We start from the raw sequence: 110,509 nt of genomic DNA on the forward strand, positions 1-110,509 counted from the left end.
GTCGCGTACACGGGCTCGGTGAGCAAGTCCCTTGCACCCGGACTGCGGCTGGGATGGCTGCTGGCACCGGCTTCGATGACGGACGAGATCGTCGACCGCAAGCGGACCATGGACATGGGCAACCCGGCCGTCGACCAGGCGGTACTGGCCGACTTCATCGTCCGGGGAGGCTACGACCGGCAGCTGCGCCGCTGCCAGCGCGCGTACCGGGAGCGCCGTGACGTCCTGACGAAGGTGCTCGCCGAGCACTTCCCCGGCACCGAGGTCAGCGGCATCGCGGCGGGACTGCACGTCATCGCCCGGCTGCCCGAACGGTACGGGCCCGAGGCGGAGTTCATACACCGCGCGACAGAGGCGGGGATCGCCCTTCGGCTCCTGAGCGACTGCGGCGACGCCCGGTCCACCGACGGATACGTGGGCCTGGTGATCGGGTACGCGCATCTGCCGCCGGCGGACATCTCACGGGGTGTCCGGCTGCTCGCCGCGTGCTGGGAAGGTGGCCGCTGAACGAAAGTCGGTCAGGGCGGGGGCCGAGTATTCACCTCGCGTTGGTGTGCCCGCCTCCGTGGGACGCGAGGGTGGCCCGGTCGCTCAGCAGTCCGTACGCCCGACCCGCCGGAGGCCCCTCGATGCCGCACCGTCCGCGAATCCCGTCCCCCGACCGCCGTACCGTGCTGCGCGGTTCGCTGGTGGCCACTGCCGCTCTCACACTCCCCGTGGTGGGCGCGGCGGCGCCGGCCTTCGCACGGTCCGGCCGTCCGGACGCGGCCTGGGGTGTGCAGGTGGGCGATGTCACGTCGTCCTCCGCTCTGGTGTGGGTTCGCTCCGACCGGCCGGCCCGGATGGTGGTGGAGACGTCGGCGACCGAGTCGTTCCGGCGTGCCCGCACCTGGCACGGCCCGCTGCTGGGTCCGGGTACGGACTTCACCGGAACGACGCCGCTGTACGGGCTGCCGCCCGGCGAGCAGGTGCACTACCGGGTGACGCTCGCCGCCCCGGACGACCCCCGCCGCACCGGCGAACCGGTGTACGGCACCTTCCGGACCGCCCCCGCCCGCCGGCGGGACGGTGTGCGCTTCCTGTGGTCCGGCGACATCGCGGGCCAGGGCTGGGGCATCAACCCGGACATCGGGGGCTACCGGGTCTACGACGAGATGCGCCGCCTCGACCCCGACTTCTTCCTCTGCAGCGGGGACAACATCTACGCGGACGGCGTCATCGAGCCGAGTGTGGCGCTGCCCGACGGGCGTGTCTGGCACAACGTCACCACCGAGGAGAAGGCGAAGGTCGCCGAGACGCTCGCCGAGTACCGGGGGAACTTCCGCTACAACCTGCTGGACGAGAACCTCCGCAGGTTCAACGCACAGGTGCCCTCGGTGATTCAGTGGGACGACCACGAGGTGCGCAACAACTGGTATCCCGGGCAGATCCTCGATGACGTCCGGTACACCGAGAAGAACGTGGACGTGCTGGCGGCGCGCTCGATGCGGGCTTTCGGCGAGTACTTCCCGGTGTCGACCCTGCACGGCTCCCCGGGCGGGGACAGGGTCCACCGAGTGGTGCGGCACGGTCCGCTGCTCGACCTGTTCGTCCTGGACATGCGGACCTTCCGCAACGCCAACTCCCCCGGTCGGCAGCCCGACGAAACCACCGGAATCCTCGGTGCCGAGCAACTTGCCTGGCTCAAGCGCGAGCTGTCGAAGTCCCGGGCGGTGTGGAAGGTGATCGCCGCGGACATGCCGCTCGGGCTGGTCGTCGCCGACGGCACCTCGAACTTCGAGGCCGTGGCGCAGGGCGATCCCGGGGCTCCGCTCGGCCGCGAGCTTCAGATCGCCGAACTGCTGCGGTTCATCAAGCACCGACGGATCACCGGCACGGTATGGCTGACAGCGGACGTGCACTACACCTCCGCCCAGCATTACGCCCCCGAGCGGGCGGCGTTCAAGGATTTCGCGCCCTTCTGGGAATTCGTCACGGGCCCGCTGGCGGCCGGCCAGTTCCCGTCCAACGCACTCGACGGCACGTTCGGCCCCGCTCAGGTGTTCGTTCAGGCTCCCGACCGGGCGAACGTGTCGCCGATGGAGACGCCAGCTCTCTTCGGCGAGGTGGACATCGACGGCGACAGCGGGGAGTTGACCGTGCGCCTGCGCGAGCAGGGCGGATCCGTCCTGTTCAGCAAGGTGCTCCAGCCGGGACGCGTGGATCAGTGAGCCGGGTCGGGCCCCACTCAGAAGCGACGTGCCTACCGGCCAAAAACCGACCATAGGAGACTAGAACCACACTTAACCCATCGGTCACAAGGCGTTCGTGATCAGGCAACACCACTCGGTCACAGTGAAGCCATGACTGATGTGACCTCCACGAAGAGTGCCCGCCGCCCCCACCACTGGCGGCGGGACCTCATCGAACTCGCCGCCCTGTTCACCGCGGTCGCCGTCGCCGACGCGATCGCCAACCTGATCGGACACCAGCCGGACGGCCCGTATCTGCTCATCGCCTCGGCCGTGGCACTCACCGCCACGGCCGCGTTCCACACCTGGTGGGCGCGCCGGCACAGTCACGCGCCACCGCCGGGTGCCGAAAGCGAGCCGGCCGTACACGGCGACGCCCCGTCGCTGGACTCCGCACCGGGCCGGACGGTGCTCTGGCGGATGCGGACCACCGTCCGGGACGCTCCCGGCAGCCTGGCCGCGCTCTGCATCGTGCTGGCGCGTCACCGGATCGACATCCTGACCCTTCAGACGCACCCATTGGCGGACGGCACGGTCGACGAGTTCCTGCTGCGCGCCCCCGCCACGCTGCCGGCCGCGCAGCTGACGCGGGCGATCTCCGAGGCCGGTGGCAGCTCCACCTGGATCGAGCGCGCCGACGCCCACGATCTGGTGGACGCCCCGACCCGGGTGCTCGGCCTCGCCACCCGTACCGCCCTGGACGCCGCCGAACTCCCCCTCGCCCTGCGTCAACTGCTCGGCCGGTGCACCATCCACTCGCTGCCCGCCGTGTCGATCTCCGGGCGTGCCACCGGTGAGACCGCACCCGTCGAAGGGGTGCTGGAGGAGACGGTGATGCGGCTGCGCGATCCGTCGGGCGGGGTCATCACCGTCGAACGCCCCTATCTCCCCTTCACTCCCACGGAGTTCGCCAGGGCGCGCGCCCTGGTCGAACTCGATGCGCGGCTCGGCCCCCGCATTCCGCGCAGCGAGCACGTGCTCACCCTTCCCGAGGGCAACGCGATCACCGTGCGCCGGGCGGACCGCGGCGACCTCGAAGCGGCCAGGGCCATGCACGACCGCTGCTCGGAGCAGACCCTGCGGCTGCGCTACCACGGACCTGTCCGCGATGCCGACCGCTATCTCGAGCACCTGCTGAGCCCGCGCTTCGGGCGCACCCTCGCCGTGCAGACAGCCTCCGGCCGGACGGTGGCCCTCGGCCATCTCCTCTGGGACGGCGACGAGACCGAGGTCGCCCTGCTCGTCGAGGACGACTGGCAGCGACGCGGCATCGGCTCCGAGCTGCTGGGCCGCCTGGTGGCGCTCGCCGTCGAGGCGGGCTGCGAGAGCGTCTACGCCGTCACCCAGGCATCGAACACCGGGATGGTCGCCGCCATGCGCGCACTCTCGCTGCCGCTCGACTACCAGATCGAGGAGGGCACGCTCGTGATCACCGCCCGGCTGGGCGCGACTCCGGTACGCTCCCTGCCGCCGTACGAGCAGGCAGAGCGCTGACCACCTGGCGTACGGGTTCCTCGCCGCTCAGCGCCTGGCACAGATCGGCCCAGAGGTCTTCGACGTCCTCCAGCCCGACCGACATGCGCAGCAGCCGGTCGCCGACCCCCGAGGACTGCCGGTCTCCCTCGTCCACGATGCGGTGGCTGATGGAGGCCGGGTGCTGGATCAGGGTGTCCACACTGCCGAGACTGACCGCGGGCGTGATCAGCCGTACCGCGGCGATCACCCGGTGCGGGTCCCCGTACACCTCGAAGGAGACCATCGCGCCGCCCAGTTCCGGGTAGTGGACACGGGCGATCCGCGGGTCGGCGGAGAGCCGGCGGGCGAGTTCCGCGGCGTTCGCCGACGCGGCCCGGACGCGCACCGGCAGCGTGGCGAGCCCACGCAGCAGCAGATATCCCGCCATCGGGTGGAGGACCCCGCCGGTAGCGAAGCGCACCTGCCGCAGCCGGGCGGCGAACTCCTCGTCGCAGGCGACGATGCCGCCCATCACATCGCCGTGGCCGCCCAGGTACTTCGTCGCGCTGTGCAGCACGATCCGGGCCCCGTGCTCGACGGGCCGCTGGAGAATCGGAGTGGCGAAGGTGTTGTCGACCAGCAGCGGCACCGAGCCGCAGGAGTGGGCGACCGCGCGGATGTCCACCTCGGCGAGCGTCGGATTGGCGGGTGTCTCGACGATCACCAGGCCCGTGTCGGGGCGGATCGCCTCGGCGATGCCCGCCGGGTCCGTCCACGTCACCTCCGTGCCGAGGAGCCCGGCACCCAGGAGATGGTCGCTGCATCCGTAGAGCGGGCGGACGGCCACCACATGGCGCAGGCCCATGCTCGCGCGGGCCAGCAGGACGGCGGTGAGCGCGGCCATCCCGCTGGCGAACGCCACGGCACTCGCGGTCCCTTCGAGCCGGGCCAGGGCCGTCTCGAAACGCGCGGTGGTCGGGTTGTCGAGCCGTGCGTAGACGGGTGGCCCGTCGAGCCGGGCGCCGGTGGCGGCGAAGGAGTCGATCCGCTCCGCCTCGCCCCTGGAGTCGTACGAGGGGTAGGTGGTGGACAGGTCGATCGGCGGGGCGTGCAGGCCGAGAGCCGCGAGGTCGTCGCGTCCGGCGTGCACGGCTTCGGTGGCCGGCGCCCGGTACGGGGGTGTCGTCGGGGGCGCCATCGAGGATTCGGTGTCCATGCCCCTACTCTGAACACTGACCGGAACAGATGGACACATGCCCGTGCTACGTTCGGCGAATGACCGATTCCGTCGCTCTCGACACGGTGGATCTGCACATTCTGCGGCTGCTGCAGAACGATGCCCGGACCACCTACCGCGAACTGGCGGCCGAGGTCGGGGTCGCCCCTTCGACCTGTCTGGACCGGGTCACCAGGCTGCGCCGCACAGGGGTCATCCTCGGCCATCAGCTGCGGCTTGACCCGGCCAGGCTGGGCCGCGGTCTGGAGGCGCTCCTGTCCGTGCAGGTCCGGCCGCACCGCCGGGAACTCATCGGCCCGTTCGTGGAACGGATCAGGACGCTGCCGGAGTCCCGTGCGCTCTTCCATCTGACCGGCCCCGACGACTACCTGGTCCATGTGGCGGTGACCGACACCGCCGATCTGCAGCGTCTGGTCCTGGACGAGTTCACCTCGCGGCGCGAAGTGGCCCGCGTGGAGACGCGGTTGATATTCCAGCAGTGGGAATGCGGTCCTCTGCTGCCGCCCTCCCCCCGGACGTCCGAAGCCGGACCGGGTCAGGCCCATGGTGTCGATTGATAGTGACGCGGAGGCCCTCCGCGTACGAGGATGTCCACATGTCAGACTCTCCGAGCAGCGCGCTGCCCCGCCAGGTCGCCGACACCTATGTCGACGCATTTATCGAACTCGACCCGATCTCCGGCACCTATCTGGGTGTCGCGGAGAGCTCGCGCCGCCTTCCCGACTTCTCCCCCGCCGGCCAGGAAGCACTGGCCGGTCTCGCCCGCACCACCCTCGCGCGGCTCGACCGCGCGGAGCAGCTGCCCGGCGCGGCCGACGACGCCGAGCGCCGTTGCGGCCGTCTGCTGCGTGAGCGCCTGACGGCGGAACTCGCCGTCCACGAGGCCGACGAGGCGCTGCGGGCCGTCTCCAACCTGCACTCCCCGGTCCACTCGATCCGTGAGGTGTTCACGGTGACGCCCACGGAGACGGACGAGGACTGGACGGCCGTCGTCGAGCGCCTCAAGGCCGTCCCGGGCGCCCTGTCCGGCTACCGCGAGTCCCTCGCACTCGGTCTGGAGCGGAAGCTGTACGGGGGCCCGCGCGCCACCACCACCTTCATCGACCAGCTCGACGAGTGGGTCGGGAACGGTACGACGGGGTTCTTCCAGGACTTCGCCGCCGCCGGCCCGGACGCGCTGCGCACCGAACTGGACGCCGCCGCCGCGCAGGCCACCCGGTCGCTGGAGGAGCTGCGGCAGTGGATGCGGGACGTGTACGCCCCCGCGATCGAGGGCGCGCCGGACACGGTGGGCCGCGAGCGCTACGCCCGCTGGTCGCGCTACTTCAACGGCACCGACCTGGATCTCGACGAGGCGTACGCGTACGGCTGGTCGGAATACCACCGGCTGCTCGCCGAGATGCGGACCGAGGCCGAGAAGGTGCTGCCGGGCGCAGGTCCCTGGGAGGCGCTGGCCCATCTCGATGTGCACGGCAAGCACATCGAGGGCGTCGACGAGGTCCAGGCGTGGCTGCAGGGCCTGATGGACGAGGCGATCGAGGCCCTGGACGGTACGCACTTCGAACTGGCCGAGCGGGTCCGCAAGGTGGAGTCCCGCATCGCCCCGCCCGGCGGCGCCGCGGCGCCGTACTACACGGGTCCGTCCGAGGACTTCTCGCGGCCCGGGCGCACCTGGCTGCCGACGATGGGCGAGACCCGGTTCCCGGTGTACGACCTGGTCTCCACCTGGTACCACGAGGGCGTGCCCGGCCATCACCTCCAGCTGGCCCAGTGGGCCCATGTGGCCGAGAGCCTCTCGCGCTACCAGGCATCCATCGGCATCGTCAGCGCCAACGCCGAAGGCTGGGCGCTGTACGCGGAGCGGCTGATGGACGAGCTGGGATTCCTGCCCGACGCCGAGCGCCGGCTGGGCTACCTGGACGCCCAGATGATGCGGGCCTGCCGGGTGATCGTGGACATCGGCATGCACGCGGAGCTGGAGATCCCGGCCGATTCGCCGTTCCACCCCGGTGAGCGGTGGACGCCGGACCTGGCCCAGGAGTTCTTCGGCAGCCACAGCGGCCGGCCCGCCGACTTCGTGGAGAGCGAGCTGACCCGCTATCTCTCGATGCCGGGCCAGGCCATCGGTTACAAGCTGGGCGAGCGCGCCTGGCTGCTCGGCCGGGAGAACGCCCGCGCCGCGCACGGGGACGCCTTCGACCTCAAGTCCTGGCACATGGCCGCCCTCTCCCAGGGCCCGCTGGGTCTGGACGACCTGGTCGACGAGCTGTCGAAGCTCTGACCGTGACGCCGGCCGGTCCCGGGCCCGGTGCCCGGGACCGGCCGGCCGGTGTCAGCACCCGCAGTCCGCGGATTCGTCGGGTGCGGTGAGCGGGTCGGCGGTACGCCGTTCACGCCCCTGCCAGGTCTCGAACTCGAAGCCCTCACGCGCCCAGTACTCGAAGCCGCCGAGCATCTCCTTGACCTGGTAACCGAGTTCGGCGAGGGCGAGCGCGGCACAGGTGGCGCCGTTGCAACCGGGCCCCCAGCAGTAGGTGACCACGGGCACGGCAGGGTCGAGCAGTTGCCGTGCCTGGTCAGCGATGAGCGCCGTCGGCAGATGTACGGCCCCGGGTACGTGCCCCTGGTCCCAGGACGCGGTGGAGCGGGAGTCGAGGAGTACGAAACCGGTGTCGCCGTCGGACGCCAGCGCCGCGGCGACGTCCGAGACATCGGCGTGGCAGGCGAGCGAGGCGCCGAAGTAGGCGGCGGCCGCGGCCGGTGCGGCGGGCGGAACGCGCAGTACGGGGTTGGTGGCGGTGCTGGCGGCGGTCTGCGTAGTCATGGTGAAAATCTACGAGCGGCGGTCGTTCGCCGGAAGACGAGTTCCCCGGCGCACCCCTTGATCCGCCGGGCAATCCCCTGTTTCCTCTTCCCATGACCGATTATTCCCCGGACGACACCGACTGGCGCATTCTCGACGTCCTGCAGCGCGAGGGACGGGCGACGTTCGCCGAGCTCGCGCGGGCCGTCTCGATGTCGTCGAGCGCCGTGACGGAGCGCGTGCGCCGGCTGGAGGAGGCCGGGATCATCGTCGGATACGCGGCGGTGGTCGACCCGGAGCGCCTCGGTCTGCCGGTTCTCGCCTTCGTACGGCTGCGGTATCCGAACGGCAACTACAAGCCGTTCCACGACCTCCTCGACACGACGCCGGAGATCGTGGAGGCCCATCACGTCACCGGTGACGACTGCTTCGTGCTGAAGGTGACGGCCCGTTCCATGAGGCATCTGGAAGCGGTCTCCGGGAAGATCGGCGCCCTCGGATCCGTCACCACCAGCGTCGTCTACTCCTCGCCGTTGCCGAGGCGGGCGGTCAGTCGCTGATTTCGTCCGCGGCGCGGTGGCGCACGGCCGATCCGTGCCGTTCCTTCACGACCTCCAGCTGGGCGGGGATGCGCCGGCGCAGATCGGCGACATGACTGACGATGCCGACGCTGCGGTCCCGTTCGCGCAGCGAGTCCAGCACGTCGAGCACCTCGTCGAGGGTCTGCTCGTCCAGGCTGCCGAAACCCTCGTCGATGAACAGGGTGTCCAGCCGTACGCCGCCCGACTCGTCGGTGACCACGTCGGCGAGACCGAGTGCCAGGGCGAGCGAGGCGAAGAACGTCTCGCCGCCGGAGAGCGTGGCCGTGTCGCGTTCGCGTCCCGTCCAGGCGTCGATGACGTGCAGGCCGAGTCCGGCCCGGCGGCCGCCCGTGCGGGCGTCGGAGTGGACCAGCTGGTAGCGGCCGGAGGACATCCGCCGGAGCCGGGCGGTGGCGGCCGCCGCCACCTGTTCGAGACGGGCCGCGAGGACGTACGACTCGAGCCTCATCTTGCGTTCGTTGTCGGCCGACGTGCCGGCGGTGAGACCGGCGAGCCGGGCGACCCGTTCGTACTCCTCGCGCACCGGCCCCAGGCCCCGCACGTCGTCGGCCGCACGGCGGGAGAGGCGGCCGAGTTCGGCGCAGCGCTCGCGTGCCGCCGCGAGGGCCGTCGAAGCGTCCCTCAGCAGGCGCTCCGCCGTGTCGTACACCCGCTGCGCGGCGTCCGGCGCGGCCGGGGCGCGGTCGGCGGCGGCACGGGCTCCGGTCTCGGCGAGCCGGTCGGCCACAGCGGACGCCTCGGCCTGCCAGGCGTCGATGCGGTGCTGGAGCGCACGCTGTCCGGAGTCGGCGAGCAGGGTGTCCGCCGCGGCCTGCGGTGTGTCGAAGCCGGCCCGGAAAGCAGCGTCCGCGAGCCGGTCATCGGCCTCCTTGAGCCGCGCTGCCGCGTTCTCCTCCTCGCGCACCGTCGTGGCCGCCTCGACGAGCAGGGTGACCCGGTTCTGCAGGAGGGCGGCGTGTTCGGTGACGCTGCCCGACTCGCCGCGTGCGTGTGACAGGACCTCTGCCAGGGACTCCTGTTCACCGTCGAGCCCCTCACGACGGGAAGTGCGGGCGGCGGCCCGTCGCTCGGCCTGCCGCCGGTCCTCGGTCCGCTGCGTCTGCTCCCGTTCGGCCGCCGCCAGGGCCTCGCGTGCGGCGTGCATCCCGGCGGCGGTCCGGTGCGCCTGCGCGTGCTCCCGGGTCAGCGTGTCCACGAGCGCGGTGAGCGCGGCGACCGACGGATCGGCCGTCCCGCCCGTGTCCGGGTCCGCCGCGCTGTCGGCGCCGGCCGCCTCCACGGCCTCGGCCCGGGCTGCCGCATAGTGTTCGCGTACGGCTCCGAGCGCGTGCTCCGCCTCGGTGCGGGCCTGCTCGGCACGCCGGTGGGCGGCCTCCGCGGCATCCTCCGTCGCCTGGTCGACGTGTCCGTCCCCGGCGCGGGCCGGCCGCGGGTGGTCGGCGGAGCCGCAGACCGTGCAGGCCTCGCCCTCGACGAGTTCCCGCGCGAGCTCGGCCGCGATGTCGCGCAGCCGCCGCTCGCGCAGGTCGAGCCAGTGCTCACGGGTGCCGAGGGCGTGCTCACGGGCCTTGCCGAGCCGGTCCTCGGCGCCGTCCGCCTCGGCCGCCAGCGCGTCCCGTCGGCGGGCCGCGTCCAGGCGTCGCCGGGCCGGGTCCAGCCGGCCGGCCAGCAGCTCGGAGCGGGTCGCGGCCTCCTGCGCCGCCTCGATACGGGCGAGCAGCCCGCTGCGGGTGGCCTCCCAGCCGGCCAGCCAGCCCTCGGCGTCGCGGATCAGTTCGTCGTCCGCCCGGGCCTGCCGCTCCAGCGCGGTGCGTTCGCTGTCGATCTCGGCACTGCGCCGCTCGGCGCGGCGCGCGGCGTCCAGTCCGCCGAGCTCCTCGCGCAGCCGGCGTTCCAGGGCCGACAGTTGCTCGGCACCGGCGTCGGCCAGGGTGTCCGGCAGCCGGGTCCGGGAGCGGTCGCGGGCAGCGCTCACTCGTCGGTACGTCAGCTCGGCCTCGTCGCGCAGTTCCAGTGCCGGGGCGACGCGGTCCGCCTTGCGGGCGCGCCTCAGCTGTTCCTGGGCGTCGTCGTGTGCGGCCCGGCCCGCTTCGGATGCGGCGGCGCGGCGGGCGGTCTCGGCGTACCGCTGCTGGAGTGCGGCCAGTTCCCGTTCGGCGTCCAGCGCGATCCGGGCGGCGCCCTGGCGGCTCTCGGCCGCCGCCACCACCGCACCGGCGATGTCGAGCCGCTCCCGGGCGCTGCCGCGGGCCGTCGCCGCCCATCCCAGTACGGCGTCCGCGAGCCCGGGTTCGCCGGGCTGGACCTGGGGCATCGGGGCTTCCTGCCCGGCCGGGCCGGCGGCCTGGGCGATCCGCTGGGCGAGGGCGAGGATCTGTTCGTCCCCGGCCCTGACCTGGTTCTCGGCGACCCGGCGAAGATCGGCGAGGCGCTCCTCGACGGCGGCGAAACGACGGGTGTCGAAGAGCCTGCCGAGCAGTTTGCCGCGCGCCTCCGCGTCGGCCCGCAGGAAGCGGGCGAAGTCGCCCTGCGGCAGGAGCACCACCTGGCAGAACTGCTCCCGGCTCATCCCGATGAGCTGGGTGATCTCCTCACCGATCTCCTGGTGCGAGCGGCTCAGCGCCTGCCAGCCCTGCTCGGGGTCGTATCCGCGCAGCCAGCTCTGCGCCTTCTCCGTGGTGTGGCCGCCGCCCCGCTTCTTGGGGCGGGGCTGGGCGGGGCGCCGGGTGATCTCCAGGCGGCGCCCGCCGACGGTGAGTTCGAGCCGGACCTCGGTGGGCAGGTCCGCGGGTGCGTGGTCGCTGCGCAGCGAGGTTCCGGGGCTCTGCCGGGCACCGGGAACGGCCCCGTACAGGGCGTAGCAGACGGCGTCGAGGACCGAGGTCTTGCCGGCGCCGGTCGGTCCGTGCAGCAGGAAGAGCCCGGCCGCCGAGAGTGCGTCGAAGTCGATCTCCTGGGTGGCGCCGAACGGGCCGAAGGCGGTGATGTCGAGCCGGTGGAGCCTCATCGGTTCACCTCGCGCACGCCGTCGTCGACCCGTACGTGGTCGAAGGCGCCGCGCAGCACGGTGCGCTCATGTTCGTCGGTGCCGTACCCGCCGCGGACGTGGGCCACGAAGTCCTCCGCGATGCTCTGGTCGTCGCGTCCCCGCAGCCGCTGGGCGTAGGAGGTGTGCGGGTCGTCGGGTGCCCGGTCCGGTTCGAGTACGAGGCTGAGCGTGTGCGGGAAGCGCTCGACGAGCCGGGCCATGGGTTCGGCCGGCCGAACAGGGTCGGTGAGGGTGGCCTCGACCCAGGAGTGTTCGTGCCGGTCGAGGGCGGGGTCGTCCAGGAGGGCGTCCAGCCTGCCGCGGAGCCGGGCGAGGGGGCGGGGCACCGGGCAGTCGATCCGTTCTGCGGCGATCGCGCCCGTGGCGTCGAGGTCGATCAGCCACATCGTCTTGCGGTGGTGGACCTCCGAGAAGGAGTACGCGAGGGGGGAGCCGGAGTACCGGACGCGTTCAGCGACGGTCTGGCAGCCGTGGAGGTGGCCCAGCGCCACGTAGTCGACACCGTCGAAGACCCCGGCGGGGACGGCCGCCACTCCGCCGACGGTGATGTCGCGCTCGCTGTCGCTCGGCTCGCCGCCCGCGACGAAGGCGTGGGCGAGGACCACGGACCGGGTGCCGTCCGGCCGCTGGGCGAGATCGGCGCGAACGCGGTCCATGGCGGCCGTCAGCACGGCTTCGTGTCCGGCGCGCTCCGCCTTGAACACGTCCTTGACCAGGGCGGGTTCGAGATACGGGAGGCCGTAGAACGCCACGTCGCCGTGCGCGTCCGGAATGACGACGGGGGTGGCGCAATGGGCCGGGTCGGTCCGCAGGTGGATACCGGCCCGGCCGATGAGCCCCGCGCCGACCCCCAGCCGGCGGGCCGAGTCGTGGTTCCCGGAGATCATCACGGTGGGCACACCGGCGGCGGCGAGCCGGTGCAGTGCGTCATCGAAGAGCGCCACGGCGAAGAGCGGCGGGACCGCCCTGTCGTACACGTCACCCGCGACGAGCACGACGTCGACCTCGTGCTCGCGCACGGTGGCGACCAGGTGGTCGAGGTAGGCGGCCTGCGCCTCGTGCAAGGAGACCCGGTGGAACGAACGGCCCAGGTGCCAGTCCGATGTGTGCAAAATCCTCAAGAGCCGGCTCCGACCTGCATGTTTCGCTTCCTCGTCCCCCGGGTCCTGACCGGCCGCGCACCGGGCCGGCTCCGGGCCCCGGTGCAGGCGCCTGCCACGCCTGCGCGCCCCTGCCCCTGCTCCCTCACGCACCACAGTCTCCCACCACCGGATGCGCCGCCGGGGCCCGAGCCGGGAAGAGAGCCCCGTCTCCCGGCGCCGGGCCGGTCCGCTCAGGCGTCCCCGTACGCCTCCGCACCCAGTTCCAGTTCCGCCTCGCCCGCCGTCGCGTCGGCCAGCCAGCGGCGGAACTCCTCGACCTCGGCATCCGGCAGCCCGATCTCGATGGTCACCGCCTCCGCGTACCGGACCTCGCGCACGCTGCGTCCGGTGGCCCGCAGTTCGTTCTCCAGCCGTCCGGCGCGCTGATGGCCGACGGTGACCGTCGCGATCCGGAACCGCTGCCGGGTGAGGGTGCCGAGGGCGTCGAGGGCCTCGCCGACCACTCCCCCGTACGCCCGGATCAGCCCGCCGGCACCAAGTTTCACCCCGCCGTAGTAGCGGGTGACGACCGCGACGACGTACCGCATCTCGCGGCGGGTGAGCATCTGCAGCATGGGGACGCCGGCGGTGCCTCCCGGCTCGCCGTCGTCACTGGCCTTCTGCACGGAGGCGTCGGCGCCGATCACGTACGCGAAGCAGTTGTGCGAGGCGGTCGGGTGTTCCCTGCGGATGCGTGCGACGAAGTCCTGTGCCTCCTGCTCGGTGGCGGCGGGGGCGAGCGCGCAGATGAAGCGTGATCGATTGATCTCGGTCTCGTGCACGCCCGCGCGGGCGACTGTCCGGTACTGCTCCTGCATCGGGCCAGCCTATGCGCAGCCGCGGGAACGGTCCGGATCCGGCAGGGGACGGCGCCCGTCCCTCCCACGGCGGAGCGGGTGCACGGTGAGGACGGCTACGCCTCACGGTCGGCGATCCCGGTGTGGGTCGGGCCACTGCCGATGAGGGTGAGCACTTCGCCCTCCCGGCCTGTGATGCCGCCAGGGCGGCGTGGTGACTTCGCGGCCGGGTTCGCCACTCGGGGCCCCTGCCGTTCGGAAGATCGGGCCCAACCTGTCGTCATCTGTCGGCATCTGTCGTCAAACCCTGTCGCGGGCCACCGCGACCGCATCTGCCTCGGGCAGATCCTGCACACCCGGGGACGACAGAGAGAGCACGGCGACGCCGATGCCCTGGTCGTCCATGTGGGCCAGCCGCGGGCTCGCCGACCTCGTGCAGGTTCTTGGCGCTGGGGTTCTCGCCGAACCCGCGAGCGGGGATCCGCGGCGATCCGGCCCGCTGGTACGCGTCATGGACGGCGGCACCACGACGGTCTCTTCCACCTCGGTGATCCGCAAACGGTCGGACTTGACAGTTCTCCTCACATGGAGTGTTTCCAATGGAACCCTTTCAACAGTACCGTCGATACTTTTGATGGCAACGCGAGGGCGATACCAGCGATAGCACCCGGGCTCCGGCGGCGCTATCGTTGCTTCCATGCCTGTTGAACCGCCTCACCCAACCCCCACCCGGCGCGCTGCGGTGCCCGCCACCGCCGCACGAGAACAGACGCGCCGCCGGATCATCGAGGCCGCGTCCGACCTGCTGGAGCAAGGGGGCCGCGACTCGGTCACCACCCGGGCGGTCGCTGACGCCGCCGGACTGCAACCGCCCGCCCTTTACCGGCTGTTCGGCGACAAGGAGGGCCTGCTGGATGCAGTGGCCGAGCACGGTTTCACCCGGTTCCTGGCAGCCAAGCAGCAGATCAAATCCTCGCCTGACGACCCGGTCAAGGAACTGCGCGTCGGCTGGGACACCGTGGTCGAGTTCGGACTGGCCAACCCCGCGCTGTACACGCTGATGTACGGCGAGCCCGCCCGGTCCACGACCGTCTTCCGGATCGGCCTCGAACACCTCATGGACAAAATCCGTCGCATCGCCGCCGCGGGACTCCTGCGCACGGAAGAGGGACTCGCGGCCCAGATCGTCCATGCCACCGCCAGCGGCGCCATCCTGACCTGGCAGTCCGTCCCCGAGCCCGAGCGAGACACCGCGCTCCTTGTCGCCCTGCGCGAATCGATGATCACCACCATCACCACCCAGGAACCGGCTGTTGAGGAACCGGGGCCGGGCGGCGCCGCCCGGGCCTTGCGCGCAGCACTGCCTGGCCAGAACGCCCTCAGCCAGGCCGAACAACAACTTCTGACGGAATGGCTCCAGCGACTGTCCGCATAGCCGCTCCCCACGACCGGCCTCACGTCCATGATCGTCGGCTTGGCGGTGACCGCTCCACCAAGGCCGATTCCGAAACCGCGGTCCAGGCGAAGGGGCCCGATCTCCGGCCGCTCACCTGCGGGTCGCGACCAAGGGGCGCAGGGCACCGGCGGCCGGAGTGGAGGCGGTGAAGCTGACTCCTTACCCAGCGTCATGACTCGTGGGCATCCGTCCCGAACACGCGACACCGGAACGTGCGGGTTTACCCGTCCCGAGGCCGTTTACTGGTCAGGAGCATCCCCACTGATCAGGAGTCAGCCATGTATGGGTCACCGGAAACCGTGCGCAGGATACTCACCGGGCTGGGTGACACCTGGGCGATCGTCGGTCTGTCGTCCAACGAGAGCCGAGCCGCCTACCGGGTGGCGGATGTCCTGCGGCGCTACGGGAAGCGGATCGTGCCGGTGCATCCGAAGGCCGAAACCGTCCACGGCGAGCAGGGCTACCCCAACCTCGAATCGATTCCCTTCGCCGTCGATGTCGTCGACGTCTTCGTGAACAGCGACCTCGCCGGCCCCATCGCTGACCAGGCCGTCACCATCGGCGCCTCCGCCGTCTGGTTCCAGCTCGGCGTGGTCGACGAGAAGGCGTACGAACGCACCCGGGCGGCCGGGCTCGACATGGTCATGGACCGTTGCCCCGCCATCGAGATCCCCGCGCTGAACAACTGAGAGCACCGGGCGGTCGTATGTGCGGGGTATCTCACTCCGCTCGGGGCTGGGAGGATGGCCCGCTGTGAGTACTGCCCACGCCCCGAGCGTGTCCGCTGCCCCCCACAGCCGGGCCCGGCTGTCCGGACAGCTCGCCGCGCTCGGTGTCGAGCGCGGCGGCGTGCTGATGGTGCACGCGTCACTGAGCGCGGTGGGAGCGGTGGACGGCGGCGCGGACACGGTCGCCGCAGCGCTGCGGGGGGCGCTGGGCCCGGAGGGAACTCTCGTGGTGCCGTCCTTCACCCCGGAGAACTCCGACACCTCCCCGCAGTACCGCGCCGCGGTCCACGGCCTCGGCGAGCGTGAGCGGGAGACCGTACGCGCGGCGATGCCCGCCTTCGACCCGGCGATGACGCCCGCCCCGTCGATGGGCCGGCTCGCCGAAGCGGTGCGTCGCTCCCCCGGCTCCGTTCGCAGCGCGCATCCGCAGACCTCCTTCGCCGCCCTGGGCCCTTTGGCCGGCCACGTGGTGGCGGACCATCGCCCGGACTGCCATCTCGGCGAGGACTCCCCGCTGGCCCGCCTTCACGAACTGCGGGCGCAGATCCTGCTGCTCGGCACCGGATTCGGCTCATGCACCGCGTTCCATCTGGCGGAGTACCGCGTGCCGTCGCCGCCCCGTCGTACCTATCGCTGCGTGGTGCGAGGCAGCGGCGGACGCCGGTGGTGGGAGTACGAGGACGTGGCCCTGGACGACGGCGACTTCGCGGCGCTGGGTGCAGACTTCGAACGCTCGGAACACGCCGCGGCTGTCCGCACCGCCCCGGTCGGCTCCGCGACGGGCCGCCTGTTCCGCTTCCCGGCAGCGGTCGCCTTCGCCACACGGTGGCTACCGGCGCACAGAGGAGCGCAAGGGGAGCAAGGGGCGCACTCCTAACGGCGCTTCGCGCCCGCGCGGCAACCTCCTGGTCGGTGCATCTATATCCAACTCCCCCTGCGACACTCATACTTACCGCGTATCGGCCCCGAGGGGAAGGCACCGGATGGAGCAGCTGATCCACACCGAGGACGGCCGGGATCTGGCCGTGGAAAGCTTCGGAAACCCGCACGGCAGACCGGTGTTCCTGCTCCACGGCACCCCGGGCAGCCGGCTCGGGCCGGCGCCGCGGGGGGCGGTGCTCTACCGGCTGGGCATCCACCTCATCGCGTACGACCGTCCCGGCTACGGCTCGTCCGACCGGCTGCCCGGTCGTTCCGTGGCCCATGTCGCGGCCGACGTCGTGACCATCGCCGACGCCCTCGGCATCGGCAAGTTCGCGGTGGTGGGGCGGTCGGGCGGGGCGCCGCACGCGCTCGCGTGCGCCGCCCTGCTGCGGGGCCGCGCCGCCCGCACGGCGGCCCTGGTCGGGCTGGCGCCCCGCGATGCGCAGGGGCTCGACTGGTTCGAGGGGATGACCGAGTCGAATGTCCGTGAGTACATCAACGCCGCGGCGGGGCGCGGCAGGCTGACCGCCGCGCTGGAACGCCGATCGGCGTCGATCCGGGCGGATCCGATGGGTTCGGTCGTGGACATGCACCGCGGGCTGTCGGCGTCGGACCGCGGGATCGTGTCCGACACCGGCATCCGCGCCATGCTGGTGCGCAACTTCGCCGAGGGGCTGCGCAGTTCCGCCGACGGGTGGGTCGACGACGTCATGTCCTTCAGCAGCGACTGGGGGTTCCGGCCCGAGGACATCGCCTCGCCCGTGCTCCTGTGGCACGGCGAGGACGATGTGTTCGCACCGGCGCAGCACACCCGCTGGCTCGGCGAGCGCATCCCCGGGGCGGAGACAGTGGTGGAGCGCGGCGCCGCGCACTTCGGCGCGTTGCGCGTCCTCACCCGTGTACTCGGCTGGGTCACGAGATGACCGGCCGGCCGCGCCCTTCGCCGGCGAGGTGGCCGGCCGGTACCGGCCGGCCACCTCGCCGCTTGAGCGGGTTCAGACCGGCTGCGGCTCCAGATCGCGGTTGATGCGCCGCCAGGCGCGGGCCGCCACCGCGATCGGATGGTCCATGCCCAGGTGCTCGACGGCCAGCGCCACGACTTCCGCCCGCAGCCGCTCGGCCTCCCTCTCACGGTCCATGGAGCGCAGGGTGACGGCCAGGTTGGAGCGGCAGGCCAGCACATCGGGGTGCGCCGGACCGTACCGGTCCAGCAGGCCGTCGAGAGCGGCCCGCTCCCAGCGCTCCGCCAGTTGCGGCCGGTTCAGGTCACCGTAGGCATTGGCCAGGTTGATGGCTGCGCAGAGGGTGAAGGGGTGCCGTCCTCCCAGGCTGGTCTCCAGTGCGGTCCTGACCTCCTCCCCGGCCTCCGCCGCGGACCGGGCCGCGCCCATGCCCCGCAGATAGATGGCGACGTTGTTGCGGCAGGCCAGTGTGAACGGATGGTCCTCGCCCAGAGTGGCCCGGTATCCGTCGAGCGCCTGCTGGGCCAGGTCCAGAGCCGCCTGCTTGTCGCCGACCGCGGAGAAGTCCGCTGCGAGGTTCAGCCCGCAGGCGAGCGCGTCGGGCACCTTCGTGCCGTACCTCTCGCGGTAGCGGTTGTACGTCTCCTCCGTCAGGAGCTTCGCCTCGTGCGGGTGGCCCGCCTTGCGCAGGGAGACGGCCAGGCTCTTGGCGGTGCGCAGCGCTTCGGGCACGTCCGCGTTGAGGACCCGCTCGAAGGCCGCCTTGACCTCACGGAGGATCTGGACCGAGGACTCGTACTCCCCGGTCTCCCGCAGGTCGCGTCCCAGGTGCCCCTTGGTCGTCAGGGTGTACGGGTGGTCCTCGCCGAGCAGAGTGCTGCGGCGCTCCACGGTGAGGTCGTCGAGCCTGCGCGCCGCTTCGCTGTCGCCCGTGAGCCGGTAGTCGATGGCGAGGTTGTGGGCGGCGACGAGGGTGCGCGGGTGGTTGTCCCCGAAGGTCTCACGCATCACATGGTGGATCTTCTGGTCCCGTTCCAGTGCCTCGTCGAACCGGCCGAGGGCCCTGAGGTCCGCCGCCAGGCTGCCGGTGGTGATGAGCAGGCTGGGATGGTCCTTGCGCAGCAGACGGGTCTGCCGGGCGAGGGTGTCCTCGTCCATCCGGCGAGCCTCCTGGTACCTGCCCTGGGCGCGCAGGGCGTTGGCCAGCTCGAAGCGCAGGTTCAGTGTCTGCAGGTCGTCCTCGCCCAGTTCCTGGGTCCAGGTCTTGTTGAGCTGGGTGCCCAGCGCCCTGGCGCTCTCCAGTTCACCGCGCTTGAGGAGGTAGCGGATGCGGTCGACCATCAGCTGCCGGGCCTCGGCCTCGTCGCAGTCGGCGACACCCGACGGCCCCAGGTGCGGCCAGATGAGTTCGAAGGCCGGCCAGCTCCTGGGGTCGTTCACCGGGTTGTCCTGGTCCGCGCCCTGCGGCGGCCGGGCCTCGGCGAGGATGCGGTGCACCTCGTGGACGGCCGTGTCCCGCTCCTCGGGCGACAGCCCGGCACGGACCGCTGCCTGGACGAGCCGGTGGACCTGGATGCTGCTGTCGGCCGGGTCCACCTTGGCCAGGGCGAAGCGGTTGAGCGCCTGGATGACCCGCCCCAGCATGTATCGCTCGCGGAGATCGGAGTCGTACGGGAGGAGCGAGCGGAACATCGAGTCGCTGCCGATGAGCGTCATCGATATCGGTTCGGCGGAGAAGAACGAGCACAGTTCCAGCAGCCGGACCGCCGCCTTGGACTCCTTGCGCAGCCGGGCGATGGAGATGTTCCAGGTGGCGCCGATCTGGAGGGCGTAGTCCTCGGGTGTGCCGAGGGAGAGGACCTTGGTGCTCTGCTCCCTGAGCTGTTCGACGTAGGCGTCGACGGGCGTCGCGGTCTCGGCCAGCCAGGCCGCGGCGACCTCCACCGCCAGCGGCAGGTCGCCGACGGCCTCGGCCACCCGGTCCGCGTCCCTGGCCGGCAGTTTGCGCACCCTGCGGCACAGGTGCTCCACGCTCTCCGACCGGGTGAAGACCTCGACCTCCACCGGCTCCACGCGGCTGGAGGCCGGCTTGTTGCGGCAGGTGGCGAGAACGTGACCGTAGAGACCTCCGGTGAGCGGTCCGGTCTCGTCGGGAAAGAGTTCCAGTGCCTTGTCGAGGTCCTCGACGTTGTCGAAGATGATTAGCCAGCGCGCGTACGGCACTCCGCTGCGCAGCGCCTGGAGCGCCGCCTTGGCCGCCTCGGCGACCACGTCGCCGGCGCGCAGGTCCATCTGTGCGGCGAGTTCCGCCAGGGACGACACCACCCGGTCGGGCTGCTCGGCCTCGACCCACCACACCAGGTCGTAGTCGGCCCGGAACCGGTGCGCGTACTCCCGAGCCACCTGCGTCTTGCCGACGCCGCCGAGCCCGTAGAGGACCTGCGGCAGGTGCTGCGCGGTGCGGCTGCTGCCGCGTAACTGGTCGCGCAGCCGCACCAGTACGGATGCGCGGCCGGTGAACTCCGCGTGCCGGGGCCGTACGTTCCACACCCCGGGGACCGTGCCGGGGAAGCGCGGGCCCCCGGGTGCGGCCGGTGTCGTGTCGGCGGCCTCGGCCCGGTCGAGCGCCGCCAGTACGGCGACGGTGGCCTCGCGTTCGTCCAGCCGCGCGACATCGACGATGCCCCTGCTGTTGAGCGGCATGGTCAGCCGGACGTCACTGATCCGGACCGGGACGAGCTGCCGCCGGCTCCCCGAGGGGTCGAGCCCCAGGGCGGACTCCCACAGGCTGCGGGCACGGCGCGAGTTCTGGTAGGCCTGGGAGATGACGGGGACGACGCGGAAGGCACCGGCCGCCGCCCACTCCGCATCGTTCCAGGCGGTGTGGGAGCTGCGCACGTCCACGGGCATGACGTGGAACCCGGCGCGGGTGAGGACGGCCTCCAGCCAGTCCGCCCACATCTGGTCCTCCGCCACATGAGTGAGGACGATGTTGGACGGCGGTACGGGCCTGCGCCGGGTGTAGGCCGCCACGTAGGCGAGGCGTTCCGATTCGTCCATCGCGGGCAGCGCGGTGACCCGGCCCTCGGTGAGCACCGCGGTCAGCCGCTCGCAGGAGGTGAGCATGGAGCTCGATATGTTCGGGGCGTCCCCGAACGTGGCGAGGATCTCCTCGTAGGCGTAGAAGGGCCGGTAGGGGATCTCCACCGTGCCCCAGTAGTTGGCCAGTTCGTCGTTGGCCAGGCCGCTGGGGAAGCCGGGAAAGCTCTCCCTGGCCAGCGCGCGCCCCGCGTCGGCCTTCTCCTTCTCCCCGTCGTCGATGCGCATCGGCACGGGCAGGATGCGTATGTGTTTGTCGTGGAACCGCTCCTCGATGTCGCGGGCCACGGCGGACGCGCCCTCGATGCTCTGGTCGCTCAGGGTGAAACAGACCACCAGCACCTGGGGCATCTGGACGGTGCAGATGTCGGCGATGTCGCTCAGTCCGGTCCGGCTGTCGATCAAGGTGAAGTCATAGTGTCTCTGCATGTCGGCCCGCATGGCGTCAAAGAACTGGCCGCCCCCGTAGCGTTCGTAGAAATCGTCCCAGTCCATCCGGCCGACGGTCGATGAATAGTCCCGGTTACGGCGTCCGGCAGACAGGAAATCAAGACTACCGCCGTGTTGGAAGGCCCAGTTCAGGGAGGTGGCGTGCGGCCTCACCCGCGCGTATTCACGGTGCCATTCCGGATCACGCGCCGCGGGCCTGCGCGCCTCTTCCTGGTATTCGGTGATCAGATTGATGAGCCCGGGTGTGGCGGCCAGGTCGGAGAGATCGAGAAAGGGATGGAAGAAGCGGTGCAGGCCGGGGGCTTCGAGATCCCAGTCGACGACGAGTACGCGATAGCCGTTCGCGGCGAGGATCCACGCCGTGTTGGCCAGCGCCATGGTGCGGCCGGTTCCGCCTTTGTAGGAGTAGAAGGTGACGACGGTGCCGTCACGGTTCTCGGTCATCTGCTGGGTCCTCCCCCTCGGGGGCGTCACCGTCACCGGGATCGCCCGCGTCGTGGCCCGTACCGATAACGGGTAGTGCGGAATTGCTGGTTCCGTAGCCCACGCCGTCGATCAGCAGTCGCGGCATCGCGCCGCTCGGGCCCTCGGGCGGGAATGTCTCGGCGTGAGCGGCGTAGTGGCGCTCCGCGGCCTTCACCGCTCCCGGTAGTTCCTGGCTGAAAGCCTCCAGGGTGGGGACGCCCCCGCTGTGCGACCGATGGCCGAATTCCCCCTCGGGACCGGATTCGAGCACCCCCTCGAGCACGGCGCGCAGGTCGGCCTCCCGGTGGCCGGAGTCGGGGTCGTCCCTGTTCCACGGGACCATGACACTGATCCAGGGCCGGCCGTTCTCGCTCAGCCGTCTCAGCAACTCCTGGCGACGTGGGGTGTCCAGGGCCCACCGGTCCAGCAGCAGCAGCCCCGGAGCCTGCGGCCGTTCGGTACCGAGCAGTCGCTCCGACTCCGCCTCGAACTCCCCCACTCTCACCTGGTAGTCGAGATTGCGTACGAGGTCGACGGCGTGGTCGGCCAGCGGCCTGGAGGATTTCGGGTGGTACGGATTCCAGTCGCGCTGGGCCGGTCCGTAGCAGTCCGGCGCACGGCCCGCGGGCAGGTCGGAGCGGGAACAGGCCAGGACGGAGATCTCCATCTGCCGGGCCCTGCCGGGCGGTCCGAAGGCGCTCGGCACCGCCGCGTAGTCCTGCTGCGGGTCCCCTTCCGGCATCCGGCTCTGTTCCGCCACCTTCACTATCCGTTTGGCGAGCAGATACACGGCCCTTTCGTACTGGTCGCGCAGATAACGCAGTTTGATCAGCCCGTAGAAGCCCTCGTCGGCGTACTCCTCGCCGAAGGCGGCGTGATTGAACTGCAGCCGCTCCGCGGGCTGCGGAAGCTGCCTGGGCGGTACCGGAACCCAGAGCGCGGGCACGATGCCGGACATCTGGCCGCCGTTGCTGCGGGCCGCCTGATAGTGAACCGCGCGACTGGAGAACGCGTACCACTCCCGGCCGCACTGCTCGCTCAGGAAATAGCGCGGCGAGTAGAGCGGAACGAAGACCTTGCAGTACGCCAGGGCTTCGGACAGACGCTCCTGCCACCCCTCCCCGGGCTGCATCTGCTGATCCAGGAACCCGGCCGGCACCCCCGCGGGCAAGGACGTCAGCTGCAGAACGTGGGCGCACAGGTCCCGGTAGAATCTCTCGACCCAGAGATTCGGATCTTTGTCCTTCGGATCGTTCCTGGGTGTATGCGCATAGCTGAGGAAGAAGTACGGTCTGGGCTCATCTCCCTGTGCTCCGGCAGCTTCAAGATCCAACGTCTCCCCCGGTCCACGTGTGGGACCTCAGTCTAGGAAGTATCGAATCTTCGGCGGAACGGCAGGAACGCGCCTATTTATTGATCCCGTCCCTCCACTTTCCGCACGGGACCATCAATTGCTGCCATAACCGTCAATTCCGAAAGAGATCAAGGACGGAGCTGCGCAGCATGCACCGGATGGCGAGCCGCCCAGTCGGCGCGGTGCCGTTCGGCCGAGTCCCGCGCCCGGGCCAGAGCACCGGCGGAGACCTCTTCCGCCTCCCAGGCCTCGGCCGTATCGCCCATTCCGGCCACGAACCGCTCACCCAGAGGGGTCAGCAGCCCCGATCCGGCCAGCACCCGCACGGCCTCGGTCGTCTGCTCCCGCCACCGGGCGAACTGCGCCTCGGCCGTGCGCGCCGCCCCTCCCTGCGCGGTGTGCCTGCGCACGCGCCAGAAGTCCGTGACGGCGATGTGCGCGTACGTGCCCTGGAGCAGGCCGTCCAGCGGTCGTGGGTCGGGGCGCCAGGGGGCGTAGAACAGCCGCCCGCCATCGAGCGGTTGGTGCAGGTCGAAACTGTCCAGGACCGCGCCGAGCTTCACGTGCTGGAACTCGTGCACGATCAACAGGGCCAGCAGATCGGGTGTTTCGGGCCGCGCCGCCCCGATCGCCCCGAAGGCGTCACGGGAGGCCGCACTGACATCGCTGCCCCCCGGCGCGTGCAGCGGTGTGACGACCCGGAGGCCGGTCGCCACTCCCGGAGCGTACGCGGGGAGTTCGCCCTGGATCAGCGTCCACGCCTCGGCCAGGTCCTGCGCCCACAGCTTGGCCTCGCCCGCGGAGAGCCGCCCGGTGACGGGCCACTGATGACGGTCGCGCAGGGGGTCGGTGTCCTCCAGCGCCACCGACCATCCCGGACGCTCGACCACGCGCACCGGCTGCCAGTGCGGAGTGAGCCCGTCCACCCCCTCCTCCCAGTCGATCCGCACACGGCGGCCCGCCGCCCGTACCGAGAACCCCTCGGCGTCCGCGGACACTTCGGCGAGTGCGGCATCCGGCGGCAGGGTCACCGCGCCCAGGCCGGGGAGGCGGAGCAGCCCTTCCCGCACGGGGACGGCGACGGTGTCGCCGCGCCGGGCCCGCAGCGCGGCGGCGGCCGCGATCTCGGCCAGACCGGGACCGGCGGACCACCGCGTCCCGCCTTCTAGCACGCGCAGCGCCCAGGGCCGCGTGTACGGGTGCGCCAGCACGGCGTCCAGGGCCTCGGGCGCTCCCGCGTCGAGGTCGACCAGCAACTCCCAGGCCTGCATGGCGGTGCGGTCGCCCCGCGGAGCGCGTTCACCGACCGCGGCCAGCAACTCGTGGTTGATCTCCGACTGGGCCGCCACGAGCCGGTCCACGGTCGCGGCACTGCCGAAGCCCGAGGCCAGCTCGTCGAGTCCGGCCGCCGCGAGCGGCTCCGGTCCGCTCGCCACGGGCGCCGCCGCTTCACGGTCACGAATATTCATGATCATTTCCATCAGATCGGGGCAGAAGACCGACGGGTTACGGAAGCCGCTTCCGGTCCGGTAGCGGTGCGCGTAGAGGCCCCCTCCGCAGGAGTTGACCACCGGACAGGCCCGGCACTCGTCACTGAGCTGCTCCAGCCCCTGTTGCCGGGCGAGCATGCCGGGGTGGGCGAGCACCTCGTCGAGGGTGTGGTCGACGAGGTTCATGCCGGTGGCGGGAGCCGAGTCGTAGGCCGTCTTGAGGCTGTCGGCCTGTTCGAACGTGCCGTCCGTCTCGATGACCACGAGATCCGCGGGCGCCAGGCCCAGGGACTCGGTGAGGCTGCTCTCACCGCGCAGCGTCCGCAGCACGGAGTCGAAGATCCGTACCGGCACCGGCCGCCCCGCGGCGTCCCACCGCCGGTAGATCACGTCGAGCCAGTCCGCGTAGGGCGTCACGGAACCGTGCGGCCGGAGCGGGGGCACGTCCCAGGTCGCGTGCGGGAGCAGGAAGTCGATGCGCGGCGGACCGAGGGCCACGAGGGCGTCGTACACGGCGACCGGATCGTTCTCGACATCGATGGTGCAGAGCAGTCCGGCGAAGAGCCTCCGGTAGCCCGGACGGTTGAGCAGCGAGACTGCGCGCAGGACCTGGGGGTGGCTGCTGCGCCCGTCCGCATAACGGCGATGACGGTCGTTGGAGACCCTGTCGCCGTCGAGCGACACCCCGACCTTGATACCCAGTTCGGCGAAGAGGTCGCAGAACTCCTCGCTCAGCAGGACCCCATTGGTGTGGATACGCAGATCGAGTGCGCTGATCCCGTCGAGCGCACGGGTGAGCTCCTCGGCCGCGCACCGAATCCTTTCCGGGCCCGCGAGCAGCGGCTCCCCGCCGTGCAGCACCACATGGACCACGGGTAGGCCGTGTGCCAGGGCGTGTTCGGCAATGCGATCCGCCGCCCTGGCCAGGGTCTGTCTCGTCACTGCCCTGGGCCGGCCACGCCAGCTCGTGTCCGCGTGCTCGTACACGTAGCAGTGATCACAGGCAAGATCACAGCGGCTGTGCATCTTCAGCACGAATTGGCTCAAAGAAGGGGGTGGCCGGTCCATGACGGGTATCTGTTCGGCTACTCAGACGGACGACTGGAAGGCTGCGATCACCAACGGACTCGCCCCGGCGTCGGTCGACAGGAGCCGACTGATCGATGCGGGCAAGGCCCCACCGCCCTGGACAGCGGCTCGCTGAGCGAGCGGCACCCGGGGCACGGCCTGGCTACGGGGAGCGAACCCCGGCCTGCCGGCCGCCGAGACGAGGGTAGTTTTCATTTAAGGCCCTTCATGTTGAGGACATCCGTCATCGCCACCGACTCGAGGTGGACATAAGCGGACATTTCTGACTTTCCTTATAAATAGGACAGAACTTCAGAGATAGCCACTTGGACACACGCGGGGGCGCTGCGCACGACAAACGCGCGCGCCTGCCCCGCGGTTTCGGTCATATTCGCGCACACCCCCCAAATGGGCTAAAGGGCGACCCGACCGGCCCAGCCGGGACCGGGTCGGGACACACCGGGCCCAGCCTCCCGCAGAGCGGAAGCTGATACACGGTGATTCACGAAGCCCGAGTCAGAATCCGGCCAGTCCAAGGCCTTCGACGACCACTGCGCCCGGCAGTGCCGCCAATGCCTTGCCCGGCATGATCAACTTTCCCCGCCGGGTGCCGCTGCCGATCAGGACCCACTCCTCGTCCACCACGGCGGAGTCGATCAACACCGGCCAGTCTGCCGGGAGTCCGACGGGCGTGATGCCGCCGTACTCCATCCCCGTCTCACCGACCGCGGTGTCCATCGGGGCGAACCTGACCTTGCGGGCACCGAGTTGCTTGCGGACGGCGCCGTTCACGTCCATACGGCAGCGGGAGAGGACGAGGCAGGCGGCCAGGGTGACCTCGCCGCCGCGCTTGCCCGCCACCACGACGCAGTTGGCCGACCGGCCCAGCAGGTCGGCTCCGTGGCGCTCGACGAAGGCGGCCGTGTCGGCGATCTCCGGGTCCGTGTCGACGTGGATGATCTGCTCGGCGGGCACGCCGCCCCAGCCCTCCCGCACCGCTCGGGCCACGGGGGCCGTGAGGAGTTCGAGACGGTCGGCAGCAGGGCAGGCATCCTCGAAGGAGCCGATGGGGGCGCGCATGCGCGCCACGCTAACAGCCCCTGCCCTCCCGCCGGTTGGGCGTCTCACCTGACGGGCGGGATCGAAACGGCCATGGTGGCGTCGACGGGCTCCGCCCCCTCGTTGCGGTAGTCGTGCGGGTGGTGCGCCTCGAAGACTGCGGACGTACCGGCGGGCACGGCGTGCGAGACGCCGTCGACGACCAGGGTGAGTGTGCCCGCCGTGACGTGGAGGAGTTCCACGGCGCCTTCGGGGTGCGGGTCGGACGCGCTGCTGTCGCCGGGCATCAGGTGCCAGGACCAGAGCTCCAGCGGTCCCCGGGCCTCGGCCCCGACGAGCAAGGTGGTGTAGCTGCCCGCGTCGGTGGACCACATGCGGACGGCCTGGCTCGCGGGAACCAGACGGACCGGTGCGCCCTGTTCGTAGTCGAGCAGCGTGGTGATACTGACCCCGAGGGCGTCGGCCAGCTTGACCGTGGTGCCGACGCTGGGGTTGGTGCGGGCCTGCTCGATCTGGATGATCATTCCGCGGCTGACCCCGGCCCGGGTGGCGAGTACGTCCAGGGTGAAGCCTCGCTCACCGCGCCAGTGCTTGAGATTCCGGGCGAGGGCCTGGGTCAGCTGATCGAGATCGGTCACGTACCGTCCAAATATTCTGGATCCGAGTCGAAGACATCGCGCTTCGGTGCGGCGCGGTGCACCCGGCTGTTCATCGCACTGTACTGCGGGACCCACTACCGGCCGCACTCAGCTCTCGTCGAGCTCCGCCACGGCCAGAAGCTGTTCCGGGGTCACGCCCGCGGGGATCGGGACCGGGGCGGGTGTCCGCAGGGGCGGCTGCCACCCCTTCTCCGGGTTCCAGCTCCGTACGACACGGGCCGGGGCTCCGGCCACCACCGCGTGGTCGGGCACCTCGCCGCGTACCACCGCGCCCGCGGCCACCACCACGTTGCGGCCGAGCCTGGCACCCGGCAGGATCACCGCTCCGGTGCCGATCCAGCAGCCGGGGCCGATGGACACCGGCTCCATCCGCGGCCACTGCTTGCCGACCGGCTGCCGCGGGTCGTCGTAGCTGTGGTTGGTCGAGGTGATGTAGACGTACGGCCCGCAGTACGTGTCCGAGCCGATCGTCACCGTGGTGTCGGCGACGACGTGGCTGCCGCGGCCCAGCACCACTCCGTCGCCGAGCGTCAGGACGGTGTCGGATCCGAGATCCAGATCGGGCATGAGCCCCGCCGTCAGGGTGACCTGTTCGCCGATGATGCAGTGGGTGCCCAGTTCGATCCACGGCTCACCGAACACCGTGCCCTGCGGGAAGGCCAGCCTGGTGCCCTCACCGATACGGCGAAACCTCAGCCGGCCGGGGTGTGCCGCCGTCACCGCGCCCGTCTCCTGCACCCAGCGCCAGCAGCGGTGGACGGCCCCCGACAGGGCGCGCCGCCGCCAGGCGGTCAGGGAGGAGAACGTGTTTCTGTTCTTCGGCACTCGCACACGGTAGTCGGCGGGCCCACGGGCGATCGTCGTGCCGGCCTGTGATCTTCACCCCACCCGACCGCGAAGCCTCCCGCGCGTCGCATACCGTTTCCCGGGCGGGACCGTCCGGCGGCGACCGGAGGACCGCGACCCACCGCACCGGAGCACGGAAGGACGCGCGATGGCAGAGCAGGCGTTGATCACGGCCATGGGCGGCAAGGAGCCGGTCATCGACGCGGATGCCTTCACCGCACCGACGTCGGTCGCGATCGGTGAGATCACGATGGCCGCGGGCTCCAGCCTCTGGTACCACGCGGTGCTGCGGGCCGACTGCGGCCCGATCGTGATCGGCGCCGCCTCCAACATCCAGGACAACTGCAGCGTCCACGTCGACCCCGGCTTCCCCGTCACGGTCGGCGAGCGCGTCTCGGTCGGGCACAACGCCGTGCTGCACGGCTGCACGATCGAGGACGACGTCCTGGTCGGCATGGGTGCCACCGTGCTCAACGGCGCCCACATCGGTGCCGGATCGCTGATCGCGGCCCAGGCCCTCGTCCCGCAGGGGATGCGGGTGCCGCCGGGCTCGCTGGTCGCGGGCGTACCCGCCAAGGTCAAGCGGCAGCTGACCGAGGAGGAGCTCGAAGGCATCAGGTTCAACGCGGTCGGCTACGTGGAACTGGCCAAGGCCCACCGGCAGGCGTACGAGGACTGATCACCGAGGCGGCGGGCGGGCAGCGGCCCGGTGGCCGGTGCCCGCCCGTCGTCTCGACCGGCACCCGGCCGTCGTCAGTCGCGGCGTCAGTCGGCAACCGGGACGGTCTCGGGTTCGGGCGCGGTAGCGGCGGCCCGCGCGGCCGCCTTCTTGGTCCGGTTCTTGAGGATCAGCATCGAGGTGAGCCCGATCAGGACCGCGATCGCCAGTCCCAGGTACGAGAACCGCTTGAGCCAGTCCTCGGCGACGACACCCACCGAGTAGATGACGGCCGTCGTACCGCCCGCCCAGGCGATCCCGCCGAGCACGTTGGCGGTCAGGAACTTCCAGTACGGCATGTGCAGGACACCGGCGAGCGGTCCGGCGAAGATGCGCAGGAGTGCGACGAAGCGGCCGAAGAAGACCGCCCACATGCCCCACTTCTGGAACGACCGCTCCGCCATGGCGATCTGGCTCTCACCGAAGTGCCGGGGGAACTTTCCGCCGAGCCAGGCAAGCAGCGGCCGTCCGCCCTTGCGGCCGATGGCGTACCCGATCGAGTCCCCGATCACCGCCCCGGCCGTGGCACAGGCGCCCAGGATCCACGGGTTGATGCCGTCGTGTCCCGCGGCCAGCAGCGCCGCACTGATCAGCACGATCTCGCCGGGCAGCGGAATGCCCAGACTCTCCAGCCCGATGACGACGCCCACCAGGACGTACACGCTGATCGCGGGGACGGTCTCCAGCCACTCCTGGATGTGCAACGCCGGTTCCTCCGTAGTGATGTCCTGATCGCCCGCCGGACAACTCCTCGGCGCACGGCGGAAGCCTACCGGTCGGCGCGTCGGCCCCGACAGCGCGAAGGGCCGCCCGCTCCCTGCCGGGTGCGTGGCGGCCCCGTCCGGGGACGTCCTGGATCAGGAGCTCGGGCGCAGCGTCCAGAGCACGGTCATCTCACCGGTCACGGCACCGTCGGCACGCGTGATCTCGATGGCGACCGGGAACTCGGGGCGCTCGCCCGCGTCGAGTTCGGCGACGACGTCGGCCACCGGACGGCCGAGTGTGGCGGTCGCGGTGACCGCACCCATGGCCAGCTTCCTGTAGGCGATCTCGGCGTTCACCGCGAGCGGGACGGCCCGCGTCAGCTGGTCGCCGAACGCGGCCATGACAATGGCCCCGCTCGCCGACTCCGCCAGCGTGAACATGGCGCCGGCGTGCGGTCCGCCGACGTGGTTGTGGAAGTCGGCCTGGTCCGGCATGCGGACCACCGCGCGTTCGGCGGTGGACTCCAGGAATTCGAGGTTGAGGGTCCGGACCATCGGAACCGACGCGGCGACCATGTCGCCCGCGGTCATCTGTTCAGCGCTCATGAACCTGATGTTACTCGTGAGTAGTGCTGTCCGGCCACGGTCCGGCGGCCACACACCCGCGCTCCGGCCGCATCCCTTCACCGTCCGCTCACGGGGGCGGCCGTAGCCGCCCGGGCGCCGCCCCTCTATCGTTACTCGCCATGTGGCCAGGACAGCAGCCGCCCGGGGGCGAGCAGAACCCGCAGGACCAGAACCAGAACCCGTACCAGCAGCCGGGGTACCAGCAGCCCAATCCCTATCAGCAGCCGGGCTACCAGCAGCCCGGTCCCGAGCAGCAGCCCGGATACGGCTACCCGCAGCAGGGTCAGCCCGAGCAGCAGCCCGGATACGGCTACCCGCAGCAGGGTCAGCCCGAGCAGCAGCCCGGATACGGCTACCCGCAGCAGGGTCAGCCGGGATACCAGCAGCCCAATCCGTACCAGCAGCCGACCGTCCCGCAGTACGCGGTGGCCGGTCAGCCCGGCGGGCCCCAGCCCGGCAACGACAAGAAGAAGACGACGGTCATCGCCATCGTCGCGGCGACCGCGGTCGTGGTGGCCGCGGCGGTCACCGGTGTCGTCGTGCTGAACAAGGACGACGACAAGGACGGCAAGAACGTCGCCGACGACAAGAAGTCGTCCGCGCCCGCCAAGCCCTCCGACGCCGCGTCCTCACCCGAGGCGAACCCGCGCGGCAGCGACGGGGACGCCAAGCCGCTCATCGCGGGCTGGAAGGTCGTGACCAACCCCAAGTGGGGCACCCAGTTCGACGTGCCCGGCGACTGGGAGGTCGCGGCCCCCGGCATCTTCTCGTACTTCGAGGACGAGTCGAAGGAGGACAAGCCGCCGCTCATCGGCTTCTCCGCGCCGGCGGACTACAAGAAGAAGTGGTGTGTCGACGACGAGGACAAGGACGGCACCAAGGAGAACTACAGCCTGGCCGGCACCGGCACCCGCGGTGCGGAGGGCGCCACGGACGCCGCTCTGAACGCCCGGAACGAGGCGGGCACCTGGGCGTGGGGCGCGTACGCGCAGCACATGCCGAAGAAGACCATCAAGATCAGCAAGGCCAAGCAGTACACCACCAAGTCGGGACTGACGGGCAGCGTGGTCACCGCCACCGCCCCGAACGTCACCAAGAAGACGAAGTGTGACAGCGACGGCAAGACCATCGCCTTCACCTTCAAGAACAGCAGCGGTGCGTTCTCCTCCTGGGTGCTGTACGCCGCGGCCGGCGTCGAGGGCGAGCTGCCGGACGCGACGATCCAGAAGATCCTGAGCACGGTGCGGCTGGTGAAGATCACCAAGTCCTGACCTCGGCGGGAGTGCATTTGGCACAACGGGCCCACTGCCGCGATAGTCCCTGAGTGACTGACGCAGCCGCCCCCGCACCCCGCTCGGACCGCCCCACCCCGGCGGGCCGCAACTACCGGCTGCTGACCGCCGCCGCGATCATCACGGGCCTTGGCACTCATGGCGCCCTGATCGCGGCGGCGTTCGCGGTTCTCCAGGCGGGGGGCGACGGCGGCGACGTCGGTCTGGTGGCCGCCGCCAGGACGGCGCCTCTGGTGCTCTTCCTGCTGATCGGCGGGGCGATAGCCGACAGGCTGCCGCGCCATCGCGTGATGGTCGCCGCCAACGCCCTCAACTGTCTCTCCCAGGGCGCCTTCGCCTGGCTGGTCCTGGCCGGTGACCCCCAGCTCTGGCAGATGATGCTGCTGACCGCGCTGTGCGGCACCGGGCAGGCCTTCTTCAGCCCGGCGGCCGAGGGCATGCTGATGTCCAGTGTCAGCGGTGAACAGGCGAGCCGCGCCTTCGCCCTCTTCAGGATGTCCATGCAGGGCGCGGCCATCGGCGGCGCGGCGCTCGGCGGCGCCATGATCGCCGCGATGGACCCGGGCTGGGTGCTGGCCGTCGACGCAGCCGCCTTCGCGGTCGCGGGGGCACTGCGCGCCTTCCTCGACGTGAGTCACATCCCGTCGCGGGAACCCGGCAGCGGTCTCCTCGCCGATCTGCGGGACGGCTGGCAGGAGTTCATCGGCCGCCCCTGGCTCTGGGCCGTCGTGGCGCAGTTCTCCGTGGTCGTCGCCGCCGTCGGGGCCGCGGAGGCCGTGTACGGGCCGCTGGTCGCCCAGGAGGAGCTCGGGGGCGCCCGCCCCTGGGGCTTCGCGCTCGCCGCCTTCGGTGTCGGCACCGTGGCCGGGGGGCTGCTGATGGTGCGGTGGAAGCCGCGACGGCTCCTGCTCGCCGGAACGCTCTGCGTCTTCCCGCTGGCGCTGCCCTCGGCGGGGCTCGCTGTCCCGCTGCCGGTGACGGGGCTCTGCGTGGTGATGTTCGTCAGCGGCGCTGCCATCGAGGTGTTCGGCGTCTCCTGGATGACGGCCATGCACCAGGAGATCCCGGAGGAGAAGCTGTCCCGGGTCGCGGCGTACGACTGGTTCGGCTCCGTCGCCATGGTGCCGGTCGCCACCGCGCTCGCGGGGCCGGTGGAGTCGCTGGTCGGCCGCAGTCAGGCGCTCTGGGGCTGTGCCGGTCTGGTCGTGCTCGTCACCGGCGCGGTGCTGTTCGTGCCGGACGTACGCAACCTGACCCGACGGACCGCGTCCACCGAGGTACTGGCCAAGGCCCCGCCGGGGTCAGCCGATGCTGAAGGCGCCGTCGGGCGGCTCGGGTGAGGCGACCGCCTCGTCGTCGCCCACCGGCCGTGCGCCCTTGAGGAACGCGGCAACCGCGTCGCCGTGCTCGACCCGGGCCGGAAACACGTCGGCGGCGCAGCGGCGGATCAGGGCGGCCGTGTCGAAGGGGGACCGCGACGCGACGAGGACCACGTTGCCGAAACGCCTCCCGCGCAGCACGGCGGGCTCTGCGATCAGGGCCAGCTCCCCGAAGACGGTCGCGAAGGTGGCCAGTTGCGAGCGCAGGAAGCCGAAGGGCGCCCCGTCCGCGAGATTGGCCGCGTAGACACCGTCCGCGCGCAGAGCCCTGGCCGCCGCCTGCGCGTAGGGAACGGACGTGAGGTGGGCGGGCACCCGGGAGCCTCCGAAGACATCCGCGATCACCACGTCCACCGAACCGGGAGCGGTTTCCTCCAACTGCTCGCGGGCGTCCGCGGCGTGCACGGTGATCCCGCTGCGGTCCGGCAGCGGCAGGTGTTCCGTGACGAGGTCCAGGAGACCGCGGTCCGCCTCGGCGACCTCCTGCCGGGAGCCGGGCCGGGTCGCTGCGACGTAGCGGGGCAGGGTGAGGGCGCCGCCGCCGAGGTGCAGGACATCGAGTGGCGCGCCCGCCCCGGCCGCGCAGTCCACGACGTGCGCGAGCCGGCGCGCGTACTCGAATTCGAGGTGCTCCGGCACGTCCAGGTCGACGTACGACTGGGGTGCGCCGTCGACCGTGAGCAGCCAGGCCCGTTCCCGGTCCACGTCGGGGAGCAGCCTGGCAGTGCCGTGGTCCACGTCGCGCATGACGGGTATCGACTCGTTCACGACCCCATTGTGCGGCGTGGGACCGGCTGTTCCCGACCGCGCGGGCGGCCGGGCCCGCCTCCCGCGGGTGCGGAAGACGGGCCCGGAACGGTCGTACGACTCAGAGCAGCCCGGTGACCGTGCCCGCGCCGACGGTGCGGCCGCCCTCGCGGATGGCGAAGCCCAGACCGGACTCCAGCGGCACGTCGCGGCCCAGCTCGACGGTCATGGTGACCGTCTCGCCGGGGCGCGCGACGGCCGCCGCCCCGAGGTCCACGTCGCCGACGACGTCGGCGGTGCGGATGTAGAACTGCGGCCGGTAGCCGGTGGCGACCGGAGTGGTGCGGCCGCCCTCGCGCCCCGACAGGACGTACACCTGGGCGGTGAAGCGCCGGCTCGGCGTGACGCTGCCGGGCGCCGCCACGACGTGCCCGCGTCGCACCCGGTCGCGCTCCACGCCGCGCAGGAGCAGCGCCACGTTGTCGCCGGCCTCGGCGGACTCCATCGGCTTGCCGAAGGTCTCCAGACCGGTGACGACCGTCTCGACGTCCGCACCGAGCACCGACACCCGGTCGCCGACGCGCACGGTGCCGCGCTCGACCGCGCCGGTGACGACCGTGCCCCGGCCGGTGATGGTCAGGACGTTCTCCACCGGCAGCAGGAACGGCGCGTCGGTGTAGCGCATCGGCATCGGCACGTACGTGTCGACCGCGTCGAGCAACGCCTCGACGGACGCGGTCCAGCGCGGGTCGCCCTCCAGCGCCCGCAGGCCCGACACCCGTACGACGGGCACGGTGTCGCCGCCGTACCCGTGGGAGGTCAGCAGCTCCCGTACCTCCAGCTCGACGAGGTCGGTCAGTTCGGGGTCCCCCGCGTCGGCCTTGTTGAGGGCGACGACGATGTGGTCGACGCCCACCTGGCGGGCGAGCAGCACGTGCTCCGCGGTCTGCGGCATGATGCCGTCGAGCGCGGAGACGACGAGGATCGCCCCGTCGAGCTGGGCGGCGCCGGTCACCATGTTCTTGATGTAGTCGGCGTGTCCGGGCATGTCCACGTGCGCGTAGTGCCGGGTGCCGGTCTCGTACTCGACGTGCGCGATGTTGATCGTGATGCCGCGCTGCGCCTCCTCGGGGGCCCGGTCGATCCGGTCGAACGGGACGAACGTGCCGGTTCCGCGGTCGCTGAGGACCTTGGTGATGGCGGCGGTCAGGGTGGTCTTGCCGTGGTCGACGTGGCCCATGGTGCCGATGTTGAGGTGCGGCTTGGTGCGCACGTATGCCGTCTTGGGCATGGTGAATTCCTTGTGGTGCGAAGCTGGAGGAGAAGACCCCGAAGTCCGGCCGACCCTCCCCTTGCGGGGTCCGCCGGACAGTCGGGGGAGGGTCAGCTTCGGGCGCCGCCGAGGGGCGCTGCGGCAGCGGTGACCGCTGCCGCGACATCTGCTGCGAGGGGGCTCACGGCAGCCTTCGGCGTGTCCGCGACTGCGGACTGCGCTGCGAGGAAGGCGTACCGGAACATGGCTCGATCATCTCCGGCGGGCACAGATCCGTCGAGTGATTATTGGCGCCCGGTACGGGAGTTGGGGGCAGCCGTCTCAGAGGTGTCTGGCGGCCTCGCGCACGGACAGCGGCGCCAGCCGGTCCCGGGCGTCGTCGACGAAGTCCCGTACGGCCTGCGGGTCCGTCTTGGCGTACTCCCGCAGGCTCCAGCCGATCGCCTTGCGGATGAAGAAGTCGGGATGGTCCGCGCGGCGCAGGCAGTAGGCGAAGAGCCGGCCCGCGTCGGTGGCCTCCTTGAAGCGGAGTTGGTGCAGCAGTGCGGTGCGGACGATCCAGAGGTCGTCGTCCTCGATCCACTCGTCCATGGTCCGCCGGAGCTCCGGGTCGGCCGCCACCAGTGGTCCCGCGACATGGGCGGCCAGCGTGTCGACGGTGTCCCACCACGGCTCGGTGGTGACCAGATGGCGAAGGACCGGAACGAATCCGGACGAACAGCGTGCGATGTGGCGGCGCAGGTAGTCGGCGGCGAAGTAGTGGTACTCGCGCTCGGGCAGCGCCCAGCAGCGCAGCGCGATGGCGGCGCAGTCCGTCTCCCTGGGGCGTGCGGTGCCTTCGAGGACGGTGCGGGACAGGGCCCGGCGGCGGGGCGTGGGAATGCCGAGGAACGGCGCGACGTGCTTCATGTACGCGCCGGCCGACCGGGCGCGCACGGGGTCGGCAGCCGTGGGGTACAACAGGGTCAGCCGCTCCAGCACCGTGTCCGCGAGGGCGCTCGGGGGCAGGGCGGGGACTGCTCCGGCGCTCTCCCCGGCCGGCTCGGCTGCGTGACTCATAACGGTCACGTTACGACGATCACATACGGGATTCGGATACTCTCCCCGAATGCTCGACCCCGTCCCCGCCACCCGGCCCGCCGGCGGCCTCGCCGTGCGCTGCACGCGGGTGCTGCTGTCGCCCTGGTCCCGGTTCTCCCTGCTCGTGGCGGTCCTGCTGGCCGCCGCGACGACGATGCTGCTCCTGGAGCCCCAGCGGCTGCTGGCCTCGGGCTGGCCGGCCCAGCTGAGCGGCGGGACCGCCGCGGTCGTGCTCTTCGGCCTCGCGTACGGCATCTGCACGGTGGCCTTCGTACCGAGGCCGCTGCTCAATCTCGCCGCCGGTGCGCTGTTCGGCTCACAGGCGGGGCTGGCTGCGGCGCTGGCGGGCACGGTACTGGGCGCGGGCATCTCGTTCATGCTCGGCCGGGTACTGGGCCAGGAGGCGTTGCGTACGCTACTGCGCGGGCGCTGGATGCGGGCGGCGGACGGGCAGTTGAGCAGGCACGGTTTCCGCTCGATGCTGGCGCTGCGGCTCTTCCCCGGGGTGCCGTTCGCCGCCGCCAACTACTGTGCCGCCGTCTCGCGCATGGGGTACCCGCCGTTCCTCGTCGCGACCGGACTCGGGTCGATCCCGAACACGGCAGCGTACGTCGTGGCGGGGAGCGAGGCCGCCTCCCCCACGTCACCCGCCTTCCTGGCCGCGATGGGCTTCATCGTGCTCACGGGTGCCGGCGGGGCCGTCGTCGCCTGGCGGCGGCGCCACCGGCTGGGCGCGGAGTGAGCCGAGCGGTGCGGCGGGCTGCGCGGGGGTAGTCGTCACTCTGTTCACCTGGGAGCGATACGCTGCCCGCGACCGACTGACGATCTCCGGGCCCGGTGCGGCCCTGTCGTCACACGACCGCAATCCGCAGGCCGCCGACGGCTCGACGCCGTCGGCCGATGCATGATCACTCCGGGATGGCCCAAGCCCCATGAGCTGGTTCGAATCGTTCGTCCTCGGCCTCGTTCAAGGACTGACCGAGTTCCTGCCGATCTCCTCCAGCGCGCATCTGCGGCTCACCGCGGCATTCGCCGGCTGGCACGATCCTGGCGCGGCGTTCACCGCGATCACCCAGATCGGCACGGAGGCCGCAGTCCTCATCTACTTCCGCAAGGACATCGTCCGCATCGTCTCGGCGTGGTTCAAGTCGCTGACGGACCGTTCGATGCGCGGCGACCACGACGCGCAGATGGGCTGGCTGGTCATCGTCGGCTCGATCCCCATCGGCGTGCTCGGTGTGACATTCAAGGACCAGATCGAGGGCCCGTTCCGTGATCTGCGACTGATCGCCACCACCCTGATCGTGATGGGCATCGTCCTCGGCATCGCCGACCGCCTGGCCGCGCGCGACGAGACCGGCGGCAAGCACCGGGCCATCAAGGAGCGCAAGTCGCTCAAGGAGCTCGGCGTCAAGGACGGCCTGATCTTCGGCTTCTGCCAGGCGATGGCCCTGATCCCCGGCGTCTCCCGGTCGGGCGCGACGATCAGCGGCGGTCTGCTGATGGGCTACACCCGCGAGGCGGCGGCGCGTTACTCGTTCCTGCTCGCCATCCCGGCGGTGCTCGCCTCCGGCGTCTTCGAGCTGAAGGACGCGGGCGAGGGGCATGTGTCGTGGGGCCCGACGATCTTCGCGACCTTCATCGCGTTCGGCGTGGGGTACGTGGTCATCGCATGGTTCATGAAGTTCATCACGACCAAGAGCTTCATGCCGTTCGTGATCTACCGGATCATCCTGGGCATCGTGCTGTTCATCCTGGTCGGCGCGGGATCCTTGAGCCCGCACGCCGGTGAGTCCGCGGGCTGAGGGCTTTCCCGTCCGACACCTCTGCGCGGCTGCGCCCCGCGTTCGTCTCCCGTTCCTCTCCCGCTCATCTTCCGGTCGGGGGACCGGGAGACGCACAGCGGCCGCACAGCCCTTCTCGAGCTCCAGTTCTTGATCAAGGTGGGGAGAAGCCCGGGATGACAGGTGCCGAATTCATCGCCCGGACGATCTCTACCGGATCACTTCTCGGCGCGAGAACCGGAGACGGCCTCGACGGGCTCGCTTCCGTCACTCCCTTTCCGTACGTGGACGATCTCACCGGTCGCCGGGATTCCAGGATCCTCCGCCGGGACTACGGTCTTTTCGAAGTGACGTGTGGTGGCGAACCGGACTGGGTGTGCCTGTCATTTTCTCTGGAGGTTCACAGGCTGCTCCGGCTGCCGGAATTGAGGGAGGAGGTTCGCGAGCAACTGGGCGTCCGTTTCGAGCCCTTCACGAACTGGGCGGATGTCCGGCGCGAGCATGCACGCATCCCTGGCAGTGGTGACCTGGAAGTACTGGATGGGACTGCGGGATATCGCGCCTTCCGGGAACGTTCCACCGGGACAACGGTCCAGGTCGTGCACGATCCGAGTGCCGGGCGGGAAGAATTCCCCGGACACGGCGATGTGTGGAGTGTGGACCTCATCTCGCCCCGTTTCCTGCGGTAGCGCACGTCGCGGGCAGTCTGCGTCAGCCCATGAGCGCGTCGACGAGCTGCGCGTACGACCAGGCACGGGGCCGCAGGGTTGTCCTCGGAACGGCCGTTGGTTTCGTTACGGACATCCGCGACGGACCGGAAGCGACGAGGTCTTCGGGGCGCGCGGGCCCCTGACCTTCCGGCGGCGGACCTTGGCGCGGCTACGGCGTCGGGCGCCGCGCCGGTTGCCCGGCAGGACCAGGGTGCGGGCACGCGGAGCTGGGGCCACGCTGGATGTATGGCTACTCCCCCGATTGTGATCCACCGACCGACACCGTCCGGCGCGCGGCTCGTCACCGTGCACATCGCCGGCCGCGAGGAGAAGCTGGGGCTCGCCCACAGCGATCACGATGTCATCGTGTTCCTCGCCGACGCAGGCATGGCGGACCCGGCTCGAGCCCTCGACACTCCGTCCCTCGTCGAGTGGCAGGGCGCCGCGGCCCACGAATTCGTAGCTGCCTGAACGTGGCCGGAGAGCGGGCAGCCGGTCGTGCCTTCATGACCGGCCGGCCCCGCGCGCCTCGGTGCGGTCCGCCGCCGGAGCGAGCAGGTGGCGGCGGAGAAAGGCGAGTTCGGCCTCGACGGCCTGTTCGCGCTGATCCATGAACGGGGCGTAGTGGCCGCCGGACAGGCGGACCACCTCGGCGCGGGGTGCCCGTCCGGCCGCGCGCACGGCGGGCTCGCTGAGCACCGAACGGTCCTCGTCGCACACGAGCACCAGCAGCGGGGAACGCACCTGCGGGGTGACCCGGCCAGGCCGGTAGAGCGCGATCCCCGGAATCGAGCGAGCGGCGATCTCCTGGTTCCACTGCGGATACCGGTTGCCCGGGTTGAGCGCCTCGTCCCCCTTGACGCCGTCCGGTGTGGAGAGCATCGCGACGGTCCCGGGTTCAGCTGCGAGCGGCACCAGCAGCGGGCGCCGGCCGAGCAGAGCGCCTGCCGCGTCCAGCAGGATCCTGGCGGTGAGCCGGAGCAGCGCGAGCGGTTTCTGGTAGCTGCCGGCGCTGCGTGCGGCGGCAGGCCCGTCGGTGTTGGGTGTCTGGGCGATGGCTGCCGCGAGGTGCGGATTGCGGGCCGCGACGCGCAGGACGTGGCCGCCGGACAGGGAGAAGCCCCAGAGGGCGATCCGCGCCGGGTCGGTCTCCGGCAGCGCTGCGGCGAAGCCGATCGCCGCCTGCCAGTCGTCGAGCTGGTCCTCGATGCGTACGGTCTGGCGGGGGCCGCCACCGCTCTCGCCCAGGCACCGGTAGTCGAAGGCGAGGACCGTGAACCCGGCGGCGTGGAAACGGGCGGCGAACGGGTCGGTGCCCGGCTCCTTGGTCACACCGCCACCGGCGGCCATGACCACGCAGCCGCCGTTCGTCCCTGGGTAGTGCCAGGCGGCGCAGTACGTGCCGCCGACGGCAAAGCGGACTTTCTCGCGTATCACGGACGTGTCCATGCCGACCTCCGGGTGGCGGATTCATCCTTCACAAAAAGTGAACCACGTGGTTCACATTCTGTCCACGCCCCTCGGCCCGCGCTCTCGGAGAGCAGAGAAGTGAGGCCTTACGCGTCGGCGCCCTCCTCCCGTTCCAGCGCACGGACCAGGGCGTCGAACCCGGCGGCGACGCCCTCCGTGTCGCCACTGGTCCTCGCGTCGACCAGGAACCCGCGCAGGGTGGCCAGCACCATCTCGGCGACCTCCAGCTTGCGGCGGTCGGTCCAGTGCGGCGGGCAGACGGACAGGAGCGTGGGCAGGTACTGCTGGGAAGCCTCGCGGCCCAGGGCCGAGTAACGCTCGGAGTCGTACATCGCGAGGCCGATCGCCTGGTCCAGGACCCGTGCCTCCTCGCCGACCAGGACGGGCCACACCGCCCGCACCCAGTCCCCCAGCGAACGGCGGGCCGGCCCCTCCGCCGCGAGGTCGAGCGCCTTGCGGATGCGGCGCTCCCGCAGTCGCACCACGGCCTGGACGAGCAGGTCGTCGGCCCCGTCGAAGTGGTAGAGCAGCACCTTGTGCGTGGCGCCTGCGGCCCGCGCGGCACGGCGCAGCGAGAAGTCCACGAGTCCGTTGGCCGCGAGGTCCTCGGTGACCCGCTCCAGCAGTTCCCGGCGGCGGGCCTCACCGCGCGGCGATCCGGCCGAACGCCGGTAGCCGGGACGTTCCGGTGAGGTCTCGTGCGCGTTCTCGTCGGCGGAGATGTTCATGACGACAGCTTCCCCGATGCGCCACGCGGACGCGGGGCCCGGATGCCGCGCTGCCCCCGTATCCGCCGGAGCGGGTACGGGGGCAGCGCGGGCCTCGACTCGGGTGGTGTCACTCGGTCTCGACGAAGGGCGGAAGGTCGGGTTCGACGAACAGCCCCTGGTAGCGCGGTGTCGGCACGGCCTCGACACGGCCCGGGGCCTCGGACGCCGAGCCCGCCGCGCTCTCGTCCGAGCGCCGCTGAACCTGGCGGGTCGGGGTATCAGCCATCGGGTCTCCTGTGTTATTTCGCAGTTGCTTGTGACGGCCCCGGGACGCCGTCCGGTCCTCGGAACGCGGCGGCGACGGGGTGTGGCACCGTCCCGGCCCCACACCCACCAGGGCACCGGTATCCGACGAGGCCTGCTGAGACTATCCGTTGCCCCGGGCCCGACCGTCGGCACCATCGCCCTGTCCGGCCGTCATTCGCCTGCACAGCCGCGTCAGCGGGCGTCGCGGTCCTCCTGCCACCGGGTGTACGGAACGCGGGAGATCTCCCGTACGCCTCCGAAGGTGCCCCACTCGTCCTTGCCGAGCCGGGTCAGTGGGCGCAGCGCGGTGACTTCCGGATGCCCGTCCGCCATGACGGCCTCGTCGACCGCGGCATGCACCACACGGCCGAACACGACAGTGGAGTCGCCGAGCAGGACCGTGCTGTGCAGTTCACATTCCAGCGCGACCGGCGACCCTGCCACGCGCGGCGGTTTCACCCGCAGACTGGGCTCCCGCTCGACGCCCACGGCCTCGAACTCGCTGATGCCGCGCGGGAAGTCGGTTGCCGTCGCGTTGATCTGCTCGAAGAGGTTCTCCGGGGCGAAGTTCACCACGAAGGTGCCCGTCGCCTCGATGTTGCGCAGGGTGTCCTTGCGTCCGACCGAGGTGAACTGCACGACGGGCGGGCTGACGCAGGCGATCGTGAAGAAGGAATGGGGGGCCAGGTTGGCCGTCTCGCCGTCCGGGGTGACGGTGGAGATCCAGGCGATGGGCCGGGGGACGACCACGGCGGTGAGAAGCCGGTAGAACGTGCCGGTGTCGGTGGCGCCGGGATCGAAGTCGATGCGCATGACGCCGAGTATGGCGTCCCGGCCTCCCGCCTTCCTACGCCTCCGCGTCCCCCGGGTCTCCTGGTCCCTCGGAACCGAACTGCTCGGCACGCAGGGCGAGGTCCTGGAGGACGTCGGCGGACGATACGTCCGTCTGCCCCGAGTCGTGCACCTGCGCCAGCATCGCGAACGCCAGGGTGAACGCGCCGACGAGTTGCTCCACCGCGCCGCCGACCTCCCGGCCGACCAGGGCCACCACGTCCTCGATGGTGGCGTCCTCGGGGATAGCGATCCGCGGCATCGTCTCGTTGAGGAGGGCGGTCACCACGGTCGAATCGTTGCTGGGGTCGTCACGGTCCGGGTCCTCCTCCAAGAGGCGGCGCATCTCGCCCGCTTCGGTGAGGATGCCGATCACACGTTTCACGACTTCGCTCTGCTCCATCCCGCGAGCATAGGTGCAGGCGCACCGGCCGACGAGGACAACAGGCGTCCGCCGCAGGCCGCGCCGGGCCCGCGCCCGCCGGGCTCCCGCCGGGCCTCCCCTGCGGTGCGCCCCGGCCGGCCGTAGCGTACGGGGCAGACCGGCCCGGCGGACCCGGCCCGGACCCTGGCGTCAGGTACGAATACCGGCCCCCAGCACGCACCCCCGCACCCAGGAGGCATTCATGACCGGCACCGAGCTTCCCGTGATCGCCGCGGTCGACGGGTCCACGCACAGCCGCGACGCGCTGGACTGGGCGGCCCGTGAGGCGGCCGGGCGGGGACTTCCCCTGACGGTCGTGCATGTCCGCCTCCTGACCCGGCGTACCGGCCAGGAGGCGCAGCAGCGCGAGGCGGAGGAACTCCTCGCCGAGTCCGTGCGCCGCGTGAACCGGATCGCGCCCGGACTGCGCCCCACGACGCTCGCACCGCTCGACTTCCCTTCGGCCGCACTGGTCTCGCTCAGCCGTGACGCGTCGCTGGTGGTGGTCGGTTCGCGCGGGCTGGGCGGGTTCCGCTCCCTGATGCTGGGCTCCAACAGCCTGGCTACAGCCTCGATGGCCGAGTGCCCCGTGGTCGTCATCAACGGCGGGCCGCCGGACGAGGAGCCTGACGAGAATGCTCCGGAGGTCTTCCGGGACATCGTCGCCGGGGTGGCCGCGGACGAGAGCAGCGAGGCGGTGCTGGAGTTCGCCTTCGACACGGCGGCGGCCCGGCCCGGTGCGCGGCTGCGGATCGTGCACGGCTGGACGATGTTCTCGTCGGTTCTGTCCGGCGGCCCTGTCTTCGACCGGGATGCGGCGGCCGACGCCGCCGAGCGGTCACTCGCCGAGCTGACAGCGGGATGGCGCGAGAAGTATCCGCAGGTCGACGTCGTGAAGGAGCCCGTCAACGGCTCCGCGTCGCGCACCCTGGTCACCGCGTCCGCGACCGCGGCCCTCACCGTGATCGGCCGGCGCAAGGGTGGTGAGTCCCTCGGCCTCGGTCTCTCCCCGGTGGCGCAGACGACGCTCACGCACGCGCTCGGGCCGGTGGCCGTGGTGCCCTGCTGAGCTGCCTCGCGGGCCACGACCGACGGGCCCTTCGACGGCCGGTTCCTTACCTTCACGGCCCGCTGCGGATGCACGGCACTTGGTCCCTGACGTCCGTGGGCCCACACTGACCCGATGACGCAGCGTGTGGATCTCTCGACCGTGATGGACCGGCTCGCCATCGATGCAGTGATCACCGGTTACGCGGTGGCGGTGGACGACGGTGCGTGGCCGGACTACCGGGCACTGTTCACCGCGGACGGCCGCGCCGACTACCGCACCGCGGGCGGCATCGACGGCTCCGCCGTCGAGGTCGCCCAGTGGCTCTCGCAGACCATGCTGTTGTTTCCCGTACGGCAGCATCTCATCGTCAACCGGCGCCTGGACCTTCAGGACCTCGGCGGTTATCCGGGCGACCGCGCCCAGGTGCAGGCCGACTACATGAACCCGATGCGGCTCGTGAGCGAGGCGGACGGGGGCCGGAGCGGGGACTCCGGCTCCGGGAGCCGTCCGACCGCACCGAACTTCGTCTCCGGCGGGCGTTACGCCTTCGAGCTGCTGCGTACCGACGACGGCTGGCGGATCCAGGGTGTGACGGTCCATGAGAAGTGGCGGGACGTGTCGGACTCCCCCACCGCCCGGTGATCCGCCCCGGTCCGCTTCCGCTGCCCCACACTGGGGGAACAACACGGGGACGGGATTCCGGATGATGCCTGCCACCCGGTAGGCCGAGGAGGCGCGGCATGCCGAGCGGGGTCGTGGAGCGCGTGCGGGGCGAACGGATACTCGGCTCGGCCCCCGGGCGCGCAGGTGCGGCGCTCCTCGCGGGCGCGCTGCCCGCGCTCGCCTTCCCCGCACCGGGGCTGTGGTGGTTCGCGTACGTCGCCCTGGTCCCGTTGCTGCTGCTGATCCGGTCCGCCGGTACGGGGCGCAGGGCGGCGCTCGACGGCTGGCTCGGCGGGACGGGCTACATGCTGGCCGTCCACCACTGGCTGATGCCGAGCCTGCATGTGTTCATCGTGGTGCTGGCGGCCCTGCTCGGTCTGCTGTGGGCCCCGTGGGGGCTGCTGGTCGCCCGGCTCCTGCGCGGGCCGGTCTCCGGCGGTGGAGTCGTGGCGGCCGTGATCGTCGTCCCCTGTGGCTGGCTGATGATCGAGACGGTCCGGTCGTGGGAGGGGCTCGGCGGCCCCTGGGGGCTTCTCGGCGCGAGCCAGTGGCAGGTACCGCCGGCGCTGCGGCTGGCATCGGTGGGCGGGGTGTGGCTGGTGAGCCTGCTGGTGGTCGCGGTGAACACGGCGCTCGCCCTGCTGCTCACGGCTCCCACCGCCCGCAGGGTGTCCGCTGTCACGCTCGTGGTGGCCGCCGTGGCCGTGGGATCGGTGTGGGTGTGGGCGCCGCGGCCCGAGCGGTCCGGGACGGCGCGGATCGCCGTCGTGCAGCCCGGTGTCGTCGAGGGGCCCGGCAGCGTGCAGCGCCGCTTCGCGCGCAGCGAGGAGCTGACGCGCTCACTGGCGGGCCGGGACCTCGACCTGGTCGTGTGGGGTGAGAGCAGTGTCGCCGTCGATCCGGTCCGGAGGCCCGATGTCACCGCGCGGATCGCCGCGCTGTCGCGCCTGGTGGGCGCGGACGTGCTGGTGAACGTGGATGCCCGGCAGACCGACGCGGCGGGCCGTACCGGAATCTTCAAGAGCGCCGTGCTGGTGGGTCCGCAGGGGCTGACCGGGGACCGTTACGACAAGATGCGCCTGGTGCCCTTCGGGGAGTACGTCCCGGCCCGCTCCGCGCTCGGCTGGGCCACGTCGATGGGCAAGGCGGCGGGCGAGGACCGGCTGCGCGGCACGGGCCCGGTGACGATGACGCTGCCCGGCGCGCACGGCCTGCGCTTCGGCCCGCTGGTCTGCTTCGAGTCCGCGTTCCCCGACATGAGCCGGCGGCTGACCCGGGACGGCGCACAGCTCCTGATCGCCCAGTCGTCCACGTCGTCCTTCCAGCACGGCTGGGCGCCCGGCCAGCACGCCTCACTGGGTGCGTTGCGGGCCGCGGAGAACGGCCGCCCGATGGTGCACGCCACGCTCACGGGCGTCAGCGCGGTGTACGGCCCGCAGGGGCAGCGCGTCGGGTCCCCTCTCGGTACGGACACGAGCGGGGCCGCGGTGTACGGCGTGCCGCTGGCCCGGGGCACGACGCTGTACGTCCGGCTGGGCGACTGGCCCCTGTACGGCGCGCTGGGGGTGCTGGCGGCCTTCTGTGCCTTCGAAGGCGTACGTGCCCTGCGCAGGCGTGACGCGGCGGAGCCGGTGGGTGTGGTCGCCGCGGTGGCCCCGGCAGGTGATGCGGGACCGGTGGGCGCCGCCCGTACGCCCGACGAGGCGCCGGCAGAGTCCGCGCCGCAGTGAGTCCGGTGCTCAGGCGGTACGGGCCGCAGTGAGTCCGGTGCTCAGGTGGTACGGGCCGCAGTGAGTCCGGTGCTCAGGCGGTGCGGGCCGGTGCGTGCACCGTGACGATGTCGCCGATGGCGTCGACGGTGAGCGCGACCCGCTCGACCTTGTTCGTCACGCCGAGGACCAGCCACACCACGCCCCAGAGGAAGCAGGTGAAGGCGGTCAGAACGGCGTGCAGCACATGGTTCAGCGGCCGGCCCCGGACCATGACGACCTGGGTCTCGGAGCGGGACTCCACCCGCCAGCCGCCCGCGATCCGCTGACCGACCGCCCAGTCGAGGATCAGGGCCCGCTGGACGGCGTCGGGCGGCCGCCCGTCCGCCGAGTAGTACCCCGGAGGCGGCTGGAGCGCACCCCAGCCCTGTGGCTCGCGGTGGGGCTTCACGAGGTCACCTCCACGGGCCGGCGGTCCATCCCCCCAGCCTGCATCGGGGCCGTTCCGCACGCATCCCGAGCCGTCTGCGGTGCGGCGGCGGGCGGACCGGAGGCGCTACGCGCAGTCGAGGTCCCGCAGGACGCGCTCGCACAGCTCGTGCGTCTCCAGGGCGTCCCGGGCGCTCAGCAGCTTTCCGGCCCGGACGGCGTCCAGGAACGACCACACGCTCTGCTCGATGCCGCGCTGGCGGGCCACCGGCACCCAGTCGCCGCGGCGCCGCAGGCTCGGCTGGCCCTTGTGGTCGATGATCTCGGCGAGGTTGACCACTTCGCGCTTGGAGTCCTGGCCCGAGACCTCCAGCCGTTCCTCGGTCGAACCGCTGAGCCGGTTCATCGCCCCGATGGCGGTGAAGCCGTCCCCGGCCAGCTGGAGCACGACGTGATGCATCAGGCCGTCACGGATCCTGGCCCGGACGACGGTGTGCTCGACGGGCCCGGGGGCCAGGAAGCGCAGTGTGTCGACCACGTGGATGAAGTCGTCGAGGACCATGGTCCGCGGCTCCTCCGGCAGCCCGACCCGGTTCTTCTGCATGAGGATCAGCTCGCGCGGGTGCTCGACGCACTGCGCGTAGCCGGGGGCCAGCCGCCGGTTGAAGCCGACCGTCAGGGTGACACCGCGCGCCTCGGCGAGCTCCACCAGGCGTTCGGACTCGGCGAGTTCGTAGGCCAGCGGCTTGTCGACGTAGGTGGGGACGCCCGCTTCGAGCAGCCGGCCGGTGATCTCCGGGTGCACGGCGGTCGGGGCGTGCACGAACGCCGCGTCGAGGCCTTGGGCGAGCAGCGAGTCGAGGTCGGTGTGGCACTGACCGGCCGGGATGCGGTGGGCGGCGGCGACGGAGGCCAGGGTGGCGGGGGTGCGGGTCTGCAGATGCAGTTCGACCTCCGGCAGGGTGGTGAGTACCGGCAGGTACGCCTTCTGCGCGATGTCGCCGAGCCCGATGCAGCCGACCTTCACAGGGTCTCCTTCTCGCTGTTCAGCGCCGCGCGTCGCGGTCCTCCTCCGTGGAGGCCGACCGCCGCCGGACCGGCGCGTCCTTCGTCCGGGCAGCATACGTGTGCTGCGGAGGACGCCAGTCGGCGATGCCGTCGAAGGTGCGCAGGACGAGCCCCGGCCCGAGCCGGGAGAGGGTGGCCATCATGAAGTTCCGTACGGCGACGGCCGGGGCGGAGGTCAGTCGCATCAGCCGGGTGGTCTGTGCGGACTTGCGGACGATGGCGGTGGTGCGCGGCAGCCGGTCGGCGGTGTAGCCGGCCAGGCCGGCGCCCAGGTCTCCGCCGGGTGCCACGTGGTGGGCGAGCACGATGCCGTCCTCGATGGCCTGGTTGCCGCCCTGGCCCAGGGTGGGCGCCATCGCGTGGGCGGAGTCCCCCACGAGGACGGTGCGGCCGCGGTGGAAGGCGGGCAGCGGTGGGGTCATCTGGTACACGTCGTTGCGCAGAACGTCCTCGGGCCGGGCGGCGGCGATGATCTCCGGGACGGGGGCGTGCCAGTCGCCGAAGCGGCGCAGCAGTTCCGCCCGTTCGTCCTCGGCGCGCTCCCCTGCCGGGGCGGTGGCCGCCGCGTACGCGTAGATGCGGCCGTCCTTGAGGGGCTGGGTGCCCCAGAGGGCTCCGCGGCCCCATGTCTCGTGCGGGGCGAAGGGTTCGGGGGGTGCGGGGACGACGACGCGCCAGGTGGTGATTCCGGCGTAGGACGGGCCTGGGTGGTCGGGGAAGAGGGCGCCGCGTACGGCGGAGTGGATGCCGTCGGCGCCGACGACGAGATCCGCCTCGATCGTCCCGTCCGAAGTCCGGATCATGGCGCGTCTGCCCCCGGCGACGCCCGGGTCCACGAGGTACGCGGGGCAGTCGGTGCGGATGGCGGACTTCGGCAGCCCGGCCGCGAGGCGGTCGATCAGGGTGGCCCGGTGCACCAGGACGAGCGGTCCGCCGAACCGCTCGGCGGCTGCGGTGCTGTCCGTCCGGGAGAGCCAGCGGCCGTCGGGGCTCCGCATCCCTCCTTCGCCCTGCCAGGCCGCCAGGGACCTGATCTCGTCGCCGAGCCCGATGACGTCGAGCGCGCGCTGGGCGTTGGGGGCGAGACCGATGCCGGCCCCGACGGGCGCCGGCGAGCCGGCCCGCTCCAGCACCGTGACCTGCCAGCCGGAACGGTGCAGCGCCACCGCTGCCGTGAGGCCACCGATTCCGCCGCCGATGACGACCGCGCGGGGAGCGTCCATGGCTCCTCCTCACCTGTCAGGAACTACACCTGTAGTGACACGACTACGTTACTACAGGTGTAGTGCCAACGGTAGGTTGATCCCATGGCCACACGCACCGCCGCCGGCTCCTTGCGCGCCGGACTCATCACCGACGCCGCACTCGCGCTCCTCGCCGAACGCGGCATGCGAGGACTCACCCACCGCGCGGTGGACGAGCGCGCGGGCCTCCCCCAGGGGTCGACGTCCAACTACGCCCGCACCAGGCAGGCCCTGCTGGAGGCGACGGTGCGACGGCTGGCCGAACGCGAGGCCCGGGTGCTCGCACCGGGAGAGCTCCCGACGCCGGGCGCGGCACCGGACGGGACGGCAGAAGCCGGAACGGCCTCGCCGGGCGACGCGTCCGGACCGGCCGCGCCCCTCGGCCCCGACGCCCTGATCGCAGCTCTCGCGACGGCCCTCCACCGCTATCTGACCCGCCATCCCGACCTGCTCATCTGCCGGTACGAGCTCGCCCTGGAGGCGACCCGCCGCCCCGAACTGCGCGCGTTCTACGACGATACGGGCCGGCAGTTCCGCGAGCCGCTGGAGGCACTGATGGCGGCGGCCGGCTCGCCGGAGCCGGAACGGCACGCCCTGTCCCTGGTGGCCTGGTGCGAAGGCCTGATGTTCTCGTGCGCGGCGGGCGCCTACCACCACGCCGTCCCGACGGAGGCGGAACTGCGCACCGGCTTCGGTGAACTGCTGCGGGGGATGCTGGGCGGAACGCCGGGCGGCCACTGACTCGCCCCGGCCGCGCGGGACCGCAGGAGGCGGGCGACCCGGGGCGTCACGCTGACCGGGTCACTCGTGCGGGCCAATCCGGGCCTCCCCGCCCATCCGGCGCCCGGTCCGCCCCCAGAGTTGATCAGGTGCATCGAACCAGAACCACCGCGAAGCTCCTGGTCGGCGTGGCTGTCACGGCCCTGTCCGGGTGTATGTCCGTACAACCGCAGCCGAGCGCACCAGCACCCCCAGAGACCAGCCGGCCGGCGCAGGACCTGTCCCCGCAGATCGTCCGGCCCCCGGTACGCGACACGCTGGAGGCGCTGCCGGACCCGAAACCTTCGCCCTCGGCCTCCCGTGGGGCGGCCCCGACACCTCCGGCGGCGCGGCGCGACGGGCAGCGGCCCCCGCAGCAGCAACACCCCGGGCAGCCCCGTCCGCAGCCGCGCCGGGTCGCTCCGCCCGTCCCCGTTCCCGCCGTGCCGGCGCCCGTCACCGGGGCGGACGTGTGCGCGCTCGGCCGGGGGTACGGGCACTGGCCCGCGGGCAGCCCGCAGTCGCGGATCTGCGACGACACCTACCACCGCTGACGCGGCGGACCGCACCCCCGCCCCCGTCGGCCCGCACGGGGACGCGTCCTGGAGCGGCGGCCGCTCAGAGCTCCCGCAGCCGCCGCTCCAGCCGCCCGATGGCCGCCCGGATTCCTCCCCCGTACCCGTCGTCCGCACTGTCGTCCGCGAGGACGCCCGAGGCGTCCCGCGCCCGGTCCAGATGGATCCGGGCGGCGGCGGGGCGCCGGAGCTTGAGGTAGTCCGCCGCGAGGTTGAGGTGCAGCGAGGGATAGAAGGCGCGCACCGCGAGCGCGTCCCGGTGAGGGGCCACACCCCTGCCGGTCAGCGCCTGCGCGGCGGAGAGCGCCCGCAGGTCCCAGGCCAGTTCGTCGCCGGGGTCGTCCTGGGTGTCGGCCATGTAGTGCGCGAGGGTGCACCGGTGCCACGCGTCGCCGCCCTCGCCGATCTCCCCCCAGAGGGCGCCGAACCGGTTGCGGGCCTCCTCCCGGTCACCGCCGTGGAGCAACATGATCGCCTGGCCGATCCTGGTCATGACGACGTCCTGCGACGCCTCCTGCTGCTCCGTCACCGCGGTCTCCCTCGCACCTGTCCGCCCACGCCCGGCCGATCGATTTCGACCTGCTCCAACTGATTCCTGACGGATTTTCACCATTGCTGGCGATTCCATCCGGTTTGCAGCCGTTTCGACGCTAGTCGTCGTGGCGGAGATTCGCACTCAGGCTCCGGCGCGCCTCAGCCCAGGTCGGGGATGCGCCAGTCGATGGGCCGGTGCCCCTGCGCCGCGACCGCCTCGTTGATCTGCGTGAACGGGCGCGAGCCGAAGAACTTCTTCGCCGAGAGCGGCGAGGGGTGCGCACCCTTCACCACCACGTGGCGCTCCTCGTCGATCAGCGGAAGCTTCTTCTGTGCGTAGTTGCCCCAGAGCACGAAGACCGCCGGGTCGGGCCGCGCGGCGACGGCGCGGATCACGGCGTCCGTGACCTTCTCCCAGCCCTTGCCCTTGTGGGAGTTGGCCTCACCCGCGCGCACCGTCAGCACCGCGTTGAGCAGGAGAACGCCCTGCTCGGCCCACGGCATCAGATACCCGTTGTCCGGGACCGGCAGGCCGAGCTCCTCCTTCATCTCCTTGTAGATGTTGCGCAGGGAAGGCGGTGTCCTCACACCCGGCCGCACGGAGAAGCACAGGCCGTGCCCCTGGCCCTCGCCGTGGTACGGGTCCTGGCCGAGGACCAGGACCTTCACCTTGTCGTACGGAGTCGCTTCCAGAGCCGCGAACACCTGCTCCCGGGGCGGATAGACCGGCCCGTCGGCCCGCTCCTTCTCGACGAATTCGGTGAGCTCCCTGAAGTAGGGGCTCTCGAGCTCCTCGCCGAGGACGCCGCGCCAGGACTCGGGCAGCGGGTAGGTGTCGGTCACGTCAACAACCTCCGGTAAGCAATCGGTTCTTGATGGGAGAACCTACCGGGGGCCACTGACAACGCTCTGCAGGGAGCCCTCCCGGGGGCCCGGCGACTCGGCCGCCGGGCCCCCGGAGCCCCTACCAGCTGGCCTTGCGGTACAGCTCCCACATCTGCATGACCGTCTGCGGGTCCAGCGCGCGCTCGCCGCCGCCGATGTCCTCGCCCGCGGCGACGTACAGCTTGCCCTGCCACAGCGGCAGCAGCCGGACGTCGTCGACCAGGATCTTCTGGGCCCGTTCGAACTCCTTGCTGACCGCGCCGCGGTCGCTCTCCTTGCGGGACTGGGGCAGCAGCTCCTTCGTGATCTCGTCCTTCACGTAGGGCATGCCGGTGATGCTGTCCTTGCCGACGAACGGGGCGATGAAGTTGTCGGGGTCCGGGAAGTCCGGGAACCAGCCTCGGCCGAAGACGGGGTAGTCGCCCTTGGTGAAGCCCTCCTGGAAGGTCTTCCAGGGCTTGCTCTTCAGGGTGATCCTGAACAGCCCGGACGCCTCCAGCTGGCGCTTGAGCTCGGCGAACTCGGGGGCCGTCGACGATCCGTAGCGGTCGGTCGTGAACCAGAACGTCATCGCGACCGGCTCCGTGATGCCCGCATCGGTGAGGATCTTCTTGGCCTTCTTGCTGTCCGGGTCGCCGAAGTTGTCGAAGAAGCTGGTCGTGTGCCCCGCGATGCCCTTGGGAACCATGGAGTACAGCGGCTCGGCGGTGCCCCGGTAGACCTTGGCCACCAGGGCGTCGCGGTCCACGAGCTGGGCTATCGCGCGCCGGACGGCCGGGTTCCCGGCTGCCGGGTCCTTCGGGTTGAAGACCAGGAAGCGGATGTCGGCGCCGACCGTCTCGACGATCTGGAGATCGCTGTTCGCGTCCTTGTTGTCCTCGAGGTTCACCACCTCCTCGGCACCCAGGCCGCGGTACGTGGCGTCGATCTCGTTCTTCTTCAGGGCCGCGACCATGGCGCCGGACTCCTTGAAGTACCGGATGGTGACCGCGTCGTTCTTGCGGTCGGCGAAGCCCTTGTAGTCGGGGTTCCGCACCAGCTCGGAACGGTCCCCCTGCTTGTAGCCGTCCAGCAGGTAGGGGCCGGACCCGGTCACCTTGCCGTCGCTGCGGACCTTGTGCTTCGAGTACGCGCTGGGCGCCACCAGCGACATGGCGGGTGTGGCCAGCACGAACGGGAAGGTGGCGTCCGGCTTGCTCAGATGGAAGATGACGATGTCGTCGCCCTTGGTCTCCACCCGGTCGAGCGAGCCGAGCATTCCGACCGGGCCGCCCTTGACCGCGATGGACCTGATCCGGTCGATGGAGTACTTCACGGCCTCGGCGTCGAGCTTGTCCCCGTTGGAGAACTTCAGGCCCTTGCGGAGCTCGCAGCGGTAGGCGGTGCTGGTCATGTCCGTGAACCGGCAGTTGTCCGCGGCGTCCGGCTCGGGGCTCGTACTGCCGGTGGGAAAGCTCACCAGGGTCTGGAACACGTTGCGCATCAGCTCCCAGGAGCCGTCCCATGCCGCGGCGGGGTCGAGAGTGGACGGCTCACTCGTGGTCCCGACCGACAGCTTCTGTTCCACGTCCGAATCGCCGCCCGGAATCAGACCGCAGCCGGCCAGCAAGGACAGGGATGCAAGGGCTGCAGCAGCCTGCAGACTGGCCCGGTAGAACACGCGCACGCTCCTCGATCAGCCATGGGTCGGCAGACCATACCGCAGCGCCCCGCCGGGTCAATCCGCTGGCCCGGCGGGGCACTTGAGTCAATCAGGGCCAAACCGGCCCAGGCCGTTCTCAGCCCACGCCGGCATTCAGGAAAATGCCGCCGTCGACCACGAGGGTCTGTCCGGTGATCCAGTCGGACTGGCTCGACGTGAGGAAGGCCGCGGCCCCGCCGATGTCCGACGGGACGCCGAGCCGGCCCAGCGGGTAGGCCGCGGCGGCCTCCGCCTCGCGGCCCTCGTACAGCGCCTGCGCGAACCTGGTCTTCACGACCGCGGGGGCGATCGAGTTGACCCGGACGACCGGCGCGAACTCGTGCGCGAGCTGCAGGGTCAGATTGACCATGGCCGCCTTGCTCATGCCGTACGCGCCGATGAAGGGCGAGGCGGAGACGCCCGCGACGGAGGCGATATTGACGATCGCCCCGCCGTTCTCCTTCTGCCAGGCCTTCCAGGTCTGCTGGGCGAAACCGAGCGCCGAGATCACGTTCGTCTCGAAGACCTTGCGGGCCACGTTGAGGTCGAGCTCGGCGATCGGCCCGAAGACCGGGTTCGTGCCGGCGTTGTTGACCAGGAAGTCGACCCGGCCGAAGGCCTCCATGGTGCGCTCGACGGCCACTGCCTGGTGTGCCTCGTCGTGCGCCTTTCCGGCGACGGCGATGACCCGGTCGGAGCCGAGCGCCTCGACGGCCTCCTTCAGCGCGTCCTCGCCGCGTCCGGTGATGCACACCCGGTCGCCGCGGGCGACGAGCGCCTCGGCGATGCCGTAGCCGATGCCCCGGCTCGCACCGGTGATCAGTGCGACCTTGCCACTGTCCTGCACAGTCATGATGTCCGTAGCCCTTCGGGTCAGTTGAGCGGTCCGCCGGCGACGTACATGACCTGGCCCGAGACGAAGCCCGCGTCGTCACCCGAGAAGAAGGCGATGGCGTTGGCGATGTCCTCGGGGAAGCCGACGCGCTGCACCGGGATCTGGGTGGCGGCGGCGGCCTGGAACTCCTCGAAGCCCATGCCGACGCGCTCCGCGGTCTGCGCGGTCATCTCGGTGACGATGAAGCCCGGCGCGACGGCGTTGGCGGTGATGCCGAACTTGCCGAGCTCCTTGGCGAGGGTCTTGGTGAAGCCCTGCAGGCCCGCCTTGACGGCGGCGTAGTTGGCCTGGCCGCGGTTACCGAGGGCCGAGGAGGAGGACAGCGAGACGATCCGGCCGAACTTGGCGTCCACCATGTGCTTCTGGACGGCCTTGGCCATCAGGAACGCGCCCTTGAGGTGCACGTTCATCACGATGTCCCAGTCGGACTCGCTCATCTTGAAGAGCAGGTTGTCGCGGAGCACGCCCGCGTTGTTGACGAGGATCGTCGGGGCACCGAGCTCGGCGGCGACCCGTGCGACGGCGGCCTCCACCTGAGCGCTGTCCGACACGTCGCAGCCGACGGCGAGGGCCCGTCCGCCGGCAGCGGTGATCTTCTCGACAGTGTCCTTGCAGGCCGCCTCGTCGAGGTCGAGTACGGCGACGGCGCGGCCCTCGGCCGCCAGGCGTACCGCGGTGGCGGCACCGATGCCCCGTGCGGCTCCCGTCACGATGGCTACGCGCTGCTCGGTGGTGGACATGCTTTGGCTCTCCTCGCCCTTGGATCGCGGCTCAGCGGACGTCGGGCACATTCCCAGGAGAACGTTCCCGATAACTGAGCAACCGCTTAGTACCTTCAGCAGACGAGACGCTAGAAGCCCTGGCACCCGGTGTCAACGGCCCACGGACGCAGCGGCGCATGTCACACCGGACGGCGCCGCCACCGCACAGTGCGGTGGCGGCGCCGGACGGGCTGCGATCAGCGCACCAGCAGGTCGAGGAGGCGCTCGACCTCGGCGGCGGGGTCGGTGGTGAGGCCGCTGTGCACCGGGCTCGGCTGGATGACGGTCGAACGCGGCGCGATGAGCCAGCGAAAGCGCCGCCCGGCGTCGTCCCCGGCGGCCTGGCCCGCGTCCGTACCGCCGCGGCAGATGCCCTCCACGGCGTACAGTGCGGCCCGCACCCCGGTCACGTCGGCGCCGGGGTCCAGGGCCCGGAGCTTGCCCTCGTCGAGGTCGGTGCGGGCGGCGACGAACCCCTTGGCGCGGCAGTAGACCACCACGCCGGCGTTGAAGAACTCGCCGCGCTGGACCCGTGGCACCACGCGCAGGAGGGCGTACTCGAAGACATCGCGCTTGTTCACGGCCGGCCGCCCTTGTCGCTGTTCTCGTCGTCGTGCCGCGGGGCCAGGCGTTCGACGAGCCAGCCCGGGGCCTGGGAGGGCTTGGACGCGGTCGGCGCGTCCAGGGTGATCCGCTCGTGGATGGTGGCGGCGCGCGGCAGCAGCGCCTCCACGTAGGCACGGCGCAGCTGATCCGTCGAATCGAAGCCGGGCTCGTCGACCAGCCACTCGTCGGGGACGTCGGCCGCGACCTCGGTGAGCAGTTCCTCGGTGACCAGCGGGGCCAGCTCGGCCGCGGCAGCCGCGACGTCGGGGGCGAACGGCGCCAGCGCGTGGTCGGACGCGTTGTACGGCTTGGCGGCGGACGCCTGGGCACCCGGCCAGTTGTGGTGCCAGATCATGGTGGCGCCGTGGTCGATGAGCCACAGGTCGCCGTGCCAGATCAGCATGTTCGGATTGCGCCAGGACCGGTCGACGTTGTTGATCAGCGCGTCGAACCAGACGACGCGTCCCGCCTCGCGCGGGTCCACCTCGTAGGCGAGCGAGTCGAACCCGAGGGAGCCGGGCAGGAAGTCCATGCCGAGGTTGAGCCCGCCGCTGGCCTTGAGCAGCTCCTGCACCTCCTGGTCGGGCTCGGCGAGACCGATCACGGGGTCGAGCTGGATCTGTACGAGATCGGGCACCCGCAGCCCGAGCCGCCGCCCGAGCTGCCCGCAGATCACCTCCGCGACGAGCGTCTTGCGGCCCTGTCCGGCTCCGGTGAATTTCATGACGTACGTGCCGAAGTCGTCGGCCTCGACGATCCCCGGCAGCGATCCGCCCTCCCGCAGGGGGGTGACGTAGCGGGTCGCAGTGACTTCTGTGAGCATTTCCCCACGTTATACGGCGCCGCTCCCTTCGGATCCACGGACCGGCGCCGGGACCGTGGAGGCCCAGGAAGCCACGGAGACGCCCTTACGGTTCCGTGACATGCCGACTCGTCGTCGAACGACCCGGTGCCGGGCGGCCTACCGTGGGCGACATGCGTGTACTGGTCACCGGCGGCGCCGGGTTCATCGGGTCCGAGATCGTGCGGACGCTCGTGTCGGCCGGGCACGAGGCGGTGGTGCTTGACGCCCTGCTCCCCTCGGCGCACGGCGGCAGTGCCGCCCCGCCCGGTGCCCGCGGCGAGATCGTCGTGGCGGACGTGCGCGACCGCGAGGCCGTGGACCGTGCGCTGGTCGGCATCGACGCGGTCTGCCACCAGGCGGCCATGGTCGGCCTCGGCAAGGACTTCGCGGACGCGCCGCAGTACGTGGGGTGCAACGATCTCGGGACGGCCGTCCTGCTCGCCGCGATGGCCGGGGCGGGGGTGCGGAGTCTTGTGCTCGCCGGATCGATGGTCGTGTACGGGGAGGGCCGGTACGACTGTCGGCAGCACGGCCGGGTCCGGCCGGGACCGCGGGCGGAGGCCGATCTGGCCGCGGGCCGGTTCGAGCCCCGCTGCCCCTCCTGCGGCACCGAACTGACCTCCGGGCTCGTGAGCGAGGACGCGCCGACGGACCCGCGCAACGTGTACGCGACGACCAAGCTCGCCCAGGAACACCTCGCCTCCTCGTGGGCACGGGCGACGGGCGGCCGCGCGGTGTCGCTGCGCTACCACAACGTCTACGGCCCCGGGATGCCGCGCGACACCCCGTACGCGGGTGTCGCCTCCTTCTTCCGTTCGGCCCTGGCCCGGGGGGAGTCGCCGCGGGTCTTCGAGGACGGCGGTCAGCGCCGGGACTTCGTCCACGTGCGGGACGTGGCCGCGGCGAACTCGGTGGCGCTGGAGGCGGCCCGGGAGCGCGCGCCCGGAAGCTTCGCCGCGTACAACACCGGCAGCGGGGAGCCGCACACCATCGGCGAGATGGCCTCGGCCCTGGCGTCGGCCCACGGAGGGCCGGCACCGGTGGTCACCGGTGAGTACCGGCTCGGAGACGTACGCCATGTCACGGCGGACTCGCGGCGCCTGCGCGACGAACTGGGCTGGAGGCCCGAGGTGGGCTTCGCCGACGGGATGGCGCAGTTCGCGGCGGCACCGCTGCGGGAGGCGGCCGCCGGTCTGCCGGCCTGAGACTCACGCGGCCGGCAGGGTCACCTCGAAGCAGCAGCCGCCGGTGACGTTGCGGACCTCCGCCCTGCCGGCGTGTGCCTCCACGATGCCGCGCACGATGGCGAGTCCGAGTCCCGCGCCCGCCGGCGGCGTACGGGCGTGGGTGCCGCGCCAGCCGGTGTCGAAGACCCTGGACAGGTCCTCCTCCGGAATGCCGCCGCAGCCGTCCGTCACCGAGAGCACCACCCCGTCGTCCGCGCGGTGCGCGGCCACCGCGACTGTGCCGTCGGCGGGGGTGCGGCGGATCGCGTTGATCAGGAGGTTGCCCAGGACCCGGCTCATCTCCTTGCCGTCGACCTCCACGGGGACCGCCTCGATCCTGTCGCCGACCAGCCGCACGCCGTGCTCGCGCGCCAGCGGGTCCGCACCGGCGAGCGCGTCGCCCACCAGGTCGTAGACGGAGATCCGGGTGGGGGCGAGGGTGAGCGAGCCGGCGTGGATGCGGGAGAGTTCGAAGAGGTCGCCGACCATGTCGTTCATCCGCTCCACCTCGGTGCGTATCTGCCGCAGATAGCGCCGCGAGTCGACGGCCATGCCGTCCTCCAGAGCCTCGGACATGGCGCGCAGACCGGCGAGCGGGGTGCGCAGGTCGTGCGAGATCCAGGCGACGAGCTCACGCCGCGAGGTCTCCAGGGCGCGCTCCCGCTCGCGTGAACTGTCGAGCTTGGCACTGGTGGCGGCCAGTTCGCGGGTGAGCGCGGCGAGTTCGGCGGTGGCCGGGGCCTCGGGGGCCGCGAAGGTTCCGCCGTCGCCGAAGGAGCGGGCGGCGAGGGTCAGATCGCGGCTCCTCGCCGCCACCCAGCGGCCGAGCAGCATCGCGGTGACGAGCGAGACGACGGCGGCCATGGCGACGACGGTGGTGACCACGGTGAGGTCGTGCGGTGACAGGAACATCGCCCAGGCGACGGCCAGGGTCCCGGCGAGCATCGCGGTGACGGCCACGGCGGCCACGACGGTCAGCGAGACGACGAGCGAACGGTGCCGGAAGATCCGCAGCACGAGTGCGCCGAGCAGGCCGGCGGCGGCGGCGCCCAGGAAGGCGAGGAGCGCGATGAGGAGGATGTCGGTCATGACGGCGCTCCGGAGCCCGCATCCGCGGGAGGGGCGGGTTCAGCGGCCGGGTCCGGGGGGAGGTCCAGCCGGTAGCCGACGCCCCAGACCGTACGGATCAGCTCCGGGCGGGCCGGGTCGGCCTCGACCTTCCCGCGCAGTCGGCGGACGTGGACGGTCACCGTCGACAGGTCCCCGAAGTCCCAGCCCCAGACCCCGCGCATCAGCTCCTCCCGGGTGAAGACCCGGCCGGGGTGTCGCAGGAGGAAGGCGAGCAGGTCGAACTCCCGGAGGGTGAGCGCCAGCGCACGGCCCCGGCACGTCGCGCTTCTCGCCGCGGGGTCGAGGACGACGCCCGCCCCTCGGAGCACGGCCGCGCGACCTGAGGGTGCTGCGGCCGCCCCGGCGCGGCGCAGCACGGAGTCGACGCGCAGGACGAGTTCGCGGGGGCTGAACGGTTTGGTCACGTAGTCGTCGGCCCCGGTCTCCAGACCGAGGATGCGGTCGTCCTCGTCGCCGCGAGCGGTGAGCATGATGACGGGCACCGGTCCGTGTGCCCGCATGCGGCGGCAGACCTCGAATCCGTCCATGCCGGGCAGCATCAGGTCCAGGACGGCGAGGTCCGGGCGCCGGGCGGCGTACTGCTCGAGCGCGGCCGGGCCGTCCGCGGCCCGGGCCACCTCGTAGCCGGCCCCGGTCAGGTATCCGGCGACCACCTCCGCGACCGTCGGGTCGTCGTCCACGACGAGCACGTGACCGCGGCCGGGGGCGCCCGGGGACGCGCTCCGCGCTGCCGGATCCGTCCGGGGCGGCAGCGTTCCGCTTCCCGGGTGGCCGCCCTCACGTGCCGCGCGGGGGTGCGGCGCCCCGTCGGCGGGGCAGGGCGGTGAGGGGTCCGGGGTCGGGTGCATAGCACCACCTTGGCACCTGCCGCGGTGGAGCGCGGACCCCCTGGCACCAGCGACAGCCGACGTCCATGTTTCGTAAGAATCAGGTACCCGATTTGTCGGTTTCTGCTCCGTAGGGTGAGCCGCGTGATTCCTCCCTCCGGTACTTCCGGCCCCCGTGCCGACATCGTTCTGCCCTGTCTGGACGAGGCCGCTGCCCTGCCCGCGGTGCTGGCCTCCGTCCCTCGTGGCTGGCGGGCGATCGTCGTGGACAACGGCTCCACCGACGGCTCGGCGGAGCTGGCCCGGTCCCTCGGCGCGACCGTGGTGCAGGAACCGCGACGCGGTTTCGGCGCAGCGTGTCACGCCGGACTTCTCGCCTCCGAGGCCGAGTTCGTCTGTTTCTGCGACTGCGACGGATCGCTGGATCCCGGGCTGCTGCCGGGCTTCGTCCGCCGCGTCGCCGACGGTGAGAGCGACCTGCTGCTCGGCCGTCGCCGTCCCGAGGGGCGGGGCGCCTGGCCGCTGCACGCGCGGGCGGGCAACGCTGCGCTGGCCCGGATGCTGCGCCGCCGCACGGGGCTGCGGCTCCACGACCTCGGGCCGATGCGGGCCGCGCGCCGGGCCGACCTGCTGGCGCTCGATCTCACCGACCGGCGCAGCGGCTACCCGCTCCAGATGGTGGTGCGCGCCGCCGACGCGGGTCTGCGGGTCACCGAGACGGACGTCCCCTACCTCGCGCGGACGGGGAGGTCGAAGGTCACCGGCACCTGGCTGGGCACCTGGCACGCCGTGCGCGACATGCGCTCCGTGCTGGGCGAGCCCCCGGCCCGTACGGAGGTCTCCCGATGAGCTCGTCCTCTGCCGGTCGTACCCACATCGCTCCGCCCGGGGCAGCGACGCTGCTGGTCATCGCGAAGGAACCGCTGCCCGGCCGGGTCAAGACCCGGCTCACTCCGCCCTTCTCCCCCACCGCGGCCGCACGCCTCGCCGAGGCGGCGCTCGTCGACACTCTGACAACCGTCCGCGCCCTGCCCGCCGCGCGGCGCGCGGTCGTTCTGGACGGTCGGCCCGGACCGTGGCTGCCACCCGGCATCGAGGTGGTGCAGCAGGGCGCGGGGGGTCTCGACGAACGGCTCGCCGCCGCGTTCGACGCCTGCACCGGGCCGACGGTCCTGATCGGAATGGACACCCCGCAGGTCACGCCGGACGATCTGGCCCCGGCCCTCTCCCCCGGCGCATGGGACGACTGCGACGCCTGGTTCGGCCCTGCCGAGGACGGCGGATTCTGGGCGCTGGGCCTGGCCGAACCCGACCCCGGGCTGCTGCGCGGCGTCCCGATGTCCGTACCCGAGACCGGCGCGGTGCAGCGGCGACGCCTCGTCGACGCCGGACTGACCGTCCGGGATCTTCCCCGGCTGCGGGACGTGGACACGGCGGCCGACGCCGCACACGTCGCCGCACTCGCACCGCACGGACGGTTCGCCGCCGAACTGGCCCTGTTGATCCGGACCGCGGTCCGATGAGCCCCACGGGCCGGGAGCACGGCATGATCAGCCCTCCGCACCCGGGCGTCACCTCATGGGGCACGGACCCCTACGCCAACGCTCTGCGCAACGGGCGGGGTCCGCTCTTCCTTCGCCGTACGGATGGCCGGCTGCTGCCGCTGGACGTCGAGCGCTGGTGCGCGGGCGCGGACGCCGCGGACCTGTCCGCGCTGCGCCGTTGCGAGGGCCCCGTCCTGGACGTCGGCTGCGGCCCCGGGAGGCTGGTCGCCGCGCTGACGGTACGCGGCCACCGCGCACTCGGCATCGACATCAGCGACGCCGCGGTCGACCGTACCCGGCGGCTCGGCGGTCCCGCCCTGCACCGGTCGGTCTTCGAACCGCTGCCCGGCGAAGGGGCGTGGGGAACCGTCCTCCTCGTCGACGGCAACATCGGCATCGGCGGCGACCCGTCCCAACTGCTGCGGCGCACCGGGGAACTGCTCGCCCCGGGCGGGCTCCTCATCGCCGAGACCACGCCGCAGGACATCGACGAGCGACTCCGGGTCCAGCTGGACGCTCCTCCGCCGCCGGACCGGAAGGTTCCGCCCCGTTCCCGTGGGCCCGGCTCGGCACACCCGCACTGTTGAGGTATGCCCGCGCCCACGGCCTGCGCCCCGTCGATCAGTGGGACGCGGACGGCCGCTCCTTCATCTCCCTGCGCCGCAGCCGGACCGTCCACACCACCAGGCAGAGCCCCGACACCAGGAACAGCGCGGCCGTGGTCAGCAGCCAGTTCCCCAGGAACACATCGGGAGACAGCCCGCTCGCCGGCTCGTAGCGCTCCGCCCGGCGGGTGATCAGCGGAAACCACACGAGCAGCAGCAGCCCGGACAGAAGGACCGGCACGCGGACGAAGTTCACCAGCCCGGAGCGCCGGCCGACGGACCGGCACAGCAGCCGGTCCGCGGACGCGTAGACCGGAACCAGCACCAGGTCGTGCACGAGTGCGGCGCCGATGAACCACACGACCACGCCGAAGGCGTCCCCCGCCAGGAGCCGCACGCCCGCGTAGCCCGCCAGGGCGAAGGAGGCGGCCATCAGCAGCAGGTGCAGCGGCCCCTCCCCGTACAGGCGCCGCACGACGGCGCGCGGATTCACGCTGTTCACAACGCTCCAAAGGTCAGCCGGGAAACCCATTTGGTGTTGAGCACACCAGGGGCGGCCGGGACGATGATCCGTGCCGGATATCCGTGATCGGGTGTCAGGTCCTCGCCGTTGACCTGCAGGGCCAGCAGGGAACGGGGGTCGCGCACCTGGTTGTCGCGCAGCGCGGCGCGGCGGAACGGCCCACGGCGCTGCACGGACTCCACGAGCAGCCCCGGCGCACCGTCCGGGTACCCGGCGAGCGCGGCCAGATCCCGCAGCCTTACCCCGCGCCACCACTGGTCCGATGTGGACCAGCCCTCCACGCACGCGATGGGGAGCGCCGCGCTGTACTGGTCCATGGCCAGCAGTTCGTCCCGTGTGAACCGGAGGTTCCCGGCCGGCCCACTGACCGTGAGCCACCATCCCTCCCCCGTATCGGCCGCGGTCACGCCGACCGCGGCAGCCGTCTTGTTGATCTGGAATCCGTTCGGGCCTGAGCCCGGCTCGGCGGCGCCGTGCGGCGTGAGCACGGCAAGACGCCGCAGCGGTCCGTCGAAGCTCCGTCCGGCCGAGGTGATCAGCAGGACGAGCGAACCGGCGCCCACCATGGCCAGCGCCCCGCGGCGCGACAGCGTCGGCACAGACGGATCGGGAGGCTCCAGCGGGTCACCCGGAACCGCCCCGCTCAGCCCGCCGGACCGCAGCACCCGTACGGCCTGCGGCGCCCGGAGCCCCGCATGGGCGAGGAACGCGGCGAAGAACACCCACGCCCCGTAGAAGTGCAGCGGGTAGAAGGAGCCCGGGAACAGGTACTCCAACTGGATGTTGAGGAGCCCCGTCACGAACTCGAACAGCGCCCCGCCCACCAGGAGGAGCAGCGAGATCCGCTCCAGCGCGTGCCCGACGGAACGGGCCGGGGGCAGCGCGAAGAGCCGCGGCACCACCGACCAGAGTTTGGCCAGCAGGACCGGGACGAGCACGATCCCGAGCGTGACGTGGAGCCCCTGCGTCAGCCGGTACAGCCAGTGCGGCCCGGTCGGCCACGCGAAGAGGTAGAAGCCCAGCAGCCCTTTGTCCGGCGTCTTGTCGTTGACCGGGTTCAGGTCCGGGTTGTACGCGGCGTACGACAGCAGACCGGTCACGAACAGCACGGTGATCCCGACGAGCAGGACGAGGCCGAGCACCGCGGTGAACGGCACTCCGCGCACCGGACTGCGCCAGAACCCCGGTGCGGTGGGCAAGCGTTCGAGGATCGTCGTCGCACGTCGACCCAGGAGGCGGGAAGGGAACGCGGGTGGGGCCGGCCTGTGCCGACGGCTGTCGCCCATGCCCCCGACGCTATGCCGGATGGGTACGGGTGGGGCGGTTGCGACTCCTGACGAAACGATGACGTCATCCCAGGAACACCCGGAGGAACACCCGGAGAGCACCCGAGGAACACCGGGAGGAGCACCCCCGGGAACGCACGGGCCGGGCGCCCCGGCCTCCCAGGGACGATCCGGAATCTGACGGTTCGGTGACGCGCCCCGTCACCACGCGTCCCCGCCGCCGCGCCGTGCGTACGGTGCCTGCGTGAAGACCGTGGACCGCCCCGAACCCGCCACCGCACCGCTCCCCGCACAGCGCTCCGGACACCTGCGCGACCTGGCCGCAGCCGGCGCGGGCGTCGTGCTGGTCGTCGCCGCCGTTCTGGTCGGCCGGGCGTTCGACGACGCAGACCGCGTTCTCGTCGTCCACTGGCCGCCACTGCTGGCATCGTGGTACCCGCATGTCGGACCCGGCACCTGGGCCGCGCCCACCGTCGCCGTGGCCGTCATCGCCTACGGTCCCGCCCTCGCCGACCGGCTGCGCTGGCGCGCGCTGCTCCTCAGCTGCTACGCCTCCGCGCTCGCCTGGGTCTTCTCGCTCGCGCTGATCGACGGCTGGAGCCGCGGTGTCGCCGAACGGCTCACCACCAGACACGAGTACCTGAGGGTCATCGACCGCTTCGACGACATCGGTGCCGCCCTGCGCGGCTTCAACGAACACATCCTGATCGGCCCGCCGGGCAACTGGCCCGCCCATGTCGCCGGCCACCCGCCCGGCTCCACTCTGACGTTCGTCCTGCTGGACCGTGCCGGGCTCGGCGGCGGCGCCTGGGCCGGGGTCTGGTGCATCGTGACCGGCGCATCGGCCGCGGTGGCCGTCCTGATCGCCGTCCGCGCCCTGGCGGACGAACACCTCGCCCGCCGCGCAGCCCCCTTCGTCGTTCTCGCACCGGTCGCGGTCTGGGCCGGCGTCTCGGCCGACGGCTACTTCACCGCGGTGGCCGCCTGGTCCGTCGCGCTGCTGGCCCTGGCCGCGACCCGCACGGTCCGCAGACCCGCGGCGGCGGCGACGGTCGCCGGCCTCCTCTACGGACTGACCTGCTACCTCAGTTACGGTCTGACGCTCATCGCCCTCCCGCTCCTCGCCGTCCTCGTACTCACCCGTACGCCCAAACCGCTCCCCCTCTTCGTTCTGGGAGCTCTGGTGGCGCCGGTGGCCTTCACGCTCGCGGGCTTCAACTGGTGGGAGGCGTACCGCCTGCTCGTCGAGCGCTACTACCAGGGAGCCGGCGGCATCCGCCCCTACTCCTACTGGATCTGGGCCAATCTCGCCTGCACCGCGATCGCCGTCGGGCCGGCGACGCTCGCGGGCCTGCGCCGCACGATGGCTGGAGCCCCCGGAACGGTACGCACTCTGCGGACCGGCACCACGACTCCGCCACAGCGCCTGATCCTGCTCGTATCGGCGGCGCTCCTCGCGCTGCTGGCAGCCGACCTGTCCGGAATGAGCAAGGCGGAGACGGAACGGATCTGGCAACCGTTCATGCTCTGGCTGCTCCCCGCCGCCGCACTCCTGCCCGCACAGGGCCGACGGGGCTGGCTGGCGGCACAGGCGACCGTCGCCCTCGCGGTCAACCACCTGCTCTGGACCGGCTGGTAGCCACGAAGCCGGCTCCTGCGCGGCACGTGGACCGGTACGCGTCAGCCCCTGTCGGGGACCACCGTACGGACGGCGGGAGCGACAGGTGCCCCGCCCTCGCGGCTGGAGGACTGTGCGGCCTCGACCACCGCGACGGCCGCGTGGATGTCGGCCGCCGTCACCAACGGGGTGCGCCCGTAACGGATGTCGTCGCAGAACTCGGTGAACAGCAGGCGCAGCGCCGTCGTCGCCGCGGGTCCGGCGACCTGGTGGGCGGAGCTGTGGCCGCCCACCGCGCGCACGGTGATCGACGGAGCGTCCTCGTCGGCGAGCACGTGGCCGTGCGAGCCGAGCACGCGCAGGCTGGAGGAGACGGGGGCGGGGCCGACGCCGGCGGGTGTGCGGGCGACGGTCACCGTCGCCACGACACCGTTGCGCAGGCGGAGCGAGAGGACGGCGGCGTCCTCGACGCCGTACACGCCGTGCGGGCCGTCGAAGAGCGGCGCATGGGGTGCGGCGCTGCTGAAGGCGACGACCTCCTCCACCTCCAGGCCGGTCAGGTAGCGGATCGCGAGGGCCGGGTACCAGCCGAAGTTCATCAGTTCGCCACCGCCGGACAGGGCGGGGTCGCAGACCAGTTCGGGGCGCTCGACCGTGGCGCCGTCGAGGCCGCCGGCCGCGAGCCACTCGGCATCGACGGCCAAGGGAAGGCCGATCGCGCCGGAGTCGACCGTGCGCCGGGCGCGGGCGATCTGCGGGGAGTGGAGGCGGTGCACGGCGGTGAGCAGCCCGCGCGAGCGGTCGGCGGCGTCCCAGAGGCGCTGGGCGTCACGGGTGCCGGTCGCGGCCGGTTTGTCGACGATGACGTGGCGGCCCGCTTCGAGTGCCGTCACCGCGAGGTCGACGTGGCGCGTGGGCTCGCTGCACACGAGCGCGATGTCGCAGGCGGCCAGGCCCTGGTCGAGGTCCAGCAGCGGGATGCCGGTCGTACGGGCGAGGGCGGCGCTGTCCTCGTGGAAGGGGCTGTCGGCGGTGTCGGCGCAGCCGATGACGTCGATGCCGGGCAGGGACTGGAGCAGGGGCACGTAGTCACGGGCGTGCCGGACCCCGGATGCGATGAGGATCCTCATGTCAGCAGACCTCCTTGACGTCGACGGGGCGGGATTCGTCCGCGCTGAGCTGCGCGGCCAGGGCGGCGGCGAGGGCGGCGCGCACCTGGTGAGGTGCGGTCAGCGGGTCCGCCGTGCCATCCAGCACATCGCGCAGATGCCTGGTCTGCTCGGTCATCGCGCCCTCGATCGAGGCGGGGGCGAGGGGTGACGCGGACTGCGTCCGGGGCTCGTCCTCGCTGCTGTGGTGCAGGGTGCCGGTGGTCCCGGCGAGCATGAGGCGGCGGACGAACGTGCCGCGTGCGGCGAGGGCGTAGCAGAGTTCGATGGTGGCGAGGGCGCCGCCGGCGAAGCGGACGAGGATCTGGAAGCTGTCGGGGGTCGGCATCCCGGGCGCCCAGGTGCGGCAGGGGCGGGCGAAGACCCGGACCGGTTCGTCGTCCATGAGCCAGGTCAGCAGGTCGAGGGCGTGCACACCGTTGTGGGCCACGTGGCCCCCGGAACGGGACGCGTCCAGTTGCCAGCCCCGCCAGCCGCCCGGCCAGACGTGCCCGGTGTACCAGGTGAGGTGAGCCAGCCGGGGCGTGCCGATCGCGCCCGAGGCGACGGCCCGGGCCATCTCCAGGTGGACGGGCTGGAACCGGGCGGTCTGGGCCACGAGGAGGGGCCGGCCGGCGGTCTTCGCCGCGGCGAGGATCCGGTCGGTGTCGGGGACGCTCAGCGCGGCGGGCTTCTCCAGCAGGACCGCGCGGCCGGCCCGGAGCGCGGCCACGGTGAGGTCGGCGTGCGACTCGGGAGAGGTGCACACGGCGGTGACGTCGACGGCGTCGGACCAGGCGCTCGCCGGGTCGGTGGACCAGGTGGCACCCTCGGCGAGGGCGGCCAGCGCGGCGGCCCGTTCGGGGTGGCGGTCGACGACGTGCGCCAGCCGCAGTCCCGGGACGCCGGCGATTGCGGTGACGTGATCGCGGGCGATGGCTCCCGCACCGATGACGGCCACGCGGTGGTCGTCGCCCCGCTGTCCGGGGTCGCGTGCCTTCTTCACTCCGGGCACTGGGACGTGGCTCATCCGCGACTCCTCACACAGGGGCTCCTAGACATCAGACATCTTACGTCCGACGTCCAGGAGAGAACATCCCGGGCCGCCTCAGTCGGCGGGCGGCACCCCCCACGGGGCCTCACGTTCCAGCTGGGCCGCGAGCGCGAGCAGCGTCCCCTCGCCCCCGAGGGGCGCGGCGAACTGGACGCCCAGGGGCAGCCCCTCCCCGTCGTGGCCGAAGGGCACGGACATGGCCGGCATCCCGGTCACGTTGTACACACTGGTGAAGGCGGAGTGGACGGACGCGTGCCGGTAGATCGACTCGGGGTCCGTGGTGTCGAGGGTGCCGAGCAGCGGGGTGGGCTGCGCGAGGGTCGGGCTGAGCAGGACGTCGAACCGGTCGAACGCCGCACCGACCTCCCAGCCGATCTCCTGCGCACGACGCAGCGCCCGGCTGACGTCGGCGGCGGGCAGGGCGCGGTAGGTGTCGTACAGGACGCGGGTGAACGGCTCGATGTCGTCGTCGGCCAGGGGCCTGGAGAGCTCGGCGAGCCGGGCGTCGATCTGGGCGACGAGGTCGGCGCCCATCAGGACTCCGGAGGTGCGGCCGACGTCGGCGGGGCGGTAGCGGACGGTGGCCTCGGTGACGTCGTGGCCGAGCCGTTCGCACAGAAGGGCCGCGGCACGTGTCGCCCGTTCGCAGTCCGGGTGGACGTCCGGGCCGTCCGGTAGCGCGGTGAGCAGGCCGATCCGCAGCCGCCCGGGATCGCGGCGGGCCAGTTCGGCGAAGGGGGCCGCCGGGGCCGGTGCGGCGTACGCGTCCCCGGGCATGGGGCCGGCGACGACGTCGAGGAGCAGGGCGCTGTCCCGGACGGACGTGGTGACAGCGTGGTGAGCGGAGACCAGGCCCGACAGGGTGGTGGGACGGGGTGCGGGTGAGACGCGTCCGCGGCTGGGCTTGAGGCCGAACAGGCCGCAGGCGGCGGCCGGGATGCGGATCGAGCCGCCGCCGTCGCTGGCGTGCGCGACCGGGACCAGCCCCGCCGCCACGGCGGCCGCCGAGCCGCCGCTGGATCCGCCCGGTGAGCGGTCGGTGTTCCAGGGGTTGCGGGTGGGGCCGAAGAGGAGGGGTTCCGTGGAGGCGTTGAGGCCCAGTTCGGGGGTGTTGGTGGTGCCGAGGACGACGGCCCCGGCGCGCCGGTAGCGGGCCACCAGTTCACTGTCGCGCCGGGCGGTCGCGTCGGCGAAGAGGCGGCTTCCGCCCGTCGCCGGCAGCCCTTCGACCTCGGTGCCGAGGTCCTTGACCAGCACGGGCACGCCGTGCAGCGGGCCCTTCGGCAGACCGGCCGCCACCTCGGCGCGCGCGGCCTCGAACCGCGTATGGACCACCGCGTTGAGGCGCGGGTTGTGCTCGTCGATGCGGGCGATCGCCTGCTCGGTGACGGTGCGGGCGTCTGTCTCACCGTTCCTGACCGCGGCGGCCGTGGCGAAAGCGTCCGGGCCCCTCATCCCACGTACCCGGCGGGCTTGCCCCAGGTCTCTCGACGGGTGGTGCCCCGGTCGACGAGCACGCAGCGGGTGCCGGTGAAGTTGGTCGGCATGCACTTGTTGCAGTGGATGCACAGGGAGGGGGTGGTGGCGTCCTTGCTGATCCGGTTCACGAGGTCGGGCTCGCGCAGCAGGGACCGGGCCATGGCCACGTACTCGAAACCCTCGCGCATCGCGAGGTCCATGGCCGGCCTGTCCGTGATGCCGCCGAGCAGGATCATCGGCAGTTTCACGGCGGCGCGGATCTGCCGGGCGTCCTCCAGGAGGTAGGCGTCCCGGTAGGGGTAGCTGCGCAGGAACCGCTTGCCGACCAGTTTCACGCCGAGCTTGATGGGCTGCGGCATGATCGCAGAGAAGTCGTCGAGCGGGGCGTCGCCCTTGAAGAGGTACATCGGGTTGAGCAGGGAGCTGCCCGCGGTCATCTCCAGGGCGTCGACGGTGCCGTCCTGTTCGAGCCACTGCGTGACGGGGATGGCTTCGTCGAGCCAGAAGCCGCCGGGGACGCCGTCGTCCATGTTCATCTTGGCGATGACGGCGATCCTGCCGCCGACCGCGTCGTGGACGGCCCTCATGATCTCCCTGGAGAACCTGGCGCGGTTCTCCAGGCTGCCGCCGTACGCGTCGGTGCGGTGGTTGACCTTGGGGCTGAGGAAGGAACTGGCCAGGTAGTTGTGGCCCAGGTGGACCTCGACGGCGTCGAAGCCCGCTTCGACGGCGCGGCGGGCGGCCTCGGCGTGCGCCTCGGTGATGCGCCGGATGTCGTCGAGGGACGCCTCCTGGGCCCAGCTGATGGTGGTCGCGTGGAAGTGCCTGGACGGGGAGAGGGCCGGGGCGCCGTTGCCCTTGGGGTTGGCGACGGGCCCGCCGTGGCCGATCTGCGCGGAGACCGCAGCGCCCTCGGCGTGCACGGCGTCGGTGAGGACGCGCAGTCCGGGCATCGCCTCGTCGGTCCAGTGGATCTGGTGCCGGTCGGTCCGTCCCTCCCTCGCGACGGCGAGGTACGCGACCGTCGTCATGCCGACGCCGCCCCGCGCGTAGGCGACGTGGAAGTCGACGAGGTCCTTGGTCACCAGGGACTTGTGGCTGAGCCCTTCGTAGGTCGCCGCCTTGATGACGCGGTTCCGGAGCTTGAGGGGGCCCAACTGGGCGGGGGCCAGGACATCGGGCGTATCGGTGGTGGTCACGCGTGGTTCCTTTTCGGTTCGACGTGGTGGCAGGCGACCCGGTGGCCGGGCCGGATGTCCCTGAGCGGTGGCTCCGCCTCGGCGCACAGGTCGGTGGCCAGCGGGCAGCGGGTGCGGAAGCGGCAGCCCGACGGCGGATCCAGGGGCGACGGGAGTTCGCCGGCGACGCCGTCGGGCACGGCCTGGTCCTCGACGGCGCCGGGGCCGCGCTGGGCCTCGGGGAGCGAGGCGAGCAGCAGCCGTGTGTAGGGGTGGACGGCCTCGTCCTGCATCCCGTCGGAGGGCAGTTCCTCGCAGACCCTGCCGAGGTACATCACCATCACGCGGTCGCTGATGTTCTTCACCACGGACACGTCGTGGGCGATGAAGACCATGCTCAGCCCGCGTCGCTGCGTCGCCGTCTCCAGCAGGTTGAGGATCTGCGCCTGCACGGACACGTCGAGGCTGGAGACGGGTTCGTCGCAGATCAGCACCTCGGGGTCCAGGAGCAGGGCGCGGGCGATGCAGACCCGCTGGCACTGGCCGCCGGAGAGTTCGTGCGGCCTGCGGTCGCGTACGGTCGCCGGGTCGAGGCCGACGTCGCGCAGGGCCTCGTCGATCCGGGTGTCCTTGTCGCGGGCGTCGTCGCCGCTCCCCCAGATCGACAGGCCCTCCCACACCAGGTCCTTGACCTTGCGGCGCGGGTTCAGGGCGGAGACCGGGTCCTGCATGATGATCTGCATCCGGGCGCGGGCCCGGCGCAGCGCTTCGGGAGCGAGGCCGGTGAGGGTCACCTCGCCGAGGCGTACGGTCCCCGAGTCCGGGGGCGGCAACTGGATGAGGGAGCGGCCCACGGTGGACTTCCCGCAGCCTGACTCGCCGAGGATCCCCAGGGTTTCGCCCGCCGCGACCTCCAGGCAGACACCGGAGACGGCGTGCACCTTGCGCCCCCGGCCGGCCGGGAACTCCACGACGAGGTGCTCCGCGGTGAGCGCGGGCGGCCGCGGGCCCGTGGTGGCGGTGGTGCGGGTGGTCGTCATACGGCGGCCTCCTCGACGGCGCCCAGGGGGTGGTGGCAGGCGACGAGGCCGCCCGCGTCGTGGTCGCCGGCGTATCCGGTGAGCGGGGGCGGCTCGGTGGTGCAGTGGTCGGTGGCCGTGGCGCAGCGCGGGGCGAACCGGCAGCCAGGGGGTGGGTGCAGCAGGTTGGGCGGGCGGCCCTCGATGGTGGGCAGCAGGGTGTGCGGGGGCAGGTCGAGGCGGGGGACGGAAGCGATCAGGGCGCTGCTGTACGGATGCCGGGGGCGCTCGAACACGGCCGCGGTGGGGGCGTACTCGACGAGGCGTCCCGCGTACATGACCGCGACCCGGTCCGTGCGCCCGGCGACGGTGGCGAGGTCGTGGCTGATCAGGATGGTCGCCATCCTGAGGTCCCGGGCCAGCGACTGGAGGAGGTCCAGGATCTGCTTCTGCACGGTGACGTCGAGCGCGGTGGTCGGTTCGTCGGCGATGAGCAGGCGCGGGCCGCAGGCCAGGGCCATGGCGATGACGACGCGCTGGCGCATGCCGCCGGAAAGTTCGTGCGGGTACTGGGCGGCCCGGCGGGCCGGTTCGGGGATGCCGACCTGACGGAGCAGGTCGACGGCGCGTTCCCGGGCATCGGCGCGGCTCAGGCCGAGGTGCGCGCGCACGCTCTCCGACAGGTGCGTACCGACCTTCTTCACCGGGTTGAGCGAGGTCATCGGGTCCTGGAAGACCATGGCTACCTCGGTGCCCCACAGGGACCTGCGGCCCGACGGGTTCAGGGCGTGGACGTCCTTGCCACCGAGCAGGACGGTGCCGGACACGGTGGTGCCAGGGCCGTCGGTGATCAGGCCCATGAGGGTGCGGCCGAGGACCGACTTGCCCGAGCCGGACTCGCCGACGATGCCGAGAGTCTCGCCCTCGGACAGCGACAGGCTGACGCCGTCGACGGCCTGCACGGGGCCGCGCGGGGTGTGGAAGGCGGTGCGTACGTCGGTGGCGGTCAGCAGCTCGGACGCGCCGGGGCCGGTGGCGGCTGCCGTGTCGTCGGAGGGCAGCGATGTGGTGGTCACAGTTTCACGCTCCGGGAGTCCCATCGCCCGCGAGCCTTCTCGCCGACGATGTTGAAGGCGAAAACGGTGAGGAAGAGGAACGCGCCGGGTACGAGCACGATGTGCGGGTGGTCCTCGAAGACCCGCCCCTCCCCCTCCGCGATCATGTTTCCCCAGGTGGGTTCGGGCGGCTGGATGCCGAGTCCGAGGAAGCTGAGCGAGGCCTCGGCGACGATGAGGACCGAGATCATCACCACCGCCAGGGAGAGCAGCGGCAGCAGGACGTTGGGCAGCAGTTCACGCAGCAGGATCCTGGTGCGGGTGGCGCCCATGGCACGGGCCGCGACGACGAACTCCCGGTTGGCGTAGGCCATGGTGGTCGCGCGGGCGAGCCGCACCATGCCGGGGATGGTGAGCAGGGCCAGGGAGAGGGCGACGTTGCGCAGATGCGGCTCCAGCACGGTGGCGAGTGCGATGAGCAGGATCAGCGGGGGCACGGCGAGCAGCGAGTTGGTGGCGATGCCCACCGCCCGGTCGACGCCCTTCTGGAAGTAGCCGGCCACCATGCCGATCGCACCGCCGACGACGGTGCCGACGGCGACCGCGGACAGCGAGATGATCAGTGAGGACCGGGCGCCGTACAGGGACCGGGCGAGCAGGTCGAGACCGAAGCCGTTGGTGCCGAGGGGGTTGGCCCCGGTGAACGTCGGGGTGGCGAAGACCGGTTCGAGGACGGTGCTCGCGACGTCGCGGTCCTCCCCCATCGGCAGCCACGGGGCGAGCAGCATCGCGAGGCCGAGCAGGATGAGCCAGCCCGCGCCGAACCAGAACACCAGGTCGAAGCCGGGCCCGGCCCAGCGCTTGCCGAGCCTGGAGGCTCCGGCGAACGTCAGGCCGAGGCCGAGAAGGACGAGGGCCGCCTTGGCGGGCGGCACGAGCTGGGGCGAGGTCGCGCCGAACCCCAGCAGGACGAGACCGACGACGGTGAGGGCCAGGGCGGTGAGCAGGGGCGGTGGGATGGCGGTCCGCGTGCGCGGAGCAAGGTCAGACATGGACACGTCGCGTCCTCGGGTCGAGGTAGCCGTAGGAGAGGTCGATGGCGGCGTTGATCACCACATAGATCACGGCGATGGTGAGCACGGCGCCCTGCACCATCGGGTAGTCGCCCTGGCCCGCGGCGTTGACGACGAGGGTGCCCATGCCGGGCAGCGAGAAGAGGTACTCGACGACGACGGTGCTGCCGATGAGCCGGCCGAGGCTGAGGCCCAGCAGGGTGACCAGGGAGAAGGAGGAGGGGCGCAGGGCGTCGGTGAACAGGATGCGCAGCGGGTGCATGCCCTTGGCGCGGGCCGCGAGGATGTAGTCCTCCCGCAGGGTCACGATCAGGTCGCCGCGAAGTACCCGGGTGAACATGGCGAGTTCGGCGAGTGCCACGGTCAGCGCCGGCAGAAAGGCGTGGTGCAGGTTGCCCCACAGGTCGCCGTCGCCGAGCCGGATCCATTCGGAACGCGGGAACCAGCCCGCCGAGTTGACCAGCAGGAGGATCAGCAGCAGCCCGGCCAGGAAGCTGGGCACGGACAGCACCCCGAAGGTGCCGGCGCCGATGATCCGGTCGGCGGCCGAATTCTCCCGGTACGCCGACCACATGGCCAGCGGCACCGCGAGCAGCAGGGCGATGAGCAGCCCGAGGGCGGCGATCTCGAAGCTGACAGGCAGCGCGGACAGGACCCGGTCGGTGACGTCGCTCTGCGGCGGTACGACGGACTGGCCGAGGTCCCCGGTGAGGACGCCGCCCAGCCAGTCGAAGTAGCGGGTGACCACCGACTGGTCGAGGCCGAGTTCCGTGCGGAGCTCGGCGTACTCGGCGGGTGACCGGCCGCCCCCGAGGATGTCGACGGCCGGGTCGCCGGGCAGCAGGACCACCAGGGAGAAGACCCCCATGCTCGCGATGAGGAGCACGCCCACCAGTTCCAGGGCCTTGAGGGCCGGTCGGCGCAGCGCAGCGGGACTCATGGGTTCCTCCAGATCTGCCCGAGGGCGGCACACGGGTCTACGGGATGCGCACCGCGGTGCGGTGGGGCCACGTCCGGGCGGCCCGGGCCGCCGGCGGTCACTTGCTGATCCACGCCTCACCGAAGAGCGTCATGTACTCGTCGGTGGGCACGATGCCGTGCACCTTCTTGCTCCAGGCGGTGAAGGCAGCGCTCGCACCCAGGTTCACCAGAGGGACGTCCTCGTTGAAGAGGGACTGGACCTCGTCGAGGACCTTCTGGGTCCCGGCGTCACTGTCCGCGGCCTGCAGCCGGACCAGCAGGGCGTCCATCTTCGGGTTGGCGTACCCGCCGGGGTTGCCGTAGCTGGTGGAGTTCAGGACGCTCTGGAGGCGGTGGTACGGGTCGCTCTCGGAGATGCTCGCCGCCCCGCGGCTGATGTCGAAGTCGTGCTCCACGTACGTCTTCGACGTCCGGTCGGCGATCGAGGAGACCAGGTCGAGTTTCACGGTGAAACCGACCCGCTCCAGCATGGCCTTGGTGACGACGCCCTTGGCCCGGGAGACGGGATCGGTGCCGTCCATGTAGCTGATCGTGCCGTCGTAGCCGTCCTTCTTGGCCTCGGCGAGCAGCTTCTTCGCCTGGTCGAGGTCGACGCCGAGCGGCTTCACCTCGGAGTGCAGGCGCGATTCCGGCGGGAAGATCTCCTTGCCGGGCAGGCCCTTGCCGTCGTACGCGCGCGCGGTGTCGAGCTCGGGGTCGAGGGCCAGGGCCATCGCCTTGCGGACGCGCAGGTCGGCGCCGGGCCGGCCCTTGCGGGTGTTGATGACGACCATGTTGCCGAGGCCGGTGAGGGTCAGCTCCCCGGTGTGGCCCGCCTTGACGGCGTCGTCGACGACGTCGGGGCTGCGCATGTACGTCAGGTTGGCGGTGCCGTCGTCCAGCGCCTCCAGCTTGGAGCGGTCGGACTGCGGCCAGGTGAAGCGGAGCGCGTCGAGGTGGGGCCTGCCCTTGAAGTAGCTCTTGTTGGCCTTGAGGATCATCTCCTCCTGGGGGGCGTACCTGTCCAGGACGAAGGGGCCGGCCCCGACGGGCTTGAACGTCTTCCCGGCGTACGCGGCGGGGGCCACGATCATTCCGGGCGCCTGGGCGAGCATCGCGGGGAACGTCGCCCAGGGGCTGCGGAGGGTGAAGACGACGGTGGAGTCGTCGGTGGCCTCGGTCTTCGCCACGTTCGGGGCGAGCAGCGCGGTGTCGGCGCCCTTGTTCTTCTGGTACCAGGCGAGGGAGGCGGTCACCGCGTCGGCGTCGAGCGGGGTGCCGTCGGAGAACTTCACCCCGTCGCGGAGCTTCAGCGTCCAGGTCTTCAGGTCGTCGCTGCTGTGCAGTGACTCGGCGAGCTGGGGTTCGTACTTCTTGGCAGCTGTGTCGTACCGCATCAGCACGTCGTACACGGCGGCGAGCGCGGAGCCGCCGGAGGCTCCGGTGGCGTAGGTGACGGCAGGGCTGAGGCTGCGCGCCTCCGCGTAGTCGGCGATGCGCAGGGTGCCGCCCTCGACGGGCGTGCCGCCGTCGGGCTGTTCTCCGATGAGGCCGAAGGTGTAGCGGCCGCGTTCGGTCTTCTGCGTCTTCGCGCCGTCGGTGTTCCCGGCGTCGGACGAGGACACGCACGCGGAGGTGAGCATCGCCGCGACGGCCAGGGTGGCGGCGAGGCGGACTCGCGGCCGTGGTGCTCGCTTCATTTCTTCCTCCAGAAGCCCGGGCCGGTCGGACCGGTGCCGGAAGGCGGGAAAGACAGATGCCGGAAGGCAGGTGGCATCCGGGCAGGAGGCCCGGGGCCGGAGCAGGTGGGGGGACGCTACGGCCGTCGAAATCCGGCCGAGGTGACGTATCCCACTCACCGGGAACCCCGTGCGGCCCTGTCCGACCGCGTGATGCCGTCGTTGTCGCCCGGTCGCCGCTGTGAAACGGTGTCCCAGTGACCGGAATCAGCCATGGAACGAAGGTCCGGCGCTGCTGACACTGACCTCGACCGCGATCCCAGTGGAGTTCGAGACGCACCAGGAGTCACCTGATGTCCAGCGATACGGATCACCGCTCGGCCGCTCCCACCGGAGCGGCCGAGATCATCGGCCGGCTCACCGGCCCGGGCGGCCGTTTCGAGCTGTCCGACGCCGAAGTGCTGGGGACCCGGCTGCCGGTGTTCACGCACCGGCAGCGGGCTCTGCACGAGGTGCTGCACGCATCGGTCGCCCATGCCGACCGTGAGTACATCGTCACGGCGGACCGGCGGATCACCTTCGCCGAGCACGCCGCGCAGGTCGCCTCGCTGGCGCAGGTGCTGCGGGAGGAGTACGGCATCGCCAAGGGCGACCGGGTGGCCATCGCCGCCGCCAACTCCCCCGAGTGGATCCAGACGTTCTGGGCCACCGTGTCGATCGGTGCGGTGGCCGTCGGGTTCAACGCCTGGTGGTCGGCGCGGGAAATGGCTCACGGCATCGAGAACGCGGAGCCGGCACTGGTGGTGGCCGACGCCAGGCAGTCGGCCAAGCTGGCCGACTGCGCGGTGCCGGTGCTGTCCCTGGAGGACGACATCAGCCGCTTCGTCGCGGCGCACCCCGAGGCACCGCTGCCGTCCGCCGATGTCGCCGAGGACGACGCGGCCGTCATCCTCTACACGTCGGGGACCTCGGGCCGCCCCAAGGGGGCCGTGCACACGCATCGCAACCTGCTGGCCGTCGTCGAGTACCACCGGCTGAACGACGCGCTGTTCCAGGAGTTCGGCGACCCGCTGTCGCCGCAGGACCGCGTCTACCTGCTGACGCTGCCGCTGTTCCACATCGCGAGCCTGCACAACCTGGCCGTGCCGAGGCTGGCCACCGGCAGCAAAATCGCCCTGCACCAGGGCTCGTTCAAGGTGGACGCCGTCCTCGGCATGGTCGAGCGCGAACGGGTCACCAACTGGGGCGCGGTGCCGACCATGGCGCACCGGATGCTCGAACACGGCGGGGCCGACCGGTACGACACGTCCTCGCTCACGTCGTTCTCGCTGGCCTCGGCGCCGTCGTCGATCGCGTTCAAGGAGCGGCTGCGGCAGAACCTGCCGTTCGCGAAGGACTCGCTGGTGGACAGCTACGGGCTGACGGAGACCTGCACCGGCGTCGCCGCGGCGAGCGCGCAGGAACTGGCGGCCGCTCCCGGGACTCTCGGCCGGCCGGTCACCGGCGTGCAGCTGGAGATTCGCGACCCCGCCGGCGAGGCGCTGGGCGAGGGCGAGGAGGGCGAGGTCTGGGTCCGCAGCCAGTTCAACATGCTGGGCTACTGGCGCGATCCGGAGGCGACCGCCGGCGCCATCGGCCCGGACCGCTGGCTGTGCACCGGGGACCTGGGTGAGCTGCGCGAGGGCCGGCTGTTTCTCAGCACCCGCCGTTCGGACCTGATCATCCGCGGCGGCGAGAACGTCTACCCGGCCGAGATCGAGACCGTTCTCGTCGAGCACCCGGACGTCCGCGAGTGCCTGGTGATGGGCGTGCCCCATCCCGACCTGGGCCAGGAGGTCGCCGCGGTCGTGGTTCTCGCGGCGGGCTCGACCGTCACCGAGGACACGCTGCGGGAGTACGCGGCCGAGGCGCTGGCCTACTTCAAGGTGCCGAAGCAGTGGCGGCTGACGCGCGAAGGGCTGCCGCGCAACGCCACCGGCAAGGTGATCCGCAACCAGGTGCGCCTCTGACGCCCGCGCCAGGAAGCGACAGTGCCCCGGCCGCGTGACGCGGCCGGGGCACCTCGCGTGCGGCTCAGAAATCGGCAGGTCCGCGCAGCGTCGCCTCGGCGCCTCCGTCGACGTACACCACCTGCCCGGTGATGTGGCTGTTCTCCTCGGAGGCCAGGAAGAGTACGGCCCGTGCGACGTCCTCGGGCTGCAGATAGCCGTTGAGCGGCATGGGGACCGCCGCGTCCATGACCTTCTTCATCTCCGGGTCGTCGAAGAGTCCCGCGCTCATCGGGGTGAGGACGACGCCGGGCGCGACAACGTTGACGGGGATTCCGGCGTCGGCCCAGCCCTCGGCGACCGCGGTGCGCCGCGCCCACTGGGCGAGCGCCGCCTTGGACGAGGGATAGAGCTGCCGGGCACGCCCGTCGGCCACGGCCCGCCCGGCGTGCTCCAGGGCCGTGGCCTCGTCGCCGGCCAGACAGGCGGCGACGACTTCCGGGTCGTGGGTCTGGGTGCCGGAGATCGAGCCGATGGCCACGACCCGGGGCCGCTCGGCCGCGACGAGTGCCGGGCGCAGCGCCGTCAGGAACTCGGTGGTGCCGAAGTAGTTGACGGTGACCATGGCGGTTCCCGGTACGGAGGTTCCGGCGCAGGTGACGACCGCGTCCACCACCCCGCCGGCCGCCTCGGCGGCCGCCGCCGCGGCTGCGGCACGGCCGTCCGGTGTGGACAGGTCCGCCTCGACCTCACCGCCGTGGAGGTCCACGCCGATCACGCGGTCCCCCTGGGCCCGGAACAAGGTGGTGAGTGCGGCACCGATCCCGGAACCTGATCCGGTGACGACGACGTTGCGCGGCATGAGTACTCCTCGGGTGGGCCGGTGCTGCTGGCCCCGGCACCGTAGGAGCTTCGGCACCGGACCGGCCCCCGTCGTCCCGCTGACCGGACGACGGGGCCGGGCGTCAGGCGCGCCGCCCGGCGAGGACCGGGGCGAGGAGGAGCCGGCAGGCCAGCCGGATGCCGTCCTGCGCCGCCTCGGCCGAGGAACGCTCGTACAGGACCGTGGTGAGCAGGCCGTACCAGGCCTGCTCCAGGATGCGGACGACGCGCCGGTCCTGTTCGCAGGGGTCGGACACCCCTGCCGTGCGCAGGACCAGGTCCGCGATGATCTCGTCCGTGTGGCGGCCGGGGACGCCGTCGGTGACGTGCGAGACGTTGTTGGACTGGATCATCGCCAGGGCCAGCAGCGGCTGTTCGAAGAGCTGCCGGCTCGCGCCCGTGAGCAGTTCACTCACCGCTTCCACCGGACCGGTGCCGGGCGGAGGAGACGCGGTGCCGGCGTCGAGGCGGTGCACCTGGTCGTGCAGCACGGCGGCGAACAGGTGGGTCTTGGACGGGAAGTAGCGGTACAGCGTGGCGATCGCGACGCCGGACCGCCGGGCCACTTCGTGCATCTGCACGCCTTCGAGACCGTGTACGGCTCCGAGGTGCGCCGCGGCCCGCAGGATGCCGGCGTAGCGCCGGCGCTGCTTGGGCGAGCGGGGCTGTGCGGGGGTTCTCTCACAGTTCGTTCGGGGCACGGTGCTGACGTCCTTCCGCCGGCCGCCGATGTTCTCGTGTGCCGCGCGGGCCCGGTGCGCTTCGTTCCGTTGAGTGGGACCTGGCCGGAGCCCACGGTCCGCGGAGGCTTCCCGCCCACCGGGACCGAACCTGCACGCGCTGGGGCGGCGGACTTGGATGAACTCTCGCGTTCCGCCCTGTCACACGTTCTGCCCCAGAGAGGTGCCCCTATGCGGCTCGGCATCAACAGTCCCGTCGTCACGGCCGTCCCCGGTGTCCATTCCCCTTGGGAGCGCACCGCCGGCATCGAGGAGCTGGGGGCGGTCGCCGAGGCCGCGGACCGGCTCGGCTTCGACCATCTGACCTGTTCGGAACATGTGGCGGTGCCCGTGGACATCGCGGGCCAGCGCGGCGGCACGTACTGGGATCCGCTGTCCACCTTCGGATACCTCGCGGCCCGGACCACCCGGATCCGGTTCGCCACCCAGGTCCTGGTGCTCGGTTACCACCATCCGCTGGAGATAGCGAAGCGCTACGGAACCCTGGACCGCATCTCGGGCGGGCGGGTCGTCCTGGGTCTCGGTGTGGGCAGCCTGGAGGAGGAGTTCCGGCTGCTCGGCGCCGCCTTCGAGGGCCGGGGCGCGATCGCCGACGACGCCCTCGCGGCCCTGCGGGCGTCCCTGTCCCGGCGCGAACCCGCCTACCACGGCGAGCACTTCGACTACGGGGGGCTCGTGGTGGAGCCGCACGCCGTGCAGGACCGGGTACCGCTGTGGATCGGTGGCCGCACCCCGCGTTCGCTGCGCCGGGCGGTGGCGTACGGGGACGGCTGGGTGCCGTTCGGGCTGCCGCTCGACCGGCTGCGCGAGATGCTCGGGGCGGCCGCGCTGCCCGACGGCTTCGAGGTGGTGCTGAGCGCGGGCCGCCCGCTCGATCCTTCAGGGGATCCGGACGGCACGTCCGCGGCGTTGCGGAAGGTGTCCGAGGCCGGAGCCACCCTGGTCAGCGCATCACTGACGGCCGGGTCGGCCAGCCATTACGTCGAACAGCTGGAGGCCCTCGCCGCGCTCGCGGGCCTCAGGACGGCCGCGGAGGCACGGGCATGAGTGGCGAGGACCGGATCGCCGCGCTCGAGGTGCGGCTCAGGGCGCTGGAGGACGAGCGCGACATCGCGCGCACGATGGCCTCGTACGGGCCGCTGGTGGACGGAGGCGACGCGGACGGCGTCGCCGCGCTCTGGGCGCCGGACGGGGTGTACGACATCGACGAGATCTTCCTCGCGGGCCGGGAGCGGATCCGTGAGATGGTCCGCTCCCCCGCACACCAGGGCTGGATCCGGCAGGGCTGCGCCCACGTCGTGGGACCGCCGCACATCACGGTGGACGGCGACGGGGCCGTGGCGGTGTGCCACTCACTGATGGTGGTGCACGAGTCGGGCCGGTACGTGGTGCGCCGGGCGACGGCGAACCACTGGCTGCTGCGCCGCACGGCCTCCGGATGGCAGGTCGTCACCCGGACCAATCGCATCCTGGACGGCCGCACGGAGTCCCCCGCACTGCTGGTGGCCGGGGTTCGGGGCGAGCCGCCCACCACCTGAACGACCCTGCCTGCACGGGGTGGTGACGTTTGATCACCACCCCGCGCCGCGGCGTGTCAGGAGGCGCCGTACACCGGCTGCGGGGTCTCGGCCGCGGCCAGCAGACCGGTGACGGCCTCCCCGGCCTCGGCCGGGGTCCAGCGGGCGCCCTTGTCGGCGGTGGGGCCAGGCCGCCAGCCCTCCATCACGGTGATGCGTCCGGCCTCGGTCTCGAAGACCCGGCCGCTCACTCCGGCGGACGCGGCGGAGCCCAGCCAGACGACGAGCGGCGAGACGTTCTCCGGGGCCATCGCGTCGAAGGCCCCCTCTCCCGGGGCGGCCATCGTCTCGGCGAACGTCGCCTCGGTCATCCGGGTCCGGGCGGCCGGGGCGATCGCGTTGACCTGGACCCCGTAACGGCCCATCTCGGCGGCGGCCACCAGGGTCAGCCCGACGATGCCCGCCTTGGCGGCCGCGTAGTTGCCCTGGCCGACACTGCCCAGCAGCCCGGCACCGGAACTCGTGTGGATGACCCGGGCCTCCGGTTTCCGGCCGGCCTTCGCCTCGGCACGCCAGTGCGCCGCCGCGTGCTTGAGCGGCAGGAAGTGCCCCTTGAGGTGGACGCGCATCACCGCGTCCCAGTCGTCCTCGTCCAGGTTGACCAGCATCCGGTCGCGGAGGAATCCGGCATTGCTGACGAGCGTGTCGAGCCTGCCGAAGGAGTCGAGCGCGGCGGCGACGAGAGAGGCCGCGCCCTCGGAGGTGGCGATGTCGCCGTTGTGGGCGACCGCCTCGCCCCCGGCCGCGCGGATCTCCTTCACGACCTGCTGGGCAGGCCCGGTACCCGAGCCGGAGCCGTCGAGGCCCACACCCAGGTCGTTGACGACGACTTTCGCACCCTCGGCGGCCAGGGCCAGGGCATGGGCGCGGCCGAGTCCACGGCCGGCGCCGGTGACGACGGCGACGCGTCCGGCGCACAGGGCGGTCGGTGAGGTCATGACGAGTGTCCTTTCGATGGGCGACGAGCAAGCTGCGACGGGCGATCGGCGGGGAACAGGGTGCCGGTACCACTGAGTGGCATGACACCCTCCCGCGGCGTTCGTATCGCTGCTACCTTTTGGGCCTAACAAACGTTTGGTGGAAAGGTAGCTGATCTGCTCATGGGTGTCTCCACCTCCGTCCCACGTGAGGGCGTCGCCGTCGTCACCGTGGACTTCCCTCCGGTCAACGCCCTGCCCGTGCAGGGCTGGTACGACCTGGCCACGGCGGTACGCGCCGCCGGGGCCGACCCGGCCATCCGCTGCGTGGTGCTCACCGCCGAAGGGCGCGGCTTCAACGCGGGCGTGGACATCAAGGAGATGCAGCGCGCGACCGGACCCGAGGCACTGATCGGCGCCAACCGGGGCTGCTTCGAGGCGTTCGCGGCGGTCTACGAGTGCGAGGTCCCGGTCGTCGCCGCCGTGCACGGCTTCTGCCTGGGCGGCGGCATCGGTCTGGTGGGCAACGCGGACGTGATCGTGGCGGCCGACGACGCGACCTTCGGCCTGCCGGAGCTGGACCGCGGCGCGCTCGGCGCGGCCACACACCTGGCACGGCTGGTGCCCCAGCACCTGATGCGGACCCTGTACTACACCTCGCGCACCGTGACGGCGGAGGAACTGCACCGGCACGGCTCGGTGTTCAGGGTCGTGCCGCGTGAGCAGCTGGCCGGGGCCGCCCTGGAACTGGCCGGGGAGATCGCCGCGAAGGACGGCTATCTGATCCGGCTGGCCAAGGCCGCCATCAACGGCATCGACCCCGTCGACGTACGCCGCAGCTACCGCTTCGAGCAGGGCTTCACCTTCGAGGCCAACCTCAGTGGCGTCGCCGACCGTGTGCGCGACACCTTCGGCACGGACAAGGAGCAGCAGACGTGACACAGGACAAGACGATGACGGCCGACGATGTCGTCGGCCGGCTGGAGAGCGGCATGACGATCGGCATCGGTGGCTGGGGTTCGCGCCGCAAGCCGATGGCTCTGGTGCGGGCGCTGCTGCGCTCCGACCTCACCGACCTGACCGTGGTGTCGTACGGCGGCCCCGACGTCGGTCTGCTCGCGGCGGCCGGAAAGATCCGCAAGCTGGTCGCGGCCTTCGGGACGCTCGACTCGATACCGCTGGAGCCGCACTTCACGGCGGCCCGGCAGCGCGGCGCCTTCGAGATGGTCGAGATGGACGAGGCGATGATGATGTGGGGCCTGACGGCGGGCGCGCAGCGGCTGCCGTTCATGCCGGTGCGCGCCGGCATGGGCTCGGACCTGATGGAGGTCAACCCCGCTCTGCGTACGGTCACTTCACCGTACGAGGACGGGGAGAAGCTGGTCGCGGCCCCGGCGCTGCGGCTGGACGCGGCTCTGGTCCACCTCAACCGTTCCGACGCGCAGGGCAACGGCCAGTACCTGGGCCCCGACCCGTACTTCGACGACCTGTTCTGCGAAGCAGCCGACCAGGGTTTCGTCTCCTGCGAGCGGATCGTGGAGACGGCGGACCTGCTGAAGGAGCACGGCCCGCAGACGCTGCTGATCAAGCGCATGTTCGTGGACGGGGTCGTCGAGACGCCCAACGGCGCGCACTTCACCTCCTGCGTGCCCGACCACGACCGGGACGAGGCCTTCCAGCGCGCCTACGTCAAGGCCGCCCGCGACCCCGAGGCCTGGCCCGCCTTCGTCGAACGGTTCCTGTCCGGGGACGAGGCCGCCTACCAGGCCGCCGTCACCGCGTTCCACCAGGAGGAAGCATGAGCGGCACCGAGACCACCGGCATCCAGGCGGCGAGCCGCGCCGAGTACTGCGTGGTGGCCTGCGCCGAGGCCTGGCGGGACGCGGGCGAGATCCTCGCCAGCCCCATGGGCACCATCCCCGCCATCGGCGCACGCCTGGCGAGGCTGACCTTCTCCCCCGACCTGCTGCTGACCGACGGGGAGGCGCTGATGATGGCCGACACCCCGGCCGTGGGAGTGAAGCCGGGGAGCATCGAGGGCTGGCTGCCGTTCCGCCAGCACCTGACGCTCACCGCCACGGGCCGCCGGCACGTGATGATGGGCGCCAGCCAGATCGACCGGCACGGCAACCAGAACATCTCCTGCATCGGTGACTGGGCCAGGCCCACGCGCCAGCTGCTCGGGGTGCGCGGCGCACCGGTCAACACCCTGAACAACCCGACGAGTTACTGGGTTCCGAAGCACTCGCCCCGGGTGTTCGTGGAACACGTCGACATGGTCAGCGGCGTCGGCTACGACCGCGCGGCGGCGGCCGGCCCTTCCGCGACCCGCTATCACCGCATCCCCGAAGTCGTCAGCAATCTCGGCGTCTTCGACTTCGAGACCCCCGACCGCACGATGCGGCTGCGCTCCCTGCACCCCGGCGTGAGCCTCGAACAGGTCACCGCGGCCACCGGGTTCGCCCTGACCGTCCCCGACGAGGTGCCGTTCACCCGGGAGCCCACGGAGGCCGAACTCCACCTGATCCGTGAGGTCATCGACCCCAAGGGGCTCCGCGACCGCGAGGTCCCGGCGTGACCGGGCCCGTGCCGTTCCCGACCGCGCTCACCGAGCTGACCGGTGTGCGGTATCCGATCGTGCAGACCGGCATGGGCTGGGTGGCCGGCCCCCGGCTGGTGTCGGCCTCCGCGAACGCGGGCGCGCTCGGCATCCTGGCCTCCGCGACGATGACGGTCGAGCAGCTCCGCGCCGCGATCCGCGAGGTCAAGTCCCGTACGGACGCGCCGTTCGGCGTCAACCTCCGGGCGGACGCGGGCGATGCGGGCGAGCGGGTCCGGATCATCATCGAGGAGGGGGTCAAGGTCGCCTCCTTCGCGCTCGCCCCCTCCAAGGACCTGATCGCCCGGCTCAAGGACGCAGGTGTGGTCGTCATCCCCTCCATCGGCGCCCGACGGCACGCGGAGAAGGTCGCCGCGTGGGGAGCCGACGCGGTGATGGTGCAGGGCGGTGAGGGCGGCGGCCACACGGGCGACGTGGCCACCACCGTGCTGCTCCCCCAGGTGGTGGACGCCGTCGGCATCCCGGTGATCGCGGCGGGCGGCTTCCACGACGGCCGCGGCCTGGTCGCGGCGCTCGCCTACGGGGCGGCCGGGATCGGCATGGGCACGCGCTTCCTGCTCACCTCGGACAGCACCGTCCCCGACGCGGTGAAGGCGAAGTACCTGGCCGCCACCGTCAAGGACGTCACGGTGACGGACCGGGTGGACGGTCTGCCGCACCGCATGCTGCGTACCGCCATGGTCGACTCACTGGAGCGTTCCGGCCGCGCCACCTCGTTGCTGCGGGCGCTGCGGCACGCCTCTGCCTTCCGGAAGGAGTCCGGTGCGAGCTGGCCCGAACTGGTCCGCGACGGGCTGGCGATGAAGCACGGCAAGGAACTGACCTGGAGCCAGGTGCTGCTGGCCGCCAACACACCGATGCTGCTGAAGGCCTCGCTGGTCGAGGGACGTACGGACATCGGGGTCATGGCCTCGGGGCAGGTGGCGGGCCTGATCGAGGATCTGCCGTCCTGTTCGGAGCTCGTCGAGCGGATCATGGACGAGGCGCGCGCGGCACTGAAATCCTTGCCGGGAGCGGGCTGACGCTCCTGGTGCAGGCAGGCGGAGGGGGCGGCCCGGATCCACGGGCCGCCCCCTTACGGCCTTGGGACCGGTGAGCTCGCATGTCGGGGTGCCCCAGGGCGCGCTGCGGCCCTGGGGGTTCTGCGCGCGACGCCCGGCGTGAAGCCGGCCGTCACCACACCCTGCGACGCCGTCACCCGCTGAAGGGGCCCAGCGTTACGGTTGCTCTTCCGTCTTGACGGTGAACGGCCCTGCGGCGAGGGCTGCACACGTGTAGACCTCCGTTGTCTCGCCCGCCGCCAGACCCGCCTCGCACAACTTGCCGCCGTTCTCGCGCAGGTCGAGGTGGAAGCGTGTGCTCTTGCCGTCCTGCTTGAGGACGTGAATGCGTTCGTCGGGGTAGCCGAGGCTGTTCAGGGTCCTGCGGACCTTGGCGGGGGTGGGCTCCGCGACCTTCAGCAGCGCCTGCGCGATGTGCTCCTGATGGCGAGCGCTCATGCACCAATCGTGGGCGTCCAACTCCGTCGCGGGGCCCGTGGCGGCGCCGGGCTCGATCGGGTCGGTCGGAGGAGTCTCCCCAGGGGCAAGGCTTCGCGCCGGCTCCGCGTCGTTCGGCTTCGTGTCACCGAGTGCCACCGGGGCACCGCCTGCCGCAGGACAACCCTGTGCGAGCACGCCGAGCATCGCCGCGAACTCCGCTTGCTCGGGTGACGGCTGCGTGGGACTCGCCTTGGTGACGACGCTGCTGGCCAACTCGGCCTGTGAGCCCCTGTGACCTGGCTCAGTTGCGCAGCCGGTAAGCGCCAGAGCGCCGAGCACGACAGCCGTGAGGCCGCGCCGGGGTTGGGTGAATGCGCTGATGGAAGCGCGGAGATGTGTCATGCGCAGAGTTTCCGGCAGGCACCACGCGCCCGCCTGAGTACACGTACTCACCCACATGAGTGATCACCTTCAGCGACGGGATGACCTGACGCAAGAGAACGGGGCCGGGGCTCGGAGTACGCGGCACACGGGGCGTGGGATCGTTCGACGTCCTCGGCATCGCGCTCGCCGTCGGGTGAGTAACTCGCGTCGGTCGGCTCACGGATCTGCCAGTTCTTCCGGGAATTCGCCCGCGGTGTACGGCAGGTCCGTCCACTCCGATTCGACTACGCCGATGGAATTGGCACATTGGAGCGAAGAACGCATACGGCCCACCCTTACATCCCCGGGCCGAAACAGTTCGTCTTCGTTGTCGGTGACGGCAACGACCATCAAGTCTCCGTGGCCGACCCTCGGGAGCCTACGTAGCATTCTCCGCATTCCTCCGGGATCGAGATTCCGACACCTACACCATCGAAGACGAACCGGCGGGCCAAAGCCTGGCCCTCACGCCCGGTCAAGGTGTGATCGCCCGGATCGAAACGACGGACCAGTCCCGGTCTCGCGGGCGCACACGAACGCGGCCGGTCGGATCAGTACGGGCAGGACTCGCCGTTCTCGTCCGATGGGGAAGACTGAGTCCACGAGGGACACCGTATTCACACGCAGCAACGTCTGGATCCCGAACGTGATCCGCGAGGACGGTGAGTTGAAGCTGACACTCGGTGCCGGGGCCGACGCCGACCATGACCCCCGGACGTTCACGTTCCCGATCCGGGAAGCCCATCTTGCGGTGATCCGGGAGGACCTGGCCAGACACCTGCTGCTGTCGAGTGCGGTCCTTTGAGTGCGGTCCTTCCGCTGTGCACCGCCGCCGGAACCCGGGGCCCGCTCGACGAGAACGCTGCCATCGCGCTCCTGGACCCGATCCTCCTCTCCGCGCCCGCAGACGTCGACGCGCTCTTCCAGCGCATCCGGTGGGACAGGGATCGGCTCATCACCCATGGAGCTGACATCGATCTGCTCGAGCGCGGTCAGGTCTGCGCGGCGATGCGCGCGGCGACAGAGACGGCCAACCGGAAACGAGTTCAGGAGTACCACGCGAACCGCCGTCGCGCCGAGCACGGAGCAGTGCTCGGTCCGCTCGACGCCGCGATCCTGAGGTACACGGGCCAGTACTTGCACGGCGGGACGGTTCCGAGGCGGATGCCCGATGCCGTCGACCCTGCGCTGCTGTCCGAGGTCCTGCGCGTGATCGCCACCGCCGAACAGGCGTGCGCCGGGATGCGGATCGGCCGCGATCCGCGACGGGGAAAGCGCGCCACGGACAAACGCGACTGGAATCGGATGGAGACGACGGTCGACGCGGCCGTGCGCCGCACACACCCTGGCCTCATCGACGATGCGGTGCGCACCGTGAACTTCCTGATGTGCCCGGAAGCCGCACATCTCTCCAGGAACACCCCCCCTGGAGGCCGACGAGGAGGCCGCCGGCGACCGCGCCGACTCCGGCGGGAGTGCGAGGAAGGTGGGCGGAATGAAGGACCGCGTCAGTCTTCGGTTTCCCGGAGGCGGCTCGCGATCGCGGAGACAGCGCACTCGGCGGCGTGCCGCGCAGCCGGCGCGGACGGCAGGTCGCAGCCCTGCGCCAGGGTGAGCCCCGACGGATCGTCGACAGCGGTCCTCCACTGCCAGACGGCGAACGGTGGTCCCGGTCGGGCTCCCAGGGCGGGGCGCTGCGGCAGTCGTCGGGCGTCCTGAGTGACCTCCAGGCGGAGGGTTCGGGTGGCCGTGAGGCGTATGTGCCCCGTCTGCGGCCCGCGGGGGTCGATGCTCTGCCACCGCACAGGTGCCGGCGTCGATTCCGAGACGTCCAGGAAGGCGTCGGCGAAATCCGCGAGACAGCGGTACAACGAAGCGCGCACCGCCTGCCCCGGGCAGCGACCCCAGCGGCCTGGCGGCAGGGTGACGATCTCGTCCACCACCGTCTGTGCGGCCACTGCGGTCGTCCGGGTTGCGCATGCTGTCCCACTGGCCGGGGAGTCGTCGCGCACGGCCGTCACCGCACCGGCTGCCAGGTGGGAGCGAGTGAGAGCTGTGCTGTGCGCCAGGTACGCCAGGCAGTCGATGCCCAGGCCGTCCACCAGCCTCTCGATGCATTCGGCTGCCATGTCCGCCCGCCAGGGGACGGCGGCGTCCAGAACTCCCGCACGTACGTCGAGGGCGGCACTGATGTCGCCAGGTTCCACGGCCTGCTCAGGCAGATGTGCGACCGTGTCAAGGACCTGCTGGTAGAGGTCACGCCCGGCGCCTTGTTCGTCCGGAGGCGCGTACCAGGTCAAGGCGCAGACGGCATCGATCACTTGGTCCTGGCGCACCCTGAGAACCCGTTGCACGTCCTTGACCCGCTCGCTCACGTCGTCCTCTCGGTTGATGTGGGGAGGCGGTGATCCGCGTGCCCCCGGGGCCCGCTCACGCCGTCGGTGCGGGCGGGCCCGTCACGACCGTCAACTGGCGGCCGGACTGTGCTCCGGTCGCTGTTCCTGGCCGACTTCCCAGGTCTCGGCGATACGCATGATCTGCCGGTGCGGACGGTCGTATGGTGTCCAGCCAGGGTTTCCGGTCGCTGCGAAGCTGATCCAAGCCGTGTGCATGCGGGCGGCGAGTTCGGCCGGTGGCTTTCCGGAACCGAGAAGAGAATCAGGGCCTTGCAGATCAGGCTGGTCGGTCACGTCGAAGACGAACGGCAACTCGACGGTGTGCGCTGCTCCCAGTTCACCTCCCAGAGCGGGCGAACGCCAGGCGAACTCGTAGCGGAAGGTGCGGGAGCCCGGGTGTGCGGCATGGGCGTCTGCGAGGCTGCGGCTTCCGGCGACGAACAGTGCCTCGGACATGAGGGCGGAGCGCAGTTCGCCGCTTGTGGCTCGGGGGCGGCTGCGGCGAAATGTCCGGGCGCAGCCGGCGGGGTCAGGGTGGAAGAGAGCGGCGGTAGCCTCCGCGTCGGCCGTTGTCGACGTGCTGAGTGTGCCGAACGGAGCCAGGTAGAGGTGCCCCTCCTCCGCGTTCGTGCCGATCAGCAGGTCCACGTCCGCGCCCTGACCGTCGGCGACGACGTCGGCGGGTTGCCTGGCGAGGACGATGCTGAACGGGCTCAGCCCGAGGAGTGGGTCGCTGTCGGTCATCGTCCGAAGGTCGATCCCCGACAGGTCGGACATGACCTCGACGAGGCGCTCGTCGGAGACCTCCGCGAAAGCCTCGGAGTGCGGCGCGACGCCCAGGGCTTCGGCTGCGGCGGTCGTCACACGTGAGGCCTGCTCGCTCGTGAAGGCACCACGCCCGCTTCCGCTCTGGATGATCGAGCGCTTGACGAGACCTTCCGCCGCAGGATCGGCCAGGATCGCACCCGTCATGGTGGCACCGGCCGACTGGCCGAACAGAGTGACGTTCTCGGGATCCCCGCCGAAGACGCCGATGTTCTGCCGCACCCAGCGCAGGGCTTCGAGCACGTCGAGCAGACCCCGGTTGCGGGGCGCTCCGGGCAGGTCGAGGAACCCGGGGATACCGAGCCGGTAGTTCACCGTGACGAGGACGACGCCGTCACGGGCGAAGCGGCTGCCGTCGTACAGGGACGACCGGTTGGAGCCGGCGACGAACCCCCCGCCGTGTACGAACACCATGACCGGCGCGCCGGGCCGTGTGCTCCCTGGGGTCCAGACGTTGACCGTGAGGTAGTCCGCCCCCCGCACCCATCCGGGCCCGAAGTAGGCCGCCATGTCCATTGAGCCGAAACGGCGTGGGCCTTGCGGAGCGGTCGGGCCTGGCTCGGTGGCATCCCGTACTCCCTCCCACGGAGCGTGCGGCCGCGGAGCCGCGAAACGGCCCGCGCCGACCGGAGGCGCGGCATAGGGGATACCGAGAAATACGGAGTGGTCATCGAGCTGTCTGCCGCGGACCGCTCCTTGCGCAGTCCGTACGACGAGTTCGCGATGGGGCATCGGTCTTTCCTTGCTGGTCGGTGCGGGAGAGAGGGGCGTCGGTGGCCGCGCCGAGCCGGCCGGCGTGCTCGGAGGAGGGGAGTGCGCGGGCCGGCGTCTCCTTGCGGGTCGTACGGGGTGATCAGGTTCGGGAGAACGGAGCCCAGTTGCTGAGTTCGAAGCCGGAACCACGGCGACGCAGCTCGAAGGCGCCGTGGCCGGGGAGGTGCGCAGGGAGCACAAGTGCATTGGTGTCGGCCGCGTGGGCGAACATGCGCGCACGGCTGGCGCGGGCACCGTCCTCGTCCTCCTCGAAGCAGCTGTTGATGTGCGGCTCGTGGACCTGGATCGCGCCGTGCAGCAGGTCACCGGCGAAGATGGCACGGTCGCCCGCGGACTCCAGGTGGATGATCGACGCGCCGGGGGTGTGGCCAGGAGCCAGCTCCAGACGGAGGTTGGAGTCGATGGTGTACGACTCGTCCCAGACCTTCACCAGCCCTGCCTCTACGACGGGGTCGATGCTGTCCTCGTAGACGTTCTGGTTGCCCCGCCCGAAGACGGTGTTGTGGAGGTTCTCCGGCTTCCAGTACTCGAAGTCTCGCTGCGGCATCAGGTAGGTGGCGTTGGGGAAGGTGGGCACCCAGTCCCTGCCCTCGAGCCGGGTGTTCCAGCCGACGTGGTCGTCGTGCAGGTGGGTGTTGATGACGATGTCCACGTCTTCGGGCCGCACACCGACAGCGGCGAGGTTCGCCAGGTAGTCGGTGTTCAAGTAGGACCAGATGGGCTGCAGGGGGCGGTACTTGTCGTTGCCGGCCCCCGTGTCGATGAGGATGATCTTGCCCTCGCTGCGCAGCACCCAGGACTGGGTGGCGGCGCGGGTGAGGTCGCTCTCAGGCTCCCAGTGGTGGGGTGCGAGCAGCTCGGTGTGACGCTGCCACTCCTCGGGCTTGCTGTTGGGGAAGAAGACATCCGTCGTCATGGGCGTCGTGTCGGAGTACTCGATGACGCGGTGGATCTCCACATCGCCGAGTTCGATGGTGCTGACCGTCGGCGTCCGATCGCCGTCCGGCGTCGCGCTCCGGCTGTTCGCGGATTCATGGGACGAAAGGGTGGTCATGTTTCTCCTTCTGAGGTGTCGGATTCTGAGGTGTCGGACGTTTTCCAGCTTGCGATCGAGCGTGGCCTCGGCGGTATCGGACAGGTGACTGCACTTGTCCCTGGCCGGTGGTGGTGGTCAGGGAGTCGGGCGAGGGCCGCGCGTCCGAAGCGCCCTTGAGCCCCCTGCGCAACTTCGTGTGGCCCGGGTGCCCGGCGCCGGTCGTTCGCGCGCCATCCGTCACATGACTGCACCCCGGCCACCAGCGGCCGTATGCCGGGAACGCCCTGGTAACGTCGGTATGCGGGATGCGGTCACCGGAGTCACCCGGTCCGGGAGAATCCCGGAACGTCTGGAGAACCGGTGGACGAGCACGCGGCAGACACCGCCGCCGACGGAGGCTCAGGGTCCGTTGTCAGGCAAGCGGAACTGGACGAGCTTCTCGCGGCTGTCGACGCGGCAGGACAGACGGGCGGGCTCCTGACGGTTGCGGGACCCCCTGGATCGGGCAAGACCACGCTGACGGAACGATTCGCACGCCGCTTCGGCGCGGAGGGTGGCCGGGTTCTGCGAGCCGACAGCAGTCAGTCCGAGACCGACCTGCCGTTCTCGGGCCTGCACCAGCTCCTGCGGCCGGTCCGCCGTGACATCGACATGCTGCCCCCCAGGCAGCGGAGCGCTCTGCACACCGCGTTCGGCCAGGCCGAACAGAGCGACGCACCGGATCCGATGCTCATCGGCATAGGTGTTCTCACACTGCTGTCGGACCTCGCCGTCGAACGGCCCCTCCTGCTGGTCGTGGATGACGCCCAGTGGGCCGACCGGGCCTCGCTGGACGTTCTCTCCTTCGTTGCCCGCCGGCTGGCTGACGAGCCGGTGACGATGCTGTTCGCCACCCGCGACGGTGTGCTGTCGACTCTCGCCGCAAGGCAGCGGATCATCGACCTGGGCCCACTCGACCGGGACACGGCGAACAGATTGCTCGACCAGCAGCCGCAGGTACCGGAAGGGCTCACCCGGGAGCGGATCCTCGACCAGGCGGAAGGTAATCCCCTGGCCTTGGTGGAACTGGCGAGAGCCGCCATGGAACGAGCGCACACGATCCGTGACACCGAGGGCCCACTCCCGGTCACCGACAGACTGGAGCGGGTCTACGCGAACCGGCTGACAGCATTGCCGACCGAGACCCGTCGCGCGGTGGTGCGCCTGGCCACGGCGGACACCGAGGATCCTCCGCACTCGGTGTTGTCCTGGCTACCGGACATCGGCGACCCTGTGTGGGTGGCGGCCGAGGAGGCCGGACTCGTCCGCCGGACCGGGGGACGGCTGCGCTGCAGCCACGCCCTGTCACGCAGCGCGATCTACCAGGCCGCCCCGGCCGAGGAGCGCCGTACCGCCCACCTGGAGCTGGCCGAGCTGTTCCAGGGGCCGGATCCCGACCGGTACGCCTGGCACCTCGCCGCCGCCACTTCCGGCCTGAGCGCACATGTATCGGCCGAGCTGGAGCGCAGCGCTGACCGCGCGCGTCACCGCAGCGGATACGCAGCCGCCGCTCACATGCTGGAACGTGCCGCAGACCTGCATCCCGACCGAGATGACAGCACGCGGCTGCTGGCCGCCGCCACCAGCACGGCGGTCCTGACGGGCCGGCTCGATACGGTCGAACGACTGGCTGCCCGCACCCGCGCCGGCACGGACGACCCGACGGCCGCGGCGCTCGCAGCCCTGCAGGTGGGACGGCTCATGACGCTGACCACTTCGCACAGCGCCGCGTTCGGACAGCTGATGCGTCTGGCCACAGCTCTGGCGGACACCGCGCCCGCAGCCGCGATGGAAGCCTTGGCAGCGGCCGCCGTGGTCCGCTTCTACTCGGGCGACCCGTCCCAACTGCAGGAGATCGAACGCCTTCTGCCCTCCTCGCCTGCGGCTCCGCCCCAAGCGCTCGGCAACCGGGAATCGCTCCTGGAGGAGTGGGCCGGAACCGTCGCGCGTCCCGAGGCCGCCGACCGGGATCTGCCGGGGCGGCTGCCCGCGCTGCTGGCGGCGGTGGGGGACCAGCCGGAGACCCTGACACTGCTCGCCATCGCCGCCTGGCTGCTCGACGAGACGGATCTGGCCGTACGCACCTTCGACGCCGCCTTCACCACCTGGGCATCCAAGGGGCCGCTCCCCGACGGTCTGGGCGGAGTCGCCGCTCAGGCCTACCTGGAGCACGGAAGGTGGGCCAGAGCACAGACGGCGTGCGCCGAGCTCTCAGCCGTCGCGACCTCCGCCGGTCTCGACCATGCAGCCGCCTGCGCCGCGTCCACCGATGCTCTGCTGCGCGCGCTGCGGGGCGACACGGCAGGAGCGCGTACACAGGCCCGGCAGGCCCTGTCGCTCATCGACCCCCTGGAAAGCCGGTCGGTCCTGGTCATCGCCCATCGTGCGCTGGGAACCGCAGCGGCTGCTGAGGGGGATCACGAAACGGCGTACCTGCACTACCGCGCCCTCTTCGACGGTCAGGGCAACCCCGTGCACTACCACCTCTCCTATCCGGCGCTGCCGGAACTCGTGTCGGCAGCGGCGCGCTCCGGCCGACACGAAGAGGCCGCTCACGTCGTGGATGCGACCGGACGATCCCTCAAGAACGCAGGCCACCTCGCACCGCGAAGGACCGCCCTGGTCCACCTGAGCCGGGCGCTCCTCGCCACTCCCGACGAGGCCGAGAGCCATTTCACGCAGGCCCTGGCGACTCCGGCGCTCGCCCGGAGGCCCATGGAGCGGGCCCAGGCGCTTCTGGCGTACGGAGAGTGGCTTCGCCGCCGCCGTCGCATCGCCGAGGCGCGTCCTGCACTGGTCGAGGCCGAGGCCGTCTTCCGTCGGCTGGGTGCGCAGCCCTGGGTGGTGCGCGCCCAGACCGAGCTCAGGGCTGCCGGAGCCCACAGCGGTACGGCGGAACCGGACGCATTCGCGGATCTCACGCCGCAGCAGCAGCAGATCGTACGGCTCGCGGCTCTGGGACTCACGAACCGCGAGGTGGCGGAGAAGCTGTTCCTCTCTCCCCGCACCGTCGGGTCCCACCTGTACCGGGCGTTCCCCAAACTGGGCATCACCGTGCGCTCCCAACTGCGGGACGTCGTCGAGGCCGTGAACGCGGAGATTCCGTCCGGCTGGTCCGCGTGAGTCGGGCCCGGGACAGGACCGGGTGGTCAGCTGTCGGCCATGTGTGACGACGGCTCCCCACAGCGGTTGGGGGGCGGGGGAAAGACTGCTCGGGAACGGGGCGCAGGCGGCCGACGAGCATCGGCAGTGCGCCACGTGCAAAGTTTCTGAACGTGCAAGCAGCAGAGTGTTGACGTGTTCTGTCAACTACCCGGGACTGGCGTCCCGGGCTTGCTGCTCGGGTCATCACTGGCTGTGATGGGTCCCGGCTGCGTCCGGCTCTCACGCAATGAGTGTGAGGGCTGGGGCCGTTGACTGGGCCCCGCAGACCCATGCCATCCACCCTCTTCGGGTGATGTTGTGGGACGAGTTGTGGTCCGCGTGCTCGATGAAGCCGCAGGCCTTGCACGCGAAGCGGGCCTGGGTAGGCCGGTTGGTGCGTGCGGTGTGGTGGCACTGGGAGCATTCCTGGCTGGTGTACGCCGGGTCGATGTAGATCACCGGCACTCCGGCCTTCTTCGCCTTGTAGGCGATGAACGAGCCGAGCTGGGCGAAGGGCCAGGAGTGGAGCGTGGTGCGTTGGGGCTTTCTCAGCCGTGCCCGCTCGCGGATACCCGTCAGTTCTTCCAGGGCGATCCCACGACCGGTGCGTTCAGCCTCCGCCACGATCCGCTTCGAAATCTTGTGGTTGATGTCCTTGTTGCGGCGGGCTTCCTTGCCCGCGTACTTCTTCGCCCGCCGCTTCGCGGACTTCGTGCCCTTCTTCTGGAGCTTGGAGCGCAGCGCCCGGTCGTTCGTACGCTTGCGGTTGATCCGGCGCCCGCAGTGGCGCTCGCCGTCACAGGTGGCGGCGATGTTCACGATCCCCAGGTCGACCCCGACGAAGCCCACCGGGTGAGCGTTGAGGGTCTTCTCGGGGATCTCGCAGGTCGCGATCAGGAACCACTTCCCGCCCTGGCGGACCAGGTCGGACTCGCCGTGGCGGTGTCCGGCCAGCACAGCCAGCTGCTCTGCCTGCCCGGTGAACGCCATGCCCTTCAACCGGCCCGCCGTGGTCCAGATGGAGACCGTGCGGGCCTGGTGCTGCCAGGACAGCATGCGGTCGTCGTAAGGCTGGGCCGCGTTCTTGCGGAAAGTGACCGGCTTGCCCGAGACGCGGGTGTGGCGCTTGGTGCCGGGCCGGCCGTACCGGCCGGCCCGGAGGTTGGCCTTCAAGGTGGTGTAGGCGTCACAGGTCTTCTTGATCGCGTGCTGGGCGGCCTGCGCCCCCAGTCCCCAGCGTTGTCTGATCTCGGTGTAGGTGTGCTTGCGCAGGCCCAGGGGGCGGTGCACGCCCTTCTCGAAGGCGACCTGCGCGGCCCAGGAAGCAGCCTCGTTGCAGACGTGCAGGGTTTCCTCAAGTGCCGCCGCCTGTACGGGCGTCGGTAGGAGTTTGACCCGCACGACCAGCTTCATGACGGCGAGGCTAGCACTCCTACAATCAGTCCATGTCACCTCGATGGGAACCAAACCCCGATCTGAGGAGGGGTAGAACAGTTGTCCACACCCTCCATGCGCACTTGGTCTTCACTCCGAAGTGCCGCGGCCCCTTCACCGACGAGATCCTCGTCCGATGCGAGGAGATCATGCGGGACGTCTGCACCGACTTCGGCGCTGAGCTGACCGAGTTCAACGGCGAAACCGACCACGTCCATCTCCTGGTCCACTATCCCCCCAAGATCGCACTGTCCCGGCTGGTCGGCTCCCTCAAGGGCGTCTCCGCCCGTCGACTGCGCCAGGAGTTCCCCGCCCACATCCGCCGCTACCTATGGGGCGACCACTTCTGGTCCCCGTCCTACTTCGCCGCTTCCGCCGGTGGGGCTCCACTCGAAGTGATCAAGGAGTACATCGAGAACCAGAAGCGCCCCGGCTGAGCCTTCACGTCCGGCTCCGCCGGACCGGCCGTCCCGACGCTCCGCGCCGACTCGATTTCACCGGCTCCGCCGGTCACGACACCGCGACGCTCCGCGTCGCAACCACGGGATGCGATTCCTCCCGGGCGTGAACGCCCGGGGTTCCTCGCAAGAATCCGCTGAACTTCGAGAATCGGTGGCCGCGCCCGTGGTTGAAGATCACGTCTGGTTCTCTGCGGCTGTGACGGTGCGGCCGGCGATGTCGCGGAATGAGGGAATGCCGAGGTTCACGGTTGCGGCGCGACGGTCACGTTCGCCGAGTTCGGCGAGCTTCTGCTGGGCTCCGGCGAGACTGACTTTGAGTCCTTCGACTTCACCTGCCATGCGGCCGCGACGTCGGGCGTCCTGACCGATCCGAAGGGGCAGACAAGCTCACCGGCGCGGACCGCAGGGCGCCGGCGTCGCTGTTCTGGACCCATGTGAATCCGTACGGCCGGTTCGAGCTGGACATGATGAGCCGCCTTGATCTGAACCTGCCCATCCGCGCGACGGTGCCCGGCTCGCTCGCCCCCGCAGAGCGAGAGGGCCGCCGACCCAGGCGTGATCGTCGAGCGGCGCTTCCCTGGGATCGCCACCCGGCTCGCCGGCTGAGCAACGCGCTGAGCGAGCAGGACCGTTTTCGCGGGACAGGTTACGGCGCCACGATGCGTTGGACCGCAGCCTCGACGAGTTGTTCGCGCTCGGACTCCGAGAACACCCCGGGCAGGGTGAGTTGTTCGACAATGAGCCAGTTGAAAGCGAGATACAGCAGCCGGACTGCGGTCGCATCGCCGGGCAGGCCGGACTTCTCGTGGTAGGCCACATTGGCGTCGATGTCGGCGCGGACACGCTCGGTCAGCACCGCGCGTAGCTCGGGACGCCGGATGGCTTCGAGGCGCAGTTCGAGCAGCGCCAGATAGCCGTTGCGAAAAGCACTGATCCGGCCGACCAACTCGCGCATCAGCATCGCGTAGGTCGTCCGGTCCGGGGTGCTCGCCCGCTGTCGCGCGATCGTCGCCTCGTCGGGCTGGAGCCGTTCGTATACCCGAGCGCCCGTTTGGGTGAGCAAGTCATCGCGGTTTGCGAAGTAGTTGGAGGCCGTGCCGGCGGGCACGGCGGCCTCAACGTCCACGGCCCGGAAGGTCAGGCCGCGTGCCCCCTCCGTGGCCAGCACCTCGATCGCCGCATCAACGAGAGCGGCCCTTCGCTCGTCGTTCCTGCGCACCATTGACACCACTCCATTCGCAGCACTACGTTCAAACCACTTCAGGCAGAGTACTACAGTTGGAGTAATCTAGATGCGGAAGCTCGTGTACTACGTCGCTGTCACTATCGATGGCTACATCGCCGGACCCGGCGGAGAGTTCGACTTCTACCCTCTCGGCGACGAGAAGCAGGCCGCCGCCTATGGCGAGTGGACCAATGCCCGCTACCCCGAGACAGTGCCCACCTTCATGCGCGCCGCCCACGGCCTGGCGGACACCCCCAACCAGCGCTTCGACACCGTCCTGATGGGACTCGGCAGCTATCGCCCCGGCCTGCAGGCAGGCTTCACCAGCCCCTACGCTCATCTGCGTCAGTACGTCGTGTCGAGCACGCTCGCACCCGACACCGACCCCGCGGTCACCGTGGTCGGACAAGACCCGCTCGCCCTTGTCCGGGACCTCAAGCAGGAGGAAGGTCAGGACATCTGGCTCTGCGGGGGCGGAATTCTCGCCGGCGCGCTGCTGCCGGAGATCGACGAGCTGATCATCAAGAGTTATCCCGTAGTCGCGGGAACCGGGATCTCGGTGTTCGACGGGGAGTTCAACCCCACTCTTTTCAAGGTGGTCGATCGCAACTCGTTCGCCAACGACGTCACGATCACGTCGTTCGCTCGACGTTAACGCGTTCGGGGTGAACCAGAGGTCCGATCGCCGTAGCGTCGGCACTCCGGCCAGTACTCACCGATCTGAAGGCGTGGTACGTGGTGCCCCGAACCCCGGCGACGAGGTCGTCCGGGACGTCCACCGGCCGAACGGTCGTCGCCCTGATCCCGCTGCGGATCACCGCATCCGAACGAATCGACCAGAGGAGCCGGCCGAAGGGCGGGCCCAGCAGGAACCGAAGGACGGCCGGCTGCGGAAGGAGCGCGTCGAGACTCGGTCCGGTGCTGACCAGCGCGATCGACCTCACCAGGTCCGGGCGCCCTTCCGCAAGCGCGGTGGCGACGTAGCCGCCGCTGGAATGCCCGACCGTGGCGACCTGACGAAGGCCGAGTTCGTCGAGTAATGCCGCCACTCCGCCCGCCTGCACGGGCACGTCGTACGACGCCGCGGGCGGGGACTGGCCGCAGCCGGGGAGGTCGACCCGGATGACGTGGTGGTGGGCGGCCAGCGCCGGGATCATCGGGTTCCAGGTGCTGCCCGGGGCCCCCGATCCGTGGATGAGCAACATCGGCGGCCCCCCCCTCGGGCCGTCATGGACCACGCGCATCCCCTGCGCGAGTTCAACGTCGAATTCACTCATGCCGGGATGATGCCGGGGCCGTCTGCCGTCGGTCTTGTACAAATGTCGTCGTGCGGGTGAGACCAGCCACCATGGCCACGATCGAGGAAGGCCCGCGACGTCAGGCCCAGGGAGCGAACGGTGGACGGGCCGGGGCAGGGCCGAGCGTGGTGGTGCCCGGCTCGGCGCGGTGGCCGAGGCCGGTCCGGTAGGCGTTCAGGGCCGCTTCCGTCCGGCCCTCGCTGCGCAGCAGGTCTCCGAGCAGTCGGCAGATGTCGGCGAGGTCTCCGGCAGCTCCCGTCTGTTCGAGCAGGGAGAGCGCGGTGGCGTAGTGCAGCTCGGCGGCCTCGACGTCTCCGGCCTCCTCGGCGATCAGCCCGAGAAGCCGGTGTGCGCCACCGGCGTGCACCGCGCCGCGGCCGGCCTTGAGGCCGGCCAGCAGGCTTTCCAGGAGCTCCGCGGCCTCCGCCGACTTCCCCCTCCTGCGCAGGACGTCGGCGAGCTCGACCTCCACCTGGGAGACGTACAGGGCCGCCCGCTTGGACACCAGCATCGAGTGCGCGGTGCGCAGTTCCGTCTCCGCCCGCACGAGGTCGTCGTTCTGCGCACAGACATAGCCCCGCATCCAGTGGCAGTGAGCGAGTTCGGTACGGATCTGCAACTGCTGGTAGAGCTCGGTGGCCCGCGCCAACGACGTCTGGGCGGCGTCGGCCCTGCCTTCGGCGATCAGGGTGCGGGCCACCGTGCGGTGCATGTGGGCCACCAGGGCGGGGTCGGACACCTGCGGCACCAGAGCGAGGGCGAGTTCGGCGGCCTGGGCGGCGCGGGCGTGGGCGCCCATGTCCATGTACGGGGCGATCGAGGCCGTGTAGAGCTGGAGCAACGCACCCGGGTCGTGCAGCCCGGACGTGTTCAGTTCGTCGATCGCGCTGTCCAACAGGTAGCACGCGTAACGAAGTTCACCTGCCAGGAAGTGGGCGACCGACCTGCCCCGGACCGCCCGCGCACGGGCGGGGAGCGGTTCGTCGGCCAGCACGTGTTCCGCCGCCTCGAACCGGGCCAGGGCATCGGTCAGCTCGCCGGTCTCCAGCGCACATTCACCGAGGCCGACGAGCGCGGCCGCCCGTTCCTGCGTGAGTCCGTATTCCTCGGCCCGGCCGAGGATCTGTTCATAGGCCGCTCGCGCGTCGGCGGCGTCCTCCACGGCCAGTAGCCGCTGGGCGTCGGCCAGTTCCATCCGCAGGGCTGTGGCGATGTGGGTGGGCTTGCCCGTGGCGAGTTCCTCGGGGGCGACGCCGAGCCGTTCGGCGATGTGCCGGATGGCGGCTTCGGAGGGTCGCACCTTGCCGGCTTCCAGGGTGGAGACGTAGGCGGCGGTGTACGCGGGCTCGGCGAGCTGCCGCTGCGTCAGTTCGCGTTCCTTGCGGAGCCGCTTCACCCGGCGGCCGATCGCAGCCGGTGCGTCCTGCTCCTCCGCCTGTTCGGGGTACGGCCGGTCGGGAGCCCCGCCCCCGACCGTCCCGTCCGGACCGTCGGTCGTCCTCGCTGCTCCCGCCATAGCTCCCCCTCGTCCCGCGTCTGCCGGTGGCCACCGACTGCTCCATGCGAACTGTGCCCGCCGAGCCGGGAGACCACCGGTCGCCCCCGGCCCATCCTGCATCCCCGGCTGCCGTCACGGGCACCATCGACCGCGCTCCCCCATCGCCGTGGGGCTACGGAACTGTTGCCAACAGCTCGCCACCCAACCTAGGTTATGCGTCACGTTAATCATATTTACCTTGCCGCTTTACTTCATTCGGGCTGGACATCAGAGCGAGGGTTGACATGCGCACATCCAGAGCAGTCGCCATATCCGTGGGCGTCGCGCTCACTGCGATCATGGGAGCGGCCCTCGCCACTCCCGCGGTCGCCGTGGACCCGGAGCCCACCCAGGAACCGCGGGTCACCGTCGAGTACTTCCCCGAGCCCGGCGGCGAGGGCCGGCGAACCAAGGTCCCGCTCAACACGGAGACGGTGAGCGGTCGTTCCGCCGCCCGGAGCGCGGCACCCGCCGAGGCGGCCACGGACGGGGAGGTCGGCGAGCTGTCCGTGACGGGCTCTTCGGCCGACCGCCTCGACGTGGTGATCGTCGGCGACGGATACACCGCCGACCAGCAGGACGCCTTCCACACCGCGGCTGCCACGAAGTGGGCGGCCATCACCGACATCGAGCCGTACTCCAGCTATCAGGGCCTGATGAACGTGTGGACCGTCGACGCGGTGTCCGCCGAATCCGGCATCACGGGTGACCCCACCGCCGACGTCACCAAGGACACCGCGCTCGGCAGCTACTTCTGGTGCTCACAGACCGAACGGCTCATCTGCGCCGACATCGACAAGGTCGCCTCCTACGCCGCCAAGGCCCCCGAAGCCGACCTGGTCATCGTCATCTCCAACTCCACCAAGTACGGCGGTGCCGGCTACTCGGGCCTGGAGGCGGAGGGCTACCCGTTCGACGGCGTCTCGACGCTCTCCTCGGACAACGCGCAGTCGAGCATGATCGCCGCCCATGAGATCGCCCACTCGGTCGGCCTGCTGGCGGACGAGTACACGTACGACAGTTACGGCACGTGGACGGGCGGCGAGGTGACCGACATCAACTCCAGCACGTTCACCGCGGAGCAGATGGCCGCCAACCGGACCAAGTGGTACCGCTGGCTCGGCGAGAGCGACCCCACGGGCGGCACCGTCGGTACGTACGAGGGCAGCAGCTACTACCCGTTCGGGATCTATCGCCCGACCTCCAACTCCCTCATGCGGGCCCTGAACATCAACGACTTCAACCTCCCCGGCCGCGAGGCCATGATCGCCGGCTTCTACCGCGAGGCCAACGCGCTGAGCAGCAAGGTCCGCGTGAGCAGCGCGGTCCTCAGGACCAGTCGCATCAAGGTCGACCAGGCCGAGCTCACCGGCCTGGCCGCGCCGGAGCTGCGCTGGTACGTCGACGGCGTGCGGGTCAAGCGGGCGCAAGGTCTCACCTCGGTCGTCCCCGCCGCGCTGGGCGTTCCCGCGGACGGCAGGAAGCACACCGTGACGGTCGAGGCCCTGGACCGGAGCAAGTCGATCCGCGACCCCCAGGTCCGCGCCGAGGCCACCGAGAAGCTGACCTGGACAGTCAAGGCGTCCGGGCGCAACGGCCACAAGAAGCACTGACGGACGGCCGTACGCGACGCAGCGCACCGGTCACTTCGCCCGCCGTAAGCGACGCAGCGCACCGGCCACTTCGCCGGGCCCGGGACTCATGGTCCCGGCCCGGCGAAGTGGCCGCCCGCGCGTCGCCGACCTGTTTCGCCGTGCGACGTCGGGCGGTGAGCTCAGGGGCGCGCGGTGACCGCGGCGGGCTCGGCCGCCGGGGCGACTCCGCGCTCGGCCAGGAGCCGCATGGTTCGGCCCAGCATTGCGAGCCTCTCGTCGACCGCCGCATCGCCGGGAACCTGGATCTTCGCTCCCGCATAGGACATCGCGCCTTCGGCGGCACGGAGACAACGGCGTACCTCGTCGGCGTCCATGAGGGAGGTGGGCTCGTCCTCGGTGAGAGGCAGATGCGCGTCCGCCCACGGTCCCCCGTACTCGTTGGCGGTAGGGCCGGCGCCGGAGAACATGACGCCTTTCAGCAGGCCCTCGGAGACGAGCCGGGTGATGTGGGCGAGCGGCCGGGCGGAGTCCTGCGCCTCGATCGCGGAACGGCCCCAGTTGATGGCGACACCGATCCCTCCCGCGCGCGCGAGGGGGATCTCGTCCTCCAGCGGCAGGAAGCGCTTCTCGCCCGGGACGGTCGGCGCATACGCGTCGCAGTGCTCCAGGACGAGCCGGGTGGACCAGTCGCCCGTGGCGGGTGCGCTCGCCGTGATCTCGTCGAGAGAACGCGCGAACATCTCCGGGACAGCGGTCACCGAGGGCGCGGTGTGGATGTGGATGACGGAGACCGACTGCTCACCCGTGAGCTGGTTCAACTCCTCGGCGGCGATGCGCGCCTCGCGGAGGAACTCGAGCGCCGCCTGCCGGCCGTCGCGATCCCCGGAGGCGAGCCCGAAGGTGCCCGAGGCACCCACGCGCACCATCGTGCCGGGGATCAGTGTGATCACTGACCGGGTGAAACGGCCGCGCATCTGCGCGGCCAGCCAAGGCACGTCCTCACCGAGGCCGTCGCGGTACGGGATCTCCAGCCCGTCGGCGATCCCCCGGCCGGCGAGCCCCTCGTAGAAGCGTTCCTGGTCGGCGCGCAGGGAGGGCAGGGCCGCATACGCGCCTACGAGAGTGGCGGGGCGTTCTGTGTTCATGGTGTCGCATTCTATTCAAGGTAGGACGTCAGATGTCTAGGTGTGCGGTACACGGCCTATCTTCGAGCGCCCGGCCACCCCTCACGACCTACAGCGCCACCTCCGCCCAGACGCACTTGGTGTACGCATCACGGACGACGCATCCCCAGCGAGCCGCGTGCGCCTCGACGAGCAGCAGGCCTCTCCCCGTCACCGCCTCGGGATCAGCGAGCCCCGGCGCGGTGGCGGGGAGGAGACGTTCGGGGCGGGCATCGGTGACCTCGATACGGACAGCTCGCGTCAGGAGCCGCACGGTCAGCCGGAAGTCCCGGCCCGGGAGGCGACCGTGCGTGATCGCGTTGGACGTCAGCTCGGCCGCGACGAGGGCGACCGCGCGGACGGTCTCGGAGTCGTACGGCGCGCCGCACCACTCCGTGACCTGCTGCACGGTGAGGCTGCGTGCCAGCCGTGCACCGCGCGGCGTGCTGCTGAGCTGAAGGCGCAATTCGCCGGTCGAGGTTCCGGCTTCACGGGTGTCTTCCTGTGGCTTCACGGCAGCCATGCTGGGACGCTGCGCCCGGCCACGGCCAGGCACAACTGCCGTACTAGGAGGGGAGGTACGGGCATCTCAGGCGGCACAGTTGCTTAGTTGTACGGGTCTTGTACGGGTGCTGTACGGGTCGCGACCGTGTCCGGGGGAACAGCCCTCCCGTTGAACCTGTCCCCGTCGAAGCCATGTCGACGACCGTGGTGGCGGGCGGGCGGAGGGAGAAGCGGTGGCGGAGAGGGGTGTGAGGGCAGTGCCGGAGACGAAGAACGGCGGTGCGGCGCAGGCGAAGGCCAAGGCGAGGGAGGACAACGAACTGCCGGGAGTGTGGGTGGCCTACGGCGCCCTCCTTGCCCATCTGCGCAAGCGGGCCGGGCTGACCCAGCCGGCGCTGGGTGAAGCCATCGGGTACTCGCTGGAACAGGTCGCCTCCGTCGAGCAGGGGCGCCGCCCGGCGAAGGCGGCGTTCACCAAGGCCGCCGAGCGGGCCCTGGACGCAGGCGGCGTACTGGAGGTGCTCCAGGCCGAGGTGGACCGGGCCAAACTCCCCCGGTTCTTCCGCAACTTCGCGGCCGTCGAGGCGGAGGTCCTGAGCCGCTTCTCGTACGAACCGCTGCTGGTACCGGGGCTGTTGCAGACGGAGGCGTACGCACGCGCGGTGTTCGCCGGGCACTGTCCGCCGTTCAGCCAGGAGGTCGTGGACCAGCACACGGAAGCGAGGCTGGGACGCCAGAGGCTGTTGACGCGGGACCCGATGGCGGAGCTGTCGTTCATCATCGGGGAAGAGGCGTTGCGCGACCCTGTGGGTGGTGCGGACGTGATGCGCGGCCAATGGCAACGACTGCTGGAGGTAAGCGGGATGCGCAACGTAGAGGTTCAGGTGATGCCAGCGGGGCGAGGGTTCCACCCTGGGAAGAACGGAGCCTTCGTGACTGTGCAGACCAAGGAGCACGAGCATCTCGGATACTTCGAGTCACAAGGTGTCGGATGCATCGTGAGCGTTCCGGCAGACGTAAGCGCGTTCGGGTTGCGGTATGGCAAGCTGCGATCGCAGGCGCTGAACGTCGAGGAGTCTGCGCGGCTCGTCGAACGGCTGGTAGGAGAGACATGAGCAAGGAGCAGGCAACCGGGAACGCGGACGAGCTGGGCTGGTTCAAGAGCAGCTACAGCGGTTCCGACGGCGGTGACTGCGTAGAGGTTGCCGCGACCAGGGGCGCGGTCTACGTACGGGACTCCAAAGCCGCAGGCGACGGCCCCGCGCTGCGGGTCGGCCGCGACGAGTGGGCGGCGTTCGTGTCGCTCACCCGCGGATAGCGGCGCGCCGGACCGACCCCGCCGGAGCGGAACCGGTCCGGATCACTGCCGGTTCCGTCAGAGGCGCTCGATGATGGTGACGTTTGCCTGGCCGCCGCCCTCGCACATGGTCTGGAGGCCGTAGCGGCCGCCGGTGCGCTCCAGTTCGTGCAGCAGGGTCGTCATCAGCTTGGTGCCGGTGGCGCCGAGCGGGTGGCCGAGCGCGATGGCGCCGCCGTTGACGTTGACCTTGTCCGGGTCGGCGCCGGTCTCCTTCAGCCAGGCCAGGACGACCGGCGCGAACGCCTCGTTGATCTCCACCAGGTCCATGTCGTCGATGGACATCCCGGCTTTCTTGAGCGCGTACGCCGTCGCCGGGATCGGTGCCGAGAGCATGCGGATCGGGTCCTCGCCGCGCACGGACAGGTGGTGGATGCGGGCCCTGGGGGTGAGGCCGTGCTCGGCGACGGCCCGCTCGGAGGCGATGAGCATCGCCGAGGCGCCGTCGGAGACCTGCGAGGAGACGCCTGCGGTCAGCCGGCCGCCCTCGACGACGGTCCTGAGGCCGGCCATCTTCTCCAGTGAGGTGTCCCGGCGCGGTCCCTCGTCCACCGTCACGTCGCCGTACGCGACGGTTTCCCGGGCGAACCGGCCCTCGTCGATCGCCCGCAGGGCCCGCTGGTGCGAGCGAAGGGCGAACTGCTCCATGTCCTCGCGGGTGATGCCCCACTTCTCCGCGATGAGTTCGGCGCCGTGGAACTGGTTGACGGGCGCGTCGCCGTAGCGGGCGCGCCACCCCTCGGAGCCGGCGTACGGGCCCTCGGTCAGCCCGAGCGGTTCGGCGGCCTGGCGGCTGGCGTAGGCGATGGGGATCATCGACATGTTCTGGGTGCCGCCGGCGACAACCAGGTCCTGGGTGCCGGACATGACGCCCTGGGCGGCGAAGTGGACGGCCTGCTGGGAGGAGCCGCACTGCCGGTCCACGGTGGTGCCGGGCACCTCCTCGGGGAGACCCGCGGCGAGCCAGGCGGTGCGGGCGATGTCGCCGGCCTGCGGGCCGACGGTGTCCAGGCAGCCGAAGACGACGTCCTCCACCGCGGCCGGGTCGATCCCGCTGCGTTCGACCAGCGCCTTGATGACATGGGCCCCGAGGTCGGCGGGGTGGACGGCGGACAGGCCGCCCTTGCGCCGGCCGACCGGGGTGCGTACCGCTTCGACGATGTAGGCCTCGGCCATGACTGCTCCTTCGTAAGAGATATGAGGGTGGATCAGGTCTTCGTGGTGATGCCCGCGAGGACCATCGACAGGTACTGGCGGGCGATCTCCTCCGGGCTGTGGGTGCCACCGGGGCGGTACCAGGAGGCGGCCACCCAGACGGTGTCGCGGACGAAGCGGTAGACCAGCCGGACGTCCAGGTCGCTGCGGAAGGCCTGCTCGGCCACGCCGCGCTCCAGCGTGCGCAGCCAGGCGTTCTCGAACTTCAGCTGGGTGTCGGAGAGGTAGGCGAAGCGCGGCTGGGCGGAGAGGTGCTTGGACTCCCGCTGGTAGATGGCCACCGCCGGCCCGTGCCGGTCTATCTGCCGGAAGGACTGGGTGACGAGGGCCCCGATGGCCTCACGTGGCCCGAGTCCGGCAGCCAGGACCGTGTCGTAGCCCGTCCACAGCTCGTCCAGGAAGGCCGAGAGGATCTCGTCGAGCATCGACTCCTTGGAGTCGAAGTGGTAGTAGAGGCTGCCCGCGAGCATCCCCGCCTCGTCCGCGATGCGGCGGACGGTGGTGGCGTTGTACCCCTGGGCGGCGAACACCTCGGCTGCGGTCGCCAGAAGTTCGGCGCGCCTGTCGGCGTTGGCGGTGCCGGCGATCGCCTTCACGCCCTCTGGCTGCTGACGGAGACGGTCTCCCCCGTCATGTACGAGGAGTAGTCGCTGGCCAGGAAGACGATGACGTTGGCGATCTCCCACGGCTCCGCGTACCGGCCGAATGCCTCGCGTTCGGTGAGTTCGGCAAGCAGTTCCGGAGTGGTGACCTTCACGAGGTGCGGGTGCATGGCCAGGCTCGGGGCGACCGCGTTGACGCGTACGCCGAAGTCGGCCGCCTCCAGTGCCGCGCACCGGGTGAGGGCCATGACTCCGGCTTTCGCGGCGGCGTAGTGGGCCTGGCCGCGCTGGGCGCGCCAGCCGATGACGGAGGCGTTGTTGACGACGATGCCGCCGGTGGCACGCTCCTTGAAGTGGCGCAGGGCGGCGCGGGTGCAGCGGAAGGTGCCGTTCAGGGTGACGTCGAGGACCTTCGCCCACTGGTCGTCCGTCATGTCGACGAGGTCGGCGGTGCCGCCGAGACCGGCGTTGTTGACGACGATGTCGAGCCCGTCGTGGCGTTCGGCGGCGAGCGCGAACAGGGCGTCGACCTGCCGCTGGTCGGTGACGTCGCAGGGCAGTGCGGCGACGTTGTCCGCGCCGAACTCCTCCGCGAGGGCGGCGGCGCTCTCTTTGAGGCGGCGTTCGTGGGCGTCGCCGATGACGATCCGGGCACCTTCCTCCAGGAACTTGCGGGCGGTCGCTCCGCCGATCCCGGCGCCGGCGGCGGCAGTGATCACGGCGGTGCGTCCGGCCAGGAGGGAGTGGCCCGGTACATAGGGCGGCTGCGAGGTCACGGGCGGATCTCCTTGGGCAGGCCGAGGACACGCTCGGCGATGATGTTGCGCTGGATCTCGTTGGATCCGGCGTAGATGGTGTCGGAGCGGGAGAAGAGGAACAGCCGCTGCCAGTCGTCGAGTTCGTAGGGCGGCTCGGGGGCGGTCATGCCGCCGGCACCCAGGACGCTCATGGCGAGTTCGCCGAGTTCCCGGTGCCAGGTGGCCCAGAAGATCTTCCCGATGGACGCCTCGGGGCCGGGGGCGCCTGCCGCCACGCCGTCGAGCATGCGCAGGGCGTTGAACCGGATGGTCTCCAGACCCGTCCAGGCTCGGGCGAGCCGGTCGCGGATCAGCGGGTCGTCCGCGGCGCCGTTGCGCCGGGCCAGGGCGATCAGGGTCTCCAGTTCGCGCCGGAAGCCGACCTGCTGGCCGAGGGTGGAGACGCCGCGTTCGAAGCCGAGGGTGGCCATGGCCACCCGCCAGCCGTCGCCGGGTTCCCCGACGATGTGCGCCGCACTGGTGCGGGCGCCGTCGAAGAAGACCTCGTTGAACTCGGAGGTTCCGGTCAGCTGCTGGATCGGCCGGATCTCCACGCCCGGCTGGTCGAGCGGGACCAGCAGATAGGACAGGCCCGCGTGGCGGGTGGAGCCCGCCTCGGTGCGGGCGACGACGAAGCACCACTGGGCGTCGTGGGCGAGTGACGTCCAGGTCTTCTGCCCGGTGACGACCCAGTCCTCGCCGTCCCGCTCGGCCCGCGTCCGTACGTTCGCCAGGTCGGACCCGGCGTCCGGCTCGCTGTAGCCCTGGCACCACAGCTCCTCGACGGCGACGATCGGCGGCAGGAAGCGGGCCTGCTGCTCGGGTGTGCCGAAGGCCACCAGGGTCGGCCCGAGCAGTTGCTCCCCGATGTGGTTGACCCGTGCGGGGGCGTCGGCCAGGGCGTACTCCTCGTGGAAGGCGACCTGCTGCTCGATGGTCGCGCCCCGGCCTCCGTGCTCCTCGGGCCAGCCCACACACGTCCAGCCCTCGGCCGCCATGTGCCGTTCCCAGGCGAGCCGTTCGGCGAAGGCCTCGTGCTCCCGTCCGGGTCCGCCGCGGCCCCGAAGGCCCGCGAAGGCGCCGGTGAGGTTGGCGGCCAGCCAGCCGCGGATCTCGGTGCGGAACTCCTCGACGCTGCTCATGGGGGTACGTTAATCTACCAAACACTTGTTAGGGAAGGAGGGGCCGATGTCTGCTGCCCATGACGAACCGGTGCGCTACGAGAAGCGGGGCCCGGTCGCGACGGTGACCATGAACCGGCCCGACTACCGCAACGCGCAGAACTCCGCGATGACCTACGCCCTGGACCGGGCGTTCTACCGCGCGGCCGACGACAGCGAGGTGAAGACGATCGTGCTGGCCGGGGCGGGAAAGCACTTCTCTGCCGGCCACGACATCGGAACCCCCGAGCGGGACGCGCATCTGCCGTTCGAGCGCCGGGCGGGACTGTGGTGGGACCACTCGGACAAGGAGGGCGCCGAGAGCCGGTTCGCGCGCGAATCCGAGGTGTATCTGGGCATGTGCCGCCGCTGGCGGGAGCTGCCCAAGCCGGTCATCGCGTCAGTGCAGGGCGCGTGCGTCGCGGGCGGTCTGATGCTGGCCTGGGTGTGCGACCTGATCGTGGCCTCACAGGACGCCTTCTTCGCCGACCCCGTGGTCCGGATGGGCATCCCCGGCGTCGAGTACTTCGCCCACCCGTGGGTGATGCCACCACGGATCGCCAAGGAGTTCCTCTTCACCGGTGACCGGATGAGCGCACAGCGCGCGTACGAGGTCGGCATGGTCAACCGGGTCGTCCCGAGGGACGAACTGGCGTCCCGTACGGAGGAGTTGGCGCTGAAGATCGCGGAGATGCCGCGCATGGGGCTCGCGCTGACGAAGCGCGCGGTCAACCAGGCCGAGGACCTCCAGGGCATGCACACCGGCATGGACTCGGTGTTCGGCCTGCACCACCTGGCGCACGCGCACAACGCCGAGACCGCGCCGGACGCGCTCGGCGGCATGGACATCCGGGCGATGAAGAAGGCGGGCGGCTGATGGACCTCGATTTCGACGCGGCCGACGAGGCGTTCCGTACCGAGATACGCGACTGGCTGGCCGCCCACGTCCCGGCGACTCCCCTGCCGTCCCTGGAGACCGCCGAGGGCTTCGCCGCGCACCGCGAGTGGGAGGCCGTCCTGGCCGCCGACCGCTGGTCGGTGGTCTCCTGGCCCGAGGAGTCCGGCGGGCGCGGGAGCTCCCTGCTGCACTGGATGATCTTCGAGGAGGAGTACTACGCCGCCGGGGCTCCCGGCCGGGTCAGCCAGAACGGCATCAATCTGCTGGCCCCGACCCTCTTCGAGAACGGCACCGCCGAGCAGCGCGCCCGGGTCCTGCCCGCGATGGCACGCGGTGAGGTCATCTGGGCGCAGGCCTGGTCCGAGCCGGAGTCCGGCTCGGACCTGGCGTCACTGAAGTCGACGGCTGTACGGACCGAGGGCGGCTGGCTGCTCAGCGGCCAGAAGACCTGGTCCTCCCGGGCCGCCTTCGCCGACCGGGCCTTCGGCCTGTTCCGCAGCGACCCGGACGCGGACCGGCCGCACCGGGGGCTCACGTATCTGATGTTCCCGCTGGACGCCGAAGGCGTGACCGTGCGGCCCATCGGGCGGCTCGACGGGAAGCCCGCCTTCGCCGAACTCTTTCTGGACGAGGTGTTCGTACCCGACGAGGACGTCATCGGCGAGCCCGGCCAGGGCTGGCGGGTCGCGATGAGCACCACCGGCAACGAGCGCGGGCTCACCCTGCGCAGCCCGGGCCGTTTCACGGCGGCCGCGGACCGGCTGACCGCCCTGTGGCACGCGCACGGCGATCCGGCGGACACGGCCCTGCGCGACCGGGTAGCCGACGCGGTGATCGGGGCCCGCGCCTACCGGCTGTTCTCCTACGCGGGGGCCTCCCAGATCCTGCACGGGGAGGGCGGGCCCGCCGGGGCCGTCTCCAGCCTCAACAAGATCTACTGGTCCGAGCTGGACATCGCGCTGCACGAGACGGCGCTCGACCTGCTCGGCCCGTATGGCGAACTCGCCGACCACGCGACGGAGTCACCGGATCACGGCAGTTGGTCCGAGGGCTACACCTTCTCGCTGGCCGGACCCGTCTACGCGGGCACCAACGAGATCCAGCGCGACATCATCGCCGAGCGGCTGCTCGGCCTGCCGAAGGGGCGCCGCTGATGCGTTTCCTCCTGGACGCCGAGCAGCGGGACTTCGCCCGCTCCCTCGACGCACTGCTCACCTCCTGCGACACCCCGGCCGTCGTACGGTCCTGGGCGGCCGTGGACCACGGTCCGGGGCGCGCCGTCTGGGCGCGGCTGGCCGAGGCCGGGGTGTTCGCCCTCGCGGTTCCGGAGAAGCACGAGGGGTTCGGGCCACTACCCCTCGAACTGACCCTCGCCTTCGAG

At 71.2% G+C, this 110,509-nt stretch carries 106 protein-coding genes and 1 pseudogene (2 of these 107 running past the window's edge); 44 read left to right on the top strand and 63 right to left on the bottom strand.

The genetic code is table 11. The features are described from left to right. The 3 genes from ACIBJG_RS11185 to ACIBJG_RS11195 form a co-directional block, all read left to right on the top strand. Nucleotides 1–507, top strand: partial view of a PLP-dependent aminotransferase family protein gene (locus ACIBJG_RS11185; protein WP_399306931.1) — the end only. The gene continues 951 nt to the left of window position 1, outside the view; the window shows 507 of its 1,458 coding nt (coding positions 952–1,458); its start codon lies beyond the left edge, outside the window; its stop codon occupies nucleotides 505–507. Between the two features lie 122 nt (nucleotides 508–629). Next, complete coding sequence (locus ACIBJG_RS11190; RefSeq protein WP_399306934.1) at nucleotides 630–2,210, top strand: alkaline phosphatase D family protein; 1,581 nt, start codon at nucleotides 630–632, stop codon at nucleotides 2,208–2,210. A gap of 132 nt (nucleotides 2,211–2,342) precedes the next feature. Next, on the top strand, nucleotides 2,343–3,725 hold the full coding sequence (locus ACIBJG_RS11195) for a GNAT family N-acetyltransferase (RefSeq protein ID WP_399306936.1): 1,383 nt from the start codon (nucleotides 2,343–2,345) through the stop codon (nucleotides 3,723–3,725). On the opposite strand, the gene ACIBJG_RS11200 is transcribed toward ACIBJG_RS11195, so the two are convergent. Continuing rightward, complete coding sequence (locus ACIBJG_RS11200) at nucleotides 3,661–4,902, bottom strand: trans-sulfuration enzyme family protein (RefSeq protein ID WP_399306938.1); 1,242 nt, start codon at nucleotides 4,900–4,902, stop codon at nucleotides 3,661–3,663. The genes ACIBJG_RS11195 and ACIBJG_RS11200 overlap by 65 nt on opposite strands. Nucleotides 4,903–4,961: 59 nt before the next feature. On the opposite strand from ACIBJG_RS11200, the gene ACIBJG_RS11205 reads away from it, so the two are divergent. Both ACIBJG_RS11205 and ACIBJG_RS11210 read left to right on the top strand, forming a co-directional pair. Further along, nucleotides 4,962–5,480, top strand: coding sequence for an Lrp/AsnC family transcriptional regulator (locus ACIBJG_RS11205; protein WP_399306941.1), 519 nt, complete (start codon nucleotides 4,962–4,964; stop codon nucleotides 5,478–5,480). A gap of 38 nt (nucleotides 5,481–5,518) precedes the next feature. After that, nucleotides 5,519–7,204, top strand: a complete 1,686-nt coding sequence (locus tag ACIBJG_RS11210; RefSeq protein ID WP_399306944.1) for a DUF885 domain-containing protein — start codon at nucleotides 5,519–5,521, stop codon at nucleotides 7,202–7,204. A gap of 51 nt (nucleotides 7,205–7,255) precedes the next feature. Here the strand turns inward: ACIBJG_RS11210 and ACIBJG_RS11215 are convergent, their stop codons facing one another. Further along, the gene (locus ACIBJG_RS11215) at nucleotides 7,256–7,747 is read right to left on the bottom strand and encodes a rhodanese-like domain-containing protein (protein ID WP_399306946.1); all 492 of its coding nucleotides are present in this window, start codon (nucleotides 7,745–7,747) and stop codon (nucleotides 7,256–7,258) included. A gap of 92 nt (nucleotides 7,748–7,839) precedes the next feature. Here ACIBJG_RS11215 and ACIBJG_RS11220 point away from each other — a divergent pair, with 92 nt between their 5' ends. Beyond that, nucleotides 7,840–8,286 carry an Lrp/AsnC family transcriptional regulator gene (locus tag ACIBJG_RS11220; RefSeq protein WP_399306949.1) on the top strand — a complete coding sequence of 149 codons (447 nt, stop codon included), beginning with the start codon at nucleotides 7,840–7,842 and terminating at the stop codon, nucleotides 8,284–8,286. Here the strand turns inward: ACIBJG_RS11220 and ACIBJG_RS11225 are convergent. The 3 genes from ACIBJG_RS11225 to ACIBJG_RS11235 all read right to left on the bottom strand — a co-directional run bounded on the left by ACIBJG_RS11225 (nucleotide 8,276) and on the right by ACIBJG_RS11235 (nucleotide 13,337). Next, nucleotides 8,276–11,335, bottom strand: coding sequence for an AAA family ATPase (locus ACIBJG_RS11225; RefSeq protein WP_399306951.1), 3,060 nt, complete (start codon nucleotides 11,333–11,335; stop codon nucleotides 8,276–8,278). The two genes, ACIBJG_RS11220 and ACIBJG_RS11225, sit on opposite strands and share 11 nt — an antisense overlap. Then, nucleotides 11,332–12,498: an exonuclease SbcCD subunit D gene (locus ACIBJG_RS11230; protein WP_399306954.1), complete on the bottom strand. Its 1,167-nt coding sequence runs from the start codon at nucleotides 12,496–12,498 to the stop codon at nucleotides 11,332–11,334. Before ACIBJG_RS11230 ends, ACIBJG_RS11225 begins: the two co-directional genes overlap by 4 nt. 212 nt (nucleotides 12,499–12,710) lie before the next feature. Next, nucleotides 12,711–13,337 (bottom strand): YigZ family protein, encoded by a 627-nt coding sequence (locus tag ACIBJG_RS11235; RefSeq protein WP_399306957.1) that lies wholly within the window; start codon nucleotides 13,335–13,337, stop codon nucleotides 12,711–12,713. 676 nt (nucleotides 13,338–14,013) lie between these two features. On the opposite strand from ACIBJG_RS11235, the gene ACIBJG_RS11240 reads away from it, so the two are divergent. From ACIBJG_RS11240 to ACIBJG_RS11255, 4 genes are all read left to right on the top strand, one after another. Next, complete coding sequence (locus tag ACIBJG_RS11240) at nucleotides 14,014–14,751, top strand: TetR/AcrR family transcriptional regulator (RefSeq protein ID WP_399306960.1); 738 nt, start codon at nucleotides 14,014–14,016, stop codon at nucleotides 14,749–14,751. Between the two features lie 299 nt (nucleotides 14,752–15,050). Next, on the top strand, nucleotides 15,051–15,461 hold the full coding sequence (locus ACIBJG_RS11245; protein ID WP_399306963.1) for a CoA-binding protein: 411 nt from the start codon (nucleotides 15,051–15,053) through the stop codon (nucleotides 15,459–15,461). A 64-nt stretch (nucleotides 15,462–15,525) separates the two neighbouring features. Continuing rightward, nucleotides 15,526–16,377 carry an aminoglycoside N(3)-acetyltransferase gene (locus tag ACIBJG_RS11250; protein WP_399306965.1) on the top strand — a complete coding sequence of 284 codons (852 nt, stop codon included), beginning with the start codon at nucleotides 15,526–15,528 and terminating at the stop codon, nucleotides 16,375–16,377. Nucleotides 16,378–16,483: 106 nt separating this feature from the next. Continuing rightward, a complete protein-coding gene (locus ACIBJG_RS11255) occupies nucleotides 16,484–17,347 on the top strand; it encodes an alpha/beta fold hydrolase (RefSeq protein WP_399306968.1) in 864 nt (287 codons plus the stop codon). A 72-nt stretch (nucleotides 17,348–17,419) separates the two neighbouring features. On the opposite strand, the gene fxsT is transcribed toward ACIBJG_RS11255, so the two are convergent. The 6 genes from fxsT to ACIBJG_RS11285 all read right to left on the bottom strand — a co-directional run bounded on the left by fxsT (nucleotide 17,420) and on the right by ACIBJG_RS11285 (nucleotide 27,855). After that, entirely contained in the window at nucleotides 17,420–21,379 is a 3,960-nt protein-coding gene (gene fxsT, locus ACIBJG_RS11260; protein WP_399306970.1) for an FxSxx-COOH system tetratricopeptide repeat protein, read from the bottom strand. Continuing rightward, nucleotides 21,363–22,733: a TIR-like protein FxsC gene (locus tag ACIBJG_RS11265; RefSeq protein WP_399306973.1), complete on the bottom strand. Its 1,371-nt coding sequence runs from the start codon at nucleotides 22,731–22,733 to the stop codon at nucleotides 21,363–21,365. Before ACIBJG_RS11265 ends, fxsT begins: the two co-directional genes overlap by 17 nt. 149 nt (nucleotides 22,734–22,882) lie before the next feature. Continuing rightward, the gene (locus ACIBJG_RS11270) at nucleotides 22,883–25,312 is read right to left on the bottom strand and encodes an FxsB family cyclophane-forming radical SAM/SPASM peptide maturase (protein WP_399306976.1); all 2,430 of its coding nucleotides are present in this window, start codon (nucleotides 25,310–25,312) and stop codon (nucleotides 22,883–22,885) included. A 516-nt stretch (nucleotides 25,313–25,828) separates the two neighbouring features. Then, complete coding sequence (locus ACIBJG_RS11275; protein WP_399306979.1) at nucleotides 25,829–26,392, bottom strand: YbaK/EbsC family protein; 564 nt, start codon at nucleotides 26,390–26,392, stop codon at nucleotides 25,829–25,831. A gap of 44 nt (nucleotides 26,393–26,436) precedes the next feature. Next, nucleotides 26,437–27,009 carry a helix-turn-helix domain-containing protein gene (locus tag ACIBJG_RS11280; RefSeq protein ID WP_399306981.1) on the bottom strand — a complete coding sequence of 191 codons (573 nt, stop codon included), beginning with the start codon at nucleotides 27,007–27,009 and terminating at the stop codon, nucleotides 26,437–26,439. Between the two features lie 108 nt (nucleotides 27,010–27,117). After that, entirely contained in the window at nucleotides 27,118–27,855 is a 738-nt protein-coding gene (locus ACIBJG_RS11285; RefSeq protein WP_399306984.1) for an acyltransferase, read from the bottom strand. A gap of 169 nt (nucleotides 27,856–28,024) precedes the next feature. On the opposite strand from ACIBJG_RS11285, the gene ACIBJG_RS11290 reads away from it, so the two are divergent. Next, a complete protein-coding gene (locus ACIBJG_RS11290) occupies nucleotides 28,025–28,555 on the top strand; it encodes a gamma carbonic anhydrase family protein (protein ID WP_399306986.1) in 531 nt (176 codons plus the stop codon). Nucleotides 28,556–28,641: 86 nt separating this feature from the next. Here the strand turns inward: ACIBJG_RS11290 and ACIBJG_RS11295 are convergent, their stop codons facing one another. Together ACIBJG_RS11295 and ACIBJG_RS11300 are read right to left on the bottom strand one after the other, a co-directional pair. Then, entirely contained in the window at nucleotides 28,642–29,298 is a 657-nt protein-coding gene (locus tag ACIBJG_RS11295) for a DedA family protein (protein WP_399306989.1), read from the bottom strand. Nucleotides 29,299–29,451: 153 nt separating this feature from the next. Continuing rightward, the gene (locus ACIBJG_RS11300) at nucleotides 29,452–29,889 is read right to left on the bottom strand and encodes a DUF4442 domain-containing protein (protein ID WP_399307221.1); all 438 of its coding nucleotides are present in this window, start codon (nucleotides 29,887–29,889) and stop codon (nucleotides 29,452–29,454) included. Between the two features lie 155 nt (nucleotides 29,890–30,044). On the opposite strand from ACIBJG_RS11300, the gene ACIBJG_RS11305 reads away from it, so the two are divergent. Both ACIBJG_RS11305 and ACIBJG_RS11310 read left to right on the top strand, forming a co-directional pair. Beyond that, nucleotides 30,045–31,196: a hypothetical protein gene (locus ACIBJG_RS11305; RefSeq protein ID WP_399306992.1), complete on the top strand. Its 1,152-nt coding sequence runs from the start codon at nucleotides 30,045–30,047 to the stop codon at nucleotides 31,194–31,196. Nucleotides 31,197–31,249: 53 nt separating this feature from the next. Then, nucleotides 31,250–32,557: an MFS transporter gene (locus ACIBJG_RS11310; RefSeq protein WP_399306995.1), complete on the top strand. Its 1,308-nt coding sequence runs from the start codon at nucleotides 31,250–31,252 to the stop codon at nucleotides 32,555–32,557. Here ACIBJG_RS11310 and ACIBJG_RS11315 read toward each other — a convergent pair. The 3 genes from ACIBJG_RS11315 to ACIBJG_RS11325 form a co-directional block, all read right to left on the bottom strand. Further along, nucleotides 32,519–33,364 (bottom strand): spermidine synthase, encoded by an 846-nt coding sequence (locus ACIBJG_RS11315; RefSeq protein WP_399306999.1) that lies wholly within the window; start codon nucleotides 33,362–33,364, stop codon nucleotides 32,519–32,521. The two genes, ACIBJG_RS11310 and ACIBJG_RS11315, sit on opposite strands and share 39 nt — an antisense overlap. Nucleotides 33,365–33,464: 100 nt before the next feature. Next, a complete protein-coding gene (tuf, locus tag ACIBJG_RS11320; protein WP_399307001.1) occupies nucleotides 33,465–34,634 on the bottom strand; it encodes an elongation factor Tu in 1,170 nt (389 codons plus the stop codon). Between the two features lie 303 nt (nucleotides 34,635–34,937). Next, a complete protein-coding gene (locus ACIBJG_RS11325; protein WP_399307004.1) occupies nucleotides 34,938–35,675 on the bottom strand; it encodes a DNA alkylation repair protein in 738 nt (245 codons plus the stop codon). A 49-nt stretch (nucleotides 35,676–35,724) separates the two neighbouring features. Between ACIBJG_RS11325 and ACIBJG_RS11330 the strand changes: the two genes are divergently transcribed. The 4 genes from ACIBJG_RS11330 to ACIBJG_RS11345 all read left to right on the top strand — a co-directional run bounded on the left by ACIBJG_RS11330 (nucleotide 35,725) and on the right by ACIBJG_RS11345 (nucleotide 38,661). Beyond that, the gene (locus tag ACIBJG_RS11330) at nucleotides 35,725–36,438 is read left to right on the top strand and encodes a TVP38/TMEM64 family protein (RefSeq protein WP_399307006.1); all 714 of its coding nucleotides are present in this window, start codon (nucleotides 35,725–35,727) and stop codon (nucleotides 36,436–36,438) included. A 190-nt stretch (nucleotides 36,439–36,628) separates the two neighbouring features. Further along, nucleotides 36,629–37,501 carry an undecaprenyl-diphosphate phosphatase gene (locus tag ACIBJG_RS11335; RefSeq protein ID WP_326734868.1) on the top strand — a complete coding sequence of 291 codons (873 nt, stop codon included), beginning with the start codon at nucleotides 36,629–36,631 and terminating at the stop codon, nucleotides 37,499–37,501. 155 nt (nucleotides 37,502–37,656) lie between these two features. Continuing rightward, on the top strand, nucleotides 37,657–38,169 hold the full coding sequence (locus tag ACIBJG_RS11340; protein WP_399307009.1) for a hypothetical protein: 513 nt from the start codon (nucleotides 37,657–37,659) through the stop codon (nucleotides 38,167–38,169). 267 nt (nucleotides 38,170–38,436) lie between these two features. Then, a complete protein-coding gene (locus ACIBJG_RS11345) occupies nucleotides 38,437–38,661 on the top strand; it encodes a hypothetical protein (protein ID WP_399307012.1) in 225 nt (74 codons plus the stop codon). Nucleotides 38,662–38,694: 33 nt separating this feature from the next. Here ACIBJG_RS11345 and ACIBJG_RS11350 read toward each other — a convergent pair whose 3' ends face one another. The 5 genes from ACIBJG_RS11350 to ACIBJG_RS11370 all read right to left on the bottom strand — a co-directional run bounded on the left by ACIBJG_RS11350 (nucleotide 38,695) and on the right by ACIBJG_RS11370 (nucleotide 41,910). Beyond that, nucleotides 38,695–39,639, bottom strand: coding sequence for an alpha/beta hydrolase (locus ACIBJG_RS11350; protein ID WP_399307015.1), 945 nt, complete (start codon nucleotides 39,637–39,639; stop codon nucleotides 38,695–38,697). 107 nt (nucleotides 39,640–39,746) lie between these two features. Continuing rightward, nucleotides 39,747–40,388, bottom strand: a complete 642-nt coding sequence (locus ACIBJG_RS11355; protein ID WP_399307018.1) for a TetR/AcrR family transcriptional regulator — start codon at nucleotides 40,386–40,388, stop codon at nucleotides 39,747–39,749. A 109-nt stretch (nucleotides 40,389–40,497) separates the two neighbouring features. After that, a complete protein-coding gene (locus ACIBJG_RS11360; RefSeq protein WP_399307020.1) occupies nucleotides 40,498–40,656 on the bottom strand; it encodes a hypothetical protein in 159 nt (52 codons plus the stop codon). A 212-nt stretch (nucleotides 40,657–40,868) separates the two neighbouring features. Then, on the bottom strand, nucleotides 40,869–41,489 hold the full coding sequence (locus tag ACIBJG_RS11365; protein ID WP_399307023.1) for a flavin reductase family protein: 621 nt from the start codon (nucleotides 41,487–41,489) through the stop codon (nucleotides 40,869–40,871). Nucleotides 41,490–41,523: 34 nt separating this feature from the next. Beyond that, nucleotides 41,524–41,910, bottom strand: a complete 387-nt coding sequence (locus ACIBJG_RS11370; protein WP_399307026.1) for a hypothetical protein — start codon at nucleotides 41,908–41,910, stop codon at nucleotides 41,524–41,526. A gap of 223 nt (nucleotides 41,911–42,133) precedes the next feature. Between ACIBJG_RS11370 and ACIBJG_RS11375 the strand changes: the two genes are divergently transcribed. The 3 genes from ACIBJG_RS11375 to lnt all read left to right on the top strand — a co-directional run bounded on the left by ACIBJG_RS11375 (nucleotide 42,134) and on the right by lnt (nucleotide 45,375). Next, nucleotides 42,134–43,000 (top strand): universal stress protein, encoded by an 867-nt coding sequence (locus tag ACIBJG_RS11375; RefSeq protein WP_399307028.1) that lies wholly within the window; start codon nucleotides 42,134–42,136, stop codon nucleotides 42,998–43,000. Between the two features lie 114 nt (nucleotides 43,001–43,114). Further along, nucleotides 43,115–43,624: a nuclear transport factor 2 family protein gene (locus ACIBJG_RS11380; protein ID WP_399307031.1), complete on the top strand. Its 510-nt coding sequence runs from the start codon at nucleotides 43,115–43,117 to the stop codon at nucleotides 43,622–43,624. A 98-nt stretch (nucleotides 43,625–43,722) separates the two neighbouring features. Beyond that, complete coding sequence (gene lnt, locus ACIBJG_RS11385) at nucleotides 43,723–45,375, top strand: apolipoprotein N-acyltransferase (RefSeq protein ID WP_399307034.1); 1,653 nt, start codon at nucleotides 43,723–43,725, stop codon at nucleotides 45,373–45,375. 73 nt (nucleotides 45,376–45,448) lie between these two features. On the opposite strand, the gene ACIBJG_RS11390 is transcribed toward lnt, so the two are convergent. From ACIBJG_RS11390 to ACIBJG_RS11400, 3 genes are all read right to left on the bottom strand, one after another. Beyond that, nucleotides 45,449–45,805: a hypothetical protein gene (locus tag ACIBJG_RS11390; protein WP_399307037.1), complete on the bottom strand. Its 357-nt coding sequence runs from the start codon at nucleotides 45,803–45,805 to the stop codon at nucleotides 45,449–45,451. A 105-nt stretch (nucleotides 45,806–45,910) separates the two neighbouring features. After that, nucleotides 45,911–46,810, bottom strand: a complete 900-nt coding sequence (locus ACIBJG_RS11395) for a Gfo/Idh/MocA family protein (RefSeq protein WP_399307040.1) — start codon at nucleotides 46,808–46,810, stop codon at nucleotides 45,911–45,913. Nucleotides 46,811–46,829: 19 nt separating this feature from the next. Then, on the bottom strand, nucleotides 46,830–48,074 hold the full coding sequence (locus ACIBJG_RS11400) for an FAD-dependent monooxygenase (RefSeq protein WP_399307044.1): 1,245 nt from the start codon (nucleotides 48,072–48,074) through the stop codon (nucleotides 46,830–46,832). Between the two features lie 84 nt (nucleotides 48,075–48,158). On the opposite strand from ACIBJG_RS11400, the gene ACIBJG_RS11405 reads away from it, so the two are divergent. Next, the gene (locus ACIBJG_RS11405) at nucleotides 48,159–48,836 is read left to right on the top strand and encodes a TetR/AcrR family transcriptional regulator (protein WP_399307047.1); all 678 of its coding nucleotides are present in this window, start codon (nucleotides 48,159–48,161) and stop codon (nucleotides 48,834–48,836) included. Nucleotides 48,837–48,964: 128 nt separating this feature from the next. Continuing rightward, nucleotides 48,965–49,408, top strand: a complete 444-nt coding sequence (locus tag ACIBJG_RS11410; protein ID WP_399307050.1) for a hypothetical protein — start codon at nucleotides 48,965–48,967, stop codon at nucleotides 49,406–49,408. 64 nt (nucleotides 49,409–49,472) lie between these two features. Here the strand turns inward: ACIBJG_RS11410 and ACIBJG_RS11415 are convergent, their stop codons facing one another. The 7 genes from ACIBJG_RS11415 to ACIBJG_RS11445 form a co-directional block, all read right to left on the bottom strand. After that, nucleotides 49,473–49,958 (bottom strand): hypothetical protein, encoded by a 486-nt coding sequence (locus tag ACIBJG_RS11415; protein WP_399307052.1) that lies wholly within the window; start codon nucleotides 49,956–49,958, stop codon nucleotides 49,473–49,475. A 164-nt stretch (nucleotides 49,959–50,122) separates the two neighbouring features. Next, nucleotides 50,123–50,806, bottom strand: a complete 684-nt coding sequence (locus ACIBJG_RS11420) for a uracil-DNA glycosylase (RefSeq protein ID WP_399307055.1) — start codon at nucleotides 50,804–50,806, stop codon at nucleotides 50,123–50,125. A 121-nt stretch (nucleotides 50,807–50,927) separates the two neighbouring features. Then, nucleotides 50,928–52,508, bottom strand: a complete 1,581-nt coding sequence (locus tag ACIBJG_RS11425; RefSeq protein ID WP_399307057.1) for an ABC transporter substrate-binding protein — start codon at nucleotides 52,506–52,508, stop codon at nucleotides 50,928–50,930. A 118-nt stretch (nucleotides 52,509–52,626) separates the two neighbouring features. Continuing rightward, nucleotides 52,627–53,382, bottom strand: a complete 756-nt coding sequence (locus tag ACIBJG_RS11430; RefSeq protein WP_399307060.1) for an SDR family oxidoreductase — start codon at nucleotides 53,380–53,382, stop codon at nucleotides 52,627–52,629. A 20-nt stretch (nucleotides 53,383–53,402) separates the two neighbouring features. Next, nucleotides 53,403–54,164 carry a 3-oxoacyl-ACP reductase FabG gene (fabG, locus tag ACIBJG_RS11435; RefSeq protein WP_219567929.1) on the bottom strand — a complete coding sequence of 254 codons (762 nt, stop codon included), beginning with the start codon at nucleotides 54,162–54,164 and terminating at the stop codon, nucleotides 53,403–53,405. A gap of 218 nt (nucleotides 54,165–54,382) precedes the next feature. Continuing rightward, nucleotides 54,383–54,766, bottom strand: coding sequence for a DUF3037 domain-containing protein (locus ACIBJG_RS11440; protein ID WP_399307063.1), 384 nt, complete (start codon nucleotides 54,764–54,766; stop codon nucleotides 54,383–54,385). Beyond that, complete coding sequence (locus tag ACIBJG_RS11445; RefSeq protein WP_399307066.1) at nucleotides 54,763–55,614, bottom strand: HipA family kinase; 852 nt, start codon at nucleotides 55,612–55,614, stop codon at nucleotides 54,763–54,765. Before ACIBJG_RS11445 ends, ACIBJG_RS11440 begins: the two co-directional genes overlap by 4 nt. A 152-nt stretch (nucleotides 55,615–55,766) precedes the next feature. Between ACIBJG_RS11445 and ACIBJG_RS11450 the strand changes: the two genes are divergently transcribed. Beyond that, a complete protein-coding gene (locus ACIBJG_RS11450) occupies nucleotides 55,767–56,840 on the top strand; it encodes an NAD-dependent epimerase/dehydratase family protein (protein WP_399307069.1) in 1,074 nt (357 codons plus the stop codon). A gap of 3 nt (nucleotides 56,841–56,843) precedes the next feature. On the opposite strand, the gene ACIBJG_RS11455 is transcribed toward ACIBJG_RS11450, so the two are convergent. Next, complete coding sequence (locus ACIBJG_RS11455) at nucleotides 56,844–57,950, bottom strand: sensor histidine kinase (RefSeq protein ID WP_399307071.1); 1,107 nt, start codon at nucleotides 57,948–57,950, stop codon at nucleotides 56,844–56,846. Beyond that, a complete protein-coding gene (locus ACIBJG_RS11460) occupies nucleotides 57,947–58,840 on the bottom strand; it encodes a response regulator transcription factor (RefSeq protein WP_399307075.1) in 894 nt (297 codons plus the stop codon). Before ACIBJG_RS11460 ends, ACIBJG_RS11455 begins: the two co-directional genes overlap by 4 nt. A gap of 123 nt (nucleotides 58,841–58,963) precedes the next feature. Here ACIBJG_RS11460 and ACIBJG_RS11465 point away from each other — a divergent pair, with 123 nt between their 5' ends. From ACIBJG_RS11465 to ACIBJG_RS11475, 3 genes are read left to right on the top strand one after another with little or no spacing between them, the layout of a single operon-like run. After that, nucleotides 58,964–59,668, top strand: a complete 705-nt coding sequence (locus ACIBJG_RS11465) for a glycosyltransferase family 2 protein (protein ID WP_399307077.1) — start codon at nucleotides 58,964–58,966, stop codon at nucleotides 59,666–59,668. Beyond that, the gene (locus ACIBJG_RS11470) at nucleotides 59,665–60,342 is read left to right on the top strand and encodes a DUF2064 domain-containing protein (protein ID WP_399307080.1); all 678 of its coding nucleotides are present in this window, start codon (nucleotides 59,665–59,667) and stop codon (nucleotides 60,340–60,342) included. Before ACIBJG_RS11465 ends, ACIBJG_RS11470 begins: the two co-directional genes overlap by 4 nt. Nucleotides 60,343–60,365: 23 nt before the next feature. Continuing rightward, nucleotides 60,366–60,950, top strand: coding sequence for a class I SAM-dependent methyltransferase (locus ACIBJG_RS11475; RefSeq protein WP_399307082.1), 585 nt, complete (start codon nucleotides 60,366–60,368; stop codon nucleotides 60,948–60,950). A 34-nt stretch (nucleotides 60,951–60,984) separates the two neighbouring features. Here ACIBJG_RS11475 and ACIBJG_RS11480 read toward each other — a convergent pair whose 3' ends face one another. Together ACIBJG_RS11480 and ACIBJG_RS11485 are read right to left on the bottom strand one after the other, a co-directional pair. Then, a complete protein-coding gene (locus ACIBJG_RS11480; protein WP_399307085.1) occupies nucleotides 60,985–61,500 on the bottom strand; it encodes a hypothetical protein in 516 nt (171 codons plus the stop codon). After that, nucleotides 61,467–62,777: a molybdopterin-dependent oxidoreductase gene (locus ACIBJG_RS11485; protein WP_399307088.1), complete on the bottom strand. Its 1,311-nt coding sequence runs from the start codon at nucleotides 62,775–62,777 to the stop codon at nucleotides 61,467–61,469. Before ACIBJG_RS11485 ends, ACIBJG_RS11480 begins: the two co-directional genes overlap by 34 nt. A 244-nt stretch (nucleotides 62,778–63,021) precedes the next feature. On the opposite strand from ACIBJG_RS11485, the gene ACIBJG_RS11490 reads away from it, so the two are divergent. After that, on the top strand, nucleotides 63,022–64,416 hold the full coding sequence (locus tag ACIBJG_RS11490; RefSeq protein WP_399307090.1) for a hypothetical protein: 1,395 nt from the start codon (nucleotides 63,022–63,024) through the stop codon (nucleotides 64,414–64,416). A 41-nt stretch (nucleotides 64,417–64,457) separates the two neighbouring features. On the opposite strand, the gene ACIBJG_RS11495 is transcribed toward ACIBJG_RS11490, so the two are convergent. From ACIBJG_RS11495 to ACIBJG_RS11535, 9 genes are all read right to left on the bottom strand, one after another. Next, the gene (locus ACIBJG_RS11495) at nucleotides 64,458–65,525 is read right to left on the bottom strand and encodes a Gfo/Idh/MocA family protein (RefSeq protein ID WP_399307092.1); all 1,068 of its coding nucleotides are present in this window, start codon (nucleotides 65,523–65,525) and stop codon (nucleotides 64,458–64,460) included. Between the two features lies 1 nt (nucleotide 65,526). Next, the gene (locus ACIBJG_RS11500) at nucleotides 65,527–66,573 is read right to left on the bottom strand and encodes a Gfo/Idh/MocA family protein (RefSeq protein WP_399307093.1); all 1,047 of its coding nucleotides are present in this window, start codon (nucleotides 66,571–66,573) and stop codon (nucleotides 65,527–65,529) included. A gap of 78 nt (nucleotides 66,574–66,651) precedes the next feature. Then, entirely contained in the window at nucleotides 66,652–68,052 is a 1,401-nt protein-coding gene (locus tag ACIBJG_RS11505; RefSeq protein ID WP_399307095.1) for an amidase, read from the bottom strand. Next, the gene (locus tag ACIBJG_RS11510) at nucleotides 68,049–69,275 is read right to left on the bottom strand and encodes an NADH:flavin oxidoreductase (protein ID WP_399307097.1); all 1,227 of its coding nucleotides are present in this window, start codon (nucleotides 69,273–69,275) and stop codon (nucleotides 68,049–68,051) included. Before ACIBJG_RS11510 ends, ACIBJG_RS11505 begins: the two co-directional genes overlap by 4 nt. Continuing rightward, nucleotides 69,272–70,294, bottom strand: a complete 1,023-nt coding sequence (locus tag ACIBJG_RS11515; RefSeq protein ID WP_399307099.1) for an oligopeptide/dipeptide ABC transporter ATP-binding protein — start codon at nucleotides 70,292–70,294, stop codon at nucleotides 69,272–69,274. Before ACIBJG_RS11515 ends, ACIBJG_RS11510 begins: the two co-directional genes overlap by 4 nt. Further along, complete coding sequence (locus ACIBJG_RS11520) at nucleotides 70,291–71,349, bottom strand: ABC transporter ATP-binding protein (RefSeq protein WP_399307101.1); 1,059 nt, start codon at nucleotides 71,347–71,349, stop codon at nucleotides 70,291–70,293. Before ACIBJG_RS11520 ends, ACIBJG_RS11515 begins: the two co-directional genes overlap by 4 nt. Continuing rightward, nucleotides 71,346–72,380: an ABC transporter permease gene (locus ACIBJG_RS11525; RefSeq protein ID WP_399307103.1), complete on the bottom strand. Its 1,035-nt coding sequence runs from the start codon at nucleotides 72,378–72,380 to the stop codon at nucleotides 71,346–71,348. Before ACIBJG_RS11525 ends, ACIBJG_RS11520 begins: the two co-directional genes overlap by 4 nt. Further along, nucleotides 72,373–73,341, bottom strand: coding sequence for an ABC transporter permease (locus ACIBJG_RS11530; RefSeq protein ID WP_399307105.1), 969 nt, complete (start codon nucleotides 73,339–73,341; stop codon nucleotides 72,373–72,375). The genes ACIBJG_RS11525 and ACIBJG_RS11530 overlap by 8 nt, the downstream gene beginning before the upstream one ends. Nucleotides 73,342–73,438: 97 nt before the next feature. Next, nucleotides 73,439–75,061 (bottom strand): ABC transporter substrate-binding protein, encoded by a 1,623-nt coding sequence (locus tag ACIBJG_RS11535; protein ID WP_399307107.1) that lies wholly within the window; start codon nucleotides 75,059–75,061, stop codon nucleotides 73,439–73,441. Between the two features lie 332 nt (nucleotides 75,062–75,393). Between ACIBJG_RS11535 and ACIBJG_RS11540 the strand changes: the two genes are divergently transcribed. Beyond that, nucleotides 75,394–77,049, top strand: coding sequence for a class I adenylate-forming enzyme family protein (locus tag ACIBJG_RS11540; RefSeq protein WP_399307109.1), 1,656 nt, complete (start codon nucleotides 75,394–75,396; stop codon nucleotides 77,047–77,049). 64 nt (nucleotides 77,050–77,113) lie between these two features. Here ACIBJG_RS11540 and ACIBJG_RS11545 read toward each other — a convergent pair whose 3' ends face one another. Continuing rightward, on the bottom strand, nucleotides 77,114–77,890 hold the full coding sequence (locus ACIBJG_RS11545) for an SDR family oxidoreductase (protein ID WP_399307111.1): 777 nt from the start codon (nucleotides 77,888–77,890) through the stop codon (nucleotides 77,114–77,116). A gap of 103 nt (nucleotides 77,891–77,993) precedes the next feature. Then, on the bottom strand, nucleotides 77,994–78,611 hold the full coding sequence (locus tag ACIBJG_RS11550; protein WP_399307113.1) for a TetR family transcriptional regulator: 618 nt from the start codon (nucleotides 78,609–78,611) through the stop codon (nucleotides 77,994–77,996). A gap of 210 nt (nucleotides 78,612–78,821) precedes the next feature. On the opposite strand from ACIBJG_RS11550, the gene ACIBJG_RS11555 reads away from it, so the two are divergent. Next, on the top strand, nucleotides 78,822–79,697 hold the full coding sequence (locus tag ACIBJG_RS11555) for an LLM class F420-dependent oxidoreductase (protein ID WP_399307115.1): 876 nt from the start codon (nucleotides 78,822–78,824) through the stop codon (nucleotides 79,695–79,697). Then, nucleotides 79,694–80,188, top strand: coding sequence for a nuclear transport factor 2 family protein (locus tag ACIBJG_RS11560; protein ID WP_399307117.1), 495 nt, complete (start codon nucleotides 79,694–79,696; stop codon nucleotides 80,186–80,188). Before ACIBJG_RS11555 ends, ACIBJG_RS11560 begins: the two co-directional genes overlap by 4 nt. A 56-nt stretch (nucleotides 80,189–80,244) precedes the next feature. Here ACIBJG_RS11560 and ACIBJG_RS11565 read toward each other — a convergent pair whose 3' ends face one another. Then, nucleotides 80,245–81,165 carry an SDR family oxidoreductase gene (locus tag ACIBJG_RS11565; protein WP_399307119.1) on the bottom strand — a complete coding sequence of 307 codons (921 nt, stop codon included), beginning with the start codon at nucleotides 81,163–81,165 and terminating at the stop codon, nucleotides 80,245–80,247. A 162-nt stretch (nucleotides 81,166–81,327) separates the two neighbouring features. On the opposite strand from ACIBJG_RS11565, the gene ACIBJG_RS11570 reads away from it, so the two are divergent. The 4 genes from ACIBJG_RS11570 (at nucleotide 81,328) to ACIBJG_RS11585 (ending at nucleotide 84,786) form a co-directional block, all read left to right on the top strand. Then, entirely contained in the window at nucleotides 81,328–82,083 is a 756-nt protein-coding gene (locus ACIBJG_RS11570; protein WP_399307121.1) for an enoyl-CoA hydratase family protein, read from the top strand. Nucleotides 82,084–82,097: 14 nt separating this feature from the next. Further along, the gene (locus ACIBJG_RS11575; protein ID WP_399307223.1) at nucleotides 82,098–82,946 is read left to right on the top strand and encodes a CoA transferase subunit A; all 849 of its coding nucleotides are present in this window, start codon (nucleotides 82,098–82,100) and stop codon (nucleotides 82,944–82,946) included. Next, nucleotides 82,943–83,722 (top strand): CoA-transferase subunit beta, encoded by a 780-nt coding sequence (locus ACIBJG_RS11580; protein WP_399307123.1) that lies wholly within the window; start codon nucleotides 82,943–82,945, stop codon nucleotides 83,720–83,722. The genes ACIBJG_RS11575 and ACIBJG_RS11580 overlap by 4 nt, the downstream gene beginning before the upstream one ends. 71 nt (nucleotides 83,723–83,793) lie before the next feature. After that, nucleotides 83,794–84,786 carry an NAD(P)H-dependent flavin oxidoreductase gene (locus ACIBJG_RS11585; protein ID WP_399307225.1) on the top strand — a complete coding sequence of 331 codons (993 nt, stop codon included), beginning with the start codon at nucleotides 83,794–83,796 and terminating at the stop codon, nucleotides 84,784–84,786. A 195-nt stretch (nucleotides 84,787–84,981) separates the two neighbouring features. On the opposite strand, the gene ACIBJG_RS11590 is transcribed toward ACIBJG_RS11585, so the two are convergent. Beyond that, nucleotides 84,982–85,263, bottom strand: a complete 282-nt coding sequence (locus ACIBJG_RS11590) for a hypothetical protein (protein ID WP_399307125.1) — start codon at nucleotides 85,261–85,263, stop codon at nucleotides 84,982–84,984. 582 nt (nucleotides 85,264–85,845) lie between these two features. Then, nucleotides 85,846–86,019 (bottom strand): hypothetical protein, encoded by a 174-nt coding sequence (locus ACIBJG_RS11595; RefSeq protein WP_399307127.1) that lies wholly within the window; start codon nucleotides 86,017–86,019, stop codon nucleotides 85,846–85,848. Nucleotides 86,020–86,251: 232 nt separating this feature from the next. Between ACIBJG_RS11595 and ACIBJG_RS11600 the strand changes: the two are divergent. After that, nucleotides 86,252–87,154 (top strand): annotated as a pseudogene (locus tag ACIBJG_RS11600) (DUF6357 family protein); the annotation flags it as partial. 22 nt (nucleotides 87,155–87,176) lie between these two features. Here ACIBJG_RS11600 and ACIBJG_RS11605 read toward each other — a convergent pair. From ACIBJG_RS11605 to ACIBJG_RS11615, 3 genes are all read right to left on the bottom strand, one after another. Further along, entirely contained in the window at nucleotides 87,177–88,043 is an 867-nt protein-coding gene (locus tag ACIBJG_RS11605; RefSeq protein WP_399307129.1) for a hypothetical protein, read from the bottom strand. A 90-nt stretch (nucleotides 88,044–88,133) separates the two neighbouring features. Continuing rightward, entirely contained in the window at nucleotides 88,134–89,621 is a 1,488-nt protein-coding gene (locus ACIBJG_RS11610; RefSeq protein ID WP_399307131.1) for a carboxylesterase/lipase family protein, read from the bottom strand. A 121-nt stretch (nucleotides 89,622–89,742) separates the two neighbouring features. Then, entirely contained in the window at nucleotides 89,743–90,717 is a 975-nt protein-coding gene (locus ACIBJG_RS11615) for an MBL fold metallo-hydrolase (RefSeq protein ID WP_399307133.1), read from the bottom strand. Nucleotides 90,718–91,059: 342 nt separating this feature from the next. Between ACIBJG_RS11615 and ACIBJG_RS11620 the strand changes: the two genes are divergently transcribed. Continuing rightward, complete coding sequence (locus ACIBJG_RS11620) at nucleotides 91,060–93,861, top strand: ATP-binding protein (RefSeq protein WP_399307135.1); 2,802 nt, start codon at nucleotides 91,060–91,062, stop codon at nucleotides 93,859–93,861. 261 nt (nucleotides 93,862–94,122) lie between these two features. On the opposite strand, the gene ACIBJG_RS11625 is transcribed toward ACIBJG_RS11620, so the two are convergent. Continuing rightward, a complete protein-coding gene (locus ACIBJG_RS11625; protein ID WP_399307137.1) occupies nucleotides 94,123–95,295 on the bottom strand; it encodes an RNA-guided endonuclease InsQ/TnpB family protein in 1,173 nt (390 codons plus the stop codon). Nucleotides 95,296–95,327: 32 nt separating this feature from the next. On the opposite strand from ACIBJG_RS11625, the gene tnpA reads away from it, so the two are divergent. Beyond that, nucleotides 95,328–95,753 (top strand): IS200/IS605 family transposase, encoded by a 426-nt coding sequence (tnpA, locus tag ACIBJG_RS11630; protein WP_399307139.1) that lies wholly within the window; start codon nucleotides 95,328–95,330, stop codon nucleotides 95,751–95,753. A 198-nt stretch (nucleotides 95,754–95,951) separates the two neighbouring features. Here the strand turns inward: tnpA and ACIBJG_RS11635 are convergent, their stop codons facing one another. Together ACIBJG_RS11635 and ACIBJG_RS11640 are read right to left on the bottom strand one after the other, a co-directional pair. After that, nucleotides 95,952–96,116, bottom strand: a complete 165-nt coding sequence (locus tag ACIBJG_RS11635) for a hypothetical protein (protein WP_399307141.1) — start codon at nucleotides 96,114–96,116, stop codon at nucleotides 95,952–95,954. A gap of 307 nt (nucleotides 96,117–96,423) precedes the next feature. Next, nucleotides 96,424–96,999: a TetR/AcrR family transcriptional regulator gene (locus ACIBJG_RS11640; protein WP_399307143.1), complete on the bottom strand. Its 576-nt coding sequence runs from the start codon at nucleotides 96,997–96,999 to the stop codon at nucleotides 96,424–96,426. A gap of 70 nt (nucleotides 97,000–97,069) precedes the next feature. On the opposite strand from ACIBJG_RS11640, the gene ACIBJG_RS11645 reads away from it, so the two are divergent. Then, the gene (locus tag ACIBJG_RS11645) at nucleotides 97,070–97,657 is read left to right on the top strand and encodes a dihydrofolate reductase family protein (RefSeq protein WP_399307145.1); all 588 of its coding nucleotides are present in this window, start codon (nucleotides 97,070–97,072) and stop codon (nucleotides 97,655–97,657) included. Here the strand turns inward: ACIBJG_RS11645 and ACIBJG_RS11650 are convergent. Both ACIBJG_RS11650 and ACIBJG_RS11655 read right to left on the bottom strand, forming a co-directional pair. After that, the gene (locus ACIBJG_RS11650) at nucleotides 97,635–98,321 is read right to left on the bottom strand and encodes an alpha/beta fold hydrolase (RefSeq protein WP_399307148.1); all 687 of its coding nucleotides are present in this window, start codon (nucleotides 98,319–98,321) and stop codon (nucleotides 97,635–97,637) included. The genes ACIBJG_RS11645 and ACIBJG_RS11650 overlap by 23 nt on opposite strands. Nucleotides 98,322–98,379: 58 nt before the next feature. After that, nucleotides 98,380–99,816 (bottom strand): helix-turn-helix domain-containing protein, encoded by a 1,437-nt coding sequence (locus tag ACIBJG_RS11655; RefSeq protein ID WP_399307150.1) that lies wholly within the window; start codon nucleotides 99,814–99,816, stop codon nucleotides 98,380–98,382. A gap of 266 nt (nucleotides 99,817–100,082) precedes the next feature. Here ACIBJG_RS11655 and ACIBJG_RS11660 point away from each other — a divergent pair, with 266 nt between their 5' ends. Next, on the top strand, nucleotides 100,083–101,450 hold the full coding sequence (locus ACIBJG_RS11660) for a M64 family metallopeptidase (RefSeq protein ID WP_399307152.1): 1,368 nt from the start codon (nucleotides 100,083–100,085) through the stop codon (nucleotides 101,448–101,450). A gap of 161 nt (nucleotides 101,451–101,611) precedes the next feature. Here the strand turns inward: ACIBJG_RS11660 and ACIBJG_RS11665 are convergent, their stop codons facing one another. Continuing rightward, nucleotides 101,612–102,577, bottom strand: a complete 966-nt coding sequence (locus ACIBJG_RS11665; RefSeq protein WP_399307154.1) for a DUF4862 family protein — start codon at nucleotides 102,575–102,577, stop codon at nucleotides 101,612–101,614. 88 nt (nucleotides 102,578–102,665) lie between these two features. Further along, a complete protein-coding gene (locus tag ACIBJG_RS11670) occupies nucleotides 102,666–103,118 on the bottom strand; it encodes an ATP-binding protein (RefSeq protein WP_399307156.1) in 453 nt (150 codons plus the stop codon). A 229-nt stretch (nucleotides 103,119–103,347) separates the two neighbouring features. Here ACIBJG_RS11670 and ACIBJG_RS11675 point away from each other — a divergent pair, with 229 nt between their 5' ends. Next, nucleotides 103,348–104,214 (top strand): helix-turn-helix domain-containing protein, encoded by an 867-nt coding sequence (locus ACIBJG_RS11675; protein WP_399307158.1) that lies wholly within the window; start codon nucleotides 103,348–103,350, stop codon nucleotides 104,212–104,214. Next, the gene (locus ACIBJG_RS11680; RefSeq protein WP_399307160.1) at nucleotides 104,211–104,417 is read left to right on the top strand and encodes a DUF397 domain-containing protein; all 207 of its coding nucleotides are present in this window, start codon (nucleotides 104,211–104,213) and stop codon (nucleotides 104,415–104,417) included. The genes ACIBJG_RS11675 and ACIBJG_RS11680 overlap by 4 nt, the downstream gene beginning before the upstream one ends. A gap of 57 nt (nucleotides 104,418–104,474) precedes the next feature. Here the strand turns inward: ACIBJG_RS11680 and ACIBJG_RS11685 are convergent, their stop codons facing one another. From ACIBJG_RS11685 to ACIBJG_RS11700, 4 genes are read right to left on the bottom strand one after another with little or no spacing between them, the layout of a single operon-like run. Then, nucleotides 104,475–105,632, bottom strand: a complete 1,158-nt coding sequence (locus tag ACIBJG_RS11685; RefSeq protein ID WP_399307162.1) for an acetyl-CoA C-acetyltransferase — start codon at nucleotides 105,630–105,632, stop codon at nucleotides 104,475–104,477. Between the two features lie 32 nt (nucleotides 105,633–105,664). Then, nucleotides 105,665–106,267, bottom strand: coding sequence for a TetR/AcrR family transcriptional regulator (locus tag ACIBJG_RS11690; RefSeq protein ID WP_399307164.1), 603 nt, complete (start codon nucleotides 106,265–106,267; stop codon nucleotides 105,665–105,667). Beyond that, nucleotides 106,264–107,049 (bottom strand): SDR family oxidoreductase, encoded by a 786-nt coding sequence (locus tag ACIBJG_RS11695; RefSeq protein ID WP_399307166.1) that lies wholly within the window; start codon nucleotides 107,047–107,049, stop codon nucleotides 106,264–106,266. Before ACIBJG_RS11695 ends, ACIBJG_RS11690 begins: the two co-directional genes overlap by 4 nt. Next, complete coding sequence (locus ACIBJG_RS11700; RefSeq protein ID WP_399307167.1) at nucleotides 107,046–108,212, bottom strand: acyl-CoA dehydrogenase family protein; 1,167 nt, start codon at nucleotides 108,210–108,212, stop codon at nucleotides 107,046–107,048. The genes ACIBJG_RS11695 and ACIBJG_RS11700 overlap by 4 nt, the downstream gene beginning before the upstream one ends. A 46-nt stretch (nucleotides 108,213–108,258) precedes the next feature. Between ACIBJG_RS11700 and ACIBJG_RS11705 the strand changes: the two genes are divergently transcribed. The 3 genes in view from ACIBJG_RS11705 to ACIBJG_RS11715 are tightly spaced (each overlapping or abutting the next) and all read left to right on the top strand, a layout consistent with a single transcriptional unit that may run on beyond the window. Further along, the gene (locus tag ACIBJG_RS11705; RefSeq protein WP_399307169.1) at nucleotides 108,259–109,107 is read left to right on the top strand and encodes an enoyl-CoA hydratase; all 849 of its coding nucleotides are present in this window, start codon (nucleotides 108,259–108,261) and stop codon (nucleotides 109,105–109,107) included. Continuing rightward, on the top strand, nucleotides 109,107–110,282 hold the full coding sequence (locus ACIBJG_RS11710; protein WP_399307171.1) for an acyl-CoA dehydrogenase family protein: 1,176 nt from the start codon (nucleotides 109,107–109,109) through the stop codon (nucleotides 110,280–110,282). The genes ACIBJG_RS11705 and ACIBJG_RS11710 overlap by 1 nt, the downstream gene beginning before the upstream one ends. Beyond that, nucleotides 110,282–110,509: the start of an acyl-CoA dehydrogenase family protein gene (locus ACIBJG_RS11715; protein WP_399307173.1), read on the top strand. The gene runs 765 nt beyond the window's last position; only the first 228 of its 993 coding nucleotides appear in the window; it begins with the start codon at nucleotides 110,282–110,284; the stop codon falls past the right edge of the window. Before ACIBJG_RS11710 ends, ACIBJG_RS11715 begins: the two co-directional genes overlap by 1 nt.

It is taken from the genome of Streptomyces sp. NPDC050422 (genome assembly GCF_044458665.1).
Classification (GTDB): domain Bacteria; phylum Actinomycetota; class Actinomycetes; order Streptomycetales; family Streptomycetaceae; genus Streptomyces.

Bases quoted from the DNA above. Each gene is read 5' to 3' on its own strand.
- ACIBJG_RS11190 (WP_399306934.1), top strand. From the start codon at position 630: ATGCCGCACCGTCCGCGAATCCCGTCCCCCGACCGCCGTACCGTGCTG.
- ACIBJG_RS11195 (WP_399306936.1), top strand. From the start codon at position 2,343: ATGACTGATGTGACCTCCACGAAGAGTGCCCGCCGCCCCCACCACTGG.
- ACIBJG_RS11200 (WP_399306938.1), bottom strand. From the start codon at position 4,902: ATGGACACCGAATCCTCGATGGCGCCCCCGACGACACCCCCGTACCGG.
- ACIBJG_RS11205 (WP_399306941.1), top strand. From the start codon at position 4,962: ATGACCGATTCCGTCGCTCTCGACACGGTGGATCTGCACATTCTGCGG.
- ACIBJG_RS11210 (WP_399306944.1), top strand. From the start codon at position 5,519: ATGTCAGACTCTCCGAGCAGCGCGCTGCCCCGCCAGGTCGCCGACACC.
- ACIBJG_RS11215 (WP_399306946.1), bottom strand. From the start codon at position 7,747: ATGACTACGCAGACCGCCGCCAGCACCGCCACCAACCCCGTACTGCGC.
- ACIBJG_RS11220 (WP_399306949.1), top strand. From the start codon at position 7,840: ATGACCGATTATTCCCCGGACGACACCGACTGGCGCATTCTCGACGTC.
- ACIBJG_RS11225 (WP_399306951.1), bottom strand. From the start codon at position 11,335: ATGAGGCTCCACCGGCTCGACATCACCGCCTTCGGCCCGTTCGGCGCC.
- ACIBJG_RS11235 (WP_399306957.1), bottom strand. From the start codon at position 13,337: ATGCAGGAGCAGTACCGGACAGTCGCCCGCGCGGGCGTGCACGAGACC.
- ACIBJG_RS11240 (WP_399306960.1), top strand. From the start codon at position 14,014: ATGCCTGTTGAACCGCCTCACCCAACCCCCACCCGGCGCGCTGCGGTG.
- ACIBJG_RS11245 (WP_399306963.1), top strand. From the start codon at position 15,051: ATGTATGGGTCACCGGAAACCGTGCGCAGGATACTCACCGGGCTGGGT.
- ACIBJG_RS11255 (WP_399306968.1), top strand. From the start codon at position 16,484: ATGGAGCAGCTGATCCACACCGAGGACGGCCGGGATCTGGCCGTGGAA.
- fxsT (WP_399306970.1), bottom strand. From the start codon at position 21,379: ATGACCGAGAACCGTGACGGCACCGTCGTCACCTTCTACTCCTACAAA.
- ACIBJG_RS11270 (WP_399306976.1), bottom strand. From the start codon at position 25,312: ATGGACCGGCCACCCCCTTCTTTGAGCCAATTCGTGCTGAAGATGCAC.
- ACIBJG_RS11275 (WP_399306979.1), bottom strand. From the start codon at position 26,392: ATGCGCGCCCCCATCGGCTCCTTCGAGGATGCCTGCCCTGCTGCCGAC.
- ACIBJG_RS11290 (WP_399306986.1), top strand. From the start codon at position 28,025: ATGGCAGAGCAGGCGTTGATCACGGCCATGGGCGGCAAGGAGCCGGTC.
- ACIBJG_RS11300 (WP_399307221.1), bottom strand. From the start codon at position 29,889: ATGACCGCGGGCGACATGGTCGCCGCGTCGGTTCCGATGGTCCGGACC.
- ACIBJG_RS11305 (WP_399306992.1), top strand. From the start codon at position 30,045: ATGTGGCCAGGACAGCAGCCGCCCGGGGGCGAGCAGAACCCGCAGGAC.
- tuf (WP_399307001.1), bottom strand. From the start codon at position 34,634: ATGCCCAAGACGGCATACGTGCGCACCAAGCCGCACCTCAACATCGGC.
- ACIBJG_RS11325 (WP_399307004.1), bottom strand. From the start codon at position 35,675: ATGAGTCACGCAGCCGAGCCGGCCGGGGAGAGCGCCGGAGCAGTCCCC.
- ACIBJG_RS11330 (WP_399307006.1), top strand. From the start codon at position 35,725: ATGCTCGACCCCGTCCCCGCCACCCGGCCCGCCGGCGGCCTCGCCGTG.
- ACIBJG_RS11335 (WP_326734868.1), top strand. From the start codon at position 36,629: ATGAGCTGGTTCGAATCGTTCGTCCTCGGCCTCGTTCAAGGACTGACC.
- ACIBJG_RS11340 (WP_399307009.1), top strand. From the start codon at position 37,657: ATGACAGGTGCCGAATTCATCGCCCGGACGATCTCTACCGGATCACTT.
- ACIBJG_RS11345 (WP_399307012.1), top strand. From the start codon at position 38,437: ATGGCTACTCCCCCGATTGTGATCCACCGACCGACACCGTCCGGCGCG.
- ACIBJG_RS11350 (WP_399307015.1), bottom strand. From the start codon at position 39,639: ATGGACACGTCCGTGATACGCGAGAAAGTCCGCTTTGCCGTCGGCGGC.
- ACIBJG_RS11355 (WP_399307018.1), bottom strand. From the start codon at position 40,388: ATGAACATCTCCGCCGACGAGAACGCGCACGAGACCTCACCGGAACGT.
- ACIBJG_RS11360 (WP_399307020.1), bottom strand. From the start codon at position 40,656: ATGGCTGATACCCCGACCCGCCAGGTTCAGCGGCGCTCGGACGAGAGC.
- ACIBJG_RS11365 (WP_399307023.1), bottom strand. From the start codon at position 41,489: ATGCGCATCGACTTCGATCCCGGCGCCACCGACACCGGCACGTTCTAC.
- ACIBJG_RS11370 (WP_399307026.1), bottom strand. From the start codon at position 41,910: ATGGAGCAGAGCGAAGTCGTGAAACGTGTGATCGGCATCCTCACCGAA.
- ACIBJG_RS11375 (WP_399307028.1), top strand. From the start codon at position 42,134: ATGACCGGCACCGAGCTTCCCGTGATCGCCGCGGTCGACGGGTCCACG.
- ACIBJG_RS11380 (WP_399307031.1), top strand. From the start codon at position 43,115: ATGACGCAGCGTGTGGATCTCTCGACCGTGATGGACCGGCTCGCCATC.
- lnt (WP_399307034.1), top strand. From the start codon at position 43,723: ATGCCGAGCGGGGTCGTGGAGCGCGTGCGGGGCGAACGGATACTCGGC.
- ACIBJG_RS11400 (WP_399307044.1), bottom strand. From the start codon at position 48,074: ATGGACGCTCCCCGCGCGGTCGTCATCGGCGGCGGAATCGGTGGCCTC.
- ACIBJG_RS11405 (WP_399307047.1), top strand. From the start codon at position 48,159: ATGGCCACACGCACCGCCGCCGGCTCCTTGCGCGCCGGACTCATCACC.
- ACIBJG_RS11430 (WP_399307060.1), bottom strand. From the start codon at position 53,382: ATGACTGTGCAGGACAGTGGCAAGGTCGCACTGATCACCGGTGCGAGC.
- fabG (WP_219567929.1), bottom strand. From the start codon at position 54,164: ATGTCCACCACCGAGCAGCGCGTAGCCATCGTGACGGGAGCCGCACGG.
- ACIBJG_RS11445 (WP_399307066.1), bottom strand. From the start codon at position 55,614: ATGCTCACAGAAGTCACTGCGACCCGCTACGTCACCCCCCTGCGGGAG.
- ACIBJG_RS11450 (WP_399307069.1), top strand. From the start codon at position 55,767: ATGCGTGTACTGGTCACCGGCGGCGCCGGGTTCATCGGGTCCGAGATC.
- ACIBJG_RS11455 (WP_399307071.1), bottom strand. From the start codon at position 57,950: ATGACCGACATCCTCCTCATCGCGCTCCTCGCCTTCCTGGGCGCCGCC.
- ACIBJG_RS11460 (WP_399307075.1), bottom strand. From the start codon at position 58,840: ATGCACCCGACCCCGGACCCCTCACCGCCCTGCCCCGCCGACGGGGCG.
- ACIBJG_RS11470 (WP_399307080.1), top strand. From the start codon at position 59,665: ATGAGCTCGTCCTCTGCCGGTCGTACCCACATCGCTCCGCCCGGGGCA.
- ACIBJG_RS11475 (WP_399307082.1), top strand. From the start codon at position 60,366: ATGATCAGCCCTCCGCACCCGGGCGTCACCTCATGGGGCACGGACCCC.
- ACIBJG_RS11480 (WP_399307085.1), bottom strand. From the start codon at position 61,500: ATGGGTTTCCCGGCTGACCTTTGGAGCGTTGTGAACAGCGTGAATCCG.
- ACIBJG_RS11485 (WP_399307088.1), bottom strand. From the start codon at position 62,777: ATGGGCGACAGCCGTCGGCACAGGCCGGCCCCACCCGCGTTCCCTTCC.
- ACIBJG_RS11495 (WP_399307092.1), bottom strand. From the start codon at position 65,525: ATGAGGATCCTCATCGCATCCGGGGTCCGGCACGCCCGTGACTACGTG.
- ACIBJG_RS11500 (WP_399307093.1), bottom strand. From the start codon at position 66,573: ATGAGCCACGTCCCAGTGCCCGGAGTGAAGAAGGCACGCGACCCCGGA.
- ACIBJG_RS11505 (WP_399307095.1), bottom strand. From the start codon at position 68,052: ATGAGGGGCCCGGACGCTTTCGCCACGGCCGCCGCGGTCAGGAACGGT.
- ACIBJG_RS11515 (WP_399307099.1), bottom strand. From the start codon at position 70,294: ATGACGACCACCCGCACCACCGCCACCACGGGCCCGCGGCCGCCCGCG.
- ACIBJG_RS11525 (WP_399307103.1), bottom strand. From the start codon at position 72,380: ATGTCTGACCTTGCTCCGCGCACGCGGACCGCCATCCCACCGCCCCTG.
- ACIBJG_RS11530 (WP_399307105.1), bottom strand. From the start codon at position 73,341: ATGAGTCCCGCTGCGCTGCGCCGACCGGCCCTCAAGGCCCTGGAACTG.
- ACIBJG_RS11535 (WP_399307107.1), bottom strand. From the start codon at position 75,061: ATGAAGCGAGCACCACGGCCGCGAGTCCGCCTCGCCGCCACCCTGGCC.
- ACIBJG_RS11540 (WP_399307109.1), top strand. From the start codon at position 75,394: ATGTCCAGCGATACGGATCACCGCTCGGCCGCTCCCACCGGAGCGGCC.
- ACIBJG_RS11545 (WP_399307111.1), bottom strand. From the start codon at position 77,890: ATGCCGCGCAACGTCGTCGTCACCGGATCAGGTTCCGGGATCGGTGCC.
- ACIBJG_RS11555 (WP_399307115.1), top strand. From the start codon at position 78,822: ATGCGGCTCGGCATCAACAGTCCCGTCGTCACGGCCGTCCCCGGTGTC.
- ACIBJG_RS11560 (WP_399307117.1), top strand. From the start codon at position 79,694: ATGAGTGGCGAGGACCGGATCGCCGCGCTCGAGGTGCGGCTCAGGGCG.
- ACIBJG_RS11565 (WP_399307119.1), bottom strand. From the start codon at position 81,165: ATGACCTCACCGACCGCCCTGTGCGCCGGACGCGTCGCCGTCGTCACC.
- ACIBJG_RS11570 (WP_399307121.1), top strand. From the start codon at position 81,328: ATGGGTGTCTCCACCTCCGTCCCACGTGAGGGCGTCGCCGTCGTCACC.
- ACIBJG_RS11575 (WP_399307223.1), top strand. From the start codon at position 82,098: ATGACGGCCGACGATGTCGTCGGCCGGCTGGAGAGCGGCATGACGATC.
- ACIBJG_RS11580 (WP_399307123.1), top strand. From the start codon at position 82,943: ATGAGCGGCACCGAGACCACCGGCATCCAGGCGGCGAGCCGCGCCGAG.
- ACIBJG_RS11585 (WP_399307225.1), top strand. From the start codon at position 83,794: ATGGGCTGGGTGGCCGGCCCCCGGCTGGTGTCGGCCTCCGCGAACGCG.
- ACIBJG_RS11590 (WP_399307125.1), bottom strand. From the start codon at position 85,263: ATGAGCGCTCGCCATCAGGAGCACATCGCGCAGGCGCTGCTGAAGGTC.
- ACIBJG_RS11595 (WP_399307127.1), bottom strand. From the start codon at position 86,019: ATGGTCGTTGCCGTCACCGACAACGAAGACGAACTGTTTCGGCCCGGG.
- ACIBJG_RS11610 (WP_399307131.1), bottom strand. From the start codon at position 89,621: ATGCCCCATCGCGAACTCGTCGTACGGACTGCGCAAGGAGCGGTCCGC.
- ACIBJG_RS11615 (WP_399307133.1), bottom strand. From the start codon at position 90,717: ATGACCACCCTTTCGTCCCATGAATCCGCGAACAGCCGGAGCGCGACG.
- ACIBJG_RS11625 (WP_399307137.1), bottom strand. From the start codon at position 95,295: ATGAAGCTGGTCGTGCGGGTCAAACTCCTACCGACGCCCGTACAGGCG.
- tnpA (WP_399307139.1), top strand. From the start codon at position 95,328: ATGTCACCTCGATGGGAACCAAACCCCGATCTGAGGAGGGGTAGAACA.
- ACIBJG_RS11635 (WP_399307141.1), bottom strand. From the start codon at position 96,116: ATGGCAGGTGAAGTCGAAGGACTCAAAGTCAGTCTCGCCGGAGCCCAG.
- ACIBJG_RS11640 (WP_399307143.1), bottom strand. From the start codon at position 96,999: ATGGTGCGCAGGAACGACGAGCGAAGGGCCGCTCTCGTTGATGCGGCG.
- ACIBJG_RS11645 (WP_399307145.1), top strand. From the start codon at position 97,070: ATGCGGAAGCTCGTGTACTACGTCGCTGTCACTATCGATGGCTACATC.
- ACIBJG_RS11655 (WP_399307150.1), bottom strand. From the start codon at position 99,816: ATGGCGGGAGCAGCGAGGACGACCGACGGTCCGGACGGGACGGTCGGG.
- ACIBJG_RS11660 (WP_399307152.1), top strand. From the start codon at position 100,083: ATGCGCACATCCAGAGCAGTCGCCATATCCGTGGGCGTCGCGCTCACT.
- ACIBJG_RS11665 (WP_399307154.1), bottom strand. From the start codon at position 102,577: ATGAACACAGAACGCCCCGCCACTCTCGTAGGCGCGTATGCGGCCCTG.
- ACIBJG_RS11670 (WP_399307156.1), bottom strand. From the start codon at position 103,118: ATGGCTGCCGTGAAGCCACAGGAAGACACCCGTGAAGCCGGAACCTCG.
- ACIBJG_RS11680 (WP_399307160.1), top strand. From the start codon at position 104,211: ATGAGCAAGGAGCAGGCAACCGGGAACGCGGACGAGCTGGGCTGGTTC.
- ACIBJG_RS11685 (WP_399307162.1), bottom strand. From the start codon at position 105,632: ATGGCCGAGGCCTACATCGTCGAAGCGGTACGCACCCCGGTCGGCCGG.
- ACIBJG_RS11700 (WP_399307167.1), bottom strand. From the start codon at position 108,212: ATGAGCAGCGTCGAGGAGTTCCGCACCGAGATCCGCGGCTGGCTGGCC.
- ACIBJG_RS11705 (WP_399307169.1), top strand. From the start codon at position 108,259: ATGTCTGCTGCCCATGACGAACCGGTGCGCTACGAGAAGCGGGGCCCG.
- ACIBJG_RS11710 (WP_399307171.1), top strand. From the start codon at position 109,107: ATGGACCTCGATTTCGACGCGGCCGACGAGGCGTTCCGTACCGAGATA.